This is a genomic window from Stenotrophomonas koreensis, assembly GCF_001431525.1.
GTDB classification, from domain to species: domain Bacteria; phylum Pseudomonadota; class Gammaproteobacteria; order Xanthomonadales; family Xanthomonadaceae; genus Stenotrophomonas; species Stenotrophomonas koreensis.
Genome location: NZ_LDJH01000017.1, coordinates 1 through 111983, shown reverse-complemented (window position 1 = coordinate 111983; position 111983 = coordinate 1). Strand labels below are relative to the sequence as shown.

Below are 111983 nucleotides of genomic sequence, written 5' to 3'. Positions count from 1 at the left end.
GGCCAGGCGCACCAGCTCGTCCATTTCCTGCTGGCTGCGCCGGCGCATTACCCAGGCCACGCCATCGCGATGGCTGGTCAGTGCCCGGGCGATGAACTCCAGCTGCGGATGCCAGGGCTGGCCGGTATAGGCCAGGTAGCCGCCCACCGGCACCGCCGCGGCAATGCCCTGCAGCGAGCGCAGCACCGCATCGTTGTCGCTGAACAGCTCGTACAGGCCGGACACCACCGCCAGCGTCGGTGGCGGCTCGACCGCCGCCAGCTGTGCCGGGTCGAAGGCATCGCCCTGTTCGAAACGGGCAATGTCGCCGGCACCCAGCTGCTCGATCAGCGCCTGGCCGTGGGTCACGTTCAGGTCGCTGAAATCACGCAGCAAAATCGCATCGGCGCGCTGTCCGCCCTGGCCCAGCGCCTGGAGCACGTAACGGCCATGGCCGGCGGCCACGTCCAGCACGCGCACCGGCAGGCCCTGCCCGCGCAGGCGCGTGGCGGCCTCCACCAGCAGCTGCTGCAGGTGCTGGCCACGGATGCGGATACCGCGCCAGCCGATCGCCTCCAGGTAGATGCGGTCCACCAGCCGCCCCAGCGGGCCCCAGCCCTGGGCCTGGTTGCGGTAGATGTAATCCAGCGAGCTGCCCGAATCAAAGCCGGTGGCCAGGCCCAGCGCGATGCCCTCCGACAGCCGCCCGCCCAGGCGCAGCCCGGCACGCACCGCACGCCAGCGCAGGTCGGCCAGGCTGTTGCGCTGCGGCGGCCACGCCAGGATCTCGGCCTCGTCGAAGCTCGGCCCATGGCGGTGGGCATCACGCCGCGACAGCGTGCGCAGCGGCTCGGCAAAGCGCGCCTGGATGAAGCTGCGGATCGCCGCCAATGCCGGCGCCCGATCGCGCTCGCCCAAGGTGTCGTGGAAGAAACCGGGCAGGTAGACGCGCTGCTTGACCGGGCTGGACAGGCGCTCGTAGAAGCGGTCCTGCGGGCCACGGTGCACGACGAAATCGGCACCGGACACCAGCAGCTGCAGCGGCACGCTGATGGCCTGCGCATCGGCCACCACGCGGTCGGCGGTCGCGTACAGGCCCAACAGCACCCGCACCGAAATCGGCCGGGTGATCAGCGGGTCATTGCGGTAGCTGTCCACCCGCGCCGGGTCATGGGTCAGCCATTGCGGCTTGACGTAGCTGTTGACGAAGAAGTTGCCACGCAGCTTCTGCATCAGTGCCAGCCCCGGGCGTGCGAACGGCACATACAGTTTGACCTTGAACGCCGGCGAGGCCAGCACCAGCGCACGCAGCCGCGGGGCGTAATCGTGCACCCAGGTCGCCGCAACGACCGCGCCCACACTCTGTGCGATCACCACGATGTCCTCCACCGCGATGCCATGTTCGCTGCCGATATGGGCGATGAAACTGTCCAGGTCACGCACCAGGGCGTCAAACCCGGGGGCATCACCGCGTTGCCCCGGGGAACGGCCGTTGCCGCGCGCATCCCAGGCAAAGAAGGCGGTGTCGGGCAGGTCGAGCTCGTCAACCAGATGCGCCACCCGGCCCGAATGCTCATGCCCGCGATGCAGCAGCACGATCGCCCTGGCCGGCGCGCCTGGCTGGATGGCCGGCCAATGCCGGTAAAACAGTGCGGCCTGGTCAAAGCTGTGGAACTCCCTCTCCTGCGCCTTACGCATGCAATCTCCTGGTGATGTGCCGCTGCGGCACCCACAGCGGCGCCAGTCAATTCAATTCAATCCATTTACTGCAATGGCGTCGCCGCCGCTTGTTTCAGCCCCTGGCGCACCCGGCGGACCAGGGTCAGCGCGCACAGCAGCGACAGCCCCCAGGCCACCGCGCTCACGGTGGCGCCGCCGACCCAGGCAAAGGCCAGCAGCAGCCCGAGCACGCCGATGACGAAGGCACGGTCGCTCTTGCCCATCGGCCCGTCGTAGCGGCGGCCGGCACCGACCATCGGTCCGAGTACGCCAGCGTATTCGCTCAGCGCCGCACTCCAGGCCAGCAGCCACAGCGCCTCGGCGTGTACGCCCGGCACGCTGAGCAGGCTCAGGTACAGCGCCGCATCGGCGATCACATCGCACAGCTCGTTCAGATAGGCGCCCAGCCGCGACTGCTGGCCGAACTCGCGCGCCAGCATGCCGTCCACCGCATTGAGCGCCATGCGCAACAGCATCCACAACGGCAGGGCCAGGTACAGCAGTGGCTGCGCCGGCGCCCGGTACCAGATGCCGGCGGCCACCAGCAGCGAGCCCAGCGCGGCGGCCACGGTCACCGTGTTGGCGGTGACCCCCAGCCGGTACAGAGCACCGACGGCCGGCCGCAGCAGGTCCTGGAAACGTCCTTTCAGTGCATAGATCGACACGACCCGAACCCGCTCATCCTTGTCAAGGCCGGCACAGCCTAACCCATCGCCGGCCGGGTCCGGCAAGCGCCCACGTCCGGCGCAGGTCTTCCGGCACCCCCAGCCCTGATGACACGGCGGCTACAATAGGGCCCCCACTCCCACCGCTGTGATCCGCCCCATGGCCTGTGATCTGCTGCCCGTCCGCCGGGCCCTGCTCTCCGTTTCCGACAAGACCGGCCTGATCGAGCTGGCCTCCGCCCTGGCCGCACGCGGCGTCGAGCTGCTCTCCACCGGCGGCACCGCCAAGGCGATCCGCGAGGCCGGCCTGCCGGTCAAGGATGTGGCCGAGGTCACCGGTTTCCCGGAAATGATGGACGGCCGGGTCAAGACCCTGCACCCGATGGTCCACGGCGGCCTGCTCGGCCGCGCCGGCACCGATGATGCGGTGATGGCCGAGCACGGCATCGCCCCGATCGACCTGCTGGTACTCAACCTCTACCCGTTCGAGGCGGTCACCGCCAAGGCCGGCTGCACCCTGGCCGATGCGGTGGAGAACATCGACATCGGCGGCCCGGCGATGCTGCGCAGCGCGGCCAAGAATTTCGTCCGCGTCGCCGTGGCCACCAGCCCGGACCAGTACCCCGGCCTGATCGCCGAGCTGGAAGCCAACAACGGCCAGCTCTCCAGCGCCCAGCGCTTTGCGCTGTCGGTGGCCGCGTTCAACCGCGTGGCCCAGTACGACGCGGCCATCAGCAACTACCTCTCGGCGGTGACCGAAACTTCCGAAGTTCCGGTCCGTTCCGAATACCCGGCCCAGCTCAACCAGTCCTTCGTCAAGGTGATGGACCTGCGCTACGGCGAGAACCCGCACCAGACCGGCGCCTTCTTCCGTGACCTGAACCCGGTGCCGGGCACCCTGGCCACGTTTGAGCAGCTGCAGGGCAAGGAGCTGAGCTACAACAACCTGGCCGACGCCGATGCCGCGCTGGAATGCGTGCGCCAGTTCGATGTCCCGGCCTGCGTCATCGTCAAGCACGCCAACCCCTGCGGTGTGGCCGTGGCCGCGACCATCGCCGATGCGTATGAAAAGGCCTACGACACCGACCCGACCAGCGCGTTCGGCGGCATCATCGCCTTCAACCAGCCGGTGGACGCGGCGCTGATGGCCTCCATCCTGGACCGCCAGTTCGTCGAGGTGCTGATCGCCCCGGACTACAGCATTGAGGCCCTGGCCTACGCCACCAAGAAGGCCAACGTGCGCGTGCTGCGCATTCCGCAAGGCGAGGGCCGCAACGGCTATGACCTCAAGCGCATCGGCTCCGGCCTGCTGGTGCAGTCGGCCGACAACCGCGGCATGAGCCTGGGCGAACTGACCACCGTCACCGACCGCGCCCCGACCGAAGCCGAGCTGCGCGACCTGCTGTTTGCCTGGCGCGTGGCCAAGTACGTCAAGTCCAACGCGATTGTGTATGCCAAGGACGAGCGCACCATCGGCGTCGGCGCCGGCCAGATGAGCCGCGTCTACTCCGCGCGCATCGCCGGCATCAAGGCCAATGACGCCGGCCTGGTCGTACCGGGTTCGGTGATGGCCTCCGACGCCTTCTTCCCGTTCCGTGACGGCCTGGACGCCGCGGCCGAAGCCGGCATCACTGCCGTCATCCAGCCGGGCGGTTCGATGCGCGATGCCGAAGTGATTGCCGCCGCCAACGAGCACGGCATCGCGATGGTGTTCACCGGCGTGCGTCACTTCCGCCACTGAGGGAAACGGCCGATGCGCACACGTCACCTGACTTCCAGCGCGTGTGCGCTGCTGCTCGCTGCCGGCCTGGCCGGTTGCGGCCTGTTCGATGCCACCCCGGCAGCCGACAGCGCCAGCGAGCAGCCACCGCCGCCCAGCGCCCCGGCGCAACTGAGCGCCAGCGAACGCGCCAGCCGCCTGGCCAGCTGGCGGCGGGCCACCTACGGCGAGCAGGCCAGCGCCGACCAGGCCTGGCGCGACCGCGACGGCAACCGTCCGCTGCACCGCTACCAGTGCCTGGACGAGGCGGTGGAGATCGCCGGCATCCAGCACAGCCTGGTGGCCATCTGCGCCAACCGCGACGATGCCGCCGCCGATGAGCCCGGCCTGCTCGACCTCTGGCTGCTGCGCGCCGATGCCAACGGCGGCCTGGAAACGGTCGACGGCCGGCGTGGCATCACCCTGGGCAGCGGCGGCGTGGTCGGCAGCCTGTCGCTGGTCGCGCTCGGCCCGGACATTCCCGGCGTGGCCATCGAGGCCGGCGTGGGCGATGCCAACCAGGCCATGCAGAACGAAACCGTGCTGATGGCGGTGGATCAGCAGCAGCTGCGCCAGGTGGCGCGCTTTTTGAGCCGCTACGACAACCATGCCCAGCTGCAGTGCACCAGCGCCGGCAGCAGTGATGATGACGCGCTGGCCCCCAACAGCGATGCCGCCGCGGCCGCCGCCCTGCCCAGCCCCGACTGCGAGGCCGGCCTGCGCCAGCTGCGCAGCCAGTGGCAGGCCGACAGCAGCCGCACCGACAGCGGTTTCTGGCCGCTGGAACTGCGCTTCAGCGGCGTGGCCTGCGGCAACGCGGTGATCCAGAACCTGCGCCTGGAATACGACCCGGCCCAGCGCCACTACCCTTCCCCCGAACTGGACAGCCATTGCCGATGAGCCCTCGCCTGTTGCCACTGCTTGCCTTGCTGCCCCTGCTCGCCGCCTGCCAGGGCAACGGCCTGGGCCAGGCGCGCGAGGCGGCCATTGCCGCCAGCAATGCCGCCCTGCCGGCGCCCTATCGCGATGGCCTGGTCACCGAGCGGGCATTTGCCGGCGGCGCCGACTTGGTGCTGGAAATCCGCTTTGCCGAGGCCCGCGTCGCCCAGCTCGATGCCAAACCGCACCTGCGCGATGCGCTGGAAGCCGACGAAACCGAAGCGATGACCGAGCTGTGCGACAGCCCGGCGCTGAAGCCCTACCTGGATGCCGGCGGCAGCGTGCGCCGGCGCTTCGTCGATGCCGATGGCGCCCTGTTCTTCGAAGCCAGGCTGCCGGCTGACACCTGCCCCACTTCCTGACCTGTTACGGACACATCCCCCATGAAGATCCTTGTCATCGGTTCCGGCGGCCGCGAGCACGCCCTGGCCTGGAAGCTGGCCCAGTCCGCCCGCGTCAGCGAGGTGCTGGTCGCCCCCGGCAACGCCGGCACCGCGTTGGAGCCCAGGTGCCGCAACGTCGCGGTCAAGGTCAGCGACATCGACGGCCTGCTCAAGCTGGCCATCGATGAAGGCGTCGGCCTGACCGTGGTCGGCCCGGAAGTGCCGCTGGTGCTGGGCGTGGTCGATGCCTTCCGTGCCGCCGGCTTGCGTATCTTCGGGCCGACCGCCGCCGCCGCCCAGCTGGAAGGCAGCAAGGCGTTCGCCAAGGATTTCCTCGCCCGCCACGGCATCCCGACCGCGTTCTACGCCGTGCACACGGATGTGGACGCCGCGCTGGCCTACGTGCGTGAGAAGGGCGCCCCGATCGTGATCAAGGCCGACGGCCTGGCCGCCGGCAAGGGCGTGATCGTGGCGATGACCCTGGCCGAGGCCGAGGACGCCGTGCGCGACATGCTCAGCGGCAATGCCTTCGGCGATGCCGGCGCCCGCGTGGTCATCGAGGAATTCCTCGAGGGCGAAGAAGCCAGCTTCATCTCCATGGTCGATGGCACCACCGCCCTGCCGATGGCCACCAGCCAGGACCACAAGCGCGTGGGCGATGGCGACACCGGCCCCAACACCGGCGGCATGGGCGCCTACTCCCCGGCCCCGGTCGTCACCCCGGAAGTGCATGCGCGCGTGATGCGCGAGGTGGTCAACCCGACCGTGCAGGGCATGATCAAGGACGGCGTACCGTTCACCGGCTTCCTGTATGCCGGGCTGATGATTGATGCGGCCGGCGCGCCCAAGGTCATCGAATTCAACGTCCGCTTCGGCGACCCGGAAACCCAGCCGGTGATGCTGCGCCTGACCTCCGACCTGGTCGACCTCATCGAAGCCGCGATCGACGGCAAGCTCGCCACCACCACCGCCCAGTGGGATGAACGCCCCAGCCTGGGCGTGGTCATGGCCGCCAAACCGTACCCGGAAAGCCCGATCACCGGCGATGTCATCACCGGCCTGGACAGCGACCTGGGCGATATCCAGCACGGCGGCGCCAAGGTCTTCCACGCCGGCACCGCACAGGATGCCGATGGCAACATCATCAGTGCCGGCGGCCGCGTGCTCTGCGTTGCTGCCCTTGGCTCCTCGGTGGCCGACGCCCAGGCCAATGCCTATGCCGGTGTGGCCAAGGTCAACTGGGCCAACGAGTTTCACCGCTTGGATATCGGCTGGCGCGCGATTGCGCGCGAGCAGCAGGCGTAACAGCGGGAGCGCGGGACATTGCTGGAAGACAAGACGGGGCGCCCATTGGGCGCCCCGTTTTTATGGCAGTAACTTCAACCTGACCCCGTTGATCCGAGAGTGGAGCAAGCTTGAAAGCATGTTGCCTCCTGGAGAGTGGCCGCCCTATCGAGGGTTTGTTTCCAGGGGTTCACCCCCGTTTTCACGGACACTTACAAGAAGGCCGATCGAGGCCATGAGGAGTGTTCATGTCAAAGCGTCGCAAGTTCAGTGCCGAGTTCAAGCGTGGCGCGGTGGAGCAAGCCAGTCGGCCCGGTGTCAGCTGCGCCCAGGTGGCCCGTGAGCTGGGCATCCGCGACAGTCTGCTGACCCGCTGGAAGCGGGAGGCGGAGACGGTGGGGAAAGCCGCCTTTGCGGGTACCGGGAGCCCGCGTGACGAGGAGGTTGCCCGGCTCAAGCGCGAGTTGGCCAGGATCACCAAGGAGCGGGATTTTTTGCGAGAAGCGGCGACGTTCTTTGCCAAGGCATCATCCTGAGGTATCAGGTGATCGAACGTTGCCGCGATGAGTTTCCGATTCGCCTGATGTGCCGCTGCCTGCGGGTATCGACCAGTGGCTACTACGACTGGAGCAAGCGACTGCCCAGTGCCCGCCAGCGCGACAACGAGCGCTTGCTGAGCCGTATCCATGCGCTGCATCAGGACAGCCGGGGCACGCTGGGGGCCGGCCGCATGCAGGAAGCTCTGGTCGAGGAAGGGCTGACGGCCAGTCGAAATCGGGTTGCCCGATTGATGGCGGCAGCGGGCCTGCAGGGCTGGCCACGCCCGAAACGGCGTGGCCAGCGCGCTCAACCGACACTGACGCCGCCGGGCGTGCGCAACCTGCTGGAGCGTGATTTCAGCGCCCTGGAGCCGGAAACCAAGTGGGTGACCGACATCACCGAGATCAAGACCCAGCAGGCCAAGCTGTATCTGTGCGTCGTGCTGGACCTGTTTGACCAGCGCATTGTGGGTTGGTCCATGCACCACCGCCAGGACCGGCAGATGGTGATCAGGGCCGTGCAGATGGCGGTTTGGCAGCGTCAGGAGCAGCATCCGCTGATCCTGCATTCCGATCGAGGCAGCCAATTTCGTAGCGGTGATTACCAGGACTACCTGGCCGCCAACGGCCTGCTCTGCTCGATGAGTGCGGTGGGGCATTGTGGCGACAATGCAGCCTGCGAGGGCTTTTTCGGATTGCTCAAGCGCGAGCGGATCTATCGCACAACGTATCCCACACTCGATGCCGCCCGGTCCGATGTGTTCGAATACATCGAGCGCCGCCACAACCCCAGGATGCGACGGCGACGGGTCAAACAGGATCAGAAGTTTTCAGCCCTTTCCAAACAGTCCGTGATTTCGGGGTAGAACCCATCCGCGCACACGCCTCTGTTAGCTTCTCCCCATCCCACCCGGAGAGCTCCCCATGCCCCGACTGACCGCCAAGGATTTCGCGCCTGAGTTGCTGGAGCTGTATGACGGTTACGTCCACGGCAAGCTGAGCCGCCGGGATTTCCTTGAGCGCGCGGCCACCTATGCGGTGGGCAGCCTGACCGCGGTGGGCATTCTGGCGGCACTGAGCCCGGATTACGCGCTGGCCGCGCAGGTGAGCTTCACCGACCCGGACATCGTCGCCGAGTACATCACCTACCCCTCGCCCAATGGCCACGGCCAGGTGCGCGCCTACCAGGTGCGCCCGGCAAAGGCCGATGGCCCGCTGCCCGGCGTGGTGGTGGTGCACGAGAACCGCGGCCTGAACCCCTACATCGAGGATGTGGCGCGGCGTGTGGCCAAGGCCGGTTACCTCGCACTGGCGCCGGACGGGCTGAGCTCGGTGGGCGGTTATCCGGGCAATGACGACCGTGGCCGCGAGCTGCAGGCGCAGGTCGATCCGGCCAGGCTGATGAACGACTTCTTCGCCGCCATCGACTACCTGCTGGCCGAGGGCCGCACCACCGGCAAGGTCGGCATCACCGGCTTCTGCTATGGCGGTGGTGTGTGCAATGCCGCGGCCGTGGCCTACCCCGAGCTGGCCGCCGCGGTGCCGTTCTATGGCCGCCAGGCCGACCCGGCCGATGTGCCGAAGATCCAGGCGCCGCTGCTGCTGCACTTTGCGCAAACCGATGAGCGCGTCAACGCCACCTGGCCGGCGTACGAGGCCGCGCTGAAAGCCAACGGCAAGGTGTACGAGGCGCACATCTACCCGGGCACGAACCACGGCTTCCACAACGATTCCACCCCGCGCTATGACGAGGCGGCGGCGAAGCTGGCCTGGGAGCGCACGCTGGCCTGGTTTGCGCGCTACCTGCGCTGAGCCGGTACTTGCAAACAAGGTGCAGGCCAACCGCCGCACGGCGTGCCATACCGCACGCCGCGCAACGGTACTGATGCCCGCCAGGGCCATGCAGGTATCACCGACGCCGGCCAGGTTTTGTCACCAATCAATGCAGCGCGCGGCCGGATCGGCCACCATGTGGCAACCGCCAGCATTGGCAGGATTGCATGGAGAAAGAGATGCCCGAATATGCGTGGGTACTGGTAGCGGTACTGCTGTTGATTCCATCCCTGGTCATCGGTTGGCTGCGCTTTGTACTGAAGAAGGAACGCAGCGCGATCAGTGGTTTTGGCGGGATGATCTTTGCCTTCAGCACCCTGGGCGTGGCGCTGTGGGTGATCTTCGACAAGCTGGCCTGAGTGCCGGCCCGGCCACCGGCTGAGCCGCCAGCGGCCGGCAGCCAGCCGCGCGCACTGCAACCTGCGCGCCACCGGCGGCGCGGATAATGACCCCACCTTCGAGCATTGCTGCCATGCCCGGCCAACTCTCCCGCCTGGGGCGCCTGTGGGCGCATGAAAAATCCAGCTACGGCCTGCGCGTGAGCACGGCGCTGGCCGCGGCCATTGCCTATGGCTGGTACGGCGGGCAGATCGGCGCGATTCCCGGCCTGTTCCTGGGCATCATCGCCAGCGCGATTGCCGAAACCGATGACAACTGGTGGGGGCGCAGCAAGGCGGTGGCGCTGTCGCTGGCCTGCTTCGCGCTGGCCGGCGCGGCGGTGGTGGCGCTGTTCCCGTACCCGCTGCTGCTGATCACCGGGCTGGCGCTGGCGGCCTTCGCGCTGACCCTGCTCGGCGCGCTGGGCGAGCGTTACGGCTCGATCGGCCAGGCCACGGTGACCCTGGCACTGTACGCGATGATCGCGCTGGACCAGCTGCCCGCCAATACGGCGCCCGCGCCGGCCTGGCACGAGGTCGGCCACCTGCTCGCAGGGGCAGCCGGCTACGGGTTGCTGTCGATCGTGTGGACGGCGCTGTTTGCCAACCGCCCGGTGCGCGAGGCACTGGCCCGGCTGTATGGCGAGCTGGGCCATTACCTGCGCCTGAAAGCGGCGATGTTCGAGCCGGTGCACGATGCCGACCATGCCGCGATGCAGCTGGCGCTGGCCGAGCAGAACGGGCGCGTGGTCGCGGCACTGAACACCGCCAAGAACGCCATCCTCGCCCGTTTCGGCCGCTCCGGCCGGCCGGGGGTGCGCTCGGGCCTGTATCTGCGGCTGTACTACATGGCGCAGGATTTCCACGAGCGCGCCAGCTCCTCGCACTACCCGTATGCCGACCTGAGCGCGGCCTTCTTCCATTCCGATGTGCTGTACCGCGCCAACCGCGTGCTGGTACTGGAGGGCAAGGCCTGCCAGGCACTGGGCGAGGCGGTGCGGCTGCGCCAGGCCTACACCCATGCACCGCGCCTGGCCGCGGCGCTGGACGACCTGGACGGTGCGCTGGACTGGCTGCACACCCGCAACAACCCGCAGTGGACCCCGCTGCTGGGCGCGCTGCGCCTGCTGCGGCGCAACCTCGGTGCGATCGAGCGCCAGCTGGCCGCCGCCAACCTCAATGACAGCACCCTGGACGGGATGGATACCCGGCTGCGCGATTCCAACCCGCGCACCCTGCTGGAGATGGGCCGGCGCCTGCGCCAGCAGCTGACCCCGACCTCGGTGCTGTTCCGGCATGGCGTGCGCATCGCACTGGCACTGGTGGCCGGCTATGCGCTGATGCACCTGCTCAACGCCGCCAATGGCTACTGGATCCTGCTGACCACGGTGTTCGTGTGCCGGCCGCACTTTGGCGCCACCCGCCTGCGCCTGGTCCAGCGCATCGTCGGCACGGTGGCCGGCCTGCTCGCCACCTGGGCGCTGCTGCAGCTGTTCCCGGCCATGCCCGGCCAGCTGCTGATCGCCTTTGCCGGCGCGCTGCTGTTCTTCATCTGCCGCAATGACCGCTACATCGCCGCCACCGCCGGCATCACCCTGATGGCGCTGACCTGCTTCAACCTGCTTGGCGATGGCTTCGTGCTGATCGGCGCGCGCCTGCTCGATACCGTCATCGGCTGCGTGATTGCCGCCGCCGCCTCGCTGTGGATCCTGCCGGACTGGCAGGGCCGGCGCCTGCATGCGGTGATGGGCAATGTCGCCGCCACCGCCTCGCGCTACCTGGAACAGGTGCTGCTGCAATACCGCGACGGCAAGCGCGACGACCTGCCCTGGCGGATCGCCCGGCGCGACATGCACAACGCCGATGCCGCGCTGTCGGTAGCACTGGGCAACATGCTGCGCGAACCGCCGCGGGTACGCCCCAACCTGGATGCCGGCTTCCGCTTCCTGGCCCTGTCCAACACCCTGCTCGGCCACCTCTCGGCGCTGGGCGCACACCGCGAGCAGCTGCCGGCCCTGGCGCAGGACCAGGCGGCACTGGCGGCCGGACAGTACATCCACCAGGCACTGGCCGGCATTGCCCAGGCACTGGCCAGCCGGCAGGCCCTGCCGGCCGCACAGGGCGACGAACGGGCGATGGCGCAGGCACTGGAGGAGGACAGCAGCGCGCTGGACGAACGCCTGGGGCTGATCCACACCCAGCTGGCGTTGGTGCTGCGCCTGCTGCCGCGCCTGCGCCAGGCCGCCGGTGCCGCCGCAGGCCTGTCCACCCTGCTGCCACCGCCAGCGCCGCAACCCGTTGTTGCCAGCCAGTAAAAACCGCAGGCGCTCTGCTAGGCTCACAGCGCTATTGAAGGAGCCATGGATGTCCGCCCCCAACCAGTTTGCCCTGCTGCGCCAGCGCCGCTTTGCACCGTATTTCCTCGTCCAGGCCCTGGGGGCCTTCAACGACAACGTCTACCGCCAGGCCATCATCGGCCTGCTGTTCTGGCTGGGCCTGGATGCGGACCAGCGCGGGCTGTATGCCACCTTGGCCCCGGCCATCTTCATTGCCCCGTATTTCCTGTTCTCGGCCATTGCCGGGCAGGTGGCCGACAAGCTGGAAAAACAACGGCTGATCGTGATCACCACCGCGATGGAGATCGCCATCATGTCGCTGGCGGCGGTGGGCTTTGTCAGCCAGAACCTGCCGCTGCTGCTGGTGGCACTGTTTGCCACCGGGGTGCAGTCCACCCTGTTCGGCCCGGTGAAATACTCGGTGTTGCCGGCGATCCTCAAGCCGGAGGAACTGACCGGCGGCAACGGTCTGGTCGAGATGGGCACCTCGATCTCGATCCTGTGCGGGATGATCACCGGCGGGCTGATCTTCTACCTGGCCGGCGAACAGGGCCCGGTGGTGGCAGCCACGGCCATCGTGCTGCTGGCGGTGGCCGGCAACCTGGTGGCGCGGCTGATCCCGCGCCTGCCGGCCGGCGAGCCGGGGCTGCGCATCGGCTGGAACCCGCTGCCCGAATCGCTGCGCGCCCTGCGCCTGGCCAAGCAGCAGCTGGCGGTGCGCAACGCCATCCTCGGCGTGTCCTGGTTCTGGTTCTTCGGCACCATCATCACCTCGCTGCTGCCGGTCTGGGCCGAGCGCAACCTCGGCGGCGTGGCCGATTCCAGCCTGCTCTACATCGCCGCGCTGGCGCTGTTTTCGATCGGCACCGGGGCCGGCTCGCTGTTGTGCGAAAAGCTGTCCGGGCGCACGGTGGAAATCGGCCTGGTGCCGCTGGGCGCGTTCGGCATGAGCGCCTTCCTGCTGGACCTGTACTTCGCCCGCCCGGGCGCGGCACCGGTAGGCGGCCTGCAGCTGGCCGACTTCCTGGCCCAGCCCGGCAGCACCCGGATCATCATCGACCTGCTCGGCATCGGCTTTTCCACCGGCCTGTTCGTGGTGCCGCTTTTTGCGCTGATCCAGAGCCGTACCCCCAACCACCAGATGGCGCGCGTGTTTGCCGCGCTGAACATCCAGAACTCCGGCTTCATCGTCGCCGCCGCCGGCGTGGGCCTGCTGACCCAGCAGCTGCTGGGCTGGAGCGCGCCGCAGCTGCTGCTGGCGCTGGCCATCGCCAATGCACTGGTGGCAGTCTGGATCTTCTCGATCGTGCCCGAATTTGCGATGCGCTTTGCCAGCTGGCTGATGGTGCGCACGCTGTACCGCCTGCGCGTGGCCGGGGTCGAGGAGCATGTGCCCGACGAAGGCGCCGCGGTGCTGGTGTGCAACCACGTCAGCTACATGGATGCGCTGATCCTGGCGGCGGTGATTCCGCGCCCGGTGCGCTTTGTCATGTACTACCGGATCTTCAACATCCCGTTCATGCGCTGGATCTTCCGCACCGCCAAGGCCATCCCGATTGCCAGCCCGAAGGAAGACGCCGCGCTGATGCAGCGCGCCTTTGACAGCATCGACCAGGCACTTGCCAACGGCGAGCTGGTGCTGATCTTCCCGGAAGGCAAGCTCACCGCCGATGGCAACATCAACCCGTTCAAGAGTGGCGTGGAAAAGATCCTGCAACGGCGCCCGGTACCGGTGGTGCCGATGGCACTGCGCGGCATGTGGGCTAGTATGTGGAGCCGCCGCGATAGCCGCCTGGGGCGGATGCGGGTGCCGCGGCGTCTACGTGCACGTATCCAGGTCATTGCCCAGGCAGCGTTGCCGGCCAGCAGCACCGCTGCCGAGCTGGAAGCCTGCGTGCGCGGCCTGCGCGGCGAGCATGCCTGACCTCAACTCCGTGTCGGCGGCCCGGGCCAACCGTCCGTGTCGCCGCCACCCGCCAAGGATTGCCGATGAATTCGTCATTGCCACCCCCTGCCCCCGTACAACCAGCGCAGGTGGTGCACCACCATTACCACCCGCAGAAATCGCCGGGCGTGGCCGCCCTGCTGGAAGTGCTGCCGGCATTTTTCCAGATCTTCGGCCTGGGCCACATCTACGCCGGCAACGTAGTCACCGGGCTGCTGCTGATGTTTGGCTGGTGGCTGGTGTGCGCGGTCAACTTCGTGCTGCTGTTCGTGCTGGTCGGCTACATCACCTGGCCGCTGTGCTGGATCGCGGCGGTGATCGTCTCCTCGCTGTGGGCGGCAAGCTCGGCGCGCTCGGCCAAGTGATGCCCATTGGCCATTGGTCGGCTGCAGTTTTTGTGCGCTACACCGATAATGAATGGGCATTTCCTTCCAGTTTCATCCGCGCTGTTTCCCCAGTTCTTCCACCCATAGGTCTTTCATCATGAACAACGCTTCCACCCAGGTTCCCAACCACCTGGTCTGGGCCATCCTGGCCACCCTGTTCTGCTGCCTGCCGACCGGCATCGTCTCGATCATCCAGGCCGCCAAGGTCAATGGCCTGGTCGCCGCCGGCGATATCGCCGGTGCCCAGGCCGCCTCGGCCAGTGCCAAGAAGTGGGCGATCATCTCCGCCGGCGTCGCCATCGGCCTGACCGTGCTGTACATCCTGTTCTTCGTGGTCGTGGGCGGCATGGGCGCGATGTCCGGCAGCTACTGAGCCTTGCCTGGACTTGCAGGCCGGCACAGCACTGTGCCGGCCTGCCGGTGATTGCTCATGCGCAAGCGACTTGCCCGATTGGCCAACCATCGTCTTGCCACCGCCGCACTGGTCAGTGGCGGTGGTGCCGGCGCGTTGCTGCTGCTGCGCCTGGTTGACCCCAACCAGCCGGGCAGCCTGCTGCCGGCCTGTCCCTTCTTCAGCATCACCGGGCTGTTCTGCCCGGGCTGTGGCGCCACCCGCTGCCTGCACGCGCTGGCCCATTTCGATCTTTCCGCCGCGCTGGCAATGAATCCGCTGCTGGTGGTGAGCCTGCCGGCACTGGCCATTCTTACCGCCCACGGCGCCGGCCTGCTGCCGGCTGCGTTGTTGCCGCTGGCGCGCCAGCTGTGCCGTCCGGTTGCCTGGGGCGTGCTGCTGGCCAGCTATGGCATTGCGCGCAATCTGCCGTGGCAGCCCTTCAGCTGGCTGGCCCCGGGCTGAGCCAAGGCACCGGCCGGGGCGGATCAGCCCAGCCAGGCAGCCAGCTGCCAGAACAGCATCAACGCGCACCACAGGCCCATACAGCGCCAGCTCAGGCGCATGGCCCGGCGCAGCGTCGGCAGACGCTGCCAGAAGGAAGACACGCCAGCATCGTTGTCGTCCTCTTCCTCCGGCAGGGCAGCGGCCATCGTTGCCCCCAGCAGTGCTTCCAGCGACGGCGCCTGCCATCGCCCCTGCTGCTGCCAGGCGCCAATCACCGGACTGCAGTTCCCCATCAGCGCAAAGGACAACACCGCCAGCTGCGCCACCGGCCATTCCAGCAGGGCCAATACGCCGCGCAGGCGCTCATGCGCGGCCAGGCTCAGCGGGCCGGCCTGCGTGGACTGGCTGGCCAGCAGGCGGTAGCCCAGCGCGCCCACCGGGCCCAGCAGCAGGAACCAGAACACCACGCCCAGTGCCCGCCGCAACAACGCCACCGCCACCGCACGGGTCAGCGGCGCCGTCTCGCGGTCGGGCTCATTCATGTCGGCATACAGCGCTGCACGCGCCGCTTCCTGCGCTGGCGCATCCTCGGCCTCGATCAGCGCCTCGACATCGCGCTCCAGATCCCCAGGCCCCCAGCTCAACACCAGCACCAGCACGCTCAGCACGACGTAGACCGTTCCAAACAACCAGTCGCGCGCGAGCCACTGCAGCAAGGCCAGCGCCAGCAGCGGCAGCAGCCAGCTGACCAGCCAGCCCCACGGTGATGTGCCGGCACTCAGCGCCAGCCAGCGCGGCCACCACGCCAATGCCCGCTGCCGCCAATCCACCAGCGCCGGAACCACCTGGGAAAGCAGAATGGCCAACAGGGTGGCCACCAATGCAACCAACATGTTCTCTCCTGGTGCCGAGCCGGCGTTACTGCCCGCCGCGATCGTACCAGTGCGCGATCAAACTGCGCGCGATGGACAGCGCCGGCGGCAGGTGGATCGTGGGATGGGCCTCGGCCAGCGCCAGGCCGATGTCCTGGTGGCTGAACCAGGCCGCGTGCTCGAGCTCGCCATCGACCTGCGGCTGCCCGCCGACGGCGGTGGCAGCAAAACCGAGCATCAACGCGCCGGGGAAGGGCCAAGGTTGCGCGCCCTGGTAGCGGCAGCTGCTGGGCTCGACATGGATGCGGGTTTCTTCGTGCACCTCGCGGATCACCGCCTGCTCCAGGGTCTCGCCCGGTTCGACGAAGCCGGCAATCAGCGAGTGGCGGCCTGCCGGCCAGCTGGCCTGGCGGCCCAGCAGCAGCTGGCCCTCATGCTCGACCGCGACGATCACCGCCGGGTCCACCCGCGGGTAATGCTCGCTGCCACAGCCCTGGCAGCGGGCGACAAACCCGGCGCGCTCGTACGCCAGCGCCTGGCCACAACCGGCACAGAAACGGGTGCGCTGCTGCCAGTGCAGCATGCCGCGGGCATAGGCAAAACGCGCAGCCATCGTTGCCGGCCACTGGCTGGCGGCCTGGCGCAGTTCAACCACCGGCTCATCGGCGGCGACCGGCTCGATGCGGGCAAACCAGGGCAGTTGATCGTCGCGATCAATGCCCAGGAACAGGGCATCGGCCGGCAGCGTATCCAGTGACGCCGCCGGCCGCCGGGGCTGGCACTGGCCATCGGCATCAACTACCGCACGCAGTTCCGGGTCCAGCCGCAGCACGCGTGCACACGGCCACAACGCCGCCAGCGCAGCGCTGTCATGACGCAGGGGGTCGGCACGGTCAAGCCGCGCCTCGGTATAGGCGTGGGCGGCAAAGGCTGCAAAAGTCGGGTTCATGGCCGCCAGCCTGCCCGCTTGCCGGCGTGCCGGCAAGCCTGTTCAGACGCTGAAGCTCGAACCGCAGCCGCAGGTGGTCCTGGCATTCGGGTTGCGGATCACGAACTGGGCACCGGTCAGGCTTTCGCTGTAATCCACTTCGGCGCCCATCAGGTACTGCAGGCTGAGCGGATCCACCAGCAGGGTCACCCCTTCGGTGACGATGGCCAGGTCATCCTCGGCACGGTTTTCATCGAACTCGAAACCGTACTGGAAGCCGGAGCAGCCACCGCCCTGGATGTACACGCGCAGGGCCAGGTCGGCATTGCCTTCCTCGGCAATCAGCTCACGCACCTTGGCCGCAGCAGCGGCGGTGAACTGCATCGGGCGGTCAAGGGATTGGTAGTCAGGCGCCGGGGCAGCAGCCCCGGGCAGGGAAATCAGCGTGCTCATGCTGCTCAGGATGGGGGCAAGCCCCCATCGTTTCAAGCGTTGGAGGCCGCCAGCTTGAGGCTGACCGGGGCCGATTCAGCCTCATTGGCCGAACTGTGGATCAGACGCCCGGTGAGCTGGGCACCGGCAGCCATTTCCACCACCTGGTAATGGATGTTGCCATTGACCCGCGCGGTGGCGGTCAGCTCGACCCGCTCACTGGCGTGCACGTCGCCGTCCATGCGCCCGCTGATGACCACGGTGGAGGCCACGACCTGGCCCTCGACCACACCGTTTTCGGCAATCGTCAGCATCGCCTTGGCGCCTTCGCTGGCGACCAGCTTGCCGACCACCTTGCCCTCGACATACAGGCCACCGGCAAATTCCAGATCGCCACGAATGACCACCTGCGGGCCGATCAATGCGTCCACGACCATCTGGCTGTCACGCCCGCTTTTCTTTCCCAACACGTCTGTCATCCCCCTCTGGCGCCTGAAGCCAGTTTCCAATCAAAGGTCTGCACGGTGTTGCCGCCGGAACCGGACAGGCTTACCCGTACACGCTGCGGTGTGAAATCTGCCGGCAACATCACGCTGCCGTCCAGCTGCTGGAAATAACGGAACGAATAGGCCTGTCCCGCTACCCCCTGGCGTTGATGCAGTTCATCCCAGCTCACCGTGGTCAGCTTGCCATCCTTGACGCCCTCCACGGAGAAGCGCATCTGTCCCTGGCTGATTGCGCCACGGTTGAGGTTCTGGGTAAGCACGACAGTGTAGTGCCAACTGCCTGCCGCTTCCTGGCTGAATTCCACAGAATGGGCATTGAGCCCTTTGCGCTGGCTGGTGGATCCGACCAGACGCTCGTAGAAGGCGACATCCGCGCGCAGGCCGGCGATTTCTTCCTCACGTTCGGCCAATGAGGCCTGCACATCGGTCAGGGCGGCCCGGCTGATCCGGTCGGAGGCCTGGGCGGTGGCCTGCTGGCGGCTGAGCTGCTCGATCTGCTGCTGCGCCTTGGCCAGGGCCTGCCGGTCCTGAAGCGTGCCGGCGCTGCCCCCGCTGGTGCTGTGGGCCAGCCAGGCCACCAGCAGCAGCGACAACAACCACAACGGCAGCAGCCACCAGTACCGGCGCAACGGTGCCTCGGCCTGACCGTCAGCGACGATCTTGAAGCGTTTGGGACGGGGGGGCGTCATGACGTTCTCCTTGCGGCGGCCGCCTGACCGGCGACCATCGCTGGAGTTTAGCCAGCAAGCGATGAGCAAGGGAAAACTGGCATTGTCCGCCGCCATCGCAGATAGTTGCGGTCTTCTCTCCCTGGTGTGGGTGGTTTGCCATGTCCGAAGCACACATCTTCACCGCTGGCATCCTGCTGGCCTGGCTGGCGGGCATCCGTGTTTACCTGACCGTTTTCGGGGTCGGCATTGCCGGTCTGTTTGGCTGGGTGGAGCTGCCGCCAGCGCTGCAGGCCACCACCTCCTGGTGGGTGCTGGGCACCTCCGGGGCGCTGGCAGCGGTGGAGTTTTTCGCCGACAAACTGCCCGGTGTGGATTCGGTCTGGGACCTGCTGCAGACCCTGACCCGGGTACCGGCCGGTGCCTTCCTGGCCGCTGCGGCACTGTCGCCGGACGGCGAACTGAGCAACGGCGTGCTGGCCGCCGGCGCTGGTGTGGCCTTGACCAGCCATGGCATCAAAAGCGGCACCCGGATGCTGCTCAATACCTCGCCCGAACCTGCCAGCAACTGGCTGGCTTCGTTGTGGGAAGATGGCGTGGCGTTGTTTTCATTGCTGCTGGCAGTGGTTTCCCCGGTGCTGGCCCTGGTGTTCCTGATCGGTGCCAGTGCGCTGATCGCCACCTTGATGTGGCTGACGTGGTCGCTGCTGCGCCGGGGTATCCGGCGTTTTCTGGCGCGCCCGCAGCAGGATGTTTCCGTCTCACCTGACGCTTCACCCCGGTAACCGGGTTGGCGGCCTGTAAAGGAGTTTCAATGGCCAAGCATGACACCCCCACGCGCATCATCCGCGCCGAAACCCCGCCGGCAGACTACCCCCGGCGCTGGGCCGACCAGGCGCCGCCGGCGCAGGCAGCGACCGCCAGCACCGAAAGCGCCACCTCAATGCCTGTTGCACCGCCTGTTGCAGCGACAATCTCCGCGGCCAGCCCGGCACCTGCACCTGCACCTGCACCTGCACCTGCACCTGCAACGGCACCCACGGCAGCGGCAGCACTGCCGACGGTAAGCGACACCCCGTTCCGGGTGCTGATTGTCGAGGATGACCGTTCCCAGGCGTTGTTCGCGCAGAGCGTGCTGCATGGCGCCGGGATCGAGGCCATCGTCGAGAGTGATCCATTTGCCGTGCTGGCCACGCTGCCGCAGGTCAAACCGGATCTGATCCTGATGGACCTGCACCTGCGCGAGCTCGATGGCATTGCCCTGACCACCCAGATCCGCCAGCAGCCCCACCTGCAGTTGTTGCCGATCGTGTTCCTGTCCGGCGACCCCGATCCGGAGCGCCAGTACGAAGTGCTGGCCATTGGCGCCGATGATTTCCTGAGCAAGCCGATCCGCCCGCGTCACCTGATCGCGGCCGTTTCCAACCGGATCCAGCGTGCACGCCAGCAGGCCAAGGCGCTGGGCCTGCCGCATCCCCCGATTGCCGACGCCGTCGCCGGCAACGCCGCGGCCGAGCGCCCGAACACCAACCCGGAAACCGGCCTGCCCACCCGCCAGTTCCTGCTCGGCAAACTCGATGCCCTGCTTGGCGAAAAACGCAGCGGTGGCCTGTTCTTCATCGAGGTCGCCGGCGCGATCGGCCTGCGTGAGCGCTATGGCTATGCCGACTTTGAGCGCCTGATGATCAAGGCCGGCCACCTGCTGCTGGCCGCAGCCCGCCCGCACACCCTGGCCCGGCTCAATGACAACAGCTTTCTGGCGCTTGCCGTGGACGTGGAGCCGGCCCAGTTGGCCGACCTGGCGCAGGGCCTGCGCGATGGCCTGGCCGCAGAGGCGGTGCAAGTCGGCAGCCATGACCATGTGCATCTGCGCGCCAGCATTGGCTATGCGCCGCTGGATGCCGGCTTCGGCGACAGCAGCCTGGCCATCGATGCGGTCGAGCGCACCATGCTGGATGCACGCCTGTTGCCCGGCGCCATCGCACAATGGCAACCGCAGCCCGATCCGGGCACACAGGAGCGCCTGAAGCTGCTGGAAGGGCAGCTGGAACCGGCCTATCAACCGATCATCGCCGTGGCCGGTGGCAACCACGCCCAGTTCCAGGTGCTGTTGCGCCTGCGCCAGGCCGACGGCACCCTGCTGCCCGCCGCCCAGGTCATCCCGGCCGCCGAGGCGGCTGGCCGGATCACCGACCTGGACCACCAGGTCATCGAACATGCACTGGGCCTGCTGGACCGCTACCGCCATGCCACCTTGCCGATGCGCCTGTTCGTGACCCAGTCGGCACGCACCCTGATGGCCGATGGCTATGCCGACTGGCTGGAGCAGGCGCTGCGCAGCCGCAACCTCGATGGCGCCAGCCTGGTCATTGACATCCGCATGCCCGATGCCCTGGTGCATGGGTTCGTGCTGGCGCAGTTGTCCGACCGCCTGGGCCAGTTCGGCGTACGCCTGTGCCTGAGCCAGTTCGAGGCCAGCAATGATGCCAACGCACTGCTGACCATGCTGCCCGTGGCTTATGTGCGGCTGTCCGCACGCTTTGCCAGCGAACATGCATCACCGCAGGTACGCCAGCTGCTGGCACAGACCCTGGAGCTGGCACGCAGTGTCAATGCGCAGTTGATCGCCCAGCAGATCGAGGATGCACAGTCGGCCGCAGCGATGTGGATCAGTGGTATCGATTACATCCAGGGCAACATGGTGCAGTCGGTCGGCAACGACCTGGACTTCGACTTCGACAACACGTCAATGTGAACCCATGAGCCGTCCTGCCCTGCGCCCTGAATGGATTGCCCCCGGGCTGGCCGCCGTGACGGTCATCCTGTCATTGCTGGCCGCTGCCGGCCTGGTACCGCAGCTGCTGGCGCTGCTGGCCGCACTACCGGCTGGCTGGGCCGGCTGGTCGGCCTGGCATGCCCACCTGCGCGCGGTGGCCCACAGTGCCAGCCAGGATGACGCGGTCACCCGCGCCCAGAGCACCCAGCGCCGCCTGCAGGCAGAAAACGAGCGCTTGAGCCGTGAGCTGCGCCGGCATGACCAACTCAAGGCCGAACTGGTGCAGGCCAAGCAGGCCGCCGAAGCGGCGGTACTGGCCAAGGGCGAGTTCCTGGCCACGATGAGCCATGAAATCCGCACCCCGCTCAACGGCATCATCCCGATGCTGGACCTGCTTGCGCGTGGGCCGCTGGACCGGGCCCAACAGCAGATGCTGCAGACCGCCACCCTCAGCTCGCAGCAGCTGCTGAGCATCGTCGATGACATCCTGGATTACTCCAAGCTGGAAGCAAACAAGCTGGAGCTGGAAAACACCGCACTGAACCTGCGTGCGGTGACCAACGAAGTGATGGCCCTGCTGCAGGGCTCGGCCGAACAGAAAGGCCTGCAGATGCAGGTCGAAATCGACCCTGCCGTACGCCTGTCGGTGCGCGGCGACCCGGTGCGCCTGCGCCAGGTACTTGGCAACCTGGTGGTCAATGCAATCAAGTTCACCGAAAAAGGCCAGGTCGGCATCAAGCTGCGCCGCCTCGGCGAAACCCCGACCCAGCACCTGCTGCGCTTTGAGGTCATCGACACCGGCATCGGCATCGAGCCGGAACAACTGAGCCGGCTGTTCTCCTCCTTCGCCCAGGCCGACGCCTCCACCACCCGCCTGTATGGCGGCACCGGCCTGGGGCTGGCGATCTGCAAGCGCATCATCGACCTGATGGGCGGGCGGATCGGCGTGCATTCGCAGCCCGGCCAGGGCTCGACCTTCTGGTTTGAGGTGCCGCTGGCCAAGGTGGTTGGCGACCTGCAGCTGGAAGGCGAACAGGCGCGTGCGCTGCAGATCCTGCTGGTCAGCAATGAGCCACGGCTGCGCCAGCGCATGGAACGGCTGGCGCCGGTGTGGGCTGCCAGCCTGAGCTGCGTGGATACCGCCCATGAGGCGCTGGAGCATCTGCGCCTGGCCGGCCAGGGCCAACTGCATCGCCCGGACGTGGTGGTCGCCGATTGCGACGCCCTGCGCCAGACCGTGCATGCCCTGCACCGGGCGGTCACCCGCGGTGACAGCCAACGGCCATTGCGCCTGGTCTGGCTGCTCGGCCAGACCCCCCTGCCGGCTGAATTGCACGAGGACAGCGTGCGGTTGAGCCGCAACGTCGGCGACGGGGAACTGCGTCATACCATCGCGCCGATGCTGGTCGAGGAGATGCCGGCCACCGTGCCCGCACCCGCCCCGGCCAGCCTGCTGCAGGCTGCGCCCGAGCCGGTTGCCGAAGCGGCCGCCGAGCACGACCACCCGATGCCCGTGCTGACCGGCATGCGCGTACTGCTGGTCGAGGACAACCCGGTCAACCGGCTGGTTGCCCAGCGCGTGCTGGACACCTTCGGCATCGAGGTGCTGAGCGCGGACAACGGCCAGCAGGCGCTGGAGCTGCTCGGCCACGAACTGTTCGATGCGGTGCTGATGGACTGCCAGATGCCGGTGCTCGATGGCTATGCCGCAACCCGGCAATGGCGCGACCGCGAGCTGCTCAGCGGCCAGCAGCGGCTGCCGATCATTGCCATGACCGCCAATGCCATGGCCGGTGACCGCCAGCGCTGCCTGGAGGCCGGCATGGATGATTACCTGTCCAAACCGGTGGATCCGGTCGGGCTGGCCAAATGCCTGGGCCGCTGGTGGCAGGCCGACCGGCCGGTCGCCGCAGCGCGCAGCACGCTGGCACAGGCCACCCAGACCCACGCCAACAGCGCGCTGGAGGCCCTGTCCTCGGCACCGGCCTCGCAAAGCGCATTGCCTGCACTGGACAGCACCGTGCTGGATGAACTGGCGCAGGTGATCGGTACACAGACCGCCAGCGTGATCAAACTGTTCCTGGACGATGCCCCGGTCCTGGTCGACCGCATGCAGCTGGCCAGCCAGGATCAGGACCTTGAAGCACTGCGCGAAGCCGCCCACAGCCTCAAATCGGCCAGCGCCAATGTCGGTGCGCTGGGCCTGGCCGATGCCGCCCGGCGGATCGAGCTGGGCGCGCGCAGCAATGCGCTGGACAACCCCAGTGTCGCCGTTGCCCTGCTGATTGCCGAGTTCGCCCGCGCCCGGATGGCGCTGCGCGGCTGGCTGGCACGCAACCGGCCCGGCTGAACACGCCAGCCGGCCAGCAACAAAAAAGACGGGCCGTGGCCCGTCTTTTTCATTCACACAGGACGGCAACGCCCCGCGTTCAGTCTTCCAGCTTGGTCAACAGGTAGTTGGCCTCGCCGATCCGCTCGATCAGCTCCAGCTGGGTCGACAGCCAGTCGATATGCTCTTCCTCGCTGTCCAGGATGCGCGCGAACAGATCGCGGCTGACATAGTCACTGACGCTTTCGGCATGGGCCACCGCCTCGCGCAGCACGACCACCGCCTCCTCTTCCAAGGCCAGGTCACAACGCAGGATTTCGGTAGGATTCTCGCCAATGCGCAGCTTGCCCAGCGCCTGGAAGTTGGGCAGACCTTCCAGGAACAGGATGCGGTCAGACAAGGCATCGGCGTGCTTCATCTCATCGATGGATTCCTTGTATTCGTGCTTGGCCAGCGCCCCGATGCCCCAGTTCTTGAACATCTTGGCGTGCAGGAAATACTGGTTGATCGCAGTGAGCTCGTTGTACAGCACCTTGTTGAGGTACTGGATGACCTTGGCATCGCCCTTCATGGCCACTTCCTCTGTAAATCGTGGGAACCGCCGCACTTTACCCAAAGCCCCCGCGCAATGAAGGAACGCGAATCGTGCGCAACTGCAGCATGGGGGCAGCTTCACCCCCCAGGAGGTTGCGTGAAGAACTGCCAGAGGGCTGTCACCGTGCAGCCGGTACAACGCATACCCTTGCCCCGGCGATGGCATGCGCACAGCAATGAACGCGCCGTGGTGCGCGCGGCCAGCCTGCAGTTGAGAGGCGTAATGAGCGGATCCCGCAACGCGGCAAGGCCAGCAGCCAGGCACATGGGGCGAGGCGCCTTGCGGCACCCAAGATTCAGACCAGGCCGAGTACCGGCAGCCCCAACGGTGAGGTGTTACGCGCTTTTTCCAGCAGATCCGAAGCCATCTCCAGGCAGGAGCCGCAGGTGGCGCCGCAACCGGTACGCATCGTCAGCTCGGCCACGTTGGCAACGCCCTGCTCGGCGGCCTGACGGATCTGGTGGTCGGTGACTCCATTGCAGATGCAGACGTACACGCGCGTAACCCATTGTGCAGACCGGATGGCCTGCCGGGCATTTCAATGCAAATGAGAACGCTTGTCAATTGTAGGCATGAACCACTCTCAACTGCCTGCAGCCAGCGGCTATCCCGGGCCGACTTCGGTCTTGACCTTCTTCGGCCAGTAACCCCGCTTGCGCGAGCGTTTGCGCGGCCGCTCATCGCCACCCGAACTGCCTGGCAGCCATGCCTGGGCGGCGGCGGCGGGCATCGCCCCGATATCGGCCGAAGCCACATGGCCGGCAATCGGGGCGAGGTGGCGCAGCGCACGCGCATAGACGCCGCGCTTGAACATCACCACATGCTCCACCGGGTACCAGAAGTCCACCCAGCGCCAGTTGTCAAACTCGGGCGTCTCATTCTGGTCCAGCCTGACGTTTGACTCATCACCGGTCAGGCGGAGCAGGAACCAGACCTGCTTCTGACCGATACAGACCTGCCGCTCGTTGCGTCGGATGGCGCGAGGCGGCAATCGGTAGCGCAGCCAGCCCGGCGTGCAGCCGAGCACCTCGACGTGCTCGGGGAGCAAGCCGGTCTCTTCCTGCAATTCGCGGTACATGGCCTCAACCGGGGTCTCGTCACTGTTCATTCCGCCCTGTGGGAACTGCCACCCATCACGACGCACACGCCGCGCCCAGAACACCTGGCCATCAGCGCGCATCAGAACAATGCCGACATTGGGTCGGTAGCCGTCCGGATCGATCACGATGCGGACTCCTGAAATAAATCTACTGGGAGCGACAATGCCATGGGCTGCCGCCGGCCACAAGTTTGAAAAAAACTGTTGACATGGCATCGGCTGGACAGAATAATAGCGACCTCCCGAGGCTATGTAGCTCAGCCGGTTAGAGCACAGCACTCATAATGCTGGGGTCGGTGGTTCGAGTCCACCCATAGCCACCAAGGGAAATGCAGGGTATAATTCCCGCACACTTAGCCCCGTCGCCAAGCGGTAAGGCACCTGACTCTGACTCAGGCATTCGGAGGTTCGAATCCTTCCGGGGCTGCCAAATCCAAAAGACCAGATCATTGATCTGGTCTTTTTTTGTCTGCACAACCCAGGCCAACGCCACGCCGCAGCAATACCGCCGGGCGGCAAGTGCAGCCAGCAGTTTCCCGCACCGGGCCCAGCCAGGCCTTCGCCACCCCGCCACGGCATCGCCGCGCGAACAGGCAGGCCTGCGCCACCATCAACCCCGATCCCTGCCAGCCGCCACTGCCGCAAGGGCGACCACTGGCGTAGAAAAGCAAAAGCCCGGCTTGCGCCGGGCTTTTGCGTATCGCAATCCAGGCCGCCGAAGCAGCCTGGACAGCCTCCAGCAATCAACGCTTGGAGAACTGGGTGGCGCGACGTGCCTTGTGCAGACCGACCTTCTTGCGCTCGACTTCACGGGCGTCACGGGTCATGAAGCCAGCCTTGCGCAGCTCGGACTTCAGGGTCTCGTCGTACTCCACCAGAGCGCGCGCGATGCCCAGGCGGATCGCACCGGCCTGGCCGGTGGTGCCGCCGCCAGCAGCGGTAGCCAGGATGTCGAACGATTCAGTGTTGTTGGTCAGTTCCAGCGGCTGACGCACGATCATACGCGCGGTCTCACGGCCAAAGAACTCGTCCAGCGGACGGCCATTGACGGTGATCTTGCCGGTGCCCTTGCGCAGGAACACGCGGGCAGTGGAGGACTTGCGGCGGCCAGTGCCGTAGTTTTGAGTGATAGCCATGATTAGATATCCAGAACCTGCGGCTGCTGTGCGGCGTGCGGATGCTCAGTGCCAGCATAGACCTTGAGCTTGCGGTACATGGCGCGACCCAGCGGGCCCTTCGGCAGCATGCCCTTGACGGCGGTTTCGATCACGCGCTCCGGATGACGCTGCAGCGCCTGCTCCAGGGTTTCGGTCTTCAGGTTGCCGATATAACCGGTGAAGCGGTGATACTTCTTGTCCTTCAGCTTGTTGCCGGTGACATGAATTTTGTCGGCATTGATGACGACCAGGTAATCACCGGTGTCAACGTGCGGGGTGTAGACCGGCTTGTGCTTGCCGCGCAGACGGCGAGCCAGCTCGGTGGACAGACGACCCAGGGTCTTGCCCGAGGCGTCCACGAGATACCAGTCGCGCTGGACGGTCTCGTTCTTTGCAGTGAAAGTGCTCATAAAGAACTCAGGTTAGGTCGGGCGGATTGCGGCGGATTGCCCACCGGAACTTTGCCACGCGTTGTAAAGGGTGAAGCTCAAGAGGCCGGATTGTACCGGCAAGGCAGCACCAGTGCAAGTTACCCACAACCCTGCTTGGCAGTGCAGGCCACCGCAGCGACAATTCCCTTCCCATTTCTGGAGGCCAACCGCATGCCGGCCGTGCGCACCCCCACCGCGATCGACCACCTGTTCACCGAGGCCCAGCGCGCGCTGGACACCGTGTTCGGCAACCCACCGGCCCAGCGCCCCTATCCCGGGCAGCAGGCCGCCGATGTCGTCATGCAGGCACCGGCGCGCAACCATGCGGCCGGGCTGATGCGCATCAACCATGTCGGCGAGGTCTGTGCGCAGGGCCTGTATTTTGGCCAGGCGGCGGTGGCCCGCGACCCGGCCACCCGCCAGCACCTGCTGGAGGCCGCGCAGGAGGAAACCGACCACCTGGCCTGGTGCGCGCAGCGCCTGCGCGAGCTGGACAGCCGCCCGAGCCTGTTCAACCCGCTGTGGTATGCCGGCAGCTACAGCATCGGGCTGCTCGCCGGCCTGCGCGGCGACGGCTGGAACCTGGGCTTTGTGGTGGAGACCGAACGCCAGGTCGAGGCCCACCTGGACGAGCACCTGGTGGAGCTGCCGGCCGAGGACCTGCGCAGCCGGGCGATCCTGGCAGTGATGAAGGAAGACGAGGCCCGGCATGCCGACCACGCCGAACAAGCCGGTGCACGCACCCTGCCCTTTCCGATCCCGTCGGTGATGGCGCTGGCATCGAAAGTGATGAAGGGCGTTGCCTACCGGCTCTGATCCGCACGCTGCGCGCCAGAAACGACAAGGCCCGGGCTTGCGCACCGGGCCTTGTCATTTGCGCCTGTCCTGACGATTACTCGTCCAGGTTGCGGCCGTGGAACAGCTCTTCGATCTCGCGCTTGAGCAGCGCTTCGATCTTCATGCGTTCCTTGAACGAGATGTTCTTGGCCTTTTCCTCGAACAGGTACTGGTCCAGGTCGAAGTCCTTCAGGTGCATCTTGGTGTGGAAGATGTTTTCCTGATAGACGTTGACGTCGAACATCTCGTAACGCGACTTGATGTTCTTGGCCAGGAAGTTCTGGATCGAGTTGATCTTGTGGTCGATGAAGTGCTTCTTGCCCTTCACATCGCGGGTGAAGCCGCGCACGCGGTAGTCCATCACTACGATGTCCGAGTCAAAGCTCTCGATCAGGTAGTTCAGCGCCTTCAGCGGCGAGATCACGCCACAGGTGGCCACGTCGATGTCGGCACGGAAGGTGGCGATGCCTTCCTGCGGGTGCGTTTCCGGATAGGTATGCACGGTGATGTGCGACTTGTCCATGTGCGCAACCACAGCGTCGGAGATCAGCTCCTTGCCGGCGGCCTTCTTGTCGATCACCGGTTCCTCGGAGATGAGGATGGTGACCGAAGCACCCTGCGGATCGTAGTCCTGGCGGGCGATGTTCAGGATGTTGGCTCCGATGATCTCGGCCACATCGGTGAGGATCTGCGTGAGACGATCGGCGTTGTATTCCTCGTCGATGTACTCGATGTAACGCTGACGCTCTTCTTCCGTTCGCGCGTAGCAGACGTCATAGATGTTGAAGCTCAGCGCCTTGGTGAGGTTGTTGAAACCCTGCAGCCTCAGGCGAGGCAACGGCTTGACCACGGGCGTGGTTCCTGTAGTTGGTAAAAGGGGGGGCATTATGCGGCAAACACGCTGGCAGCGGAACGTGTTATCGCGCACGAGTCAGCCCACGCCGTGGAATGTGAGCCTGGCCGGGCTGTCAATTGTCGAACCGTGCGTGACCGCACGGTTTGCTGCTGTCACTATCGCCGATTAAGCTGCAGAATCCTTGTCGTGAAGCCACTATGAATATAGGGAATGTCCAGACCGTGCCTGCCGTGCGTATAACGACCAGTCCGCTGATGCTCGACAGCACCACCGTCGAGCGGTTTCTGGCCTACAGCCATCGCCGCCGCTACCCGACACGTACCGACGTTTTCCGCCCGGGCGACCCGGCCGGCACGTTGTACTACGTGATCAGCGGCTCGGTCAGCATCATCGCTGAAGAGGAGGATGATCGTGAACTGGTCCTGGGCTACTTCGGCCCCGGCGAATTCGTCGGTGAAATGGGCCTGTTCATCGAATCGGATGCGCGCGAGGTGATCCTGCGTACGCGCAGCACCTGTGAGCTGGCTGAAATCAGCTACGAGCGCCTGCACCAGCTGTTCCAGGGCCCGCTGGCCCCGGATGCCGCCCGCATCCTGTACGCCATCGGCTCGCAGATTTCCAAGCGTCTGCTGCACACCAGCCGCAAGGCCAGCCGGCTGGCCTTCCTGGACGTTTCCGACCGCATCGTACGCACCCTGCATGATCTGGCCGAAGAGCCGGAATCGATGAGCCACCCGCAGGGCACCCAGCTGCGCGTTTCACGCCAGGAGCTGGCGCGGCTGGTCGGTTGCTCGCGTGAAATGGCCGGGCGCGTATTGAAGAAGCTGCAGGTTGACGGCGTGCTGCATGCACGCGGCAAGACGGTGGTGCTGTACGGTACGCGTTGAGAACACCGGCGTGTTGCCGGCATGGGGGCAACGGCAACACGTATGCAACTGTCTGGCGAGCTGTTCTATTGGTTCATCCTGGTCGGTCTGGGCGCGCAACTGGTCGATGGCGCGCTGGGCATGGCCTTCGGCCTGGTGTCTTCGGCCGTTTTACTCAGCCTGGGGATTCCGCCTGCTGCGGTAAGCGCCGCGGTGCATAGTGCGGAAGTCTTTACCACCGGCGCTTCCGGGCTCTCGCACCTGGTTGCCGGCAATGTCGACAAACCACTTTTTCTGCGTCTGGCTGGTTTTGGTGCGCTCGGTGGCATCACCGGTGCCTGGCTGCTGACCCGGCTGCCTGCCGACCTGATCCGGCCGCTGATCTACCTGTACCTGTTCGCGCTGGCGCTGCTGATCCTGCTGCGTGCGGCCGGCAAGCTGATGCCCAAGGGCCAGGTCCGGCGGGTCGGACTGCTCGGCTTTGCCGCCGGCCTGCTCGATGCCAGCGGCGGCGGCGGCTGGGGGCCGATTGCCACCTCCACCCTGCTCGCCCGTGGCGCCACCGCGCGCACCACGATCGGCACGGTCAATGCGGCCGAATTCGTGGTCACCCTGGCCGTCTCGCTGACGTTCCTGATCACCATGGGCATCGCCCACCTGGAAGTGGTCGCCGGGCTGTTGATCGGCGGCATGCTGGCCGCCCCGCTGGCGGCCATCCTGGTCAAGCGCATCCGTGAGCAGTGGGTGCTGGTCACGGTGGGGGTGCTGGTGCTGGCGATCAGCAGTTACAACATCATCGTTGCGGTGCTGGAGCGCTGGGCCGGTTAGGCCCTGGGCGCGGCGACCACGCCGGCCTCAGCCTGGCTTGTCGCCACCACGCTCGACACAGCCCCAGTTGAGGATCGGCGTGCCGGCCGGCAGCACCCGGCGGAAGAAATCCACCTTGCCCGGCTTGGGGTTGACCACCACCGGTGACCTGGCCGCCAGCAGCAGCGGCAGGTCCGCACTGGAGTCGGTGTAGGAAATATCGATGTCGCCGTAGCCACGCTCGCGCAACATGCGCATCTTTTCCTCGTTGTGGCAGTGGCGGGTGGCAATCATCGCCCCGGCCCGCGGGCCCACCAGGCTGCCGATCACCGGCACTTCGTGCTGGGCGACAAAGCGCAGGATCTCGCGCGCCAGTTCCGGCGGCGCGCCGGTAGCCACCACCACCCGATCGCCGGCATCGCGGTGGGCCTTGAACACCGCCAGCGCCTGCGGCAACAGCCGCGAGCGGATGTCCGCCTCGTGCCGGTGCACGTACTGGTCAATGATGCGGTTGAACTGGCGCGCGCCGCGCAGGCCGAAGGTCGCAATCCAGACATAGCCGGAAATGCCGCGCCGCCGGGTCGGCAGCATCGCCACCAGCGGCCCCAGCAGCGGCGTGGCCAATACCGCGGCAGCCAGCCGCAGTGGATTGCGCTTGATCAGCCAGGCAAACAGGTGGCTGCCCGAATCCCCGTCGTACAGGGTGTGGTCGAAATCGAAGACGACTAACCGGGCATCAGCCCGAGGCGGCGGGTATGCATCACTCATGGGGTGAAGAATAGCTCACGCAGGCCAACGCCGGGCTCGTCAAAACGCATGAACGCCTCACCCACCAGGAACGCATTGACTCCGGCAGAACGCATGCGGGCAACGTCCTGCGGGCCGGTGATGCCGCTTTCGGTGACCAGCAGGCGGTCGGCCGGCACCATGTCCTTCATCGCCAGGGTGGTATCCAGCGAGACCTCGAAGGTGCGCAGGTTGCGGTTGTTGATGCCGATCAGCGGCACCGGCACCTGCAGCGCACGCTCCAGTTCATCGACATCGTGCACTTCCACCAGCACATCCAGGCCCAGCTCCAGCGCAGTGTTGGACAGATCGGCCAGCTGGTGGTCATCCAGCGCCGAGACGATCAGCAGCACGCAGTCCGCACCCAGCACCCGTGCCTCGACGATCTGGTAGGGGTCGATGACGAAATCCTTGCGCAGCACCGGCAGGCTGCAGGCATTGCGGGCGTGCTGCAGATAGGCATCACTGCCTTGGAAGAAATCCACATCGGTCAGCACCGACAGGCAGCTGGCACCACCCATCTCGTAGCTCATCGCGATTTCGGCCGGGCGGAAATCCGGGCGGATCACGCCCTTGGACGGGCTGGCCTTCTTGACCTCGGCGATCACCGCCGGGTCACCGTCGGCAATGCTCTGGTGCAGGGCGCGGGCAAACCCGCGCAGCGGCGGCGCCTCGGCCAGGCGGGCCTGCAGCGCAGCCAGCGGCACTTGGGCACGGCGTGCGGCCACTTCGTCGGCCTTGCGCGCCAGGATGGTGTTGAGGATGTCGCTCATGTCAGGGTTCCCAGGTCGGCGGCGCAGCGGCGCCAGTCAAAGCAGGCCAGCCAGCTGGCGTGAGGTGGCAACGAACTGCTGCAGGCGCTCGCGCGCCCGGCCATCGGCAATCACCGCCCGCGCCCGGGCCAGGCCATCGGCGATCGAATCGGCCACCCCGCTGACATACAGCGCGGCGCCGGCATTGAGCGCGACGATGTCCGCGGCCGGGCCGGGTACGCCATCGAGTACCGCGCGCAGGATCGCGATCGACTGCTCCGGCCCGTCCACGGCCAGGTTGCGGCTGGCCGACATCGCAATGCCGAAGTCCTCCGGATGCAGGTCGTATTCGCGCACCTTGCCATCCCGCAGCTCGCCGACATAAGTGGCCGCGCCCAGCGAGATCTCGTCCATGCCATCGCGGCCCCAGACCACCAACGCACGCTGCGCACCCAGCTGCTGCAGCACGCGGGCCTGGATGCCGACCAGGTCGGGATGGAACACCCCCATCAGGATGTTCGGCGCGCCGGCCGGGTTGGTCAGCGGCCCGAGGATGTTGAAGAGGCTGCGCACCCCCATCTCGCGGCGCACCGGCGCCACCACCTTCATCGCCGGGTGGAAGATCGGCGCGTACATGAAACCGATGCCGGTACGCTGGATCGACTCGACCACCTGTTCCGGCGCCAGCTCGATCGCCGCCCCCAGGCCCTCGAAGGCATCGGCGCTGCCACTCATCGAAGACACGCTGCGCCCGCCATGCTTGGCCACCTGGCCGCCGGCAGCGGCAATGACAAAGGTGCTGGCAGTGGAGATGTTGAAGGTATTGGCGCCATCGCCGCCGGTACCGACGATATCGACCAGATGGGCCGGATCGGGCACCTGGACCTTGCGCGAGAACTCGCGCATCACCTGGGCGGCACCGGCAATCTCGCCGACGGTTTCCTTCTTGACCCGCAAACCGGTGAGGATCGCCGCGGTCATCAGTGGCGAGACTTCGCCACCCATGATCTGGCGCATCAGCTCGACCATCTCGTCGTGGAAGATCTCGCGGTGCTCGATCGTGCGTTGCAGGGCCTGCTGTGGGGTGATGGCCATGGTCGGTTGCCGTCCTTCAGTTCAAAACAATGTAGTCACAGTGCACTGGCTGCGCCGCGTAATCGCCACGTTCCAGGTGCACATGCAGCCTGCCGATCACGCCGATATGCAGGCAGCCGTCGACCTCGACCAGGGCATCGCGGTGCGGCTTGTCCCAGACGGCTGCACGGATGCGGGCCAGCGCGGCCGCCTTGGCTGCTGCAGCATCGGCGGCCACCACCAGCTCGTAACCGTGCTCCTCGCCGAAACGACCGGCGATGTAGCCACCGAGGTTGACGAAGAACAGCTTCGGCGCGGCCGGATCCGGGATGGCCTCGTCCAGCCGCACACGCCAGCCATCCACGCCGGCGATCACCTGCCAGGCATCGATATGCAGGCCGGCCGGCTGGCCGAACCAGGCTTCACGCAGCTGCCCGTACAGGCTCTTCAGATCCGTACCGACCGCAAAAACCACGTCATGCAGCTCGACGGTGGCGCCCGGCGCACGTCCGCCGAGCATCACCCGGTACAGCTGCAGGGGCTGGTCACTCATCGCACGCCGTCCAGGAAGTTCTTCAGCAGCGCATGGCCGTGGTCGGTGAGGATCGATTCGGGGTGGAACTGCACGCCCTCGATCGGCAGCGTGCGGTGACGCAGGCCCATCACCTCCTCCATCGAGCCATCGGCGTTCTCGGTCCAGGCGGTGATTTCCAGGCAATCCGGCAGGCGGTCCTTGTCCACCACCAGCGAGTGGTAACGGGTGGCGGTGTAGCCATCAGGCAGGCCGGAGAACACGCCGCGGCCGTGGTGGCGGATCGGCGAGACCTTGCCGTGCATGATCTTCCCGGCACGGATGACATGGCCGCCGAACACCTGGCCGATGGCCTGGTGGCCCAGGCACACGCCCAGCAACGGAATCTGCGGGCCGAGCTGCTCGATCACCGCCAGCGACACCCCCGCCTGGTCCGGATTGCCGGGCCCCGGCGAGATCACGATGTGGTCCGGCTTGAGCGCGGCGATCTGCGCCACACTCAGCGCGTCATTGCGCACCACGCGTACGTCGGCACCCAGCTGCTGGAAGTACTGCACGAGGTTGAAGGTGAAGCTGTCGTAGTTGTCGATCATCAAGAGCATGGCGCTTCCTCACAGGCCCTTGGCGGCCTGGGCCACGGCGCGGAACAGTGCGCGGCCCTTGTTCATGGTCTCCTCCCACTCCTTCTGCGGGTCGGAGTCGTGGACGATGCCGGCGCCGGCCTGCACGTGCAGGCGGCCGTCCTTGATCACCGCCGTGCGGATCGCGATCGCCGTATCGGCATCACCGTGCCAGCCGATGTAGCCGATCGAGCCGGCATATACGTTGCGCTTGACCGGCTCCAGCGCGCGGATGATCTCCAGCGCGCGCACCTTGGGCGAGCCGGACACGGTGCCAGCCGGGAAGGCGGCGCGCAGCACGTCGGTGTAGTTCAGCCCGTCGATCAGCTCACCAGTGACCTCGCTGACGATGTGCATGACATGGCTGTAGCGCTCGATCACGAACTGCTCGCCCACCTGCACCGTGCCGGCCTTGGAGATACGTCCGGCATCGTTGCGGCCCAGGTCGATCAGCATCACGTGCTCGGCGCGCTCCTTCGGGTCGGCCAGCAGCTCGGCTTCCAGCGCGCGGTCTTCTTCCGGGGTCGCGCCACGCGGGCGTGTACCGGCGATCGGGCGCACGGTGACCTTGCCGTCCTGAAGTCGCACCAGGATTTCCGGCGAGGAACCCACCACCTGCAGGTCGCCAACATCCAGAAAATACATGTAGGGCGAGGGATTCAGGCCGCGCAGGGCGCGGTAGACATCCACCGGGCGCGCGGTGAAGGGCACGCTCAGGCGCTGGCTCAGCACCACCTGGAAGATGTCGCCAGCCAGGATGTGCTCCTTGCAGGTGCGCACCGCATCCAGAAACCCCTGATGGGTGAAGCCGGAGACAAAGTCGCTCTCATCCATCACCGCCGAGGTGATCGGCACCGGATAGGTCGTGGCCTGCTGCCGCAGGCGCGCGGTCAACGCATCCAGCCGAACCTGCGCTGCTTCATAAGCATCACCCTGAGTGGGATCAGCATGGGTGATCAGGTACAAACGGCCCTTGAGGTTGTCAAACACCGCCAGCTCTTCGGAGAGCATCAGCAGGATGTCCGGCGTGCCCAGCTCGTCACGCCCAGCCGGGCTGGCCAGGCGCGGCTCGATGAAACCGATGCACTCAAAGCCGAACCAGCCGACCAGGCCGCCGGTGAAGCCCGGCAGCTCGGGCAGGCGCGGCACGCTGTGCGCGCTGCGCAGGGCCTCGACCTCGGCCAGTGGGTCGACCACCTCGCGGTTTTCCACCACCCGCCCGTCCTGCACCACCTCCAGCCGGTGGCCGAAGAAGCGGTACACCCGGCGCGCGGGCAGGCCGATGATCGAGTAGCGGCCGAAACGCTCGCCGCCCTGGACCGATTCAAACAGATAGGTATTGGGGCCGTCAGCCAGCTTCAGATAGACCGAGAGCGGCGTGTCCAGGTCGGACAGCACTTCACGGACAAGCGGGATGCGGGTGTGGCCTTCAGCGGCCTGCTGCAGGAACTGCGAGAGCGTGGACAAGGGGGTTTTCCTTCCGGGCAACGACAGTGGAACGACGGACGACGGCTACGGGCCACCATCGCCAACCACGGCGAGCGGAAGAAAAAATACGCAATGTCGTCAGAATGAGCACCGTGGCACTGTAGCGCATGCCCCGTGCCGGGGGAACCCACAAGCAAAGTGGCAGCATCCCTGCTGGCATGGATGGCCCCGCCAGGCAAGCAGGTCGTGTTACCCCCTTCATGCCAGTTAACCCATCCGACGCGCGTTTTGCTGCTCCTGTTCATGCTGCGTGTCCAACCCAGCCGGCGGCTGCGGTACGCCGCTGTGTGCCTGTTGGCGATTGACCTCGGCCACCTGTTCCGTGCTGACGCTGAGCGGTTGTTGGCGAGCCAGGGACACATCCACATAAGCCAACTGGCGATTGATGGCCGTCGGATCCTGCGTGTCGCTTGCAAAGCAGCGCGTGCCGTCGTTGCTCAATACCACACTCTGAATGGAGTGCAAGCCATCCTGCTTGGCCTTGGCGGCCAATGCGCCGGCCAGCTGCTCACTGCATAGGTCAGATGGGTGGTTGAACTGCGCGTCGATGGCGTACACACCGGCCTGCGCCCCTTTGAAGAAGGGCCTGTAATCCTGGTGAGCCGGGTCATTGATGCCAACCAACGAACGGATGGTTCCTACCCCGTCAAGGCTGGCACGAGTGGGCACTTCTGGTGCGATGCGCTGCCCCTGCTCGATCAGCTTCCTTGCCTGCGCCTCCTGCGCAGCCAGGTTGGCATCCAGGCTGGGAATCACAGTTTCGACCATGCCGTGGCGTGCCGTTGCCTCGGTGAATGCTGGCCCCACCTGCATTGCAAGGGTTCCGGTCTGTGCCAGGTTGTAGCCCGCCATCGGCTGTTTGCCCGAGGGCATGTGGGTTCTGCCTGCCCCATCGACGGCCGCCACAATTCCCCCCCCGACTGCCAACACCACCGGAGCCTTCTCGGTGATGACCGTCACCTGCTGCCCGGCAAGGTCATACCCACGGTTCACGTGGGCACCGGCGGTGGCATAGCCATCGCGCAACTTGCCAGACACCCACTGCCCGCTGTGATCAATGGCACCAGCCTGCTGCAGACCCCAGGCACGGGTACTCTGCGCACTTTGCTGAGCCTGCTCGGTCGCCTCGGCGGCTTTATGCTGGTAACTGGTGCGGGCGGACTCGGCCTTGCCTTGCAACTCCTTGGCCAGTTCATCCTGACCAAACAGGCTGGCACCACGCGCCAGCAGCGACAATCCATCACTGGCAAGCCTGCCATCCACACGGTGTTTGGCACTTTCGATCTGGCCGAGCAGCTCCTGCCCTTGTGCAACGATGGTAGTGCCCGCCTTTACGCTCACGCTCATCGTGGTGGAACCCATCTCCACGACCTGCCCGATTGCCATGCCCTGCGTGCGCAGAACAGCTTCGGCGCCGTCGCCGGCCTTGTCCAGCACATGGCTCACGCCTGTACCAACACGCTCGACCTGTTCGCCGACCACCCGCCCGACACGCATACCCTGACCTGCGGCATGCAGCACGCTGGACAGCGGCCCGGCCAGTTCGGCCACCTGGCTGGGAGTGGGTGTGAGCGGCCGGTCCATCAGCCGGCCACCGGCATCGCGCATCTTTGGGTCCAGAAAATGCACCTGGCCAACAGCCACAGGCACATTGCGCAGAGCCTCCTGGCCACTGGTAGTGGCCAGTTGTTCAATGAACTGCGCGGCGGCAGTCTGTGCACCCGGCGGCAGCATCTGGCCCAATTTGTCGCCGACCAATTTCTGCATCATGGGCTCGCGCAACAGCAGGCCGGCTTCATTCGCCAGCAGACCATAGCCTTGGCGCTGTTGCTCAGTGAGCCGTTGCAAGCCGTTCTGCACGTCGTTGAGCACCTCATCACTGGTCTGGTAAGTGCGCACCACCTGCTGTGGGTTGAACGTGGGCAGGCCGTTTTCCCTGGCAAACCGCGCCGGTGTTTCAGGATGCAGGCCGGAAGCATTGAAGGTGGTGGCGCGCGCGCCTGTCACCGCAGCAGCGGCTGAGGCCATGCCTCCGCCAAGCGAATGGCCGGCGATTTCGAAACCGCCACTGGCTTCTTCTTTCAGACGAACAGCAAGCTTCATCGCGCGATCGTAATAATCGCTGCGCATGCCGATACCCTGCTGGCCGTTGTTGAGGAAATCCTCACCGCCAGACTCCCGCCGCCCGCCCGGTGCAGATGGGTCAATGATCTCGCCTGTTGATCCTTTGTAGACAACCACTGGTTTGGCGTGCTCACCCAATACGCTTTTGTCGGGGAGATAAATTTCGGCTCGGAACCCAGAGTCAGCTGGCTGGAGCAAGCCCTTCAGCTCTTCATCGGACAAGTTGATACCGGCAGCACGCAACGCTGCAGGGTCACTACTCGCCCGCGTCCAGCCCGCAGGAGGCTCGCCCTCACCCTTGGCCGACAGATAGACGTCGGCTGCCAGGCCGGACATCTCGCGTGCGTGATAGGCGGCCTGCAGCTGATCCGCCTCCCGGCCATTGCCACTGTCACGCAACTGCTGGACAAGATGGTTCTGCTCCTGAATCGCGTGCGCACGCACCTCGTTGTGCTGATTGCTCATTGCAAGCTCCATTGCTCCACGAAATCTTGTGGTCGTCCTCTCCGCAGGACTTATGATTCAGCATGCCTTCCTGAATATTTCAGCATATCGATGCTCAACCCAAGGATGATCATGCGCACAAATCTCCGTCACTTGATGATAAAGACCCTAATAACTACGGCATGGCTCACACTTTTCCTCACCACCAGCTGCTCGGCCACCTCGGCCCATGGCGCGCATAATTATTTCGAGGGCAAGGCGCTGCAGCTGGCCATTGCCACTGAGCGTGGTGATGCGCAAACCATCGGGCGGCTGATCCAGCAGGACGGCGTGAACCCGGACACCACATTCTCCCGAGAGGGCGGTATTCCGTTGCTCGCCTGGCCGCTGCGCGCCAGAAACCTGGACGGTTTGCGCGCCCTGCTGGACAACGGTGCCGATCCCAATGCGCGCCTTGCCAGGCACATGAACGGCCAGCTGATCAACTTCAACAACGCCATGGTCTACGCCGCGAAGATGGACGACCCACGCTATCTGGAATTGCTGCTCGATCATGGCGGTGATCCAAACACCCGCAGCTCAAACAAGGAGACGCTGATGCATGTGGCGTTCTTGAGCGGCAACAAGTGGAAGAACGTGCAATTACTTGCCAACAACGGTGCAAATCTCAATGAGCCAAATCTGGGATCGGCTGATACCATCCTCAGCCTGTACACCGGCCGTGGAGCCTTCGACGCCGCGTACTGGTTGCTGCAGCAAGGTGCCGACCCCACGATCAGGACAGCCATATTGACCGACTCAGGTGAAACGCCACCGATGCGCATGGTGGATGCCATCTATTGGGAAATCACCACACCCGACCTGCTGCCCTGGCAGAAGCAATGCCAACAATGGCTGATCGAACGCAACATCTCACGTCCACCCATGCCCCAGCACATCCGCCGCAAGCGCGAGGCCTTTGGCTACCCCACCGATGAGGCGGATATCCCGCTGCTCTAACATGCCTCACCTGGGCTGCGCATTCCGTTCTGCAGGCCAGGAATGGCCGTCATGCAGGCCCGATTGCAATGCAAGTGCCCCGACCTGCTCGACAGCGAGATGATGATCATGCGCAAGAATCGACGTGACTTGATGGCAAGCACCCTCATTGCCGCGGCATGGCTCACACTTTTCCTCGCCACCAGCTGCTCGGTCACCTCGGCCCATGGCGCGCATAATTATTTCGAGGGCAAGGCGCTGCAGCTGGCCATTGCCACTGAGCGTGGTGATGCGCAAACCATCGGGCGGCTGATCCAGCAGGACGGCGTGAACCCGGACACCACATTCTCCCGAGAGGGCGGTATTCCGTTGCTCGCCTGGCCGCTGCGCGCCAGAAGCCTGGACGGATTGCGCGCCCTGCTGGACAACGGTGCCGATCCCAATGCACGCATCGCCAAGCACATGAACGGCCAGCTGATCAACTTCAACAACGCCATGGTCTACGCCGCGAAGATGGACGACCCCCGCTATCTGGAATTGCTGCTCGATCATGGCGGTGATCCAAACACCCGCAATTCGAACCGTGAAAGCTTGCTGCTGCAGGCTTTTCTCAGTGGCAACCAGTGGCAAAACATCCAGCTGCTGGTCAAACGGGGGGCCGCAATCAACGAAAGCCAGCTCAGCAGCGGGGCCGATACCGTACTGAGCTGGTACACCGGCCGCGGCGGCTTCAACCAGGCCTGGTGGCTGATCCAGCAGGGCGCCGACCCACCCTGACCATGGCCGCCAATGAATTCACCGGTGCACCGGAGCGAATGACGATGGCCGAGGAAATATTCTGGGAAATCACCACACCGGAGCATGCCGAGGCCCAGCGCAACTGCCAGCAATGGCTGCTCGCCCGTGGCATCGAACGCATGCCCATGCCCGAACACCTGCGTAGCAAGCGCGAAGCCTTTGGCTACCCCACCGATGAGGCGGATATCCCGCTGCTCTAGAACATCCCATGCACGCCAGTCACGCCCTGCACCGTTATCGCACTGCAGCCAGCCTCCTGGCGCTGCTGCTGTTGGCCAGTGTACTGGGCGCTTGCGATGCGATCAGCACCGCGCGCTCGCATCATTTTGCCCATCGCTATTACCAAGGCCCGGCGCTGCAGCTGGCCATTGCCGCCGAGCATGGCGATGTGCGACGGGTGCAACGGCTGATGAAAGACAAAGGCGTCAACCCGGACACCGTGTTCGGCGGCAGCGACCGCTACCCGCTGGTGGCCTGGCCCTTGATGTCACGCAACCTGGAGGGCCTGCGTGCCCTACTGGAAAACGGCGCCGACCCCAATGCGCGCTACCCAGAGCCGAAATCTTATGGGAAGGAGCGCGTTTATTACTACAACAACGCCATGGTTTATGCCGCAAAAATCGAAGACCCGCGCTTCCTTGAGCTATTGCTTGAATATGGCGGAAACCCCGACACACGCAACTCCAACAATGAAACCCTGCTGTTTACAGCATTCATCAGCGGCAACCTGTGGAAAAACGTTCAAACCCTGGTCGAGCACGGTGCCGACATCAATGCAGAAAACATCGGACGCGCTGACATCATTCTGCGTAATTACACCTCGCGCGGTGGCTTCAACCAGGCCTGGTGGCTGATCCAGCATGGCGCCGACCCCACCCTGACCATTGCCGCCAACAAGGTCGCCGGCGCGCCGGAACGCATGCTGATGGCCGAATCCATCTTCTGGGAAATCACCACGCCCGACCATGCCGAGGCCCAGCGCAAGTGCCAGCAATGACTGCTGGCCCGTGGCATCGAACGCATGCCGATGCCGGATTACCTGCGCCGCAAGCGCGAGGCCTTCGGCTACCCCACCGATGAAGCCGACATTCCGCTGCTTTAGGTTCTGCCGCGCAACAGGGCCGTATCGCCTGGCAGGTGCATACGTACACGCCCGGGCACGCAATCGATACGAAAATGCCGCGCCTGCATCGGCTCGCCATCCAGGTTCAGGGTCAACGGGCTGTCACTGTGGATTTCCACCCAGGGCAGCGAGGCCTGACGGGCAACCTCGGCCAGAAAACCGGCCTTGCCTGCACTGAGCAAGGTGCCCAGTGAGGCGATGGCTTCGCTGCCCAGTGGCGGCACGATGGTCAGTGCCAGCTGGCCGTCATCCAGCAGGGCGTGCGGACACAGCTGTTGCCCACCGCCGGCCTGGCGGCCGTTGCCCAGCCCGAGGGCAATGAAGTCACCCTGCCAGTCCAGCCCCGGCCCGGTGAAATGGGCGGTCTGCGGCTCGATGGTAGCCAGCTTGGTGACGCCGGTGATCAGGTAAGCCAGGCCGCCCAGCAGCTTTTTCATGCCTTCCGGCGTTTCCACCGTGACCTCGGTACCGAAGCCGCCGCTGGCCAGGTTGACGCACCAGTGCTCGGCCCCGTCGCCACGCAGGCGCAGCAGGTCGATCGGTTGCGGGGTGGATGCCGCAATCAGGCGCAACGCCGCTTCCGGCTCGATGGCAATGCCGGTGGCAGCGGCAAAGTCATTGGCGGTACCCAGCGGCAACAGCGCCAGCGCGGGCAAGGCATCGGCATCCTGGCCGCTCATCGCCATCGCTGCGGCGACCTCGCTCAGGGTGCCATCGCCGCCACCGGCAATGATCACCGCCACCCTGTCGGCAATGGCCTCGTGCACCAGGCGTTCCGCATCCCCGGCCTCCCAGGTGACCCGCACCTGCAGGGCCTGGCCCTGCTCGCGCATGGCCATCACCGCCTCGCGCACCGCTTCGTCACCACTGGTTTTGCCATTCAGGATCAAGCGCCACACCGCCTGGGTCATTACCGGGCTCCCGTTGCTGAGGGGCGCATCAAGCCAGAGCCGGGCTTCAGTGGCAGTGAAAACGGCCCATGCCGCTGCAACACCGCTGTCATCAACCACGCGGAGAATTGAAGGTCATAGCAGGGACGACGGACGGAAGCAGGATCAGCTTCCACTATTCGATGACGGCCTGCCGCGGCACTCTCCCCGCGGCAGGTCGTCGGTCAGCGGCCAGCGGCGAAGGTGCTCAATGCATCGCCGGTCAGGCGAAACACGGTCCACTCGCTCTGTGGACGCGCGCCCACCGATTCATAGAAGGCAATGGCCGGGGCATTCCAGTCCAGCACCGACCATTCCATCCGGCCACAACCCTGCGCGACCGCCAGCGCGGCCAGCTGGCGCAGGATCGCCTTGCCCACACCGCGCCCGCGCATCTCCGGGGTGACATACAGGTCTTCCAGGTACAGGCCGTTGCGGCCCAGCCAGGTGGAATAGCTGGCAAACCAGACCGCATAACCGACCGGCTCAGCGTCCAGCTCGGCGATCAGTGCCCTGGCGGTTGCGCCCTGGCCAAACAGGCTGGCAGCAATGCCATCCTGATCGGTGACCACGGCGTCCGGCTCCTTCTCGTAGACCGCCAGTTCGATGATGAAGCGCAGGATCAGGCCGGCATCGGCCGCAGTGGCCGGGCGCAGCACCAGCCCGGGCACGGCATCAACCGCGGTGGCACGCAACTCAGCCACGGGCAGCGGCCACATTGGCGCGCATCGCCTCGATCACCGCGCGGTAGTCGGGGGCATTGAAGATCGCCGAGCCGGCAACGAAGGCATCGGCACCGGCGGCGGCAATCGCCCCGATGTTGTCGGCCTTGACCCCGCCATCGACCTCCAGCCGGATGCTGCGGCCGGACGCATCGATCTTCCGGCGCACGGCCTTGAGTTTGTCCAGCGTGGACGGAATGAACGACTGGCCGCCGAAACCGGGGTTGACCGACATCAGCAGCACCAGGTCCAGCTCGTCGAGCACCCAGTCCAGTACATCGACCGGGGTGGCCGGGTTGAGCACCAGGCCGGCCTGGCAGCCGTGCGACTTGATCAGCTGGATCGTGCGGTGTACATGCCGGCTGGCCTCGGGGTGGAAGCTGATGATGCTGGCCCCGGCCTTGGCGAAATCAGGAATGATCCGGTCCACCGGCTCGACCATCAGGTGCACGTCGATCGGCGCGGTAACGCCGTGCTTGCGCAGCGCCTCGCAGACCATCGGGCCGATGGTCAGGTTGGGCACGTAATGGTTGTCCATCACGTCAAAGTGGACCCAGTCGGCACCGGCGGCCAGGACGTTGTCCACCTCCTCGCCGAGCTTGGCAAAGTTGGCCGACAGGATGGACGGGGCGATGATGCAGTGGGACATGGCGGGGCCCTTCAGCGCTGGCTGCGCAGTTGTTTGATGCGGTCATAGGCGGTGTTGATCTCACGCGCCTTCTTCTCTGCGGCCTGGCGCAGCTCCGGCGCGGCACCGGCGACTTTGTCCGGATGGTACTGGGAGATCAGCCGGCGGTAGGCGGTTTCCACTTCCGGATCGCTGGCCGCCGGGTCGACCCCGAGCACCCGGTAGGGGGCATTGCGGCCGACCCCGAACCAGTTGGCGTCGAAGGCATGGCCGATCAACAGGCCCAGCAATCCGCCAAACAGCGGATTGGGGCGGAACAGCAGCGCTCCGGCCACCGCTCCCAGCAACTTCCCGTACCAGCGCATCGCCCGCCCACCGTGTGCGTAAACAAGATCGACATTTTATCGCACAGCGACCCGTTCCCGCCGTACACTAGGCCGCCCGCCTCGCCGCGGGCCCCGATGGCCCCGGATGCAGGCATCACATTGCCATAAGCTCCAGGAGTGCCCGTGCCGACCACGTTGCTGCAATCCGATCTCCCCGGCCTGCCCTTGCGCCATCGCGGCAAGGTGCGTGATGTGTTTGATATCCCGCGCGAGCGTCTGCCGGCCGGCACCCCGCCGGGCGACTATCTGCTGATCGTGGCCACCGACCGCCTGTCGGCGTTCGACGTGGTGCTGCCGGACCCGATCCCGGGCAAGGGCGAGATGCTGTGCCAGGTGTCCAACTTCTGGTTTGAAAAGACCGCCCACCTGATGCCCAACCACCTGACCGGCATCCCGGTGGCCGCCGTGCTGCCCGAGGGCGTGGACGCGGCGCTGTACGAAAAGCGCGCCATCGTCACCAAGAAGCTCAAGCCGGTTCCGGTGGAGGCCATTGCCCGCGGTTACGTGATCGGCAGCGGCTGGAAGGACTACCAGCGCACCGGCAAGATCAGCGGCATCACCCTGCCCGATGGCCTGCAGCAGGCGCAGAAGCTGCCCGAGCCGATCTTCACCCCGTCGACCAAGGCCGCGGTAGGCGACCATGACGAGAACATCGACTTCGATGCGATGGTCAAGGCCGTCGGTGCCGACCTGGCCGAGAAGGTGCGCGACGCCACCCTGCGCATCTATGCCTTCGCCGCCGACTACGCCGCCCAGCGCGGCATCCTGCTGGCCGACACCAAGTTCGAGTTCGGCACCGATGCCGATGGCCGGCTGTACATCATGGACGAGATGCTGACCCCGGATTCCTCGCGCTACTGGCCGGCCGAGGAATACGCCGTGGGCATCAGCCCGCCCAGCTATGACAAGCAGTTCGTGCGCGATTACCTGGAAACCCTGGACTGGGACAAGACCGCACCGGGTCCGGCACTGCCGGCCGAGGTGATCGAACGCACCCGCGCCAAGTACGCCGAGGCGCTGGAAAAGCTGGCAGGCATCGTCATCGACTGACCCGATGCACCGCCGGTAGACACCCACAACGCCACGCATGACCTGCGTGGCGTTGTTGTATGCGGATCGCATGCAAAAAGTGCTGCCGCGCACACTTCCGGCCTCCTGCGGCAAAGACTCACAAAACTTGAAGGTCTTTTTGGTGGAATGACTGCCTGCCCCCAAGGAAGGCTCCATGTCCCCGTTCCGCTTGTCCTGCTGTCTGGCCCCCCTGACCCTGGCCCTGGCTGCCTGCCAACCCTCGCCGGCCCCGGTGGCGGACACCACGCCCACGGCCAGCGAACTGACAGCCGCCAGTTCCACCACAGGCCAGACCGATCTGAACGGGCTGATCGCACGTGCCGGCATCCGCTGCGACAGCAGCCCGGCCAGCGTCAACAGCGCCGACTGCCATGCCGGCAACGGCTATGCCATCGACCTGCACCCTGACTGCGCCGACGACGGTTTCTTTGCCGCCAGCCTGGGCCCGCAAGCCGTGCCGCTGGCCGCCCAGCCCGGGGCCGAGGCCAGTGGCCAGCTGCCCGGCAACCAGTTCGTGTGCATCCAGGCCACCGCGCGGCGTGCGCAGGCGCCGGATTACTACTACGTCCAGGCCATGGATCCGGCCCAAGTACCGGCCTGTGCGGGCGATGCCACCTGCCAGGCCTACCGGCCGGCCGCGGGCGCACGCTGCTCGCTCAGCCAGCCGCAGGGCTGCGTCAGCGGCTGGGTACCGGCCGATACGCTGGAGGTGTTCAGCAATGGCATCGGCGCCGCCCTGCCCGACGACAGCCCGCTGCAGGCAGCCGATTCCGCTTGGCAGGTACGGGATACCGTGCGCAGTGGCGATGGCCGCTTCCAGCTGCAGATACTGGCCCGGCCGGATGACCCACAGGCACCGCGCAGCGTGCGCCTGCAGACCGTGCAGGACGATGGCAGGGTGCATGAGCTGGCCCGCAACGACCGCCTGGTGCCGTGCGAACGTTGCGGTGGCTTGGCCGGCGATCCGTATGCCTACAGCCGCTTCGACGATGACGGGCTGGAGATCGTCATCGGCGGCGGCTCGCGCCAACGCTGGAGCAGCCACACCCGCTGGCGCCGCCCCACGCACGGACAGCAATGGATGCTGGAATGGGTGCAGCGCGAGGTGGTGGATACCCAGACCGGGCAACAGCGCAGCCAGAAACTGGCGGCCTTCGCGCTGGGCAGCCCTCACCTGGCAGATTTCGACCCCTCCACACTGCCACCGGCACCGCTACTGCCCTGAGCCACCGCCCCGCTGTGATGGCCATCACGGGCAGGCCGTGACCCCTCTCAAGACTGACACTTTGTGTCACTTTTGTACCTGACCGGCTGCGTTACAGTGCGCGGCCTCCACCCGTCATCCGTTGCGAGAACCGTTTGATGATCCGCACCCTTGCCCCATGGCCGGCCCTGGTTGCCCTGCTGCTGGCCGCCTGCTCGGCCGATGCGCCGCCAGCCCGGACCACCGCCCCGACCGCAGCCAGTCCAAGCGCAGCCGTCGCGGCCGTGCAATGCCCGGACAGCAGCTTCGAGCAGTTCCTGGAGCGTTTTTCCAGCCAGATCAGCGTGCAGGAAACGGCCACCGCCGACCCGCTGCTGACCAGCCAGGTCAATCCCGATGCCCAGCCCGAACCGGTGGTGGAAACCCGCTCGGTCCCGCTGGCCGAGGTGACCTGGCCGGTCATGCCGGACCTGCGCCAGGCCCGCCGTGCCGGGCGTGAGGTGCAGATCCACGGGGAAGAAGACACCCGCGTGGTCACCGTGCGTACCCCCGACACCAGCGACCAGCAGCGCTACCACTTCCAGCGCCAGCCCTGCTGGACCCTGGTCAAGCGGGAAGACCAGTCCATCTGACCCCGGAGCGGGAGCCTGAATGAAACACCGGATGATCCACCTCGCCCGCATCGCCACCCTCGGCGCGGCAGTGAGCCTGTCTGCCTGTGGCAGCACCGAACCCCCGGCGACACCGTCGCCATCCACCACCACCGGCGGCAACGCCCCTGCTGTTGACCACACCCAGATGACTGTTGAACCAGACACCGCCAGTGCCTTGAGCCTGCGCTGCGGCAACGCCGTGGCCGACCTGCACAGCACCGGCCCGACCAGTACCCAGGCCTCCTTCACCCTGCCGGGCGAACCGACGCGTGCGCTGGCCATCCCCGAGGCGCTGGCCGGGTACAGCGCGCTGGGCCTGGGCTGCACCACCGCCGCCGACGGCACGTCCTTCCTGGTGGTGCAGTACGGCGAGCTGCCCTACGGCTGCCAGTTCTGCGAGTGGTACGCGCTGTATGACAGCCAGGGCCAGCTGCTGACCCAGAACACCCCGGCCCTGCTGGGTGAAGGCGAGGACCGCCAGCCCAACAACCAGCAATACGAAACGCTGCTGGCCCGCCACGGGCTGCAGCACCCGGCAATGGAATTTGCCGGCCAATGAACTACCGGCCAGCGGCCGGACGCAGTACATGGAGCAGTACCCAGCAAGGAAGACCCTGTCTCATAGAATGGAGAGCACCCGATGAGTGGTCCGATTTACCAGGAAATGATCCAGCCCAAGGGGGCTGGCTACAGAAGTGACAGCATCAAACCCTACAGCCATTACCGCGAACCGGTGGAAGACGCCCCGGGCCGGCTGGCCGGCAACTCGCGGATCTGGGGCGATGCCTCGGCGCAGGTCCAGTCCCGTGTGGTCGACATCCTGATCGAAGCGGCGCGCGACAAGGGCCTGAACACCCGTGAGACCGCGCATGTGCTGGCCATCGCACGGGTCGAATCAGGCTTCAATCCCGATGCCGCCGCCGGCACGACCTCGGCGGCCGGGCTGGGCCAGTTCATCGATGGCACCGGCCGTCATTACGGCCTGGGCAGCAACCGCTTTGATGCCCAAGCCGGGGCCCGCGCCCTGGTCGAGCATTTCATCGACAACCGTGACCTGGCACGCGCACGCGGCCAGGGCGAGGCCTACATCTACAAGTACCACCACGATGGCCCGAGCCGGGACTACGGCGGCCTGGGCCTGGCCACCAGCAAGGTGCTGCCGTTCGTGGACAAGTACGAGCAGCTGTTGCTGCAGCAGAAGATCGGCGCCCCGGACCGTGCCGGCCAGGACATCGGCGTCGGTGTTCCGACTCCGACCCCCTCGCAGCCGCGCACGGCGGGTTTCCAGGCCGCCATGCAGCAGATGATGCCGCCGCAGGCCGGGGTCAAACCGCACATCACCGGCCAGTACGGCGAGGATCGCGGCAGCAAGAACCACGGCGGGGTGGATTTCAACTACGTCGGTGGCCAGAGCGGGCGCAACCTGCAGCATCCGGTAGTCAATTCACCGGTCGATGGACGTATCGCCTTCTCCGGTGGCGCCTATGGCACGGTGAAGATCATCGATGCCCAGGGCAACTCGCATGAACTGCTGCACCTGCACAGCCGCAGCGTCAAGGAAGGCGACAGCGTGCGTGCCGGCCAGCCGATCGGCACCATGGGTGGGCGTGGCCCGGAAGGCCCCAACCAGTACGCCCAGCATGTGCATTACCAGCTGCGCAACCCGGCCGGCACCATCATCGACCCGGTGTCGTTCTGGAACGGCCGCCAGGTCAGCGTCGGCGGCGATGCCATGCCCTCCCTGGATACCCGTGGCATGCAGGAAAAGCTTGCCGCTCTGGGCTACACCGGCCTGCAGGGCAGACCGTTGCAGGTCGACGGCATCGCCGGCGCCAACACCACCCATGCCGTGCGTGCCTTCCAGAAGGACCACGGGCTGGAGATTGACGGGATTGCCGGCCCGGCCACGCTGGGCGCACTGGCCAGCCAGAAGGCCTTGCCACAGCAGGGCAGTATCGGCCCGGCCGTGCAGACCCTGCAGGCCCAGCTCAACCAGCTCGGGGTGACCGATGCCCGCGGCCGCCCGTTGTCGGTGGACGGCAGCTTCGGCAACAGCACCGGGCAGGCGGTGGAGGCGTTCCAGAAGGCCAACAACCTCACGCCCGATGGCGTGGTCGGGCCACAGACCCGCCAGGCGCTGGACGCGGCCCTCGGCCGCGAGCTGAAGCCGGCCCAGGCCCAGCCGGCGGCGGCTGCACCGTCGGTGCAGGAGATGCCGCTGTTCCAGAAGCTCAAGGGCTGCCTGCCTGACGGGCTGTCGGCGGAAAAGATCGCCCAGGCGGCGACCTGCGCCTGGAAGGCCGGCATCGATGCACCGGACAAGGTGCAGCAGGTCCATGTCAACGGCTCCACCGCGCATGTGATCGGCACCACACCCGGTTTCCGCGCCAGTGTCGACCTGGCCGGCAATGCACCGTCGCTGCAGGACAGCAGCCAGCAACTGCAGGTGCTGACGCAGCAGCAGGAGCAGCAGCACAGCCGGCAGGCGTCTGCGGCCATGAGCGTCTAAAGGCAGGCGCTGACCACGCTGCCATGCAGCGTGGTCAGCAGCTGTGGTTGCCATTACCCTGATACCCCTGTCCGGGAGGCACCCATGTTCCAACCCCTGTCCGCGCGTCTGGCCCAGCTGTTTGCCCGCTACAGCGACGATCATCGCCACCGCACCAACCAGGCCATCCACGTGGTGGCGGTTCCGGCCATTGCCTGGTCGGTGATTGCCCTGCTCTGGTGCCTGCCGCCGTTGATCACCTGGTTCAAACCGGGGGTGTGGTCGGCGCTGGCGATGTTTGCCGCCTGGTGCTGGTACAACCGGCAATCGCGCGCACTGGGCTACGGCATGCTGGCCGCATTCTTCCTGGCGGCGATGCTGTGCCGGCTGGTCGAACAGCATTACGGCCTGCGCGTGCTTGGCCAGGCTGCGGTCGCGGTCTTCGTGCTGGGCTGGGCCGCCCAGTTCATCGGCCACCGGCTGGAAGGCCGCCGCCCGAGTTTTCTCACCGACCTGGTCTATCTGCTGGTGGGCCCTGCCTGGGTGATGGCCAAGGCCTACCGCCAGATGGGCTGGCGTTACTGAGTCAACCCCAACTCGGCAGGCGTGGGTGAAAAACCACGCGGTGCGTAGCCGAAATCGCGCCGTGCCGGCTCGATATCGAACACCAGGTCCTGCGCCATCCGCGCCTGCACGGCCGACCCGAACCCGTGTAGAAGACCGCTGCGCCGGGCCAGCACCACCAGTGCACGGAACAGCCAGTCCGGCACCGGCAACAGGCGTGGCCGGCGTGGCAAGGCCAGCAGGACCCGCTGCACCATTTGCCAGTAGCTCAGCACCTGACCGCCCGCCAGCGCATAGTTCTGGCCATGGGCGGCGCGGCAGTCCAGCACCGCCAGCGCGGCAGCGGCCAGGTCATCCACGTGCACTGGCTGACGGGCGCCCTGGGCGCTGCGCGGCAATACGAACCACCCCCAGTGCCGGGCCAGGGCGGCGATCCGGCTCAGGCTGCGGTCCATGCCCGCACCCCAGACCAGTGTTGGCCGCAGGATCGTGGCATCTGCCTGCTGGTCACGGGCATGGGCGAACACGGCGTGCTCGGCGCTGGCCAGGCGAACGGCCAGGTCACGCTCGGCCGGATCAGGCGAAGTGTGCTTGACCAGCACGCTGGTCGAGCTGAATGCAATCACCCGGACACCCACCAGGGCATGGCGCTGATACCAGCGCGCGAAGGCATCCAGCGGGCCGCAACTGAACACCACGTCGGGCCTGGCCGGCAATGGCGGCGGATTGTCCAGATCACCCTGCAGCCACTGCAACGCGGCCGTGTCTTGACGCGCCTGGCGCGAAACCGCATGCACCTGCCAGCCCGCGGCGAGCAGGCGCTGCAGCAGGGCCGCGCCGATCTGCCCGCTGGCACCGAAGACCACGGCCGAGCGTGCAGGGGAGTTGGTGGAGATGTGCATGCAATCAGCATAGCCTGCGCGCGCTGGCTAGACTGATGCGGTTACTCAAGCCTGCAGGAAGCGACATGACCGCCCTTTCCCCCCTGCCGCCACGTGCGGTATTGCTCGCCACCGACCTGAGCTCGCGCTGTGACCGTGCCCTGGACCGGGCCATCGGCCTGGCACGGCAGTGGCAGGCACGCCTGGTCGTGGTCAGCGTGTTGCCGCCGCTGGAACAGCACGAGCTCAGCGAAGAACTGTTTGGCCAGGCCGACTGGGGACCATCGCTGTCGCCGCAGGCGTATGCGCAGCGCCGCCTGCAGCGTGACCTGGACGGGCGCGCTGACGGTATCGAGGTGGCGCTGCGGCTGCAACAGGGTCCGGTCGGGCCGGGCATCATCCAGGTGGCGGCCGAAGAGGACTGTGGCCTGATCCTGACCGGGCTGGCGCGGGATGCGATTTTCGAGCAGCCGCGACTGGGTTCCACCGTGCTCTGGCTGGCACGCCACAGCCCGGTGCCGGTGCTGCTGGTACGCAACCGCCAGCACAACGATTACCGCACGATGGTCCTGGCCAACGACCACTCCGCCCACAGCCAACGCGCCCTGGAAACCGCCCTGGGCTTGTTTGGCGAGCCGTTGCAGCTGAGTCTGGTGCATGCCCTGGAACTGCCGCGCGCGGGGCTGCTCACCACACCGCGTGACCGCCTGGAAGAACAGGCGCGGCGCAGCGCCAATGCCCTGGGCCGGGAGTTCCTGGCCGCCTGCCAGCTCAGCGACGACCTGCGCCAGCGCATTCAGTTGATCAGCGATGACGGTGAACCCGCGCGCGTGGTCAGCCGCTATGTGCGCGACCACGACAGCGACCTGATGGTGGTCGGCGCACATGGACGCAGTGCACTGTCCACGCTGCTGCTGGGCAGCAATGCACAACGCCTGCTGGGAGCAGCGCAAACCGATACCTTGCTGGTGCGAGGGGATCCGCTGCGTGGCAATAAAGATGAATAAATCATTAAAAAAAGGCTGTCGTCGAGTAAAAACAGACTGTTAGACTGATCGGCCTGCCAGCGGATCGACGTACTCCCTGCATGCCGTCCTTGTTATTGCTGCTGTTGCTGCTGCCCTTTCTCGCCGCCACCGGCCTGGCCGCGTGGCCACGGATCTCGCGTCATCACGCCGGTTGGCTGGCGTTGTCGGCCCCGCTTGCCGGCCTGCTGGTGCTGGCGCTGCTGACCCCGGCGGTGTTTGCCGGCCAGGTGCACCGGATCAGCTACCCCTGGGTGGAATCCCTCGGCCTGGCCGTGACCCTGCGCATGGACGGACTGGCCTGGCTGTTCGCCGCGCTGGTGCTGGGCATCGGCGCGCTGGTGGTGCAGTACGCCCGCCATTACCTGTCCGCGCAGGACAACGCGCAGCGCTTTTTCTGCTACCTGATGCTGTTCATGGGCGCCATGCTGGGCATGGTGATCTCCGGCAACCTGCTGCTGCTGATGGTGCTGTGGGAACTGACCTCGATCAGCTCGTTCCTGCTGATCGGCTTCTGGTCGCACCGCAAGGACGCGCGTGAAGGCGCGCGGATGGCATTGATCATCACCGGCGGTGGTGGCCTGGCCCTGCTGGCCGGGGTGCTGCTGATCGGCCGCATCGTCGGCAGCTTTGATCTGGATGCGGTGCTGGCCGCGGGCGATACGATCCGCGCCAGTGCGCTGTACCCGTATGCACTGGTGCTGGTGCTGCTGGGCATCTTCACCAAGAGCGCGCAGTTCCCGTTCCACTTCTGGCTGCCGCATGCAATGGCCGCGCCGACCCCGGTCTCGGCCTACCTGCACTCGGCCACGATGGTGAAGGCCGGCGTGTTCCTGCTGGCCCGGCTGCACCCGGCCCTGGCCGGCAGCGAGCTGTTCACCTGGGTGGTGTGCTCGGTCGGCGCCACCACCCTGCTGATCGGCGCGGTCAATGCGCTGCTGCAGCATGACCTCAAGGGCGTACTGGCCTATTCGACCATCTCCCACCTCGGCCTGATCACCCTGCTGTTCGGGCTGTCGGCACCGATGGCGGTGGTGGCCGGGGTGTTCCACATCCTCAACCACGCCACCTTCAAGGCCTCGCTGTTCATGGCCGCCGGCATTGTCGACCACGAAACCCACACCCGCGACCTGCGCCGCCTCGGCGGGCTCAAGGCGCTGATGCCGGTGACCGCGCTGCTGACCGTGGTCGGCTCGCTGGCGATGGCCGGTTTCCCGCTGCTCAACGGCTTTTTGTCCAAGGAAATGCTGCTGGCCGAGGTGCTGCTCGCGCCCGGCCCGGCCGGGTTCCGCAGCGCGCTGATCGTAGCCGCCGGCCTGGCCGGACTGCTCGGTGCGGCCTACAGCCTGCGCCTGGTCTACGAGACCTTCTTCGGCACCGGCCCGCGCCAGGTCGACGCTCATCCGCACGACCCGCCGGCGGGGATGTGGGCCCCGGTGGCGCTGCTGGTCGCGCTGTGCCTGGCGGTGGGCATCGCCCCGGCGCTGGTCGCCGGCCCGACCCTGCACACCGCCGCCGGCGCCATCCTCGGCACGGCCCAGCCGGACTACCAGCTGGCGTTGTGGCACGGCATCAATACCCCGCTGCTGATCAGCCTGGGCGGCATCGCCGGTGGCATCGCGCTGTATGCCGGCCTGCGCCGCTGGGCAGGCATCCATCGCCATGACCCGCGCTCGCAGGGCAAGGCCCTGTTCGATCGCCTGCTGCTGGCCCTGTTCACCCTGACCCACCGCAGCACCCAGTGGCTGGCCAACGGCAGCCTGCAGCGCATGCTCGCCGCCCTGTTCGTGGTCGCCATCGCCGCCGCTGCCGCGCCGTGGCTGGGCGCCGACGTCGTCCGCCCGCACTGGCCGGCACCGCAGCCGTTGCCGTTGCTGGGCTGGGCGTTGTGGCTGGTGATGATCGCCTGCGCGCTGGCCGGGCTGTTCCTGTACCGCCAGCGCCTGCTGGCGGTGCTGGTGATCGGTGGCAGCGGGCTGATGGTGAGCATGGTGTTCGTGTTCCTGTCCGCCCCGGACCTGGCCCTGACCCAGCTGATGGTGGAAATGGTCACCCTGGTGCTGATGCTGCTGGCGCTGAACTACCTGCCGGCTACCTCGCCGGGCGAGCGTTCGCGCTGGAAAGTCCGCCGCGATGCGGTCATTGCCATTGCCGGTGGTGCCGGCATGGCGGCGCTGGCCTACACCGCAATGACCCTGCCGCCGAACACCATCTCCGGTGAGATGCTTGCCCGCTCGTTGCCCGAGGCCTATGGCAGCAACGTGGTCAACGTGATCCTGGTGGACTTCCGCGGTTTTGATACCTTCGGCGAGATCGCCGTGTTCGGTATCGCCGCACTGGTGGTGCATGCGCTGCTGCGGCGCACCCGGATGGCACCGGAGCAGATCATGCCCGGCCCGCCGCTGCAGCTGCCGGTACCGGCCGACCTGGCCCAGATCATGTTCCCGCTGACCCTGACCGTGTCGATCTTCCTGTTCATGCGCGGCCACAACGCGCCGGGCGGCGGCTTCATCGCCGGCCTGGTGCTGGCGGTACCGCTGCTGATCCAGTACGTGATCCAGGGCACCGCCTCGGTGGAATCGCGCTTTGGCTTTGACTACGTGCGCTGCATCGGCGTGGGCCTGTTGATTGCCATCCTCTCCGGCATGGCGTCGATGCTGTTCGGGGTGCCGTTCCTGACCTCCGGGCATGCCGACCTGGAGCTGCCGCTGATCGGCCATGTCCCGCTGGCCAGCGCGATGGGCTTTGATACCGGCGTCTACCTGGTGGTGTTCGGCGGGGTGATGCTGATCCTGTCGATGATGGGCACGATCAAGCCCTCGCGTACCCATATCGCCCGCCACGGGCAGATCGATCCCACCCGCCGTTCGGCCCGTACCGGGGAGATGCACTGATGGAACTGGCCCTGGCAAGCGCGATCGGCGTACTGGCTGCGATCGGCATCTACCTGTGCCTGCGCGCGCGCAGCTTTGACGTCATCCTCGGCATGACCTTCCTGTCCTATGCCACCAACCTGCTGATCTTCGCCGGTGGCCGCCTGGTCTCTGGCAAGGCCCCGGTGCTGCGTGAGGGCGTTGAAACCAGCGCCGCGAACTACACCGACCCGTTGCCGCAGGCACTGGTGCTGACCGCGATCGTGATTGCCTTTGCGATGACCGCCGTGTCCATCGTGCTGGCGATGCGCAGCCGCGCCGACAACCATTCCGACCATGTCGATGCGCATGAGCCGGACGTGCCCAGCCCGCGCAACCAGGCGGTCAGCGATGCGGAGGAGCAGGCATGAACCACCTGCCGATCCTGCCGATCCTGATCCCGCTGATCGGTGGTGCGCTGTCGCTGTTTGTCGAACACCGCCGGCACGGCCCGGTGGTCCAGCGCAGCGTTGCCTGGGCCGCGATGGCGGCACTGGCCATTGCCGTGGGCCTGCTGGCGGTGCGGACCGCCGATGGCAGCATCAGTGCCTACCTGCTCGGTGACTGGCCGGCCCGCCTCGGCATCGTGCTGGTGGCCGATGCGCTGGCCAGCTGGATGCTGGTCACCACCCTGCTGCTGGCCGCAGGCTGCCTGCTACATGCCTGCGCTGGCTGGGACCGGCGCGCGCCGCATTTCCATGCCCTGTTCCAGTTCCAGCTGGCCGGCATCAACGGCGCCTTCCTGACCGGCGACATCTTCAACCTGTTCGTGTTCTTCGAGGTGATGCTGATCGCCTCCTACGGCCTGCTGCTCTCCGGCGGACGTGGCCTGCGCATGCGCATCGGCCTGCACTACGTGGTGTTCAATGTCAGTGCCTCGACCGTGTTCCTGATCGCGCTGGGCCTGCTCTACGCGGTGGCCGGCTCGCTCAACATGGCCGAGCTGGGGCCGCGCCTGGCCGCCTTGCCGCCCGACCACCAGGCCCTGGCCGGCAGCGCGCTGGCGCTGCTGCTGCTGGTGTTCTGCGCCAAGGCCGCGCTCGGCCCGCTGTACCTGTGGCTGCCGGAGGCCTATACCCGGGCCCCGGCGGCGGTGGCAGCACTGTTTGCGATCATGACCAAGATCGGCCTGTATGCGGTGCTGCGCATTTCCAGCCTGTGGTTCGGTGCGCAGGCCGGCGTGTTTGCCGGCTTTGCCCAGGACGTGCTGCTGTGGGCCGGCATCGCCACGGTGGTGCTTGCCGCCTTCGGCGTGCTCGGCTCCACCCGGCTGCGGATGATGATTTCCTACCTGGTGATCCTGTCGGCGGCGACGCTGTTCATCGCCTTTGCACTGGGCCAGCCAGGCACCCTGGCGGCCGGGCTGTATTACCTGGCGCATTCGAGCTTTGTCGCTGCCGCGCTGTTCCTGGTCGCCGACCTGATCCGGCGCCGGCGTGGCCGCGCCAGCGACCACAAGGACGTGATCGCGCCGCTGCCGGGCAAATCGGTACCCGGGCTGCTGTTCCTGGTTGCCGCCGTCTCCATTGCCGGGCTGCCGCCGCTGTCCGGCTTCCTGGCCAAGGCCGCGCTGCTGGCCGCGGTGCCACCGGCGTGGACCGCCTGGGTCTGGGCCACGATCCTGGGCAGCAGCCTGCTGGTGATCATCGGCCTGACCCGCGCCGGCATCCGCCTGTTCTGGCGCGTGCCCGGTGACGAGGACCACGTGCCGCACCCCAACCCGAGCGCGGCCCCGGCCCGTCCGACCGAGACCGTGGCCACCGTGCTGCTGCTGGCGCTGGGCGTGGGCATGAGCGTGTTTGCCGGCCCGCTGATGCGCCATACCGAGGCCATTGCCACGCAACTGCTCGACCCGGCGCAGTATGTCGAGCAGGTCCGTACCACCCCGACCCAGCTGCGTGCCCCATGAACCGACCGCCCCGCCTGCTGCACCGCATGTTCCCGTCCTGGACGCTGACACTGACCGTGCTGGCCTTCTGGCTGATGCTGGCCGACAGCTTCACTGTCGGGCAGTTCCTGTTCGGCGCCCTGCTGGGCGTGATCATCCCGTTGTTTGCCGCACGCATCGACCGCGAATTTGCCCGTATCGGCAAGCTGCGGGTGATTCCGGGGCTGTTGCTCACCGTGCTCTGGGACATCCTGCTGTGCAACCTGCGCGTGGCCGGCCAGGTGCTGGGCAAGGAAGAGAAGCTGCACTCCGGTTTCATCTGGATGCCGCTGGAGATCAACAACATCCACGGCATTGCCGCGCTGACCAGCATGATCACCCTGACCCCCGGCACGGTGTCGGTGGCGCTGTCCGATGACCGCCGCCACCTGCTGATCCACGTGCTGCACATCGAGGACGAGGCGCAGCTGGTGGCCGATATCAAATCCCGCTACGAAAAGCGTTTGATGGAGCTGTTCCCATGAATGCCGCCCTGATCATCGAAACCACCATCGTGGTCTGCATGCACGCCGTCGGCGTGGCCATGCTGCTGGCGCTGTGGCGCCTGCTGCGCGGCCCCAGCGTTCCCGACCGCATCCTGGCGCTGGATACGCTGTCGGTGACCGCCATTGCACTGCTGATGCTGTTCGGCATGCACCTGGATTCGCCGATCTACTTCGAGGCCGCACTGGTGCTGGCAATGCTCGGCTTCTGCTCCACCGTCGTACTGTCCAAGTACGTGCTGCGCCGGGACATCGTCGAATGAGCAGCCAGGACCTGTTCAAGCTGCTGCTCTCGGGCCTGCTGCTGTTCGGCACCTTCTTCATCGTCATCGGCGCCTTCGGCCTGGTGAAGCTGGATGACTTCTTCCGCCGCCTGCATGCCCCGACCAAGGCCTCGACCCTGGGCGTGGGCTGCATCCTGGCCGTGTCGGTGAGCTATCACCTGGTGCTGGGCGAGGACCCGCAGCCACGCGAGCTGCTGATCACGGTGTTCCTGTTCATCACCGCACCGGTGAGTGCGCACCTGATGGCCAAGGCCGCGCTGTCGCTGATGCTGGACAAGCGGCCACTGCCGCCGGCTACGGATCCCAACCAGGAACAGTGCACGCTGCCGCCGCCTGCGTCGCACGCGGAGAAGAAGGACCGCTGCTGAGCGGCCGGCTCAGTCCCACTGCAGCTGGCTGGCACGCTCCACCCGCACCTGGGTCTGGTAGTAGTAACTGCCGCTGGGCTGGCCGTCACGGTGGGTGAAGTCAATCCGCACCAGCCGGGCCTGGCCCTGGACCCGGATCAGCCGGCCATGCAACGAGCGTAGCGGCTGCTGGCCCAGACGCTCGGCCAGCTCCTGCTGGGCTTGCGGGGTCAGCGCAATGCTCAGGTTGCGCGGGTTGCGGTAATCGCGTTCGGAGTTCAGGTACAGCTGGCCGCGATCACTGCCACTGGCACGCACGGTCAGCGCGAATACCCCGTCTACACCACGGCCCGGGCCGGCAGCGGCGGCCAGCATCACCGCCATCGACGGATCCAGCCAGCGCTCCGGCGTGGCAGGACGCGAAGGCACCATGCAACCGGCCAGCACCAGCAGCGAGCCCAGCAGCAACCCGCGCGGCAGGTAGGTTCCCTGTGTCATCACCATCACTCCATTGAGAAACCGCACATTGCAGCCGATCCCGCCGCGGACGGTCAAGCCGGCCGTGGCGGCGTACAGCGGCCCTGCCCGCACAGGCAGGGCTGGTAGTGCCCCGGGGTTCTTGCTCAGTCCGGCTGGAATGCCGCCTGCAGGCCCTGCCAGCAGGCCTGGTAACCGCGCTGGCGGTGCGGCGCGGCCAGCGCCTGGGCGCTGGGCCGGATCACGGCGCGGCTTTCGAACATGAAGGCCATGGTGTCGGTGATCACATCCGGCCGCGAGAGGTCGGCATGGCTGGCCTTGTCGAAGGTCGCCGCATCCGGGCCGTGGCCGCTCATGCAGTTGTGCAGCGAGCTGCCGCCGGGCACGAAGCCCTCGGCCTTGGCGTCGTAGGCACCGTGGATCAGGCCCATGAACTCGCTGGCGATGTTGCGGTGGAACCACGGCGGCCGGAAGGTGTCCTGGGCCACCAGCCAGCGCGGCGGGAAGATCGCAAAATCGATGTTGCTGGTGCCGGGGGTATCACTGGGCGAATGCAGCACCAGGAAGATCGACGGATCCGGATGGTCGAAGCTGATCGAGCCGATCGTGTTGAAGCGGCGCAGGTCATAGCGGTACGGGGCATAGTTGCCATGCCAGCCGACCACGTCCAGCGGGCTGTGGCCGATGTCGGCGCGCCACAGCGCACCGTCGAACTTGGCCACCAGCTCGAAATCGCCCTCGCGCTGTTCGAAGGCGGCCTGCGGGGTTTCGAAGTCACGCGGGTTGGCCAGGCCGTTGGCGCCGATCGGGCCCAGGTCGGGCAGCTTGAACAGCGCGCCGAAGTTCTCGCAGACATAACCGCGTACCGGGCCATCGGGCAGGGTCACGGCAAAGCGCACCCCGCGCGGGATCACCGCAATCTGCTGCGGCTCGACCTCCAGCACACCCAGCTCGGTGGCCAGCACCAGCCGGCCGGCCTGCGGCACGATCAGCATCTCGGCATCGGCGTTGTAGAAGTAACGGCCGGCCATGTCGGCACTGGCCGCATACAGGTGGATACCCAGCCCGGTGCTGGCCTGGGGCCCGCCATTGCCGCCCATGGTGTACAGGCCATCGATGAAATCCACCCCGGGCGCAGCTTCCGGCAGCGGGTCCCAGCGCAGCTGGTCCGGTGGTGCCGGGCTGGCAAAGTCGTTGTGGAAACGCGGCTGCGCCAGCGGGCTGAAGGCGCCGTGCAGCACCGCCGGGCGGATGCGGTACAGCCAGCTGCGGCGGTTGGCGCCGCGCGGGGCGGTGAACGCACTGCCGGTCAGCTGCTCGGCATACAGGCCATGGGCCACCTTCTGCGGTGAGTTGCGCCCGACCGGCAAGGTGCCGGCCACGGCCTCGGTGGCGAATTCGTTGCCAAATCCGGTCATGTAGCCGGTGTGCGGGTGTGCCATGGCGAAACTCACTGAAGAAGGGCCCGAGGGCGTGGATCAGCCGGCCGTGTTGGCCGGCTCCACCTGCAGCCCCAGCTGGCCGGCCAGGGACAGGATGCGCGGCGTGTCGGCGCGACGGACGATGAAGGTGTAGAGGTTGTCGTCGAAGAAATTGCCCCACTCCAGCAGCTGGTACGGCGTGGGACGCGCGGCCAGCTCGGCATCCAGCCACTGGAAGTACGCCCCCAGCGACATGTCCGCCTGCGGCAACGGCGCCAGCGGCGCAGCGAACTGCTCGCTGATTTCCTCGTGCAGCTGTTCCGGCTGCTGGCCCATGGCGAAGTAATCGCCCAGCTCGGCCAGCACGGCGAACTGCATGTACTCGGCCTGGCTGTCGCCCTCGATCCAGTCCAGCTCCGGGTCCATCGGCGCGGCGGTGATGCGCGACACACAGTCGGCCAGTGCCTCACCCTGCAGGTCATCGCAGGTCAGCAGGGTGATCAGTTCGCTCAGCATGGCGGGGTACTCGGTCAGCAGGTGGGAATACCCACGTTACAGCACGCCGCGGCGCATCTGGTCGCGTTCGATCGATTCGAACAGGGCCTGGAAGTTGCCTTCGCCGAACCCTTCATTGCCCTTGCGCTGGATGATCTCGAAGAAGATCGGCCCGAACGCGTTCTGGGTGAAGATCTGCAGCAGCTTGCGCTGCTTGGTCTCCGGGTCGGCATCGATCAGGATCGCATTGCGGCGCAGCCGCGCCACGTCCTCGCCATGGCCGGGCACGCGCACGTCGATCACGTCGAAATAGGTCTCCGGGGTATCCAGGAAGGCCACCCCGGCTGCGCGCATCGCCTCGACGCTGGCATAGATGTCGTTGGTGAACAGGGCGATGTGCTGGATGCCCTCGCCGTTGTAGGCGCGCAGGTATTCGTTGATCTGGCTCTTCTCGTCGGAGGACTCGTTGAGCGGGATGCGCACGATGCCGTCCGGCGCGGTCATCGCCTTGGACAGCAGGCCGGTCTTGGCACCCTTGATGTCGAAATAGCGGATCTCGCGGAAGTTGAACAGCTTCTCGTAGTAGTCCGACCACTTGGCCATGTTGCCCAGGAACAGGTTGTGGGTCAGGTGGTCGATGAAGGTCAGGCCGAAACCGACCGGGTGCTGGTCCACGCCCGGCAGCGGCTCGTAGTCGGCGTAGACGTTGTCGCAGCCGTCATCGACCAGGTACAGCATGCAGTCGCCGATGCCCTTGATCACCGGGAAGTCCACCGCGCGGCTGGCCGCTGCCGCACCCAGTTCCTCGCCACCGTTGGCCAGCGCATGCGCCAGCACCTGCGCCGGGGCGGTGGCAAAGCGGATCGCAAACCCGCAGGCCGAAGGGCCATGGGCGGCGGCGAAATCAGCGGCAAAGCCACTGGTTTCCTCGTTGAGCAGGAAGTTGATCGTGCCCTGCCGGAACAGCGTGATCGGCCGCTGGCGGTGGCGGGCAATGGCGGTGAAACCGAGGCTGCGCAGGTACTGCGCCATGGCCTGGGCATGCCCGGCCGGGGCAGCGAATTCGACGAATTCAAAGCCATTGATGCCCATCGGGTTGTCAAAGGTAGTGACAACCATCCCCGGATCGGGCGAGGTGTGGGAAAGTACGTTGTGCATGGATTGCCTCCGCTGTGCCACCCCGTCACCGTGACGGCAACCGGGGGCAATGACATGGATCCCCGTAGGGTTGACGAGGTTATAGTTACACATGAAACCACCAGCAAGGTGCACTGCAGCATGAGCAACCACGAATCCAGCGCCCCGTCCCGCGTGTTGTTGGACCTGGAGCAGTTTTTGCCCTTCCGCCTGAGCGTGCTGTCCAACCGGATCAGTGCCAACATCGCGCGCCTGTATGGCGAGCGCTACGGCCTGGCGATTCCCGAATGGCGCGTGATCACCATCCTGGCGCTGTACCCGGGCTCATCGGCCAGCGAGGTCTCCGATCACTCGGCGATGGACAAGGTGGCCGTCTCGCGCGCGGTGGCGCGCCTGCTGGAGCGGGGCTTCATCAAACGCGAGACCCACGGCGATGACCGCCGCCGCTCGGTGCTGGCGTTGTCGGCGGCCGGCTACGAGGTGTACGAGACCATCGCGCCGATGGTGCTGGAGATGGAACGCCGGCTGATGAGCGTGCTCAGCGAGGAAGAGGAAGCGCTGCTGGAGACCCTGGTGCTGCGCCTGGGCGAACACGGCGTGCCGCGGATGCCGCCGCAGGAATGAGTAGAGCCGGCCCTGATGGCCGGCTCAGTTCACATCCCGCTGGCGGGCGACCACCCAGGGCACCGCCAGCGCGGCCACCGCGCCACCGGCAAAGCCGAGGATCGCCGCCACCGCCGCCGCCTCGATCGCGCGTGGCAGGGCCAGCATCGCCACCACCAGCAGCAACAGCGGCAGGCCGATGAAGCTGGACAGGAAAAACCGCCAGCGCGGCAACCAGTTGCGCATCTGCAGCAGGTTGGTGCTGACCCAGCGCATGCCCTGCGCCTGGCGCGTGAGCCGGTGCGACAGGCCGAGCAGATCCACTTCCGGCACGCCCTTGCCGCGGCATTCGGCCAGCGCCTGGGCCACCGCTTCCACCGGGGGCCAGTTCTCCGGCCAGGGCTTCGGCTCGGGCACGCCGTAGCCATTGAGCAGCGGCACGCTGAGCCAGTGCGCCTCGAGCCGGCGCAGCTGGCGCTGGCCCAGCACACACCAGACCTGCGCCTGGCCACCGGGGGCGACCGCATACAGGCCGAGCTGGCTCGGCGAGGGATAGGCCAGCGCCGTCACCCGCGCGGCCATGCTGGCTGCCCCCATCTGGCGCAGGAAGCCGACCCGCGACTTGCCCTGGGTCGGCACGCACAGGCCCAGCGGCGAGATCAGGCTGACCTCGGCCTGGTCGGGCTGGCCGGCCAGCGCGCGTTCGTCCGCGCCCAGGCGCGCGGCCAGCGCGCGCGGTCGGGCCACCTGCCGGCGGTCCCAGCGGCTGTCATCGCCCAGGGTGAATTTCAGGTTGACCCGGCCGGCGGCGGTCGGACTCTGGCCCTGGCCGGTCTCCGGAATGAACGGCAGCACCGAATGCACGAACGCGGTCAGGTCGATGCTGCGCCCGTCCAGGCCCAGCCATGAGGCCGGCCACAGGCCATCGAGCTGGCCTTCGCGGACAATCGCATCGATGCGCTGCTTCTGCACCACCAGCCGGGCCACGGCCGTCTGCAGGCGCAGGTTGTCCGGCACGGTCACCGCCGGCAGGCGCCAGGGCCCCCATTGCGGCTCGCCACCGGCTTCTTCCAGCTCCGGCTCGCCGAGCGCCGCATCCTCGGCAGCCGCCGCTGCCGCCGTGCTGCCCACGCTCACCGCATCCGGCGGGGTGTGGTCATCAAGCAGGCTGGCCACTGGCGGCAACGACACGGTCGTCGCTTCGGCGGTCGTCTGGTTGGCAGGTCGGGAATCAGGCATGGGAATTGGTGGCAGCGACGAAGTCGGCCGCTACAACGGCCCTGACAGGAATAGCGGCCGCTGCCGGCCATTCTGAAACGCAGACGGCGCCCCGCAGGACGCCGTCTGCACCACCAGTGATGCGCGCTTACTTCACGCCGTGCATCAGCTTGTTGATCAGCGGTGCGGCCAGGAAGAACAGCACCGCAATCACGATGCCCAGCCAGAACAACTGGTTGAAGGTGGCCGCGTACTGCACCAGCGACGAGCCGGCCTCGCCTTCGCTGCCGCCAGAAGCAATGGCGGCGATGCGCCCGGCCACGAAGTTGGCCATCGCAATGGACAGGAACCAGCCGCCCATGGCCAGGCCGGTTTCACTCGGCTTGGCCAGCTTGGTGACCATGGCCAGGCCGATCGGCGACAGGCACAGCTCACCCATGGTGTGGATCAGGTAGGTCAGGGTCAGCCAGATCCAGGAGATCTTGCCGTCGGCCCCGGCGGTGTGGTTCAGCGCGAACACCAGCACGTAGAAACCCAGCGCCGCACCGACCAGGCCGTAGGAGAACTTGCGCGGGATCGACGGGTTCCAGTCGGCCTTGTCCAGCTTCACCCACAGGGTGGCGAAAATCGGCGCCAGCAGGATGATGAACACCGGGTTGACCGACTGGAACACCTCGAAGGTCGGGGTCCAGCCGAAGATCGACACGTCCGGCATGCGCACGAAATCCTGGGCCAGGAAGTTCAGCGACGAACCGGCCTGCTCGAACAGCGACCAGAACAGGATGTTGGCCACGAACAGGATCAGCATCGCGATGTAGCGGTGCAGCTGCGCCTTGGAGCCGCTGGTGACGCCGCTGTAGATGAAATAGGCCACCAGCGCCAGCATCATCGCGATCAGCAGGCCACCGAGCACGTCGGACTTGCTGAGCAGGAAGAACACCGGCACCACCAGCAGCGCGCTGCCGATCAGCACCTGGAGGATCGGGGCAAAGCCCTTCTTGCCTTCCGGGGCGGTGCCGACATGGCCGAGCCAGCCCTTGACCACCTGGAACACCGCCAGGCCGACGATCATGCCCATCGCCGCGGCAAAGAAGCCCCAGCGGTAGCCGAACTTGCTGCCGATCAGCGAGGCGCAGATCACCGGGGCGATCAGCGCACCGGCATTGATGCCCATGTAGAAGATGGTGAAGCCCGAATCACGGCGGGCATCGCCCGGCGCATACAGCTTGCCGACCATGGTGGAGATGTTCGGCTTGAACAGGCCATTGCCGACCACGATCACCGCCAGGCCAACCATGAAGGTGGTCAGGTCCGGCGCCATCAGCATGAAGCTGCCGGCCGCCATCATTGCGCCACCGAGCATGATCGAACGCTGGTAGCCGAGGATGCGGTCGGCGACGAAGCCGCCGGCGATGCCGGTCATGTAGACCAGCGAGGTGAAGCCGCCGTAGGTCAGCGATGCCTGCTCGCGTGCGGCGGCACCGGACAGGTGGGCAAAGAACGCCGAGGCCACGTGCACCGCCAGCATGGCGCGCATGCCGTAGTACATGAAGCGTTCCCAGAACTCGGTGCCGAACAGGTTCCACAGCGCGCGCGGGTGGCCGAGGAATTCGCCGGGCGGCGGTGGCAGGAAGGTCGGATCGGCAGCGGTGTTGGCCGCGGCCTTGTTCGAAGGCGAACTCATTGGGATGGGGCTCCAGGTGAATGGGAGGCCCGGACTGAAGGTCCGGGCCTGGAAAACGTCAGACGGTTTAACGCTGCAACCCGGTCGGCGTCAAACCGCACGTCGGCCGGCCCCGGGTCAGCCGGCCGGGTAGGCGTAGCTGGCGCCGATGCCCAGCGGGATGCCCAGCCCCCAGAACGCCAGCAGCAGCAAGGTCCACAACAGGCTCAGGGCAATCGAGTACGGCACCATGATCGAGACCAGGGTGCCGATCCCGGCGCCGGTGACATAGCGCTGGCAGAACACCACGATCAGCGGGAAATACGGCATCAGCGGGGTCAGGATGGTGGTCATCGAATCCCCCACGCGGTAGGCGGCTTGGGTCAGGTCCGGCGAGACCCCCAGCTGCATCATCAGCGGCACCATGATCGGCGCCAGCAGCGCCCACTTGGCCGAGGCCGAGCCGATGAACAGGTTGACGATGGCGGTCATCGCGATCAGGCCGATGATGGTCAGCCACATCGGCAGGCCCAGGCCCTTGAGGAAATCCGCGCCTTCCACCGCCATCAGGGTGCCCAGGCCCGAACCGTTGAAGCCGGCCAGGAACTGGGCGATGAAGAAGGCGATGACGATGTAGTAACCCATCCCGGCCATCGACTTGCTCATCGCCGCGATCACGTCGCGGTGGCTCTTGAAGCTGCCGGCGACATAGCCGTAGACCACGCCCGGCAACAGGAAGAACACGAAGATCAGCGCCACGATGGACTGCATCACCGGGGCGGCGGCCACCAGCAGCGGATGGCTGCCTTCCGGCACGGCCTCGGCGGCGGCGCGCCACGGGCTGGCTTCCGGCACCAGGCTGGCGGCAAACAGCAGCGCGGCCACCACCATCGCCCCCAGCGCCCAGCGCAGGCCGCGGGCTTCGCTGGGGTTGAGCGGCTCCATCTTCGGCAGGTCGTCGGTATTGCCATCCACGACCATGGCCTGCAGCCGCGGCTCGACGATGCGGTCGGTGACAAACCAGCCGATGGCCACGATCAGGAAGGTCGAGGCCGTGGTGAAGATCCAGTTGTTGAGCGGGTTGACCACCACCGCCGGGTCCAGGATGTGGGCCGCACTCTGGGTGAAGCCGGCCAGCATCGGGTCCAGCGAGGACGGAATGAACAAGGTGGCCGAAAAACCGCCGGAGACGCCGCAGAACGCGGCGGCGATGCCGGCCAGCGGGTGGCGCCCGGCGGCATAGAAGATGACACCGCCCAGCGGGATCACCAGCACATAGCCGGCGTCCACCGCCACATGCGAAAGCACCGCCACCGCGACCAGGGCCGGGGTCAACAGCGCCTTCGGGGTGACGCCCAGCGCGCGGCGCAGGCCGGCGTTGATGAAGCCGGAGTGCTCGGCCACGCCGAGGCCGAGCATGGCCACCAGCACCACGCCCAGTGGGGCGAAACCGAGGAAGACCTTGACCATGTTGGCCATGAACGCGGTCAGTGAGTCGCCCGAGAGCAGGTTGAGTACCCGGATCGGCTCGCCGCTGCGCGGGTCGATCGCCTCGAAGCTGATGCCCGACAGCACCCAGGACAGGCCCCAGACGGCCAGCATCAGCAGCGCAAACAGGGCCGCCGGGTCCGGCAGACGGTTGCCGGCCTTCTCGATCACGTCGAGAAAACGGGCCATCAGCCCGCGCGGGGCGGGGATCGGAACAGTCATCCGGTCTATTTCCCTTGTAAATCAAAGCAGTGAAAGTGCCATTCATCTGCCAGCAGGGCAAGTGCCAATGTGCGGGCGGTCACTGGTTGGCTTTCCTGCGGCCGCGCTTGCTGTCATATTCATGAATTGTTTATGCGTCAACATTTTGACGATGCCGCCCTTCGGCTCCCGCTCGTTCTTGCCTACCCACTCCAATGACTCAGGGGAAATACTGCATGCGCGTCTCACCGCTCACCGCCGCTGTTGCCGGCATCCTTCTGGCCAGCCAGGCCCACGCCGACGTGGTCATCAGCCAGGTCTATGGCGGTGGCGGCAATACCGGGGCGACGCTGAGGAGTGACTTCATCGAGCTGCACAACAACGGCACCGCCGCGGTCGACCTGAGCGGCTGGACGGTGCAGTACGCCTCGGCCACCGGCACCGGCAGCTGGGCAACCACCGCGCTGGGCGGCAGCATCGCCGCCGGCGGCTACTACCTGATCAAGCAGGCCGACGGCAGCGGCGGCAGCCTGGCCCTGCCCACGCCCGATGCCAGCGGCACCATCGCCATGGCCAGCGCCAATGCCAAGGTTGCCCTGGTCAGCAGCACGGCGGCACTGAGTGGCGCCTGCCCGACTGGCGTAATCGACCTGGTCGGCATCGGCACCGCCAACTGCTTCGAAGGCGGCGCGGCGGCAACGGCGATGAGCAACACGCTGGCGGTGCTGCGTGCCGACAACGGCTGCACCGACAGCAACAACAACGCCAGCGACTTTGCCGCCGGCGCGCCAGCACCGCGCAACAGCGCCAGCCCGGCCGTGGTCTGCGGCGCCGATGGCCAGGTGATCATCGGCGCGGCCAACCTCAGCCAGGCCGAGGGCGACAGCGGCAGCCGCGCCTTCACCTTCACCGTGAACCTGTCCGCACCGGCCCCGGCCGGCGGGGTGAGCTTCGACTATGCCACCCGCGACGGCAGCGCCAGTGCCGGCAGCGACTATGTGGCCAGCAGCGGCAGCGTGACCGTGGCCGAGGGTGAGCGCAGCGCCAGCATCACCGTGCAGGTGATCGGCGATACCGACAGCGAGGCCGATGAAACCTTCTACCTGGACATCAGCAACGTCCAGGGCGCCTTCCCCGGCGCGCTGACCGTCACCGGCACCATTGCCAATGACGACTTCGTGTTCCTGCCGATCAGCGCGATCCAGGGCAGTGGCGAACGCTCGCCGCTGGAAGGCCAGGTGGTGGTCACCCGCGGCGTGGTCACCGGCGTGCGCACGGCCGGCTTCTTCATGCAGACCCCGGACAGCGAGGGCCCGCACCCGGCCGATGCCTCGCGCGGCATCTATGTCTACACCGGTGGCGCCCCGGCCAGCACGATCGTCCCCGGCACCCTGGTCGCGGTGCAGGCCACGGTGATCGAGTACGTGCCAGGCGCCGACCCGCAGCAGCCGCCGCTGACCGAGCTGACCAACCCGACGGTGACCGTGCTGGCCAGCGGCCAGCCGCTGCCGACGCCGGTGGTGCTGACCACCGAGCTGCCCAGCGCGACCGGACCGCTCGACCAGCTGGAGCGTTACGAAGGCATGCGCGTGACCGCACCCAGCCTGACCGTCAACGCCCCCAGCGCCGGTTCGGTCAACGAATCGCAGGCCACCGGCAGCAACAACGGCGTGTTCCATGCCGTGGTCACCGGGGTGCCGCGCTCGTACCGCGAGCCGGGCATCCAGCTGCCGGACAACCTGCCGGCCAGCGCCCCGGCCAATGTGCCGCGCTGGGATACCAACCCCGAACTGCTGGCCGTCAGCAGTGGCGCAATCGGCGCGACCCGGCTGGAGGTGGCCTCCAACTGCCACGTGCTGGAAGTGACCGGCCCGCTGGACTACACCTTCCGCCGCTACACCCTGTACCCGGAAGTGACCCCGCAGGTGCAGTGCGACGGCCATGACCAGCCGCGCGCGGCCGCGCTGCCGCAGGCTGACGAGATCAATGTCGCCACCTACAACCTGCAGCGCTTCTTCGACGATGTGAACGACCCGGCGGTCGGTGAGCCAGTGCTGACCAGCGCCGCCTACGACAAGCGCCTGAACAAGGCCTCGCTGGGCATCCGCAACTACCTGCACTTCCCTGACATCCTCGGTGCGGTCGAAGTGGAGAGCCTGAGCGTGCTGACCACCCTGGCCAACCGCATCAATGCCGATGCGGTGGCCAACGGCCAGCCCGACCCGCAGTACGTGGCCTACCTGATGGAAGGCAACGACGTCGGCGGCATCGATGTCGGCTTCCTGGTCAAGACCGCCGAAGTCGCCGCCGGGGTGCCGCGGGTGCAGGTCGGCCTGGTCGAGCAGCACGGCAAGAACACCCAGTGGACCCAGCCGGACGGTACCAGCAGCCTGCTCAACGACCGTCCGCCGCTGTCGCTGGAGGCGGTGGTGAACTTTGCCGATGGCCGCCAGTTCCCACTCACCGCGATCGTGGTCCACCAGCGCTCGCTCAATGGCAATGAAACCGACGATGCCGCCGGTGCCCGCGTCCGTGCCAAGCGCCAGGCCCAGGCGGTGTTCCTGGCCGAGCTGCTGCAGGCCCGGCAGAGCGCCGACCCGGCCGAGCGCGTGCTGGTGATGGGCGACTTCAACGCCTTCGAGTTCAACGATGGCTATGTCGATGCGCTGGGCACGATCACCGGCCAGCCCGCCGCCGATGATGAAACCATCGTCACTGGCGATGGCATCGACCTGGTCAACCCTGACTACCAGACCCTGACCTGGCTGCTGCCGCCGGAATCGAGCTACAGCTACACCTTTGACGGGGTGGTGCAGTCGCTGGACCACGTGGTGGCCAGCAGCTCGCTGCTCACTGCCAGCGATGTCGGCAACCTGCGCGTCAGCCATGCACGGATCAATGCCGACTTCCCGGAAACCGCCCGCAACAGCGGCGACACCCCGACCCGCCTGGCCGACCATGACCCGACCCTGGTGCTGATCCAGCTGCAGATGCAGCAGTTCGCCGACCTCGGCGTGGCCGCCAATGCCGACCAGTACCGCGTGGAAGCCGGGCAGACGCTGCGCTACACCAGCACGGTAAGCAACAACGGCCCGGCCGCGGCGTCCCAGCCGGCCGTGGCACTGGTGTTCGATGCGGTGGTCTCGCCGCTGATGTCCGGCGTGCCGGCGGGCTGGAACTGCGGCGCCCCGGTGGTGACCACCACCACCACGGTGACCTGCAGCATCGACACCCTGGCCGCCAGCGCCAGTGCCACCTTCACCACCGAGGTGGTCACCGACGCCAGCCTGGTCGGTGCGCCGCTGAAGCTGGCGGTGGCTGCACAGTCGCAGACCAGCGACCCGCAGCCGGGCAACAACAGCACCGAGGTCGAGGTGGAAGTCACCCCGGCGGTGGTGCCGGCCGCTGATCTGGCGGTCAGCTTCAACGGCCCGGCCAGCGTTCCGGCCACCGGCCTGACCACCCAGGTCGCGGCCAGCGTCAGCAACCTCGGCCAGCTGGCGGCCGTCAACCCGGTGCTGCTGGTCACCGGCAACACCCTGACCGCCACCTCCTCGGTGGCGGCACCGGCCGGCTGGTCGTGCAGCAAGACCACCAATGGCAACCGCCAGGCCAGCTTCCGCTGCACCACGGCCAGCCTGGCGGCCGGTGCCACGGCCGGCTTCACGGTCAAGGCCAACACCCGCCCGGTACCGGCCAGTGGCCAGCTGCAGCTGCAGGGCGTGGTCTCCAGCGCCAGCGCCGATGCCGATCCGGACAACAACACCGGCAGCTACAGTGCCGGCTACTGATTCCCTGTTTTCCCTGTAAAAACAACGGGCGCGGCCAGCTGGTCGCGCCCGTTTGCGTCCGTACGGTGTCCAATTGCTGCAGCGCAAGCGGGCTTTTGGATGCAATTTGCCTAGGATGTCATTTCAATTGAAACCATCTGTAGGGATGTCGCAGCAATGACGGTTTCCGCCGAATATCAGATCCACCACCTGCAATACCTGGACAACGACGGTCAGTTGCTGCGCAACGACCTGCCCGAGAACCTGCGCGACCCGGCGGCCCTGGTGCCGTACTTCAAGCAGATGCTGATGACCCGGCTGTTCGATGCCAAGGCCGTGGCCCTGCAGCGCACCGGCAAGCTGGGCACCTACGCCTCCTGCCTGGGCCATGAAGCCGCCCACGTCGGCATCGGCGCGGTGATGCGCCGCGGCGATGTGTTTGCGCCGAGCTACCGCGAATACGGCGCGATGCTGGTGCGCGGGGTGCGCATCCGCGACGTGCTGCTGTACTGGGGCGGCGACGAGCGCGGCAGCGACTATGACCGCAACAGCGATGCGGCCAGGGATTTCCCGATCTGCGTACCGATCTCCACCCAGTGCCTGCATGCGGCCGGTTCGGCGCTGGCGTTCAAGCTGCGCAAGCAGCAACAGATCGCGGTGGCAGTGTGCGGTGACGGCGGCAGCTCCAAGACCGACTTCTACGCCGCAGTGAACTCGGCCGGCGCCTACAAGCTGCCGCTGATCCTGTGCGTGGTCAACAACGGCTGGGCGATCAGCGTGCCGCGCAGTGCCCAGACCGGCGCACAGACCTTGGCCCAGAAGGGCCTGGCCGGCGGCCTGCACTGCCTGCAGGTGGACGGCAACGACCTGCTGGCGGTGATGGTGGCCATGCAGCAGGCGCGCGAGCGCGCCCTGGCCGGCGACGGCGGCACCGTGCTGGAACTGCTGACCTACCGCCTGTCCGACCACACCACCGCCGATGACGCGCGCCGCTACCGCGACAGCGCCGAAGTCACCGATGCCTGGACGCGCGAGCCGATGCTGCGCCTGCGCGCCTACCTGACCCGCGCCGGGGTCTGGAACGAGCAGCTGGAAAACGAGTGGAACGCCGAGTGCGCCAAGCGCGTGGACGAAGAGGTCAACGCCTACCTGGCCACCCCGGTGCCGCCGGTGGAAGCGATGTTTGATTACCTCTACGCCGATCCGCCGCCGGAACTGCTGGCCCAGCGTGCGGCCGCCATCGCGCTGGAGAACCGCCATGGATGATCTGCGCCAGGTCTGCACCCCGAGCCCCTCAGCCAGTACCGACACTTCCAGCACCAGCCAGCAGCACGAGGCCGCGATGACCGCCCAGCCCATCACCCTGATTGAAGCGATCACCCAGGCCCTGGCCTGGGAAATGGCCCATGACCCCAGCGTGCTGGTGCTCGGCGAGGACGTCGGCGTCAACGGCGGTGTGTTCCGCGCCACCGCCGGCCTGCAGCAGCGCTTCGGTGCCGAGCGCGTGCTCGATACCCCGCTGGATGAAACCACCATCGCCGGCCTGACCGTCGGCCTGGCCGTGCAGGGCATGAAGCCGGTGGCCGAAGCCCAGTTCGACGGCTTCGTCTACCCGATGCTGGACCACCTGATCTGCCATGCGGCGCGCTTCCGCAACCGTACCCGTGGCCGCCTGACCTGTCCGATGGTGCTGCGCGTGCCGTGGGGCGGTGGCATCCGCGCCCCGGAACACCACAGCGAGGCCAACGAGGCGATGTTCACCAACGTGCCCGGCCTGCGCGTGGTGATGCCGTCCAGCCCGCAGCGCGCCTACGGCATGCTGCTGGCCGCCATCCGCGAGCCGGACCCGGTGATCTATTTCGAACCCAAGCGCATCTACCGCCAGTACAAGGAACTGGTGGTCGATGACGGCGAAGCGCTGCCGCTGGATGTGTGCTTCGTGCTGCGCGAGGGTACCGACGTGACCCTGGTGGCCTGGGGTGCCCAGGTCAAGGAAGCGCTGGAAGCAGCCGACGCGCTGGCCGGCGAAGGCATCAGCGCCGAGGTCATCGACGTGGCCACGCTGCGTCCGCTGGACTTTGACACCATCGCCGAGTCGGTCGCCCGTACCGGCCGCTGCGTGGTCATCCAGGAAGCGCCGCGTACCGCCGGCTTCGGTGCCGAAATCGCCGCCCGCCTGGCCGAAAGCTCGCTGTACGACCTGCTCTCGCCGGTCGAGCGCGTCACCGGCTATGACACCCATATCCCGCTGTTCCGCCTGGAAATGAAGTACCTGCCCAGCGTCGAGCGCATCGTCGCTGCGGCCAAGCGCACCCTGGCCAACGGCTGATCCAACACCCGGCCGGCGGCGTGCCTGCGCCGCCGGCCTCTGCCTTTAGAGAAACCTGCATGAGCGCAACAAAGAGCTTCCACCTGCCCGACCTGGGCGAAGGCCTGCCCGATGCCACCATCGTGGAGTGGTTCGTCAAAGTCGGTGATGTGATCAAGCTGGACGAACCGCTGGTGTCGATGGAAACCGCCAAGGCGGTGGTCGAGGTGCCGTCCCCGGTCTCGGGCAAGGTGCTGCGCCTGGCCGGCGCGGCCGGCGACATCGTGATCACCGGCCACGAGCTGGCCGCCTTTGAAATCGACCCGTCGCTGCCGCAGCGCGCCGAGGGCCAGGATACCGGCCACCACCACGGCCATGCGCCGGCGCCCGCTCCGGCTCCCGCCACCCCGCCGCCGGTCCCGGCGGCTGCCAGCAGCGAGCGTGCCGATGAAGGCACCGTGGTCGGGGCGATGGTCTCCTCCAATGCCGTGCACACCGAGGCGGCCATTGCCGTCGGTGGGGTCAAGGCGGTGCCGGCGGTGCGTGCGATGGCACGCAAGCTCGGTGTCGACCTGGCCCGGGTACGCGCCAGCGGCGCCGATGGCGCGGTGACCATGAACGATGTCAAGCAGGCCGCTGCCGATGGCAGCGCGCGTGCCGGCGCTGCCGCTCCGGTGGCACGCGCCGCCGCCCAGCCGGTGGCTGCCGTGGCCGCCGCAGCGGTCAGCAGCGGCGATCGCACCACGCTGTCGGCGGCCGGCAAGCCGATGCGCACCACCCCGCCAGGCAGTGGCAGCTTCGGCCAGCCCGAGCCGCTGAAGGGCGTGCGCCGCAACATGGCCCGGGTGATGGCCGATGCCCATGCCCAGGTGGTGCCGACCACGCTCAATGACGATGCCGACATCCATGCCTGGCTGCCGGGCAACGATGTCACCGCCCGCCTGGTGCGCGCGATCGTCGCCGGCTGCCAGGCGGTGCCGGCAATGAATGCCTGGTTCGATGGCGCCAACCTGACCCGCACCCTGCACCGCCAGGTCGATATCGGCATCGCGGTTGATACCGAGGACGGCCTGTTCGTGCCGGCCCTGCGCAATGCCGACATGCTCGATGCCCGCGGCGTGCGTGAGGCCATCAAGCGCCTGCGCCAGCAGGTGGAAGAGCGCACCATCGCCGCCAGCGAGCTGAGCGGGCACACCATCTCGCTGTCCAACTTCGGCATGTTCGCCGGCCGCTATGCCACCCCGGTGGTGGTGCCGCCGAGCGTGGCCATCGTCGGCGCCGGCCGTGCCCGCTTCCAGGTGGTGCCGGTGATGGGCGGGATCGAGACCCACAAGGTGATCCCGCTGTCGGTGACCTTCGACCACCGCGCCTGCACCGGTGGCGAGGCGGCGCGCTTCCTGCGCGTGCTGCTCGACGACCTGGCCCTGGCCCAGTAATGGCCACGCTGGCCGGCAGTCCCTTGCCGGCCAGCTTTTTCCTGGCGTGCCGCGGCCAGGCGCGGTCGATCCGCACAGCCGGCACCGCCTGTACGACAATCACCGCTCCTGTTGCCACGAGCCGTGACCGATGTCCGACCTGCCGCCCCTGCCCGCACTGCCGCCGGGCCGCTACCGCCACTACAAGGGCCAGCCCTACCAGGTCATCGACCTGTGCCGGCACAGCGAGACCCAGGAAGTGCTGGTGCTGTACCGCCAGCTCTACGGCGATGGCGCGCTGTGGGTGCGCCCGTATGCGATGTTCGTGCAGAACGTGCTGGTCGACGGCCAGCAACGGCCACGCTTTGCACCGGAACCTGCCGACACCTGATACTGGCCTGCATCACCTGTGTGCAGGGACGGCATGATGCGCAGCACCCGTTTGTGGATTGCCCTGACCGCAGCCAGCTGGCTGTTCACCGTGTTCCTGCTGCCGGGCTGGCTCCGTCCTGATTACCACCCGCTGTCACAGTACATCAGCGAACTCGGTGCCACCGGCGCGCCGCATGCCGGCTGGGTCAACTGGGCCGGCTACCTGCCCTCGGGTCTGTTCTTTGCCATCGCCCTGGCCAGCTTCTGGCGCCACTGGCGCCCACGCGGGGTGCAGGCCGCCGGTCTGGCCCTGCTGTTCTGCGAACCGCTGGCGTGGATCGGCTCGGCCATCTTCCCGTGCGACCTGGGCTGCCCGGCCCAAGGCAGCCTGGCCCAGAACCTGCACAACGTGCTGGCGCTGTTCACCTACACCGGCACCGCGCTGGGGGTGGCCCTGCTGGCCTGCGCACCGGGCCTGCGCCTGTGGCAACGCGCCGGCTGGCTGCTGCTGGTGGTGCTGTGGCTGGGCCTGTTCGTGGCGATGCTGGCACCGGAGCTGGCCAGCCTGCGCGGCCTGATGCAGCGCCTGGGCGAAGCGCTGATGTACGGGACGCAGGCGGTGGTGGGCTGGGTACTGGTCGCCCGCCGGCCTCCGGCCCTGCCCCCAGCGCACTGACAGACGGCGATAATCGAGCGTCCTTCCTGCTGCGAGTCCTGCGATGAACCCGTCTTCCCTGATTGGCCAGCGTGCACTGGTGGCTGGCGGCAGCCGTGGCATTGGCTTCGGGATTGCCCTTGGCCTGGCGCGTGCCGGCGCGCAGGTGGCGGTCTGCGCCCGTGGCCAGCAGGGTCTGGACCAGGCCGCCGCGCAGTGTGCCGACGAAGGGCTGGCGCTGCACACCAGCCGCTGTGACCTGGCCGATGCAGCGCAGCTGGCTGCTTGGGTCGAACAGGCGGCGCAGGCGCTGGGCGGGATCGATATCCTGGTCAACAACGCTTCCGGCTTTGGTGGCGGCGACAGCGAGGCCGGCTGGGAGGCCAGCCTGCAGGTGGACCTGATGGCCGCGGTACGCGCCAGCCGCGCCGCCCTGCCCTGGCTGCGCCGCAGCCCGGCCGGCTGCATCCTCAATGTCAGCTCGATCAATGGCCTGGTGCCGACCCCGCGCACACTGGCCTATTCCACCGCCAAGGCCGCGGTGAACTACTACACCGGCGCGCTGGCCACCGAGCTGGCGCCGGAGCGGATCCGGGTCAACGCACTGGCGCCGGGCTCGATCGAGTTCCCGGGCGGGCGCTGGGCCGAACGCCGCGAACAGGACCCGGCGCTGTACCAGCGCATCCGCGCCAGCATTCCGTTCGGTGATTTCGGCCAGGTCGATGCGGTGGCCGAGGCCGCGCTGTTCCTGTGCAGCCCGGCGGCGCGCTGGATCACCGGCCAGGTGCTGGCGGTGGACGGCGGGCAGTCGCTGCCGGGCTGAGCCGCTCGCCCGCTGCCGGGCTCAGGCCAGTGCGGCCGCGCCGATCACGCTCTCGCCCGCTGGCGCGGCCAGCGCCGCCGCGACCATTGCCGCGGCGATGTTGCCGGCCGGGTTGATCCGCCACGCCCGCGGCAGCAGCGGCCCGAGCGCACGCAGCAGCACGCCAGCGGCATGTTCGGCCGGGCGCCGCTGCGCGCGCTGCCCGCCAATCAGGCCCGGGCGGACCAGCACCAGCGACGGCCAGCCCTGGGCGCGCAGCCCGGCTTCGGCCTGGCCCTTGGTGCGGTTGTAGGCCAACGGCGAGCGCGCATCGGCCCCGGTGGCCGAGTTGAACACACAGCAAGCGGTACCGGCCGCGCGCGCCAGCGCGGCGGCGGCGAGCACGTAATCACGGTCCACCTGCACGAAAGCCTCCAGCGATCCGGCCTGCTTGCGGGTGGTCCCCAGGCAGCAGATCAGCGCATCGGCCTGCCACCACGGCGCGGCGGCCGGCAGCGCGGCGTAGTCGATGCGCGGGTTGTGCAGGCGCGGATCGGCCACGCCCAGCGGGCGTCGGGTCGGTGCGTTGACCCGGGCCACCCGCGGGTCGGCCAGCAGCCGGGACAGCACCTGCGCCCCGACCAGGCCGGTGGCACCGAGCAGCAGCACCTGGCGGCCGGCAGGCTCAGTCATCCAGGCCGTCAAAATCGGTTTCGGTACCGAAACCATCGGCCTCGGTATCACCGGCCACACGCGCCGGACGGACACCGGGCTTGCGCTCGATCTGGACGAAGAACTGGTTGCCGCCCTCCGCCACCAGCGCATCCACGCGGCGGATCAGCTCGGCCGGGAAAATCACCTCGGCGCTGGCCTCGTCCGTGCCGAAGCGGGTATCGAAATCCCAGAAATCCGCACCCTTGGGCAGTTCCTTGCGGCGCTCGCGGCGGATGTACTTGCGGATGTCGTGCTTGCTGGCCTCGACCAGACGGTCACGGTTCTTGCCCTCGATATCGAGGCGGTAGGTACGGCGCATGGGGTGTCTCGCTACAGTTGTGGCGTGCATTGTGACCGTTCCCGCCGCTACGTGCTGGGCCAGGCTGTGCTCAAGCTGGCCGGCACGCAGCCGCTAATCCGGTAGACCCCCTTTCAGTCCCCGTTGCCAGACCGGCTCGCATGCCCGAACAGCGCTCCCCATCGCCCAACCGCTGGAATGGCATCCCTGGCCTGTTCCGCAGCCGGACCAACAGCGCCCCGGCAGCTCCGGTGCCGGTGAAGGTACCAGTGGCGGACGCAGCGCCGGCCGCCAGCCGGGAGATGCTCGAGCGCCGGTTTGCCGGGCTCAACCAGCCCGACGACCTGCTGGCGGCATTTGCCGATGGCCTGGCCGGGCTCGGCGGCGAACTGGCCGACATGGGCCTGCGGCTGCAGGCGGCCTGCGCCGAAACCGACTGGAGCCGTGCCGCCCGGCTGCTGCGCCAGCTGCTGGACAAGTACATCCGCACCATCGAACACAGCAGCGGCATTGGCGATATCCGCAGCAGCAGCGAACGCCTGCGCGACCTCAGCGTCAGCCTGCTGGACAACATGGCGCTGAGCCTGCAGCCGGCCAGCCTGGCCGAACAGGCCGAGCTGCTGGCCGATGGCCTGCGCCAATGGCAGCCGGGGCTGGCACTGGAACCGCTGGAGCAGGAACTGCGCCTGCTCGACCAGCAGCTGCAATACAGCGGGCACGCGGCACAGGAGCAACGCACCCTGCTGCTGTCGCTGTTTGCGCTGCTTCTGGACAACATCAGCCAGCTGCTCAGCCCGGAGAGCTGGCTGTATGCCGAGCTGCAGCAGGTGATGCCGCTGCTGGACTGCCCCAATGACGCCGCCGGCCTGCAGCAGGTACTGCAGTCGCTGCGCCAGGCCAGCTACCGCCAGAGCCTGTTGCAGCAGGGGCTGGAGCAGACCGCCAGCGGCCTGGAACACTTCACCCCACGCCTGGCCGGCTGCTGGACGGAATTTGCCACCAGCGCGGCCGGCAGCCAGTACCTGGACCGGGTGCGCGCCTTGCCGCTGGCACTGAGCCAGGCACGCAACGGCCATGAGCTGGTGAACCTGCTCAATACCCTGGTCGCCGACACCGTGCAGCTGCAGCAGCAGTTCACCGCCCTGCGGGCCCAGCAGGCACAGACCCAGCACGCGCTGGAGCAGGCCCAGGCACGCCTGCGCCAGCTGCAGGCCGACCGGCAACAGCCAGCCGCCAGCCGTGATCCACTGACCGGGCTGGCAGCGGCCAGCTGCCTGGAGGCGCTGATTGCCGACTGCCTGGCCAGGCTGCCCACCCTCAACCTCGGGCTGCTGGCGATCACCGACTTTTCCAGCCTACGGCGGCAACACGGGCGCCAGGCCAGTGGCGAGCAGCAGAAGCAGCTGGTGCAGGCCCTGTCGCCGTTGCTGCATGGCGATGAGCCCTTGCTGCGCCTGCCTGAAGGGCTGTTTGTGGTGTTGCTGCCCGGTGCCTCGCTGCTGGCCGCCCATGACCGCCTGGCCAGCCTGCTGCGCGGACTTGCCGCACAGCCGCTGCTGCCCGCGCTGCGCACCAGTGTGATGGCCTGGGATCCCACGCTGTCGCTGGACCAGCACCTGGACCGGCTGGAAGCCGCCCTGCCGGCCGATGACCACGGCGCACGGGTCGGGGTGGTCTAGCCCGGGCCGCGATCAGTCTGCTGCCGGCGCACCGCGCAGACGCTTGAAGCCATTGACCACGCCCAGCACCAGCGCCCCGACCAGCACCCCGACCACCAGGCTGGCCAGCGCATTGCCGGCACTGGCCGCCAGCCCCTGGCTGGGCAGCACGTCCGCCACGGCGTGATGTACCGCCGGCACGTTGTGCACGACGATGCCGCCGCCGACCAGGAACATCGCCAGCGTGCCCACCACCGACAGGGTCTTCATCAGCCACGGGGCCAGCGCGATCAGGCCACGGCCCAGTGGCGCGGCCAGCCCGCCCTTGCCGTTGAGCCACAGCCCGAGGTCATCGATCTTGACGATGCCGCCGACCAGGCCGTAGACAAACACGGTCATCCCCACCGCGATCGTCGCCAGCGCCAGCACCTGCTGGCCAAAGCTGACCGCCGCAACCACGCCCAGGGTCAGCACGATCACCTCGGCCGACAGGATGAAGTCGGTGCGGATCGCGCCCTTGACCTTCTCCTTCTCCAGCGCCATCACGTCGATCTCGCTGTTGCGCATCGCCTCCAGCCGCAGCTGGCGCTGCATCTGCTCGTCCTCGTCCTGGGCGTGGAAGAAGTGGTGGACCAGCTTTTCCACGCCTTCAAAACACAGGAAGCTGCCGCCGATCAGCATCAGCGTGACGATGATCGGCACCGCCACGCCGCGGCTGCGCAGCCACACTTCCAGCGCACTGATGGCCAGTGCCGCCGGCACCAGGATCGCCTTGTTGACCAGCGAGCCCTTGGCCACCGCCCAGATCACCGGCAGCTCGCGCGCGGCGCTGACCCCGGTGACCTGCTGCGCATTCAAGGCCAGGTCATCGCCCAGCACCCCGGCGGTCTTCTTGGCCGCCAGCTTGGTCAATGCCGCCACGTCGTCAAGCAGGGTCGCAATATCATCAATCAGCACAAACAGGCTGGCACCGGCCATACGGGTTCACATCGCTGGGTAGGAAGCAGCCATTGTGCCGATTGATTCATGTTTTGACATGCACATTCACCCGACGCCGACCGGCCGCTGGCAACACTGCGCGCCACCCCCGTCCTCCGGAGCATGGCCTTGCCCTTGCCGACCGCCGCCCCACCCGCCCCCATCGACGGCATGCTGCGCCGTCGGCAGATCCTGCAGCTGCTGCTGCGTTACCGCCATTGCGGTGTGTTTTCCGGTTTCCAGCACGATCCCGGCCTGGTGGTGCCGCCGGCCAGTACCGAGGCCGACAGCCCGGCCCGGTTCGTCAGCGATCTGGAAGCGCTGGGGGTGACGTTTGTCAAACTCGGGCAACTGCTTTCCACCCGCCCTGACATGATCCGGCCGGACTACCTGGCGGCACTGGAACGGATGCAGGAAAAAGTCGCGCCGGTACCGGTGCAAGACATCCAGCAGGTGATCGAGGCCGAACTGGGCGCGCCGATCGGCAAGCTGTTTTCCAGCTTTGATCCGCAGCCGCTGGGCTGTGCCTCCATTGCCCAGGTCCACCGTGCGGTGCTGCGTGACGGCCGCGAAGTGGCGGTGAAAGTCCAAAAGCCCGAGGTCGCTGCCCAGCTGCATTCGGACCTGCGCGTGCTGCGCAGTTTTGCCGCCGCGGCCGACCGCTTCACCCGGGTCGGCCGCCGCGTGCGCCTGAGTGACTGGCTGGCCGAATTCGCACGCACCCTGCAGATGGAACTGGATTACGAGACCGAAGCCGGCAACCTGCAGCGCTTTGGCAACCATCTGGCACCGTACCCGGCGCTGTGGGTGCCGCAGCCGCTGCTGGACCTGAGCAGCAAGCGGGTGCTGACCCTGGAGCTGGTGCAGGGCGTGCGGGTGGATGCCATCCCGGAGGTGCGCCGCACCGAACAGAGCATGGATCCGCTGGCCGCGGCGCTGGTACGTGGCTACCTGGACCAGATTTTCGTCCATGGCGAGATCCATGCCGACCCGCATCCGGGCAACCTGCGCGTGACCAGCGACAACCGGCTGGCCATTTTCGACCTCGGCATGGTCGCGCATGTGCCGCCGCGCCTGCGCGAGCGCCTGCTCAAGCTACTGCTGGCTGCTGTCGATGGCCGCGGCGAGGAAGTGGCCGATGACATCATCGCCATCTCCACCCGGCTGGAGGACTACCAGGAGGAGCGCTACCTGCGCGAAACCGGGCAGATGATTGCCCGCTATGCCGCCTCGCGCAGCATCAGCGAAGGCCAGGTGGTGCTGGAAATCGTACGCATTGCCACCGATTGTGGCCTGCGCACGCCACCGGAACTGAGCGTGCTCGGCAAGGCCCTGCTGAACCTGGAAAACGTCTGCCACAGCCTGGCCCCGGCCCTGGACGTGCGCGCCATCGTCGAGCGCCAGCTGCAGTCGGTACTGCGCGCACGGCTGAAAAAAACCTTCTCCCGTGCCAACGTCGCCAGCGAGATGATGGAGCTGCAGCAGCTGGCGCGGCTGGGGCCACGCCGGATCAGCGAGATCCTCGGCCTGCTGGCCGAAAACCGCCTGCAGATGAAGGTCACCGGGCTGGAGGAATCGCGGCTGATGGAAAACATCCAGAAGGTCGCCAACCGCGTGGCCGCCGGCCTGATCAGCTCGGCCCTGCTGTTGTCGGCAGCGATGCTGATGCGGATTGAAAGTGGCTGGACCCTGTTCGGTTACCCGGTGGTGGCGCTGGTGCTGCTGCTGATTGCGGTGATCATCGCGCTGGGGCTGATCCTCAGCTCGCTGCTGTTTGACCACCGCACCCAGGCCGCCGAACGCGAAGAACGCGGCCTGCGCTGAGCCGCCGCGCAACCATGCAACCACACCGGTGGCGCTGCGGGCCGCGACGCAGGCCTGCAGCGGCAGTCAGCGGCTGTCGCTGACCAGATGCACGTCGGCCGGTGTCGCCAGCGCGATGCCGGCGGCCTGCAGCGCCACCAGCAGCTCAAACAGCAGCTCTGAACGCACCGCATAGACATTGCGCGGGCTGCCGACGTGGCCATGGCTGTTGATGGTGATCATCCCGCCCTCGATGCCGTCGATATAGAACGCCGGTGGCGGTGACTCCTGCACCCCCGGGTGGGCGGCATACAGGTCCAGCAGCACCTGGCGCAACCGCGCCACATCGGTGGACAACGGCACCTGGAACTTGATCTGCACCCGCCCCTGCGGGTTGGCCAGGGTCATGTTGCGGATCGTCTTGGTGATCAGCTCGGAGTTGGGCACGATCAGGGTCGATTTGTCGCCGGACTCGATCTCGGTGGAGCGCACGCTGATCCGCCGCACATCGCCTTCCTGGTCGCCGATGCGTACCCAGTCGCCAATCTTCACCGGCCGTTCGGCCAGCAGGATCAGACCGGAGACAAAGTTCTGGGTGATGGCCTGCAGACCAAAACCAATGCCCACCGACAGCGCACTGACCACCAGTGCCAGCCGTTCAAAACCCAACCCGAGCGCGGCCAGGGTCCACAGCGCGACGATCGCCAGGCCCAGGTAACGGGCCACCGTGCTGACCGAATTGCGGCCGCCGGCATCCATCGCCGTCTTCGGCAGGTAGGTCTCCACCAGCCAGCGCTGCAGCAGCTGGATGATCCCCAGCCCGACCACCAGCACCAGCAGCGCGCGCACCAGGGCCCACGGCCGCAGCACGGTTTCACCGATGGTGATGCCATTGCGCAGGGTATCCAGCCAGCCCCACATCACCGCGCTGTTGCCCTGGGGCAGGGCGATGGCCCCCACCGCCAGCAGTACCAGGCACAGCCGTACCAGCGCCGAGGCCAGCACCCCGCCCTGTTCGAGCTTGGCGCTGCCCAGACCGGTCGCCAGCATGATCGCCTGGCCGCTGCGGCTGTCGGTGGCAAACACGCGCAGGCACAGGTCATCGGCAAATTTCAGCAACAGCAGCAGGGCCATGCCGATGACCCCGAGCCAGATCATCTGCTGGGCGGCGAACATCGCCAGGTTGATCCAGCCCAGCAGCGTGGCCAGCAACGCCGCCATCACGGTCAGATGGCCAAACACCCGCACCAGCACGGCCCAGCCGCCACGGCGGCGGGCCGCTGCGCTGTCAGCAGCGGCCTGGGCATCGTCAAGCTGCTGGCGCCGGTACAGGCGGGTCAGTGACAGCAGCATGGCCATGATCAGGGCGATGTAGCACAGCGCCAGCAGCCCATCCAGGGCGACGCCGGTGATTTCACTGGTGCGCGCGGCACGGTTCAGGGTCTGCCCGACCAGGGTCACCCACATCAGCCCGGCGGCCATCCAGGCGTACTTGCGCATCCGGCTGGCGGCCAGGTCATCCAGCGCCAGCAGCCGCCAGGACGGCCGCTTGGGCACCAGCAGGCAGGCACTGAGCGCGGCAATGAAGGCGGCAAAGAAGGTGGCCTGCACCATCGCATCGGCCACCTGGACCAGGCGCGGCGCGATCGCATCGATGGCCTTCAGGCCATTGACCAGCACCAGCACCGCCACCCCCGGCAGCAGCGTGCCCACCAGCAACAGCCACACCGCCAGGCCGGTGCGCCGCAGGCGGCCGGCGGGCGCACGCCCGGAGGCGGCAAAACGACGCCCCCAGCGGCGCAGCCACAGCCGCAACGGGAAAAACAGCAGCAGCGCCACGCCCAGGGCCAGCAGCGGTGGCCACCCGCCATGCCGGGCGAGCGCGGTCTGCAGCGCCGCGTGCTGCTGGCGCAGCAGCACGCCGAAGTGCCGCCAGTCACCGGGGACCTGGTGGATCACCTCGCGCCACAGGGTGGGCGACAACGGCGAGGCTACACGACGCGACAGCTGCCGCCCCAGGCGTTGCACCCGCTCCTTCTCGATCGCGTCGGCCAGCTGCCGGGCCTCCACCGACAACAGGTTGCCCTGCTTGATCAGGTCATCCAGCAACAGCTGCTGGGCACCGAGGGCCTTGCGCTGGCTGGCCACCGCATTGCCCTCGCGGTCGCCATCGGCCAGTTCGCCGAGCTGGGCAATGCGCGCCTCCAGGCTTTCGCGCTCGGGGCCGAGCATGCGCACGGCCAGGTCGGCCTGGCGTTGAGCCTGCAGGGCCCGTTCGCTCAGGGCCCCCAGGGTTTCGCGCGATTCGATGTCGCCCACCGAGCGGCGGATCTGCTGCAGCTGCTGGCTGACCTGCTGCAGCTGGCCACGCGCATCGGCGGCCACCGCCTGGGGCGAGCCGGCGGTGGCGAAGGCGGGGGCGGCAGCCAGGCCGCTCAGCGCAAGACACAACAGGAAAATGCGTAGCAGGTGGGTAACGGGCATACGGAATCGGGATCGGCCAGCGCCAGCAGCGCACACGGCCACCACTATAAGTCAGCCGCTGCGGGTAGCCGCCGGGGGACGCGCTGCGGGCGCCGGCAGGCTGTGCCAGACACGCTGCAGTGCCGGTGCAATGAACGCCGGCAGGCCCGCGGGCAGGTGTTGCCCGGTGGGATGTTCCAGCCCGGCCTGGAGCTGCCGCAACGCGGCCTGGACCCGGGTCACGCCACGGTTGCCATACAGGGTGCCGGCCATCGCCCGCGCCGCATCCGGGGCCTGCTGTTCCAGCACCCAGCCCATGGCCAGCATGCGATAGGTCAGCTCCTGCACCGCGGCGACCGTGGCCCAGCGCAGGTCGGCGTGCGCACGTGCCGCGGCATCGCCGGCCTGCGCCTGTTCCCAGGCCTGGGCCAGCGCAAACCGGCGATGACTGACCTGCGCGCGCAGCTGGCGGGCACGGGTACTGGTCAACTCCGCCCAGGCCAGGTGGCTGTTCAAACCGATCAGGGCCTGCAGCATCTGCGCCAGTTCATGGTCGATCTGCCTGGCCGCCTGGCGCGCAGGCATCAGCCTGAAGACCACCAGCGCCACGACACAGCCGAGCAGGGTGTCCACCCCGCGCGCCAACAGGTATCCGGCCGGGTCGGCCGGCACATGGCCACCGGCCGCCAGCAGCATGCCGGTGGCGGTAATCAACAATGCCGCCAGCAGGTAGTTGCGCAACACCAGCATTTCCACGCTGAACTGCAGCACGAAGATCACCGCCGCCAGCCACAGCCCCTGGGGCTGCCACCACAGCAGCACACCGGTCAGCAGCAGACCGCCCCAGGTACCGAGCAGCCGCTCGACACTGCGCTGCACGGTGCGGGCCCAGTCCATGCCGGTATGCAGCATCAGCACCGCCGCGGCGACAGCCCAGTAGGCGCGTTCCAGTCCAAAGAACGCGGCAATCGCGCCTGCCAGCACCGCAGCCACGCCGACCCGCGCGATGACCAGGCGCGACTGTGATCCCGGACGCAGGGCTTCGACCAGGGTGGCCAGGGTGCCTGGTCTTCCCAGCGGCAGGCTCTCGGCCGGCCACGCAGGCACCAGCGGCTCGGGGGCCACCAGGTTGGCCTGCAGGTGCTGCGCCTGCTGCCTGGCCTGGGCAACCTCCAGGCGCCCGGCCAGCACATCGGCAAACAACTGGTGCCATTGCCGGTTGAGCCCGCGCAGCTGTGCCAGTGGGCCACCGGGCGAGGTCCGCCGTGGCTGGAAATTGACCAGTGCCTGCCAGGCTTCATGCAGGGCCAACGCGGCACGTTGCCGGGCAGCGTGGCCGGCGGCGGTATCGTGCTGCTCCAGCCACGCCTGCACCGCGGCACCGGCCGCCTGCACCGCTGCCCGCTCCGGGCCACGGAAGGCCCACAGCGCGCCGAGCATGTGCGCCAGCCAGGCCAGGGCACCGCCGCCGGTCACCAGCAGCCCCACCTGCAACGGCGAAAAATCCGCCACCGGCATCGCACTGCCGGCGGCACAGGCCAGCATGAACAGATAAGCGCCCGGTGGACCGACGCGCAGCGCATTGCACAGCCAGGTCGCCAGCATCGCAATCACCGCCACCACCGGCACCACGGCCAGTGGCCAGGCCTGTCCGACCCAGTCGCCCAGCGCCACCGCCAAGCCGAATGCCAGCGCCACCAGCGCCAGCTCCAGCGCGCGGCTGGCGTACGGACGGCCACTGCCATACAGCCCGGTGAGCCCGCCGATGGCGGCCATCATCCCGGCATGCAGGTCGCCGGCGGCAAGGCCGACCACCACCGGCGCGGCCACACAGAAACCGGCGCGCAGCGAGAACAGCCAGCGCCCGGGCGGCAACGGTCCCAGCCGCAACAGGTTGTGTCCGAACTGGCGCCAGGCCGCTGGCGTGGCGCTGCTGGCCGGGTCGGGGAAGGAAGAGGAAGGCATGCCGCGTTCTCGTTGACAGACACACGCCAGGGCCGGGGTTGTCGCACCTACCACCTTGCCCTGAGCGTTGTTGCAGTCTACTCAGGCCAGCTGCATGGTCTGAAAACACATCGTCGCCACCGCTGATTAACACCGCGCTGTCTATACCTTTGCGTCCCGCCGAAAAAGGAAGATCCAATGACCGAGCGTGTCGACCCGATCACCATCAGCCACCTGGACCTGACGCGGTATCTGGGCCGCTGGTTTGAAATCGCGCGCCTGCCGATGCGCCATGAACCGGCCAACGCCACTGACATCACCGCGACCTACTCGCTGGATGAGCAGGGCGCCATCCGGGTGCAGAACCACATGCGGCTGGACGGCGAGGTGGAAGAGTCGATCGGCCAGGCCAGGCCGGTGGATGAGAGCAACAGCAAGCTGGAAGTGACCTTCCTGCCGGCCGGCCTGCGCTGGATTCCCTTCACCAAGGGCGACTACTGGGTGCTGAAGCTGGACGATGCCTACAGCGTCAGCCTGGTCGGCAGCCCGGACCGCAAGTACCTGTGGCTGCTGGCCCGCCATCCGCACCTGGACGAGGCCACGCGCAACCACTATCTGGCCTGCGCACAGGCACAGGGCTACGACCTTGCCGGGTTGATCCATACCCCGCACACCGGCCGCGCCACGGCCTGAGGGATCACTCCCGCTCCGGCACCGTACGCACTGCCCGCTGCCGCGCCGGAATCTTCCGGCGCGGCGCCTGCGCCTGACGCTCGGCCATGGCCTGCACCCGGCTGCCGGCCGTGCGTACCAGCTCCGGCAGCAGGTGCCAGTACTTCTGCGGCATTTCCTGGCGCATCATCCGGGTGTTCAGACGTGCCGGGTTGAAGGTGTTGGCGTAATAGGCCTGCCAGAGTTTTTCCCCGGCATCCTCTTCCGGCACCGCCTCACGGTCACCGCCATCGCCCCACCACAGTGCCTGGCCATCCCAGACCACGCTGCGGTAAGGGGTATGGATCGACCAGCGCATGCCGGCAAAACGGCGCAGGAAAAACGGCGCCACCCGGTCGACGATGAAGTGCTCCGGCTCGAACCAGGCGGCATAGGTGTTGTCCTGGCCAGGCACCGGGCGGAAACGCACGAAGGCCTTCATCTTGTGCAGGTCTCGGCCGACCGATTTCTCCAGCCCGCGCAGCCGGTGCACATCGGCATCCAGTGCCCGCTGCAGCAGGCCACGCTCCCCCTGGCCGATCCGCCAGAGCAGCCGGTACAGCAGGGCATGCCGGCCCGGATCGCGGTGGCAGAGCCCCCGCCCGGCCAGGTCCATGAACGTGGCCGGCACGCTCAAGCCGCTGCGCAGCGGCGTGGCCTGGCTGACCGCGGTGGCCGGCAGCAGGCTGCCCTGCTGCGGCTGTTCCCAGTTCACCTGTTCCGGGGCCAGTTGTGCCTCCCAGGCCTGGCGGGCCAACGCACGCCAGCTCTCCAGGCTCCAGCTCGGGTCGACCTGCGCCTGCCAGCTCATCCGAACAGGTCCCCCTGGCGCGGGGCCGGGGCCAGCTCCGCACGCAGCCGCGCCGGGTCATCCAGGCGCTGGCGCGGGTGGTGGTCAACCACGCTGATGAAGGGCAGCATCTTGGCCAACGGCGCGCGCAGGCGGCTGAGCTCATCCAGGCGCATGCGGCCATGCCGGCGTGCGGCAATGATCTTCTCCACATTGCGCACACCCAGCCCCGGCACCCGCAGCAGCATCGTGCGCTCAGCAGTGTTCAGGTCCACCGGGAAATACGCCGGGTTGCGCAGCGCCCAGGCCAGCTTGGGGTCGATGTCCAGCTCGAGCATGCCGTTGCCATCGCTGGTGGCAACGATTTCCTCGACATCGAATTCGTAGAAGCGCAGCAGCCAGTCGGCCTGGTAGAGCCGGTTCTCGCGCTGCAGCGGTGGCGAGCGTGCCGGCAGCCGGGCCGAGGCATCGGGAATGGGGGAAAACGCCGAGTAGTACACCCGGCGCATCTGGTAACTGCCATACAACGCGCTGGAGGTGCGCAGGATGGCGCCATCGTTGGCACTGTCGGCGCCGACAATCATCTGCGTGCTCTGCCCGGCCGGGGCAAAACGCGGCGGCCGGGCCCGGCGCAACGGCTGGCCGGCCTGCTCACGGCGCTCGGCACGGTTGCGGACGATCCCGGCATGCACGGTATCCATCGCGCCGCGGATGTCAGCCACCTGCTTGTCCGGCGCCAGTGCCTTGAGCCCTTCCTCGGTCGGCAGCTCGACATTGATGCTCAGGCGGTCGGCATAGCGGCCGGCCTTCTCGATCAGCTCCGGGCTGGCCTCGGGGATGGTCTTGAGGTGGATGTAACCGGCGAAGTGGTGGTCCTCGCGCAAGGACCGCGCCACCTCCACCAGCTGCTCCATCGTGTAGTCGCCATTGCGGATGATGCCGCTGGACAGGAACAGGCCCTCGATGTAATTGCGCTTGTAGAAATCCAGGGTCAGCTGCACCACTTCGGCGGTGCTGAAACGGGCCCGGCGCACATTGGAGCTGACCCGGTTGACGCAGTAGGCGCAGTCGAACACGCAGAAGTTGGTCAGCAGGATCTTCAGCAGCGAGATGCAGCGGCCATCGGGCGTGTAGGAATGGCAGATGCCCATGCCCTCGGTGCTGCCCACGCCCTTGCCGGCACGCGAATCACGCCGGGCACCGCCACTGGAGGAACACGAGGCATCGTATTTGGCCGCATCGGCCAGCACGGCCAGTTTCTGCATCAATTCCATAGCCCTGCACCGTGGCACCGACCTGTCTCATACGTTGAGAACGCTCGGCTGGATGCAGCCTGGGCCGGGGCGGTATGCCCGCGCCGGTGCCGGTGCCGACGGCGATGACAACGGCAACACAGCCAGCCACGCACACTGCCAGCCCGCTCAACAACCTGCCCTGCCCATGGACCTGAAAAGTGGCTATCCGTTCTGGGCCATAAAGAATGGCCTGATCCAGGCGTTTCCCCAACTGCAGCAGGACCTGCGTTGCGAGGTGCTGGTCATCGGTGGCGGCATTACCGGGGCGCTGATTGCCGACGAGCTGGCCCGCAATGGCGGCCATGAGGTGGTGGTTATCGAGCAGCGCGATATCGGCTGGGGCTCCACGGCGGCCAGCACCGCGATGCTGCAGTTCGAGATCGATACCCCGATGGTCGAGCTGGCCAGGCAGTACGGCCAGGACAATGCGGCCGCCGCCTACCTGGCCTGTGCCCGGGCCATCGACCAGATCAACGTGCTGTGCCAACCACTGGGCGAGGTCGATTTCCAGCCCCTGGCCAGCCTGTACTACGCCAGCAGCCGGCGCGACGGCCGCCACTTGCGCGAGGAATATGCGCTGCGCCAGCGCTACCGGATCCAGCAGCAATGGCTGGAGCCCGACGAGATCCTGCAGCGCTACGGGTTTGCAGCGCCGGGGGCGATCCTCAGCGCCAAGGCCGCGCGCGTGGACCCCTACCGGCTGACCTACCGGCTGTTTTCGCGCCTGGCCAGCGCCGGCGTCGGCATTTATGACCGCACCTGCGCCAGCCAGTTGCGCCCGCATGGGCAGGGGATGGAGGTGACCACCAGCAACGGCGCACGCATCACCTGCAACCAGGTGGTGCTGGCCACCGGCTACCAGGCACAGCAGTGGCTGCAGCAGCCGGTCGCCAGGAACCGCAGCAGCTACGCGATGGTCACCGACCCGATTGACCCCGATCAGCTCGGTTTCCTGCGCCACACCATGCTCTGGGAGACCGCACGCCCGTACCTGTACATGCGCAGCACCGGCGACAACCGGCTGCTGATTGGCGGGGAGGATGATGCGCTGGACATCCCGGCCCGGCGCGATGCGCGGGTGCAGCGCAAGGCGCAAAAGCTGCTGAAGAAAGTGCAGCGGCTGTTGCCGTCACTGCCGATGCAGACCACATTCAGCTGGGCCGGCACCTTTGCCGAAACCGCCGATGGCCTGCCGTTCTTTGGTGCCCACCGGCAATGGGGGCCGCGGGTGCTGTTCGCGATGGCCTATGGCGGCAACGGCATCACCTATTCGATGACCGGCGCCGAGTTGCTGCGCGCAGCCATCGAAGGCCGCAGCCACCGCCTGAGCGAACTCTATGGCTTTGCCCGGCTGGACTGAGCGCTCAGCGCATCAGCACGCAGTCCAGGCCATCAAGCAGCACATGCAGCACCAGGCCGAAGCCGAACCAGCGCGTGCGCGGCCAGGCGGCCAGCCCGGCATAGGCCAGCATCGCCGGCGCGGTATGCAGCGGGTGGAAACCGATCGAACAGCGGTCCGGGGCATAGATCGGGTCGGCCAGCAGGTGGTCCAGGTCGATCACGAAGGCCGCCATCATCCACATCCACGCCCGCACGGCCTGCGGCCGCCAGAACAGCAGTGCCAGCAACGCCGGAATGGCGGCATGCAGCAGAAGGTGCAGGGTAGCGCGCAAACTCATCGGTAATCCTCGCCCAAGACCCGCGCGCCGGCGCTGAAACCACGCCAACTGCGGCCGCGCATTCTACCCGGCCCGGCAACCGCGACGCGTACAATGCCCGGCGATTGCCCCACGGCAGAAGGACCCAGCAATGATCAACAACGACGTACTGCGCAGCCTCCGTTACATGTTCGACCTGTCCAACGGCAAGGTGGTCGAGATCATCCAGGCGGTGGATCCGGCCTTTGCCGTGGACGAGGCCATCGTCAATGACTGGCTGCGCGAGGAAGAACACCCGCTGTTCGTGGCCTGCCCGGATGCGGCGCTGGTGCGTTTCCTGGACGGCCTGATCCTGCTGCGGCGCGGCCCCAGCCCGGATGGCAGCCGCCGTCCGTTCGAGAAGCAGTCCTCCAACAACCTGGTGCTGAAAAAGCTGCGGGTGGCCTTCAACCTGAAGGACGATGACATGCATGCCATTTTTGAAGATGCCGGCCTGCCGCTGTCCAAGCCCGAACTGTCGGCGCTGTTCCGTGACCCCGGGCACAAGAACTACCGCGAGGCCGGCGACCAGGCGCTGCGCAACTTCCTCAAGGGCCTGACCGCGCGCCTGCGCGACTGATCCGGCGCGTTCAAGCCGCCAGGCCCGGTCCGCTGCCGGGCCAGGGTCAGCGGGCGCGCGCTATCATCCAGCCTGACTACCGCATTACGGCTTTTTTGCATGGATACCATCCTTACCCCGGTTTCGATTGGCGAACTCATCGACAAGATCACCATCCTGGAGATCAAGGCCGAGCGCATCGACGATGCCGGCAAGCTGGCCAATGTGCGTACCGAGCTGGAAGGCCTGCAACCGCTGCTGGCCTCCCAGGTACAGCGGGCACCGCAACTGCATGAGCTCAAGCAGCAGCTCAAGGCGATCAACCTGCGGATGTGGGAAATCCAGGATGCCCTGCGCGAGTGCGAGGCCGCGCAGACCTTCGACGATGCCTTCATCCAGCTGGCGCGTGGCGTCTACCAGACCAATGGCCAGCGGGTGACGGTGAAAAACCACATCAACCAGCTGGCCGGCTCGACGCTGGTGGAAGAAAAACAATACCAGGGCGAATAATCCCGCCAGCCGTCCGGATAAACAAAGGCCAGGCAATGCCTGGCCTTCTTTTCATCGTGCTCCAGCCTCAGGCTGTGGCATGGGTGCTGCTGTCGGCTTGCTCCACAGGAACCGTCTTCATCGACAGGCATTCCGGACAAACACGTTCCAGGACTTTGATCACCGGTTCGTAGACAGTCTGGCACTTGGTGCACTGGACCTTTCCAGTGGTTTTGGCTTCCATAAGCCCCTCTCGCTGTTTTTTTCCGATCCACAGACTACCAGCAAGTGGCCGGAAAATATCAGGTAAATGTGTGATCGCCGGCGTCAATACTGACTGTATTCACCCGGCTGTCCACACAGCGGCCAACCGTGCCGGCGGCTGAGCGGGCAGTGCTGATCAACCGCGGTTGCCCCGGTCTGGCCGGCTTATGCACGCTGATCGGCGCTGGCCAACAAGCCCGCCAGGTCCTGCGGCTGCTGCAGCAACGGCCAGTCACTGAGCGGCTGCAGCACCTGGGCATGCGCCAGCCCCCAGGCCACACCGACAAAGTCGATCCCGCAGGCATGGCTGGCGTCGGCATCGCGGCCTTCATCGCCAATCGACAACACCCGCCCCTGGGCCACACCCGCCTGGCGCACCACCCGTTTGAATATCGCGCGTTTTCCCAGGAACGGCGCGCGGCAATGCACCGCAGCGAACAACCCCAGCGCCGGGCCAAGGACTTTTTCCACCGTGGATGGGCTGTTGGAGCTGACCACGACCATCTGCACCCCTTGCGCATGCAGCTGCTCAAGCACCGCCGACCAGCCCGGATACAGCTGCACCCGGTGCAGGTGTTGGGCCATCGCCAGCCGCATCTGCCGGGTCACCGAGGGAATCTGCCACCAGCGGATTTTCAGTGCCCGCAACATCGCCCGGCTGTCCATCGCGCGCAACGCGTGCCAGCCCTGCGCGGGCTGTGGCACGCCACGCTGCTGCGCCAGTGCCGGCAGCAACAGATCAAACAGCACAGCCGAATCGGCCAGGGTGCCATCAAAATCAAACAGCAGCAGGTCATAGCGACGCGTCGGCATGGTCATCGATTATCGTCCGTCCCGTGTCCAGGCCAGGCAGCACCCGCGCAAACGGCCGGGACAGCGCGCGATGGCGGCCAACATTGCAGCGGCAACCCACCCTGCAACAGCTGCCAATACCGTCCGCTCAGCGCGCCGCCAGTGCCTGCTGGCATTTGTTGCGGTTGTACAGCGTGGCCTGCGCCACCGGCAGATAGGCCTGGTGTTCCAGCCGCGACAACTGCAGCCGGCTGCGCAGTTGCTCCAACTGCTCCAACGATGAGAATCCCGCCACCCGGGTCTTGCCCAGGGTGCGCAGGCACTGCGCCGGTTGGCCGAGACGGAACTGGGTAATCGCACGGTCATTGGCAATGGCATCGGCCTCCAGCCAATCGATAAACCCGCCGCATTCGGCCTCCAGCCCATCCAGTATCTGCAATGCCTGCTCGTAGTTGCGCCGCTCATAATGCTGGCGGAAGCGCGCGCGGGTCTGTTCACGCATGTTCCAGCGGCAGGCGTCGGGCAGTGGCAGGAACAGCGCGGCGATCTCGCTGTGCATCCCGCAATGCTGGCGGCACGCTGCCACATCCAGTACCTGGGTACGCCAGCCATCGCCCTCCGGGCGCAGCTGCAGCTGGCAGACCGGGGCATCGGGTTGCACGGTACGCGCAATGACCCGGCCGGCACCGAGCTGGATCACGCCGGAAAGCGAGCAGCTGCTGCCATTGCGCGAACTGCCATCCAACGCAAAACGGCGCTGCGCGCCATCAAAACTGATCACCAGTTCGGCCGATCCCGGCTGGGTCGCATAGTGTCCGTTGGCCGGTGCAACCACCGCACCGGCCAGCGCCAGCGGCGCAGTCCCTGCACTGACCAGCAGCGCCATCATCCATTGCCTGAACATCCACGACTCCCGGGAGCTCCCTGCTCGAGGCTGTGATCATGCCAGCCTGCGGCAACGCTGTCGTCAAGGCCGGGGCACGCCGGCAAATGCCGGTTTTGTATCATGGCCCAACGTACTTTGCCGTATGCCGTGAACGCAAGCGGCCCGACCACCCGCGGGCACGCCGGACCACGGCTCCCAACAAGGTTTCCCATGCTGCATTTTTTGCCCCCCGTTGTCCGCGGAATCCTCGCCAGCGCGCTGCTGGGCATCAACATCGCCTGCTGGGCGCTGCTGCTGTTTCCACTGACCCTGGTCAAACTGCTGCTGCCTTCGGCGCGGCTGCGACAGGCACCGGGGCGGGCATTGGTGTGGGTGGCCGAAGGCTGGATCAGCTGCAACAAGTTCTGGATGGACCTGGTCCAGCGCACGCGTTGGCATGTCAGCGGTGGCGAGCGCCTGCGCAGGGATGCCTCCTACCTGATCACCTCCAACCACCAGAGCTGGGTCGATATCTTCGTGCTGCAGTACCAGCTCAACCGGCGCATTCCGCTGATGCGCTTTTTCCTGAAGAAGGAGCTGATCTTCGTGCCGGTGATGGGCCTGGCCTGGTGGGCGCTGGATTTCCCGTTCATGAAACGCTATTCGAAGGCCTACCTGGCCCGGCACCCGGAAAAGCGCGGCAAGGACCTGGAAACCACCCGCCGCGCCTGCGCCCGGTTCAGCGCGATCCCGGTGGCGATCACCAACTTTGTGGAAGGCACCCGTTTTACCGCCGCCGGCCACGCCGCCCAGCAGTCACCGTACCGGCACCTGCTCAAGCCGCGTGCCGGTGGCATCGCTTTCGTGATCGACGCGATGGGCGAACAGCTCAAGACCCTGGTCAACGTCACCATCCACTATCCCGATGGCCGGCCCAGCTTCTGGGACCTGCTGTGCGGGCGCATGCAGCAGGTGGTGGTGCGGCTGGAGGAAATCCAGATCCCACGCCAGTTCCTTGGCCGCAATTACGAACAGGACGCCCAGTACCGGGCCGAGTTCCAGCACTGGGTCAACCAGCTGTGGGAGCACAAGGATGCCCTGCTGGAGCAGCTGCAGCGGCAGTTCCCGGCCGGTCGCCGGGCCTGAGCCTTCAGCGCAGAAGCAGCCAGAGCAGGCCGAGCACGGCCAGGACCGCCAGCACTGCGCCGAGGATCTTCCAGACGCTGTACGGACGCTCGCCGGCCACCACCCCGGTATAACCGTTCACCGCCACCTGGTAGCTCTTGCGTCCATAGCGGTAGGTGACCAGCCACACCGGCACCAGCACATGCTTGAAGGTGCGCCCGCTGTAGCGCGCCTGCACCTGCAGGTTGCGGTAGGTATCGCCCGGCACCTGGCCGGCGCACAGCTCACGGGTGCGCTGGTCCATCTGCATGGCAGCGGCCTGCGCTGCGCGCGGCAGGTCCACCTGGTAGCGCTCCACTGTCCAGCCACGCACGTATTCCGGTGAATAGGCCCGCAGTTCCTTGACCGGGAACGGCCCGATCTGGCGCAGCAGGGGCGCATGCACTCCGGTCGAGCCGGGCTGGAGCAGGTCATCGAAGAAGTGCTGCAGCTCGCCGCTGGCCGGCACCCAGCGCACCCGCCGCTCCATCCGTGTGCGGGTGGTCCCACTGGCGTCGCGGTAGCTCACCGGCACGTAGTAGTAGTGCCCGGCATCGGCGCGCCAGCGGGCATCGACATGGGCATCAAAGGTCCAGTACGGCAGGTAGATGCCATGCAGGGTGTCGGTCAGCGCCGCCCGCTTGAGTGCGCTGGGTGCATAGCGACGGCTGCCATACCAGCGCCGCAGCAGGTCACGTACCTGACCCTCGGCATGCTGGAACGGCAGCAGGCTGCCCGGGGTGATGGCCTCCTCGCTGGCCTGGTGGTCGATGATCGATGGCGAGCCGCAGAACTCGCAGCGCTGCGCCACGCGGTCGGCCTGGAACACCGACACCGCCTGGCAACTCTGGCAGCGCACCTCGCGGCTGGCCTCGCCCCAGCCCCGGTGCTGGCCGGCAGAGGCCAGGGCCGCTTCCAGGTCCAGCTCGGCAATGCCTTCCTGGCCCGGCAACGGCGGGGCAGCCGGGCTCCAGGCGGCCTGGGTGCCACAGAACGGACAGCGCAGCATCTGCCGCGCCGCATCCCACAGCATGTCGCCGCCGCAGGCCTGACAGGCATGCTTGCCGACCGTGATGTCCTCACGGCCGGGCAGCGGCGGCGGTTGCGGGGCCTCACTCACCGCGCAGGAACGCGTCCAGGGCCGAACGCGCAATGCGGGTGGCATTGCCGATGCGGCGTGCCTTCAGCTCACCGGCCTCGATGGCCGCCAGCACGTCCTCCACCGATACGCTGAGGATCTGCGCAGCCTGCTCCGGGTTGAGCACTTCCAGCCCGTTGTCCGCCGCGGCGCCGGCACTCACTGCGCCGGGCAACGGTGGCGGCGCGGCCTGCGCACCGGGCTGCATCGACTTCATCATTTCCTGGGCCATGCCAAAGCCCATCGCCATCTGCGCCGGCACCGCGGCTGCGGCAGCACCCTCGCCGCCCTCGCCCATGCCCTTGCCCATCTGGTATTTGACGAAATCGTTGAGGTTGCCGACCGCGCCCATGCTCGAACGCTTGTCGATGGCCTGCTCCACTTCTGCCGGCACCGAAACGTTCTCGACCACGAAGGCGGTGATTTCGATGCCGTACTTGTCAGTCATCACCGGGTTGATGATCGGCAGCAGGGCGTCACCGAGCTCGGAATAACGCGCGGCCACCTCCAGTGCCGGCACCCCGGCCCGCGCCAGTGCCTCGGAAAACACACTGACGATGCGCGAACGCATGGTTTCGGCAAACTCGTCCAGACGGAAATTGTGGTCGGTGCCGGCCACTTCCTTGAGGAACTTCGGCGCATCGACGATGCGGAAATCGTAGGTACCGAACGCGCGCAGGCGGACCATGCCGAAGTCGGCATCGCGCAGCATCACCGGGTTGGCGGTGCCCCACTTGTTGCCGGTGAACAGCCGGGTGTTGAGGAAGTAGACATCGCACTTGAACGGCGACTCAAAGCCGTACTTCCAGCCCAGGATGGTCGACAGCACCGGAATGTTCTCGGTGCTCAGGGTGTGCTTGCCCGGCGCGAACAGGTCGGCGTACTGGCCGGCAGCCACAAACTGCACCACCTGCGATTCGCGCACGATCAGCTGCGCACCGTTCTTGATCTGGCGATCCTCATCCGGCCAGCGGTAGGCCAGGGTGTCACGCGAATCATCGGTCCATTCGATGATCTCGATCAGTTCCTTGCGGATGAAGTTCAAGATGCTCATATCGCCTCCAGGCTGCAGATGGACCCATTCTAGGGCCAGCCGAATACCGGCGACGGGGTCGCGGAACGGAACGGCGCCAGCATCCCGCTTGCTGCTGCCGGCGCGGCCCGGGCGAGGACCACGCTGCCGGTGTTGTGCCGCGGCCGGCAGCGGGGGATGCACAGTGGCAATCAGCGCTGGGGCACAGCACCCGGGCAAGGCAACAACCGCCTCAACCGCGGGCAGCTGATTCAGGCATACAGCCGCCGGCCGCGCAGTTTTCCGAACACCCGGTGGCAGGTCTGCGGGTCAGCCTGCAGGGCTTGCCACAGCTGCTGTTGATCCAGCGCCTGCAACTGCCAGCACAGCTGCCATCCACGCCATGTCCAGCGCCATTGCGCATCGGCCCGGTACCAGCACGGTCCCGGCCCCTGGCAGTACCACGCGGCCGGCAGCTGTCCGGCCGTCACCCCGGTCAGCACCCGCACTGGCGTGCCCTGCAGCTGCAGCCGCTGCAGGCTGGCCGCCAGCACCGATGCCTGGCTGGCCTGTGCGGCCTCGTTCGCCGCGCCCCGCCACCTGGCCAACAAACCCAGCCTCACGCCGGTCATCGCCTTCACCTCATCCCTGTATGTCGGTGCGCTGCCGGTCTCCAGGCAGCGGCGTGATCTTCACATTGTCGGCAAGACGACGCCAGCACGGCGGCGCGAACTGTCAGCAGGCGTGCAAAGAAAAAGCCGCGCCGGTCACCCGGCGCGGCTGGCAATACAGCTCTGCCGGCTGTCGCCACACTCCCAATGCTACCCAATCAGCAACGATCAACTGCCCCACGTCACAACTGCAGACCACGCTCACCCACTTCACCAAACGCCAGCCACAGCGCCTCGTCGTCCCCATCCAGGGCCTGGCGCATGTGTTGCTCATCCAACGGCCGTACCACCCAGCGCACCTGCCAGCGCAACCACTGCCGCTCACACAGTGCCACCGCCATGTAACAGGTCCGTCGTGGACCGACGCAGTACCACCAGGAGGCCTGTGCGGCCGCCTGCGCGGCCGGCAGCACCGGTGCCGGCGGCGGGCACTGATCGCGCCGGATCACCGTCACTTCCGCCCCGGTCAGGCGCTGGCCATAGGTCGGAAAACGCAACTGCGAAAAGCTCTGCTCCTGTGCCAGCTGCAACTGCCTGTCGCGCTGACGCCGGTCATGCAGCCAGACCCCGGCGGCAACAATCAATCCCACTAGCAGCGCGACAAGCATGGTGACCACTCCCTGAGTCGATTACCCAACGGGGCAGATACTGACGCACAGCGTCACTACTTGCCACTCTTCATGAGCAGAATCTGGCGGGAATGTGCAAAACCCTGACCGCGGGCACAGTTCAGCAAGCAAAACCCCATGCCCGGCATGGGCATGGGCATGGACCACAGCCTCCCGCAGCCAGCAGGGCCTGCGCGCTGGCTGCGGGCAGTCAGCAGCAATCCCCTGCGGCGGGGTGGTTCACAGCGGCGCGCGGTCAATCAACGACAGCGGCCGGTTGACCTGGAACAGCTTGGCATTGACCTGCGGCACCCCAAAGCCGGCCAGGCGCGCACGGTGCATGTCCAGGTAGGCCTGGGCACTGGCCTGGTCCTGGAACAGGTAGATGCCACCGGCCTGGTTGCTGTCGGGCTGTTCGGTCCAGATCTTCCAGATCAGCCCGGGCTCGCCGGCAATGGACACGGCCAGATCGGCCATCTGTGCATGCATTGCCTCGCCCCACGGGCCGGCATACGGAAAATCCACCTGCAGCACTACCGCCATGACACTCTCCTGCAAACCAGAAAGCCACAGCCTAGCGCGTGGTGATCCTGTCCAGCAGCACGGATTCAGGCCGCTGGCAGACAAACGGCTGGCCGGACCAGGGCCAGCGGCAAACGGCAAACGGCAAACGGCAAACGGCAAGCACAGCGCAGGCGATGGCCATGGTCACAGGCGGTTGACGCGCGCCCGGCACCATGACGGACCTTGTCCTGAGTGGAGCCTGCCCCGTGTCCAGCGCCATCGAGCGGTTTTTCTCGCTGTCCATGCCCTGGTGGGAATTCATTGCCCGTGCCGTGGTGGTGTACCTGGCAGTACTGCTGCTGATCCGCCTCACCTCCAAACGCACGCTCGGCCAGGCCACCTCGTTTGACCTGCTGCTGATCGTGCTGCTGGGCAACTCGGTGCAGAACGCCCTGCTCGGCGATGACATTTCCCTCGGTGGCGGCTTGATCCTGGCCGCCACCCTGTTGCTGCTCAATGCCCTCACCGGTCGGCTGTCCAGCTACTCGCCCAGGCTGGACAAGCTGCTGGAGGGCGAGCCGGTGATCCTGGCCAGCAACGGCGTACTGTTCGGGCAACGGCTCAAGGCCGCGGCCATCAGCGAGAACGAGTTCCACAGCGCCCGCCGCGAAGCCGACATTGCAACCCTGGCCCAGGTACGCCTGGCCGTGCTGGAAACCTCCGGACACATCACCTTTCTGGACGCCCGGCAGTAACGCCACAGCACGCCGGCGTGTCCCGTGTAGCGCGCTGCCTTTGCAGGCACCCGCTTGCGCCCGGCCAGGCAGGCGGATGCCTGATCCGGCGCAGGCCCGGCCCCACCGCCCAAGGGGCGCCACAGGGCACAGGCACGTTGCTCAAGGTGAATGCAGGCGCAACCTCAAAACGCTGCGCAGGTCACAAAAACCCGCATGATCGGCGCCAGTTTCCCTGGTCAGAAAACTGAACCCGGCCGACGTTCCGACCCTGTCACACGCTCTTTGCCAACGCTGGGAAAAGCTGCCGGCTCACTGTCGGAGGAACCAAGATGGCCAGCAAGACCAACAACACACAGCTCACCGAATTACTGCTCCAGGCACTGGAAACCGAACGTGGCGGCATCCAGATCTACACCGCCGCCATCGAGGCCGCACAGAACGAGGACCTGCGCAATGAATGGCAGGAATACCTGGACCAGACCATGACCCATGAGGAAGTGTTGACCCAGGTATTCCACACGCTGGGGCTGGATACCGAAGCTGACAGCCCGGGCCGGCAGATCGTCGCCCATCACGGGCAATCACTGGTCAAGGCGATCCAGATGGCGATCAAGGCCGGCGATCCGGCCGCGGCAGAACTGGTCGCGGCCGAATGCGTGGTCCTGGCCGAGACCAAGGACCACCAGAACTGGGAACTGATCGGCCGCGTCGCCGAACAGGGCGGCCAGCATGCCAGGGTGCTCAGGCAGGCCTACCAGGCCGTGGAAGAACAGGAAGACCACCACCTGTACCACACCGCTGGCTGGGCCCGCGAGCTGTGGCTGCAGGCACTGGGCATGCCGGCGGTGCTGCCGCCACCGGAAGAACGCAAGAACGTGGAAACCGCCATTGGCGCCGCACGCGCCGAAAATGCACGCGGCGACTATCTGTAACCAGCGCTGTCATCACCGCGCCGGGCAGGTGCTGGCAGCCCTGTCCGCCGGTCGTCGCCGGCAGCGCCCCTCGCCTGCACGGCCAGGGGCCGCTCCCGACCAGCCGCACTACGGCAGGCACAACGACTCAACGCAGGTCGACACTGGCATGCTCATCGGCATGCAGACGGTCCGGATCGATCTTGCCCAGCAGGGTCTTGATGCCGTCCAGCAGGGTATTGCCGCCCTGCCAGATTTCCGCATGGGTGGCATCAAAGCGCAGCAGCACCAGGCGCGGGTCATCCTTGCCTTCGAACCAGCTGGCAAAGCTGGGCCGCCACAGCCGCTCGACCACCGAGGGGCCATCGTGCACATGCAAGGTGCCGGACAGGCAGGCAAACAGGTCATGCCCCTTGTCCACGAACGATGCCACCGCCGTGCGCTGGCCATCGGCCATGTCGATCAGTGCGTTCGGTCGCCGGGCAAAAAACCACAGCGGGCTGTGGCGACCATCCAGCAACGCGGTCATCGGCCGCAGATGGCCGTATTCGGCCTCGGGAACACCCAGCATCAGGGTGTGATCGCTTTCCAGCGCCTTCCAGAGCTTGTCCTGCAGTTCATCGGGGGTGGACATGGGGAAAATCCTCCGCAACCAGTGGGGGATCAACCCTGACAGCTGCGGCATGTGGCGGTGGTGAAGCCGGCATCAAGTGTCTGTGCAGCCCTTCCTCCCCCCTTCCGAGCAGCCGGAGGCGTCAGCCGCTGCGCCGCAACCCCTGTCCCCGGCCCGCGGGCGGTCTGATCAAGTACTGCCGGCGACGGCAGGGCCTGAGCACCCGCGACTGCGCCCCGCCAGCGGCGGTGAAGCAGGCGCCACCGCCACAGCAAAGCGGCGTGCCTGCACCGTCACTCAATCAACAGCGCGATGGCCGCACTGCCGCCACCACCCCGGCACCGCAAGCAACAACGCGGCACCCTGCCGGCCAGTCTGCGCCTGCTGCCCAAGGCCTTGCCGGGTGCCCGGCCAGCGGCGCGAGCGTGCCCGGGCTCAATCCCACCAGTACTCGCGCTGGGTATGCAGCACCCGGCCATCGAACCCGCTCAGGCGGACCTCGACGGCATGGTTGCGGGCATCGCGCGCCTCTAGCTTCCAGGTGGCGCCGTCGCGCTCGAGCTTGCGGACGTCCTTCAGTCCATGGGCAGCGGCACGTTGCAGGATAGCCGCCGAATCCAGCAACGGCCGGCCATCATGGGCATCGAAGATCTCGCCGTTGGCCGGGTCGATATAGATCTCGGCAAACACGCCGTCGGCACGGCTGACATCGGCCTCCCACAGGCCATCGTCGCGCTCAAGGTCATGGATCTGGGTGTAACCGGCGGCGCGCAGCGCCTGCTCGACTGCGGCGGCGTTGGGCAGCGGCGCGGCCAGCGCGGGCTGGCTGGCCAGCAACAAGCCGCCAACCAGCAGGGAACGGATGGTCACCATGGCAATCTCCAGCAGAAGCGAGCGGGCCGCCACTATAGCTGCCCGTGCGTTGGCAGGGAGGTGACGGACCCCGGGTGGGTGGCCATTACAGACCGCACGGCCTCACAGCCGCACTGCTGCCGTGTTGGCGGCACACTGCACGGGCACAGGCGTGGGCAGCACTCTCCGCACCGGGCCGTACGGCCTGGTCGCGGCCGGCTGCGCATAATGGCCAGCTGAATTGGCCCACGTCTGTCTGCTTGCGCATGTCCTATCCGTCTTGCCGCTTCATCGTTGTTCCGCTGTGCCTGGCCATCGGCCTGGCCCTGTCCCCGGCCACCCTGGCCGCCACGCAGGCCAACACAGCCACCACCCTGGATGCGATCCAGGTCACCGCGGCCGATGCCAGCGCCCAGGCCCGCGAACGGCTACGCCGCCTGCCCGGGGCCAGCAACGTGATCGACGTGGCCAGCACGCCGCGCCGGCTGGCCAGCAGCGCCGACGTACTGGCCTACCAGCCTGGCATCAGCGCCGCTTCCCCGGGCAATGAAGGCACCAAGGTCTCGATCCGTGGCTCAGGCATCAACCGCGGCCCCGGCGCACATGGCTCGGGCATCGCGGTGTCGATCGACGGCCTGCCGCTGACCGGGGCCGGCGGCACCCCGTACGAGCTGCTCGAACCGCTGTGGCTGTCGCGGGTGGAGGTGCTGCGCGGCGCCAACGGCATGACCCGTGGCGCCCTGGCGCTGGGCGGGGCGATTGACTACATCAGCCGCAGCGGCCGCGATTCACCCGGCCTGCAGCTGCACTACGAGGCCGGCAGCCGCGGCTACCAGCGGCGCGGCCTGGGCTGGGGCGGGGTCGATGGCGAACACGATTACTACCTGGCCTATGCCGATACCGAATTTGACGGCTACCAGCGCCATGCCGCCGGCGACGGCCAGGGCGCGATGGCCAACCTCGGCTGGCAGCTCCGCCCGGACCTGCACACCCGGCTGTTCGTACGCTACCGCCAGACCGCGCACCAGACGCCCGGGCGCCTGACCCGCGCCCAGATCCGCAACGACCCGCGTGCGGCCAACCCGGCCAACCTGGCCATCGATGCCCAGCGGCCACAGCCGGGCAGCAGCTGGATCGGCAATGTGACCACGCTGCAGCTGGATGCCGACAGCACGCTGCAGGCCGGGCTGGTGTATCACCGCTACCCGATGGATTTGAACGAGAGCCTGTACCGCCAGCAGCTGGACTATGCCGGCCTCAACGCCACCCTGGACTACCAGCGCCGGCACCCGCTGTTTGGCCGCGACAGCGAAACCACGCTGGGCCTGCGCCTGGCCCACGACCTGGACGCCGATGTGCGTGAATCGCTGCGCCGACCTGCCAACGGCTACCCGGCCGGCACCCGTACCCGCGATTTCAGCCACCACGGCAGCGACAGCACCCTGCACTTGGGCAACCGGCTGGCGCTGGCCGAGCGCCTGGAGCTGCAGACCGGGCTGGCCCTGGTCCACACCCGCCGCGATGTGCAGGTGCGCTGGCCGCAAACCGGTGGCCGCCTGCGTGAACAGGACTGGGATTACGCCCCGCGCCTGGGCCTGAGCTGGCAGCACAGCACGCATACGCAGTGGTTCGGCAACCTCAGCCGCTCGCTGGAAGCGCCGCACCCGTGGTCGATGATCTGGGGCTCCAACCAGTATTTCGCCGCCGGCAATGGCCCGTCCAGCGGCCGCCAGAGCGCGCCGGTGCCGATGCGCAGCCAGACCGCCACCACGCTGGAGCTGGGCGCACGCGGCCAGGCTGCCCTGGGCCAATGGGAGCTGACCGGCTACCACGCCCACCTCAGGCACGAGCTGCTCAGTGTCGAGCTGCAGCCGGCACCGAACCTGTTCATTGCCGAGAACAACGCCAGCCCGACCCTGCACCGCGGCGTGGAGGCCGGGCTGGACAGCACCCTGTGGCAGGCCGCACCCGGCCGGCTGTCGCTGCGCCAGGCCTACACCTTCAGCGATTTCCGCTACCGCGGCGATGCCCGCTTCGGCCGCAACCGCCTGCCCGGGCTGCCACGCCATGCCTACCAGGCCGAACTGCGCTTTGACCACGGCTCCGGCCTGCATGCGGCGCTGAGTACCGATTACGCCTCGCGCATGGCCGTGGACTACGCCAACAGCTACTGGGCCGACAGCCGCATCGTGTTCGGTAGCCGCATCGGCTACGACGCCCCGGACGGGCGCTGGCAGGCCTGGGCGGAAGTGCGCAACCTCGGTGACCGGCGCTATGCCGCCACCGTGACCCCGGGCTACGACGACGCGGGCCGCGACCTGGCCCGCTCCACGCCGGGCGAAGGCCGCAGCGTGTATGCCGGGGTGCGCTGGCGCCTGGACTGAGCCGGCAGGCCGGCAACGGTGCGGCAGGGCAGATGCCCGCCGCGCCGTAGTGCCGCCAGCACGACACGCCAGGTTGCACCCGCGTCGCCCCAGGCACCGCAGCCGGGGCGATCCCGGCACTGCCCGGTACCCGGGGCTCAGGCCCCGAGCAGCTCGACCTCGAACAGCAAGGTGGCATTGGGCGGGATGTCGCGCCCGGCACCACGCTTGCCGTACGCCAGGCCCGGCGGAATGATCAGGCTGCGCTTGCCGCCGACCTTCATCCCGGCCACGCCCTCGTCCCAGCCCTGGATCACCGCGCCGGCACCGAGCGGGAAGATGAAAGGCTCACCAAAATCCTTGCTGGAATCGAACTTCCTGCCCTGCACGCCATCGTTGTAGAGCCAGCCGGTGTAGTGCACCACCACCGTGCGCCCACGCTTTGCCTCGGCACCGACACCGATCACGCTGTCCTCGTACTGCAGGCCGGAAGCCGTTGTCACAAACGCCATGTCATTTCCTCTGCGGCCGGGTCCAGCACCCGGTGGCCCACAGTCTACCTGCGCCCCCTGCGTGCCCTGGCGCCAACCGCGTCGGCCTTGCCGCCTGCCAGTGCCGCCAGCCTGCTCCCGCTGAGCAGGCTGCAGGCGCGCCTCCGCCAGGATGACGCGGCAGGCAAACGCTGTCGGGGCAAGGCCAGGCCGGTGCACACCACTGAGGGTCACAGCCGCCGGCGTTGCCGTCATACAGGCGCCAGCGAGCAACTGTCTGAGCAAAAGTCAGGCAGGCCGTTGCCCCTGCACCGGATGCCGCCCCTGTTCGCCACCAACGGGCAGACAAGGCCGCATCAACCTGACCCACACGCCTGGCCAGTCATGGCGCTGACTGAAAGCGCATCGGCTCCTGTCCGGAAACAGTCTCTCCACATCCGGGCAACACCTGCACGCCGATGCTGGGTTTCCCGACACCTCCGCCCCCGGTTGTCGCACACGGCCCTGACCAAGCGAGGCACTGCCCATGTCCTACATCGATGGTTTTCTTGCCGCCGTGCCGGTGGCCAACAAGTCCGCCTATCTGGCCCATGCGCAGTACATGGCCACCGTGTTCATGGAATACGGGGCACTGCAGGTGGTGGAGAACTGGGCCGATGATGTGCCACACGGCAAGCTCACTGATTTCCACCGCGCGGTGCAGGCCGGCGACGGCGAGGCCGTGGTGTTTTCCTGGGTGCGGTGGCCGGACAAGGCCACCCGCGATGCCGGCTGGAAGGCGATGGAGAACGACCCACGGATGCAGGCCGACAGCCTGCCGATGCCCTTCGACGGCAAGCGCATGGTGTATGGCGGCTTCATCAACCTGCTCGGCCTTCCCGGTGCAGCAGCAACGCCGTGATGATCGCGCGCAATACCGTTTGCCTGTGGTTCGACCATGACGCACTGGAAGCGGCCACCTTCTACGCGGCCACCTTCCCGGACAGCCATGTCGATGGCATTTTCCGCGCCCCGGCCGACTACCCGGCCGGCAAGCACGGCGATGTGCTCAACGTGAGCTTCACCGTCGAATGAAACCTGCACGCAGCGCAGGCACAGGATCAGATGTCCCTGATCGCATAAAAACGTGGGGAAACCCAAGAACCTGCCCCCATTGTTGTTCAGCCCAGGCCATGAAACCTTGGGACTGGGGCCTCAGCGCCCCCCGTAGCCCACAGATGGCTCCTGTCGCCCCTGCTCGTAGGCATGCAGGGCATTGTGCTGGTCGGCCTGGTACACGCTTTGTTGCATGTCTGGTGCGGCCGTCTGTGCCTCCACCACCGCCCGGATCCCGGGAGTAACACCACTGACCACAATGCGCTCGCCCAACAGCAGGGCGCGATCAAGCTGCTCGCGGCTCTCAATACCAGCCTGCTTGCCTGCCACAAGCACTTCAGCCACCTTGGTGTCACTGAGCGTGGACGGCAGTTGTTGGCGCAATGCATCGAAATACATGCGGTCAGGATGGTCGTCAGGGAAGCGCTGCCCCGCCTGCCGCTGCAGGCGAACGATATCCGCGTTCATCCGATCGACATCACGCGCATCGACCAATTCGCGTTCGGGATGCCCTACCGGCAAGGCCAGCCGCTGGTCATAAAGATAGACACTGCGCAAACGTGCATCTTCAATGCTGGTTACCAGTTGGCCCTGTTCCATGGCCTGGAGCACCCCGCGTGCCAGCTCATCCTTGCCCGATGCCTCGTCTCCCAAGCGGCGCCCTATCTCGTTGTTCCATAGATCCATGCGGTGTTCGTAGGGATCGTTAGGGTGGGCCGGGCCGATCTCGGCATCGTCACCAAAACGGCGGGCTACCCACTGTTGGCCCATGGCCAGCTGGGTGACCCGGCCACTGGTATAGGCATGGCGGAAAGCATCCAGCTCATCGTTGTGCCCCTGCGAACGGAAACTTCCATCTGCCCGACGGGCCAACGTTATGCCGCTGAACTGCTCGTAGTAACGATAAGCATCCTGCTCGATGGCTTTCTTGATATCCCGGGTGATTTCCATCGGTCAATCCTCGTTGCCCGCCGGCACCGACTGGAACTCCACCGGCCCGGCGTATCCGGGGTACTTGCGCCGAACCACAATCAAATCCGATGGTGTGACGCAGGCATCTTCCAGCGAATTGGCAACGTGCCCCTCATCGACGAAGAACGCCTCATACGGAAGTGGCACACGATGGAAGGTGCCGTCGATCTGGAACTCCAAGCTCAAAACATCATCGCGGCGGAAGCACAGCTTCTGCCAGGAGAAATCGGTCAACCGACCCGCCTGTACGGTGACGGAATCCTGCTCGCTGAGCAGGTCATTGATCCGCTGGGAAAGTGATTCCTCGGTCAGTAATGGTGTTTTCATGCTGCACCCTGTCGTCAAGATGGAAATGCACAGTGCCAGCAAAAAAAAGGGCACAGATGCGTTGCGCAACCTCATGGCATACCTCGCATCAACCTGCACGGCCTGCCCAGCTTAGCCCCGTGCGCTGACCAAAACAGCACATGCAGGGTGACATCGCGCACACTCTCTGCACACCAGAAGCACAAGAGCGACGATGCGACTGAAAGCTGCCGCAACACAGGCCAGGCAAGAAATTCACGCGCACCATCGCTGCCCGCCCTACCAGCCGACTGCTCCTTTAGTCGCTGCGCTCCTTCGATGACCCTTGGGGCGCCATTGACTCCATAACAGACATACGCCTGGTTCACGTCACCTGCATGTGTAGCGGACGAAAGCCCTTACCTGCTTTCAGCATCAGTACGTTTCAAACAAGCAAGCCAAACTGGCGCGTCAGCCTGGTTGGCCTTACGGCCCGGTCGATGGCCCCTCGACCACGAAATTCTGCCCGTCCCAGCGCAACCAGCCTCCCAGCACGGCACCGTCATACGGCTGCCCGTAGCCCGGCGTGTCGGCGGGCAGGTCCCGCTCCGGGTCCTGTTCCAACAGGACCGCGCTGGCATTGCTGCTTGCCCAGCCTCCGGCATCCAGGAACGGCTCACCTGCGCCCTGCGCCCGCAGGCGCTGCCACTGCGCCGCATCCAGCGCAGGGAACAAGCGCCCGCCCACCCGGGTCTGCGGTGTCATCCGGCCATTGCCATCGATGCGGTACAACCTGGCCCCGGTATCCAGCACCCCGGCCGGCTGCTGGCTCAACCAGGTACAGCCGGCCGCCGCCGCGGTCGAGGCCTCCAGCCGGCGCTGGCGGATGGCCAGGTTGCGCAGCCCGCTGCAGTCCACACGGGCATACAGGGCCACGTCATCAGCCGCCCCGCCCTGGGCCACGGAAGTGACGCACCCACAGCGCCGGCGATTCGTGGCGGGCATGGAAAGGCTGCCCGGCAGCCGTGGCCACTGGTGCCGATGCCACCAGCTGTGCCACCGCGCGCGGCATCCCATGCCCGGCCTGCAGGCCGTCCACCAGCCAGGCCTGGGCCGTTGCCGGCAAAGGGCCCCAACCGGTGTGCTCGGCCAGGCTGACCGGCAAGGATGGCAGCCGCAGCGCATCCACCCCACCGGGGGCCTGCGCGTTGGCCGCAGGTGGGGTGTGGGCACAGCCCATCAACAACACCCCCACTGCCAACAGACATCCCACTGCCGCTGCTCGCAAACATCCGCCTTGTGTGTTCATCGTCCCCCCGGGGTCATTGATTCCTGCACTGCTGTCTGCACCTGGGCAGGCGCCGCCGTGGTGCTGGCCAGCCGCTGCAACAGGCTGTCGGAATCGGCACGCGAGGCGTCGGTGGCAAGGACGCCGATGCGGTTGTCGGCCGGCACCCCCATCCGCGCGGCTGACGATCAGGCGTCGACGACCCTTACCCACGCCACGCCAGGCATGCGCTTGCTGCACAAGCTGCGCCGCTCACTCCCAGCCCCACGGTGCGGGCGGTGCGTCGACGGGTTGGGTGAGGTCAAAGTCCATCTGGAAGCCGCGCGGGGTGCCGACACGGTTGCCGGCGTAGATCAGGCGCTGGCCGGGTTCAAGCGTGATTTGCCAGACACTGCTGATGCCACTACCGGGGATCACCTCGGCAGTGAGCTGGTCACCAGGGAATACCTGCACCTGGGCACTGCCACGGTTGACCGTGGTGCCGCCGTACTGGGTGATGGTGTCCGGCCTGCCATCGGCATGGCGATGGTCATGGCGCAGGGTGATACCGGCCTCGGTGCGGGTGAACACCCAGGTACGCGAGCGGTCATCGCCCACCACCAGCGGCACCCGGATGCGCTCGGGCGTGCACTCGCGCACGTGGATGCGGATGTCCTGCGCGGCAAAGGCCGAACCCGGCGCGCCCCACACCTCCTTGCCCGCAAATGCCTTGCCACACAGCGCCTGCAACTGCGTCCACCACACCTCCTGCGGCGATGCCGCCGGTGCATTGCCAACCACCAGCAACCCCAGAACCGCTCCCAACATCAGTCGCTTCATTACCCCTCCCCGGGATCGTTTCGCTGCAGATTGTCTGTTTGCCGGCAAACAATGCAAGGTGATGCGGCAAGGGAAAAGGCCAGACCAGCAAGCGGACCATGCAAGTGCGCGCACTCCTGCTGCCGTTGCCGTTGCCGTTGCCGTTGCCGTTGCCGTTGCCGTTGCCGTGAGCTTCTGCTCTACCTGCCCGAGCCGTAGAGCGTGCCGAGCATCGCAGCGGGCCGGGGATGAAGGCGCGGGGTGTTTGAGCGCAGCGAGTTCCCGCGCCGCCCCGGAACGCGAGAAGCGCAGGGCACCGCTGTGGCCGCAGGCCGCAGCGGCACGCGACCCGGCGAGAAGCCGTATTGGTGACTTTTGCGGCTTCAAAAGTCACCCGCACGCGCAGCGGGCGGAAGCCTCTACCTGCTCATAAAGAAAACGGGCCAGGTGCATGAAAGTGCACTCTGACCCCTGTTTTTCGGTCTACGTCATCGGCGTATCCGCCGACGCCCCTGTCACCGCGCCGAGTGCGTGCGCAGGAACGTATCCAGCCCCACCGGATCGTTGGTGAAGATGGCGTCGTAGCCCAACTGCAGTGCCTGCGCCCAATCGTCTTGATGATCCACAACGCCGGAAAACACCAGCACGCCGGCCGACTGCAGCTCACGCACCTGCTGCGCGGTGGTTTCTGCGGCCGACAGAACGATGCAGGTCGCTCCCAGCCGCTCCAGGGTGCCCAGGTAGTCACTGCTGTGCCGTGGCACGGCCAGCGGACAGGTGCGGACAGCCGGGTTCAGCAGGCGCATCGCCTCGAGGGTGCGCCAGTCGAAGGACTGCAGGATGACGCGGTCCTCCAGGCCGTGCTTGCGGATGAGCTGGTCCAGCTTGGCCGCGTACAGGGTGGTATCGATCGGCGCCCCCGGTGCACCGGGCTTGGGCATCTTGGTCTCGATGAAGAAACGCCTCTGCCGGTCACCGGCAAAGGCTTCCAACACCGAGGCCAGCGACGGCATCCGGATGTCGTCCCGCTTTTCGGCATCGGGATAGATCGATCGTGACGCCCGGCCACAGTCGAACTGCTGGCTGCGCGCCAGGGTCAGGGCACGCACCGGCTTGGGCACCAGGCCAACACCCGGCGCCGGCGTGCAGAACTGGGGATTGATATCGGCATCGTGGGTGACCAGCAGCTCGTTGTCTTCGGTCAGCTGCAGATCCATCTCCAGGTAGTCCACGCCCATCTGCTGCGCCTGCTTGAACGCGTACAGGCTGTTTTCCGGCCACAGCAGTGCACCGCCACGGTGGGCAATGATGTCCGGGTCGGCGGCCGCTGCCGTGCCGCCCACCATCACCAGACCGGCCAGCAGGGCCTTCCCCAGGCAAGAAATTGTCATTTTTCTGCCTCCATGCCGCGGAAGAACGCCGCCATGTCGGCCGGCTTGTCGGTGATGAAATACGTGGCGCCCAGCTCGCGCAGCTGGCGGTAGCGCTGGTGACGCTGCGGCGTGGGCAGGTTGTCGACCTCCCACAGCGTCTCGGTCATCAAGCGTGCACCGGAGGCCTTGGGCGTGGCGTGGAACTGCCGGAATTCCTCGTCGGTGGTCAGGTACCACAGGAAGTAGCCCGGCGGGTTGTAGGCCGCGAAGCCCGGCATGGTGTCCAGCGGGGCCGACTTGCAGCCCGGCCCGCGCGAGGCCGGGCACTCCTGGATGCGCGGTACCACGCCCAGCACCCCGGCCAGTGCCGGATCCGGGTGGGCAGGGTCACCGGGCCTGCCGGTCACCCACACCGTGGTCTGCCCCCGCATGCCCAGTGCGTCCACCAGTGCGGCCACGTCCGCATAGCCGGCCTGCTTGATGTCCAGGTGAACAATGAACCCGTGCTGGCGTGCGGCCAGCAGCATGTCGCGCAGCGTCGGCAGCGGCTCGTCGGTGACCACCACTGATGGACCGCCGTTGGCACGGCGCAGCCGCAGCTGCTGCAGCTGTGCCAGCGTCATCTCCGCCACCTTGCCCTTGCCATCGGTGGTGCGGTCCACCGTGGCATCGTGGATGGCCACCAGATGGCCATCCCGGGTGGTGCGCACATCCATTTCCACCGCGTTGATGCCCTTGCCGGCGCAGGCGTGGATGGAGGCGACGGACACCTCCGGCGCCTCCCCCACGCAGCCGCGGTGGGCCACCACGATCACCTCGTCGGGATGGCGCAGCCGCTCGGCCACCGCATCGTGCGCCAGCGCACTGCCGGCGCTGGCCAGGGCCGCACCGGCCACCAGCCAGTGCAGCGGTTTGATCATCGACGCCTGCATCAGAAGTCGGCCTTCAGGGTCAGGTACAGGTAGCGACCGACGCCGTCCATGTAGGCCGCACCGTTGTTGCTGTTGACCGAGTCGGCGGTCAGGTGCGGGGTGGTGGCAAAGGCGCTGAGCACCGGATGCTTGACCTTGCTGTCGGTGACGTTCTTCACGCCCAGCGAGACCGAGTACGTGCTGGTCGGGGCCCAGCCGATGTTGAGGTCATGCTGCCAGTAGGCCGGCACGTACGGCATTTCGCGGGTTTCCAGCGACTGGTCGTTGACCGCGTACAGGCTCTTGCTGATGAAGCGGGTGTTCACGCCGAAGCTGAAATCACCGATGTCATAGCGGTTGAGCAGGGTGGCCTTGAAATCCGGGTACTGGAACTGGCCCACGTTGTCGGTGCCTGCGCTGCCGCGCTGGGCAATGACACGGCGCTCCAGGTTGCGGGTGCCGTTGAGGCCGATGCGGTAGCTACCCGGGCCCAGGTTGAAGCGGTAGTTCACGCCGAAGTCGATGCCGCGGGTCTTGCGGCCGGCCAGGTTGGCGTACTGCGCCTGGATGTAATCCACTTCACCGGCCAGGTGGCCCGGGCCATCGCTCTGGTGGCGGTGCACGAACTGGCAATAGCCCATGTCCGGCGCACCGGTGGCATTGACGCAGTTGTTCATGATGGTGCCGTAGGCGATCGAGGTGATGACGTTGTCGATCTCGATCTCCCAGTAGTCGGCGGTGACATCCAGGCCGTCAACGAACCCCGGCTGCCACACCAGGCCGTAGGAGAAGGAATCGGAGGTTTCCGGATCCAGGTCCGCATTGCCGCCGGTGAACACGCGCGGGGCGTTCTGGTTCGGGGTCGGCAACGGGCCGGTCCAGCCCGGTACGGTCGCCGCACAGTTGGCCGGACGGTCCTTGTCCTGGCTGACACGGCCTTCCTGGCAGGGGTCGGCAATATGGCCCAGGGTGACCATGCTCACCGGCGAATACAGCTCGCCGAAGTTCGGCACGCGGGTGCTGAAGCCCTTGACCGCACGCAGGCTCAGGTCCTCGAACGGCGACCAGATCATGCCCAGCTTCCACGTGTTGGTGGACGGGTTGTCGCTGTAGTGCGAGTAACGGTAGGCGGCTTCGACGTCCAGGCGGCGGGCGCCCGGCAGATCGGCCAGCACCGGGAACACCACTTCGCCGTAGACCTCGGCCACGCGGCGGCTGGCGCTCATGTCCGGGTGCAGGCCATGGTCATTGCCCGGCGACCAGACGATGTTGTGCAGCTTGGCGGTGTCGGCATCGTCGCGGGTGTCCAGGGTCTCGCGGCGCCATTCGGTGCCGGCGGCGAAACGGACGCTGCCGGCGGGCAGGTCGAACAGTGCGCCGTTCATGCCCAGGCCCACGTTTAGCAGGCTGTTGCGGGTGCGCTCGTCGCGCTGGTACGGCATGACGTAGTCCAGCCAGGCCTGGCTGG

At 67.0% G+C, this 111983-nt stretch carries 111 protein-coding genes, 2 tRNA genes and 2 pseudogenes (1 of these 115 running past the window's edge); 57 read left to right on the top strand and 58 right to left on the bottom strand.

Annotated features, from left to right (window positions below; translation table 11 throughout):
• Both ABB25_RS10635 and ABB25_RS10630 read right to left on the bottom strand, forming a co-directional pair.
• On the bottom strand, positions 1 to 1677 hold the 5' portion of the coding sequence (locus tag ABB25_RS10635) for a bifunctional alpha/beta hydrolase/class I SAM-dependent methyltransferase (protein WP_057666609.1). 75 nt of this gene lie to the left of the window's left edge; 1677 of the gene's 1752 nt are visible here — the first part of the coding sequence; its start codon is at positions 1675 to 1677; its stop codon lies off the left edge, out of view.
• A 65-nt stretch (positions 1678 to 1742) separates the two neighbouring features.
• On the bottom strand, positions 1743 to 2363 hold the full coding sequence (locus ABB25_RS10630; protein ID WP_057666608.1) for a CDP-alcohol phosphatidyltransferase family protein: 621 nt from the start codon (positions 2361 to 2363) through the stop codon (positions 1743 to 1745).
• A 160-nt stretch (positions 2364 to 2523) separates the two neighbouring features.
• Between ABB25_RS10630 and purH the strand changes: the two genes are divergently transcribed.
• The 12 genes from purH (at position 2524) to ABB25_RS10565 (ending at position 15000) form a co-directional block, all read left to right on the top strand.
• Entirely contained in the window at positions 2524 to 4104 is a 1581-nt protein-coding gene (purH, locus tag ABB25_RS10625) for a bifunctional phosphoribosylaminoimidazolecarboxamide formyltransferase/IMP cyclohydrolase (protein WP_057666606.1), read from the top strand.
• Positions 4105 to 4116: 12 nt separating this feature from the next.
• Positions 4117 to 5022, top strand: a complete 906-nt coding sequence (locus tag ABB25_RS10620) for a hypothetical protein (RefSeq protein ID WP_057666604.1) — start codon at positions 4117 to 4119, stop codon at positions 5020 to 5022.
• Positions 5019 to 5423 (top strand): hypothetical protein, encoded by a 405-nt coding sequence (locus ABB25_RS10615; RefSeq protein WP_057666603.1) that lies wholly within the window; start codon positions 5019 to 5021, stop codon positions 5421 to 5423. Before ABB25_RS10620 ends, ABB25_RS10615 begins: the two co-directional genes overlap by 4 nt.
• A 21-nt stretch (positions 5424 to 5444) precedes the next feature.
• Positions 5445 to 6749: a phosphoribosylamine--glycine ligase gene (gene purD / locus ABB25_RS10610; protein ID WP_057666600.1), complete on the top strand. Its 1305-nt coding sequence runs from the start codon at positions 5445 to 5447 to the stop codon at positions 6747 to 6749.
• A 227-nt stretch (positions 6750 to 6976) separates the two neighbouring features.
• Positions 6977 to 8133, top strand: a protein-coding gene (locus ABB25_RS10600) for an IS3 family transposase (protein ID WP_152981183.1) whose coding sequence is annotated in 2 segments (ribosomal slippage) — positions 6977 to 7217 and positions 7217 to 8133 — 1158 coding nt in all. Because the reading frame shifts where the segments join, the coding sequence is not laid out codon by codon here.
• A 58-nt stretch (positions 8134 to 8191) separates the two neighbouring features.
• Positions 8192 to 9079, top strand: coding sequence for a YghX family hydrolase (gene yghX / locus ABB25_RS10595; RefSeq protein WP_057666597.1), 888 nt, complete (start codon positions 8192 to 8194; stop codon positions 9077 to 9079).
• A gap of 200 nt (positions 9080 to 9279) precedes the next feature.
• Positions 9280 to 9459, top strand: a complete 180-nt coding sequence (locus ABB25_RS10590) for a hypothetical protein (RefSeq protein ID WP_152981182.1) — start codon at positions 9280 to 9282, stop codon at positions 9457 to 9459.
• A gap of 113 nt (positions 9460 to 9572) precedes the next feature.
• On the top strand, positions 9573 to 11792 hold the full coding sequence (yccS, locus tag ABB25_RS10585) for a YccS family putative transporter (RefSeq protein ID WP_057666593.1): 2220 nt from the start codon (positions 9573 to 9575) through the stop codon (positions 11790 to 11792).
• Between the two features lie 49 nt (positions 11793 to 11841).
• Complete coding sequence (locus tag ABB25_RS10580) at positions 11842 to 13737, top strand: MFS transporter (protein WP_057666591.1); 1896 nt, start codon at positions 11842 to 11844, stop codon at positions 13735 to 13737.
• 65 nt (positions 13738 to 13802) lie between these two features.
• Positions 13803 to 14123 (top strand): hypothetical protein, encoded by a 321-nt coding sequence (locus tag ABB25_RS10575; protein ID WP_211259312.1) that lies wholly within the window; start codon positions 13803 to 13805, stop codon positions 14121 to 14123.
• Between the two features lie 118 nt (positions 14124 to 14241).
• Positions 14242 to 14517 carry a CD225/dispanin family protein gene (locus ABB25_RS10570; protein ID WP_057666587.1) on the top strand — a complete coding sequence of 92 codons (276 nt, stop codon included), beginning with the start codon at positions 14242 to 14244 and terminating at the stop codon, positions 14515 to 14517.
• 57 nt (positions 14518 to 14574) lie between these two features.
• Positions 14575 to 15000 (top strand): DUF2752 domain-containing protein, encoded by a 426-nt coding sequence (locus tag ABB25_RS10565; RefSeq protein ID WP_057666585.1) that lies wholly within the window; start codon positions 14575 to 14577, stop codon positions 14998 to 15000.
• A 23-nt stretch (positions 15001 to 15023) separates the two neighbouring features.
• On the opposite strand, the gene ampE is transcribed toward ABB25_RS10565, so the two are convergent.
• Genes ampE through ABB25_RS10540 form a run of 5 tightly spaced genes read right to left on the bottom strand, consistent with a single transcriptional unit; the run spans position 15024 to position 18409 of the window.
• Positions 15024 to 15875, bottom strand: coding sequence for a regulatory signaling modulator protein AmpE (gene ampE, locus ABB25_RS10560; RefSeq protein ID WP_152981181.1), 852 nt, complete (start codon positions 15873 to 15875; stop codon positions 15024 to 15026).
• A gap of 25 nt (positions 15876 to 15900) precedes the next feature.
• The gene (gene nudC, locus ABB25_RS10555) at positions 15901 to 16803 is read right to left on the bottom strand and encodes an NAD(+) diphosphatase (protein WP_057666580.1); all 903 of its coding nucleotides are present in this window, start codon (positions 16801 to 16803) and stop codon (positions 15901 to 15903) included.
• Between the two features lie 42 nt (positions 16804 to 16845).
• Positions 16846 to 17235: an iron-sulfur cluster insertion protein ErpA gene (gene erpA, locus ABB25_RS10550; protein ID WP_057666578.1), complete on the bottom strand. Its 390-nt coding sequence runs from the start codon at positions 17233 to 17235 to the stop codon at positions 16846 to 16848.
• A gap of 32 nt (positions 17236 to 17267) precedes the next feature.
• Positions 17268 to 17684, bottom strand: a complete 417-nt coding sequence (locus tag ABB25_RS10545; protein ID WP_057666676.1) for a bactofilin family protein — start codon at positions 17682 to 17684, stop codon at positions 17268 to 17270.
• Between the two features lie 5 nt (positions 17685 to 17689).
• Entirely contained in the window at positions 17690 to 18409 is a 720-nt protein-coding gene (locus ABB25_RS10540) for a DUF6776 family protein (RefSeq protein ID WP_057666577.1), read from the bottom strand.
• A 140-nt stretch (positions 18410 to 18549) separates the two neighbouring features.
• Between ABB25_RS10540 and ABB25_RS10535 the strand changes: the two genes are divergently transcribed.
• Genes ABB25_RS10535 through ABB25_RS10525 form a run of 3 tightly spaced genes read left to right on the top strand, consistent with a single transcriptional unit; the run spans position 18550 to position 23514 of the window.
• Positions 18550 to 19173 carry a DUF4126 domain-containing protein gene (locus ABB25_RS10535; protein WP_057666575.1) on the top strand — a complete coding sequence of 208 codons (624 nt, stop codon included), beginning with the start codon at positions 18550 to 18552 and terminating at the stop codon, positions 19171 to 19173.
• A gap of 29 nt (positions 19174 to 19202) precedes the next feature.
• On the top strand, positions 19203 to 21143 hold the full coding sequence (locus tag ABB25_RS10530) for an EAL domain-containing protein (RefSeq protein ID WP_057666573.1): 1941 nt from the start codon (positions 19203 to 19205) through the stop codon (positions 21141 to 21143).
• Between the two features lie 4 nt (positions 21144 to 21147).
• The gene (locus ABB25_RS10525; RefSeq protein WP_057666571.1) at positions 21148 to 23514 is read left to right on the top strand and encodes an ATP-binding protein; all 2367 of its coding nucleotides are present in this window, start codon (positions 21148 to 21150) and stop codon (positions 23512 to 23514) included.
• A gap of 79 nt (positions 23515 to 23593) precedes the next feature.
• Here ABB25_RS10525 and bfr read toward each other — a convergent pair whose 3' ends face one another.
• The 3 genes from bfr to ABB25_RS10510 all read right to left on the bottom strand — a co-directional run bounded on the left by bfr (position 23594) and on the right by ABB25_RS10510 (position 25313).
• The gene (gene bfr, locus ABB25_RS10520; RefSeq protein ID WP_057666568.1) at positions 23594 to 24064 is read right to left on the bottom strand and encodes a bacterioferritin; all 471 of its coding nucleotides are present in this window, start codon (positions 24062 to 24064) and stop codon (positions 23594 to 23596) included.
• A gap of 319 nt (positions 24065 to 24383) precedes the next feature.
• On the bottom strand, positions 24384 to 24584 hold the full coding sequence (locus ABB25_RS10515) for a (2Fe-2S)-binding protein (RefSeq protein WP_057666566.1): 201 nt from the start codon (positions 24582 to 24584) through the stop codon (positions 24384 to 24386).
• A gap of 108 nt (positions 24585 to 24692) precedes the next feature.
• Entirely contained in the window at positions 24693 to 25313 is a 621-nt protein-coding gene (locus ABB25_RS10510; protein ID WP_057666564.1) for an RNA pyrophosphohydrolase, read from the bottom strand.
• Positions 25314 to 25433: 120 nt separating this feature from the next.
• Between ABB25_RS10510 and ABB25_RS10505 the strand changes: the two genes are divergently transcribed.
• Positions 25434 to 25510, top strand: a tRNA-Met gene (locus ABB25_RS10505).
• Between the two features lie 32 nt (positions 25511 to 25542).
• A tRNA-Gln gene (locus ABB25_RS10500) sits at positions 25543 to 25617 on the top strand.
• Positions 25618 to 25930: 313 nt separating this feature from the next.
• Here the strand turns inward: ABB25_RS10500 and rpsI are convergent.
• Together rpsI and rplM are read right to left on the bottom strand one after the other, a co-directional pair.
• Positions 25931 to 26323, bottom strand: coding sequence for a 30S ribosomal protein S9 (rpsI, locus tag ABB25_RS10495; RefSeq protein WP_057666562.1), 393 nt, complete (start codon positions 26321 to 26323; stop codon positions 25931 to 25933).
• 2 nt (positions 26324 to 26325) lie between these two features.
• Entirely contained in the window at positions 26326 to 26754 is a 429-nt protein-coding gene (gene rplM / locus ABB25_RS10490) for a 50S ribosomal protein L13 (RefSeq protein WP_057666560.1), read from the bottom strand.
• 192 nt (positions 26755 to 26946) lie between these two features.
• Here rplM and coq7 point away from each other — a divergent pair, with 192 nt between their 5' ends.
• Entirely contained in the window at positions 26947 to 27591 is a 645-nt protein-coding gene (coq7, locus tag ABB25_RS10485; RefSeq protein WP_057666558.1) for a 2-polyprenyl-3-methyl-6-methoxy-1,4-benzoquinone monooxygenase, read from the top strand.
• A gap of 76 nt (positions 27592 to 27667) precedes the next feature.
• Here coq7 and speD read toward each other — a convergent pair whose 3' ends face one another.
• Positions 27668 to 28462, bottom strand: a complete 795-nt coding sequence (speD, locus tag ABB25_RS10480; RefSeq protein ID WP_057666557.1) for an adenosylmethionine decarboxylase — start codon at positions 28460 to 28462, stop codon at positions 27668 to 27670.
• Between the two features lie 203 nt (positions 28463 to 28665).
• Between speD and crp the strand changes: the two genes are divergently transcribed.
• Positions 28666 to 29355 carry a cAMP-activated global transcriptional regulator CRP gene (crp, locus tag ABB25_RS10475; RefSeq protein WP_057666555.1) on the top strand — a complete coding sequence of 230 codons (690 nt, stop codon included), beginning with the start codon at positions 28666 to 28668 and terminating at the stop codon, positions 29353 to 29355.
• 42 nt (positions 29356 to 29397) lie between these two features.
• Complete coding sequence (locus ABB25_RS10470) at positions 29398 to 30162, top strand: sulfite exporter TauE/SafE family protein (protein WP_057666553.1); 765 nt, start codon at positions 29398 to 29400, stop codon at positions 30160 to 30162.
• 27 nt (positions 30163 to 30189) lie between these two features.
• Here ABB25_RS10470 and ABB25_RS10465 read toward each other — a convergent pair whose 3' ends face one another.
• The 7 genes from ABB25_RS10465 to ABB25_RS10435 all read right to left on the bottom strand — a co-directional run bounded on the left by ABB25_RS10465 (position 30190) and on the right by ABB25_RS10435 (position 37982).
• Positions 30190 to 30909 (bottom strand): haloacid dehalogenase-like hydrolase, encoded by a 720-nt coding sequence (locus tag ABB25_RS10465; protein ID WP_057666551.1) that lies wholly within the window; start codon positions 30907 to 30909, stop codon positions 30190 to 30192.
• Complete coding sequence (trpC, locus tag ABB25_RS10460) at positions 30906 to 31700, bottom strand: indole-3-glycerol phosphate synthase TrpC (RefSeq protein WP_057666549.1); 795 nt, start codon at positions 31698 to 31700, stop codon at positions 30906 to 30908. Before trpC ends, ABB25_RS10465 begins: the two co-directional genes overlap by 4 nt.
• Positions 31701 to 31736: 36 nt before the next feature.
• Positions 31737 to 32774 (bottom strand): anthranilate phosphoribosyltransferase, encoded by a 1038-nt coding sequence (gene trpD / locus ABB25_RS10455; RefSeq protein ID WP_057666547.1) that lies wholly within the window; start codon positions 32772 to 32774, stop codon positions 31737 to 31739.
• 16 nt (positions 32775 to 32790) lie between these two features.
• On the bottom strand, positions 32791 to 33306 hold the full coding sequence (locus ABB25_RS10450; protein WP_057666545.1) for a DUF1543 domain-containing protein: 516 nt from the start codon (positions 33304 to 33306) through the stop codon (positions 32791 to 32793).
• Positions 33303 to 33887: an anthranilate synthase component II gene (locus tag ABB25_RS10445; RefSeq protein ID WP_057666543.1), complete on the bottom strand. Its 585-nt coding sequence runs from the start codon at positions 33885 to 33887 to the stop codon at positions 33303 to 33305. Before ABB25_RS10445 ends, ABB25_RS10450 begins: the two co-directional genes overlap by 4 nt.
• A gap of 9 nt (positions 33888 to 33896) precedes the next feature.
• A complete protein-coding gene (gene trpE, locus ABB25_RS10440) occupies positions 33897 to 35372 on the bottom strand; it encodes an anthranilate synthase component I (RefSeq protein WP_057666541.1) in 1476 nt (491 codons plus the stop codon).
• A 228-nt stretch (positions 35373 to 35600) separates the two neighbouring features.
• Positions 35601 to 37982: a Tle-like phospholipase domain-containing protein gene (locus ABB25_RS10435; protein ID WP_244477807.1), complete on the bottom strand. Its 2382-nt coding sequence runs from the start codon at positions 37980 to 37982 to the stop codon at positions 35601 to 35603.
• A gap of 111 nt (positions 37983 to 38093) precedes the next feature.
• Here ABB25_RS10435 and ABB25_RS10430 point away from each other — a divergent pair, with 111 nt between their 5' ends.
• From ABB25_RS10430 to ABB25_RS10420, 4 genes are all read left to right on the top strand, one after another.
• Positions 38094 to 38960: an ankyrin repeat domain-containing protein gene (locus tag ABB25_RS10430; protein WP_244477806.1), complete on the top strand. Its 867-nt coding sequence runs from the start codon at positions 38094 to 38096 to the stop codon at positions 38958 to 38960.
• Positions 38961 to 39011: 51 nt separating this feature from the next.
• Positions 39012 to 39716, top strand: a complete 705-nt coding sequence (locus ABB25_RS10425; RefSeq protein WP_244477805.1) for an ankyrin repeat domain-containing protein — start codon at positions 39012 to 39014, stop codon at positions 39714 to 39716.
• Positions 39717 to 39760: 44 nt separating this feature from the next.
• A complete protein-coding gene (locus ABB25_RS14925; RefSeq protein ID WP_244477804.1) occupies positions 39761 to 39937 on the top strand; it encodes a hypothetical protein in 177 nt (58 codons plus the stop codon).
• Between the two features lie 209 nt (positions 39938 to 40146).
• On the top strand, positions 40147 to 40734 hold the full coding sequence (locus ABB25_RS10420) for an ankyrin repeat domain-containing protein (protein WP_244477803.1): 588 nt from the start codon (positions 40147 to 40149) through the stop codon (positions 40732 to 40734).
• A gap of 101 nt (positions 40735 to 40835) precedes the next feature.
• Here the strand turns inward: ABB25_RS10420 and yegS are convergent, their stop codons facing one another.
• The 4 genes from yegS to ABB25_RS10400 all read right to left on the bottom strand — a co-directional run bounded on the left by yegS (position 40836) and on the right by ABB25_RS10400 (position 43504).
• Positions 40836 to 41771 carry a lipid kinase YegS gene (gene yegS / locus ABB25_RS10415; protein WP_057666535.1) on the bottom strand — a complete coding sequence of 312 codons (936 nt, stop codon included), beginning with the start codon at positions 41769 to 41771 and terminating at the stop codon, positions 40836 to 40838.
• 203 nt (positions 41772 to 41974) lie between these two features.
• On the bottom strand, positions 41975 to 42493 hold the full coding sequence (locus ABB25_RS10410; protein WP_425477328.1) for a GNAT family N-acetyltransferase: 519 nt from the start codon (positions 42491 to 42493) through the stop codon (positions 41975 to 41977).
• Entirely contained in the window at positions 42486 to 43160 is a 675-nt protein-coding gene (gene rpe, locus ABB25_RS10405) for a ribulose-phosphate 3-epimerase (protein WP_057666532.1), read from the bottom strand. Before rpe ends, ABB25_RS10410 begins: the two co-directional genes overlap by 8 nt.
• An 11-nt stretch (positions 43161 to 43171) precedes the next feature.
• On the bottom strand, positions 43172 to 43504 hold the full coding sequence (locus ABB25_RS10400; RefSeq protein ID WP_057666530.1) for a J domain-containing protein: 333 nt from the start codon (positions 43502 to 43504) through the stop codon (positions 43172 to 43174).
• A 144-nt stretch (positions 43505 to 43648) separates the two neighbouring features.
• Between ABB25_RS10400 and ABB25_RS10395 the strand changes: the two genes are divergently transcribed.
• From ABB25_RS10395 to ABB25_RS10370, 6 genes are all read left to right on the top strand, one after another.
• Positions 43649 to 44575 carry a phosphoribosylaminoimidazolesuccinocarboxamide synthase gene (locus ABB25_RS10395; RefSeq protein ID WP_057666528.1) on the top strand — a complete coding sequence of 309 codons (927 nt, stop codon included), beginning with the start codon at positions 43649 to 43651 and terminating at the stop codon, positions 44573 to 44575.
• A 175-nt stretch (positions 44576 to 44750) separates the two neighbouring features.
• Positions 44751 to 45821, top strand: coding sequence for a hypothetical protein (locus ABB25_RS10390; protein ID WP_057666526.1), 1071 nt, complete (start codon positions 44751 to 44753; stop codon positions 45819 to 45821).
• 137 nt (positions 45822 to 45958) lie between these two features.
• Entirely contained in the window at positions 45959 to 46432 is a 474-nt protein-coding gene (locus ABB25_RS10385; RefSeq protein ID WP_057666523.1) for a hypothetical protein, read from the top strand.
• 19 nt (positions 46433 to 46451) lie between these two features.
• On the top strand, positions 46452 to 47012 hold the full coding sequence (locus tag ABB25_RS10380) for a hypothetical protein (protein ID WP_152981179.1): 561 nt from the start codon (positions 46452 to 46454) through the stop codon (positions 47010 to 47012).
• A gap of 81 nt (positions 47013 to 47093) precedes the next feature.
• On the top strand, positions 47094 to 48962 hold the full coding sequence (locus tag ABB25_RS10375) for a peptidoglycan-binding protein (RefSeq protein ID WP_057666519.1): 1869 nt from the start codon (positions 47094 to 47096) through the stop codon (positions 48960 to 48962).
• Between the two features lie 84 nt (positions 48963 to 49046).
• Positions 49047 to 49526 (top strand): Mpo1 family 2-hydroxy fatty acid dioxygenase, encoded by a 480-nt coding sequence (locus tag ABB25_RS10370; RefSeq protein WP_057666518.1) that lies wholly within the window; start codon positions 49047 to 49049, stop codon positions 49524 to 49526.
• On the opposite strand, the gene ABB25_RS10365 is transcribed toward ABB25_RS10370, so the two are convergent.
• Entirely contained in the window at positions 49520 to 50407 is an 888-nt protein-coding gene (locus tag ABB25_RS10365) for an NAD-dependent epimerase/dehydratase family protein (RefSeq protein WP_057666516.1), read from the bottom strand. The two genes, ABB25_RS10370 and ABB25_RS10365, sit on opposite strands and share 7 nt — an antisense overlap.
• Positions 50408 to 50472: 65 nt before the next feature.
• Between ABB25_RS10365 and ABB25_RS10360 the strand changes: the two genes are divergently transcribed.
• The 7 genes from ABB25_RS10360 to ABB25_RS10330 all read left to right on the top strand — a co-directional run bounded on the left by ABB25_RS10360 (position 50473) and on the right by ABB25_RS10330 (position 57405).
• The gene (locus tag ABB25_RS10360) at positions 50473 to 51393 is read left to right on the top strand and encodes a universal stress protein (RefSeq protein ID WP_160319432.1); all 921 of its coding nucleotides are present in this window, start codon (positions 50473 to 50475) and stop codon (positions 51391 to 51393) included.
• 80 nt (positions 51394 to 51473) lie between these two features.
• On the top strand, positions 51474 to 54305 hold the full coding sequence (locus tag ABB25_RS10355) for a monovalent cation/H+ antiporter subunit A (protein ID WP_057666512.1): 2832 nt from the start codon (positions 51474 to 51476) through the stop codon (positions 54303 to 54305).
• Positions 54305 to 54694: a Na+/H+ antiporter subunit C gene (locus tag ABB25_RS10350; RefSeq protein ID WP_057666510.1), complete on the top strand. Its 390-nt coding sequence runs from the start codon at positions 54305 to 54307 to the stop codon at positions 54692 to 54694. The genes ABB25_RS10355 and ABB25_RS10350 overlap by 1 nt, the downstream gene beginning before the upstream one ends.
• Positions 54691 to 56232 carry a monovalent cation/H+ antiporter subunit D gene (locus tag ABB25_RS10345; RefSeq protein ID WP_057666508.1) on the top strand — a complete coding sequence of 514 codons (1542 nt, stop codon included), beginning with the start codon at positions 54691 to 54693 and terminating at the stop codon, positions 56230 to 56232. The genes ABB25_RS10350 and ABB25_RS10345 overlap by 4 nt, the downstream gene beginning before the upstream one ends.
• A complete protein-coding gene (locus ABB25_RS10340; protein WP_057666506.1) occupies positions 56229 to 56735 on the top strand; it encodes a Na+/H+ antiporter subunit E in 507 nt (168 codons plus the stop codon). The genes ABB25_RS10345 and ABB25_RS10340 overlap by 4 nt, the downstream gene beginning before the upstream one ends.
• Positions 56732 to 57016 (top strand): K+/H+ antiporter subunit F, encoded by a 285-nt coding sequence (locus tag ABB25_RS10335; RefSeq protein WP_057666505.1) that lies wholly within the window; start codon positions 56732 to 56734, stop codon positions 57014 to 57016. Before ABB25_RS10340 ends, ABB25_RS10335 begins: the two co-directional genes overlap by 4 nt.
• A complete protein-coding gene (locus ABB25_RS10330; protein WP_057666503.1) occupies positions 57013 to 57405 on the top strand; it encodes a Na+/H+ antiporter subunit G in 393 nt (130 codons plus the stop codon). Before ABB25_RS10335 ends, ABB25_RS10330 begins: the two co-directional genes overlap by 4 nt.
• A gap of 9 nt (positions 57406 to 57414) precedes the next feature.
• Here ABB25_RS10330 and ABB25_RS10325 read toward each other — a convergent pair whose 3' ends face one another.
• The 4 genes from ABB25_RS10325 to hppD form a co-directional block, all read right to left on the bottom strand.
• On the bottom strand, positions 57415 to 57882 hold the full coding sequence (locus tag ABB25_RS10325) for a hypothetical protein (protein WP_152981178.1): 468 nt from the start codon (positions 57880 to 57882) through the stop codon (positions 57415 to 57417).
• Positions 57883 to 58007: 125 nt separating this feature from the next.
• Positions 58008 to 59303 (bottom strand): homogentisate 1,2-dioxygenase, encoded by a 1296-nt coding sequence (hmgA, locus tag ABB25_RS10320; RefSeq protein WP_057666499.1) that lies wholly within the window; start codon positions 59301 to 59303, stop codon positions 58008 to 58010.
• A gap of 36 nt (positions 59304 to 59339) precedes the next feature.
• Positions 59340 to 59798, bottom strand: coding sequence for a hypothetical protein (locus tag ABB25_RS10315; protein WP_057666497.1), 459 nt, complete (start codon positions 59796 to 59798; stop codon positions 59340 to 59342).
• Between the two features lie 36 nt (positions 59799 to 59834).
• Positions 59835 to 60935 carry a 4-hydroxyphenylpyruvate dioxygenase gene (gene hppD / locus ABB25_RS10310; protein WP_338062036.1) on the bottom strand — a complete coding sequence of 367 codons (1101 nt, stop codon included), beginning with the start codon at positions 60933 to 60935 and terminating at the stop codon, positions 59835 to 59837.
• Positions 60936 to 61055: 120 nt separating this feature from the next.
• Between hppD and ABB25_RS10305 the strand changes: the two genes are divergently transcribed.
• Positions 61056 to 61538, top strand: a complete 483-nt coding sequence (locus ABB25_RS10305; RefSeq protein WP_057666493.1) for a MarR family winged helix-turn-helix transcriptional regulator — start codon at positions 61056 to 61058, stop codon at positions 61536 to 61538.
• 24 nt (positions 61539 to 61562) lie between these two features.
• Here ABB25_RS10305 and ABB25_RS10300 read toward each other — a convergent pair whose 3' ends face one another.
• The 3 genes from ABB25_RS10300 to ABB25_RS10290 form a co-directional block, all read right to left on the bottom strand.
• Positions 61563 to 62756, bottom strand: a complete 1194-nt coding sequence (locus ABB25_RS10300) for a hypothetical protein (protein WP_083488252.1) — start codon at positions 62754 to 62756, stop codon at positions 61563 to 61565.
• Between the two features lie 127 nt (positions 62757 to 62883).
• Positions 62884 to 64419 (bottom strand): peptide MFS transporter, encoded by a 1536-nt coding sequence (locus ABB25_RS10295; protein WP_057666489.1) that lies wholly within the window; start codon positions 64417 to 64419, stop codon positions 62884 to 62886.
• 117 nt (positions 64420 to 64536) lie between these two features.
• Complete coding sequence (locus ABB25_RS10290) at positions 64537 to 66108, bottom strand: AbgT family transporter (RefSeq protein ID WP_057666488.1); 1572 nt, start codon at positions 66106 to 66108, stop codon at positions 64537 to 64539.
• A gap of 215 nt (positions 66109 to 66323) precedes the next feature.
• On the opposite strand from ABB25_RS10290, the gene ABB25_RS10285 reads away from it, so the two are divergent.
• From ABB25_RS10285 to ABB25_RS10255, 7 genes are all read left to right on the top strand, one after another.
• Positions 66324 to 69878, top strand: a complete 3555-nt coding sequence (locus tag ABB25_RS10285; RefSeq protein WP_057666486.1) for a lamin tail domain-containing protein — start codon at positions 66324 to 66326, stop codon at positions 69876 to 69878.
• Between the two features lie 156 nt (positions 69879 to 70034).
• The gene (gene pdhA, locus ABB25_RS10280) at positions 70035 to 71123 is read left to right on the top strand and encodes a pyruvate dehydrogenase (acetyl-transferring) E1 component subunit alpha (protein WP_057666484.1); all 1089 of its coding nucleotides are present in this window, start codon (positions 70035 to 70037) and stop codon (positions 71121 to 71123) included.
• 76 nt (positions 71124 to 71199) lie between these two features.
• On the top strand, positions 71200 to 72186 hold the full coding sequence (locus ABB25_RS10275) for an alpha-ketoacid dehydrogenase subunit beta (protein ID WP_425477330.1): 987 nt from the start codon (positions 71200 to 71202) through the stop codon (positions 72184 to 72186).
• Between the two features lie 59 nt (positions 72187 to 72245).
• Positions 72246 to 73601: a dihydrolipoamide acetyltransferase family protein gene (locus ABB25_RS10270; protein ID WP_057666481.1), complete on the top strand. Its 1356-nt coding sequence runs from the start codon at positions 72246 to 72248 to the stop codon at positions 73599 to 73601.
• A 130-nt stretch (positions 73602 to 73731) separates the two neighbouring features.
• The gene (locus ABB25_RS10265) at positions 73732 to 73971 is read left to right on the top strand and encodes a DUF1653 domain-containing protein (RefSeq protein WP_057666479.1); all 240 of its coding nucleotides are present in this window, start codon (positions 73732 to 73734) and stop codon (positions 73969 to 73971) included.
• A gap of 36 nt (positions 73972 to 74007) precedes the next feature.
• Positions 74008 to 74628: a DUF998 domain-containing protein gene (locus ABB25_RS10260; RefSeq protein ID WP_160319431.1), complete on the top strand. Its 621-nt coding sequence runs from the start codon at positions 74008 to 74010 to the stop codon at positions 74626 to 74628.
• A gap of 43 nt (positions 74629 to 74671) precedes the next feature.
• Positions 74672 to 75430 (top strand): SDR family NAD(P)-dependent oxidoreductase, encoded by a 759-nt coding sequence (locus ABB25_RS10255; protein ID WP_057666476.1) that lies wholly within the window; start codon positions 74672 to 74674, stop codon positions 75428 to 75430.
• A 21-nt stretch (positions 75431 to 75451) separates the two neighbouring features.
• On the opposite strand, the gene ABB25_RS10250 is transcribed toward ABB25_RS10255, so the two are convergent.
• Positions 75452 to 76102: a Rossmann-fold NAD(P)-binding domain-containing protein gene (locus ABB25_RS10250; RefSeq protein WP_057666474.1), complete on the bottom strand. Its 651-nt coding sequence runs from the start codon at positions 76100 to 76102 to the stop codon at positions 75452 to 75454.
• A complete protein-coding gene (locus ABB25_RS10245) occupies positions 76095 to 76442 on the bottom strand; it encodes a DUF6172 family protein (RefSeq protein WP_057666473.1) in 348 nt (115 codons plus the stop codon). The genes ABB25_RS10250 and ABB25_RS10245 overlap by 8 nt, the downstream gene beginning before the upstream one ends.
• A gap of 140 nt (positions 76443 to 76582) precedes the next feature.
• On the opposite strand from ABB25_RS10245, the gene ABB25_RS10240 reads away from it, so the two are divergent.
• Entirely contained in the window at positions 76583 to 78100 is a 1518-nt protein-coding gene (locus ABB25_RS10240) for a GGDEF domain-containing protein (RefSeq protein WP_057666471.1), read from the top strand.
• 12 nt (positions 78101 to 78112) lie between these two features.
• On the opposite strand, the gene ABB25_RS10235 is transcribed toward ABB25_RS10240, so the two are convergent.
• Positions 78113 to 79057 (bottom strand): DUF808 domain-containing protein, encoded by a 945-nt coding sequence (locus tag ABB25_RS10235; protein ID WP_057666469.1) that lies wholly within the window; start codon positions 79055 to 79057, stop codon positions 78113 to 78115.
• A 123-nt stretch (positions 79058 to 79180) separates the two neighbouring features.
• On the opposite strand from ABB25_RS10235, the gene ABB25_RS10230 reads away from it, so the two are divergent.
• Positions 79181 to 80881, top strand: a complete 1701-nt coding sequence (locus ABB25_RS10230) for an ABC1 kinase family protein (RefSeq protein ID WP_057666467.1) — start codon at positions 79181 to 79183, stop codon at positions 80879 to 80881.
• Positions 80882 to 80947: 66 nt separating this feature from the next.
• Here ABB25_RS10230 and ABB25_RS10225 read toward each other — a convergent pair whose 3' ends face one another.
• Positions 80948 to 83344: a DUF3772 domain-containing protein gene (locus ABB25_RS10225; protein ID WP_057666465.1), complete on the bottom strand. Its 2397-nt coding sequence runs from the start codon at positions 83342 to 83344 to the stop codon at positions 80948 to 80950.
• 51 nt (positions 83345 to 83395) lie between these two features.
• Positions 83396 to 85288 carry an FUSC family protein gene (locus ABB25_RS10220; RefSeq protein WP_057666463.1) on the bottom strand — a complete coding sequence of 631 codons (1893 nt, stop codon included), beginning with the start codon at positions 85286 to 85288 and terminating at the stop codon, positions 83396 to 83398.
• Positions 85289 to 85465: 177 nt separating this feature from the next.
• Here ABB25_RS10220 and ABB25_RS10215 point away from each other — a divergent pair, with 177 nt between their 5' ends.
• A complete protein-coding gene (locus ABB25_RS10215) occupies positions 85466 to 85960 on the top strand; it encodes a lipocalin family protein (protein WP_057666461.1) in 495 nt (164 codons plus the stop codon).
• Between the two features lie 13 nt (positions 85961 to 85973).
• Here the strand turns inward: ABB25_RS10215 and ABB25_RS10210 are convergent.
• Both ABB25_RS10210 and ABB25_RS10205 read right to left on the bottom strand, forming a co-directional pair.
• Positions 85974 to 86789, bottom strand: a pseudogene (locus ABB25_RS10210) (TIGR03915 family putative DNA repair protein); the annotation flags it as partial.
• Complete coding sequence (locus ABB25_RS10205) at positions 86786 to 88042, bottom strand: putative DNA modification/repair radical SAM protein (RefSeq protein WP_057666456.1); 1257 nt, start codon at positions 88040 to 88042, stop codon at positions 86786 to 86788. The pseudogene ABB25_RS10210 and the gene ABB25_RS10205, both read right to left, overlap by 4 nt.
• A gap of 166 nt (positions 88043 to 88208) precedes the next feature.
• Between ABB25_RS10205 and ABB25_RS10200 the strand changes: the two genes are divergently transcribed.
• On the top strand, positions 88209 to 89423 hold the full coding sequence (locus ABB25_RS10200; protein WP_057666454.1) for an NAD(P)/FAD-dependent oxidoreductase: 1215 nt from the start codon (positions 88209 to 88211) through the stop codon (positions 89421 to 89423).
• A gap of 4 nt (positions 89424 to 89427) precedes the next feature.
• Here the strand turns inward: ABB25_RS10200 and ABB25_RS10195 are convergent, their stop codons facing one another.
• Complete coding sequence (locus ABB25_RS10195) at positions 89428 to 89742, bottom strand: DUF6122 family protein (RefSeq protein ID WP_057666452.1); 315 nt, start codon at positions 89740 to 89742, stop codon at positions 89428 to 89430.
• Positions 89743 to 89872: 130 nt separating this feature from the next.
• Between ABB25_RS10195 and ABB25_RS10190 the strand changes: the two genes are divergently transcribed.
• Both ABB25_RS10190 and ABB25_RS10185 read left to right on the top strand, forming a co-directional pair.
• On the top strand, positions 89873 to 90340 hold the full coding sequence (locus ABB25_RS10190; protein WP_057666449.1) for a YehS family protein: 468 nt from the start codon (positions 89873 to 89875) through the stop codon (positions 90338 to 90340).
• Between the two features lie 99 nt (positions 90341 to 90439).
• Entirely contained in the window at positions 90440 to 90829 is a 390-nt protein-coding gene (locus ABB25_RS10185; RefSeq protein ID WP_057666447.1) for a DUF6165 family protein, read from the top strand.
• Positions 90830 to 91237: 408 nt separating this feature from the next.
• On the opposite strand, the gene ABB25_RS10180 is transcribed toward ABB25_RS10185, so the two are convergent.
• Together ABB25_RS10180 and ABB25_RS10175 are read right to left on the bottom strand one after the other, a co-directional pair.
• Complete coding sequence (locus tag ABB25_RS10180; RefSeq protein ID WP_083488250.1) at positions 91238 to 91891, bottom strand: HAD hydrolase-like protein; 654 nt, start codon at positions 91889 to 91891, stop codon at positions 91238 to 91240.
• Positions 91892 to 92012: 121 nt separating this feature from the next.
• A complete protein-coding gene (locus ABB25_RS10175; protein WP_152981177.1) occupies positions 92013 to 92768 on the bottom strand; it encodes a hypothetical protein in 756 nt (251 codons plus the stop codon).
• A 192-nt stretch (positions 92769 to 92960) separates the two neighbouring features.
• Here ABB25_RS10175 and ABB25_RS10170 point away from each other — a divergent pair, with 192 nt between their 5' ends.
• The gene (locus tag ABB25_RS10170) at positions 92961 to 93875 is read left to right on the top strand and encodes an acyltransferase (protein WP_057666443.1); all 915 of its coding nucleotides are present in this window, start codon (positions 92961 to 92963) and stop codon (positions 93873 to 93875) included.
• A gap of 4 nt (positions 93876 to 93879) precedes the next feature.
• Here the strand turns inward: ABB25_RS10170 and ABB25_RS10165 are convergent, their stop codons facing one another.
• The 5 genes from ABB25_RS10165 to ABB25_RS10145 all read right to left on the bottom strand — a co-directional run bounded on the left by ABB25_RS10165 (position 93880) and on the right by ABB25_RS10145 (position 97865).
• The gene (locus ABB25_RS10165; RefSeq protein ID WP_211259311.1) at positions 93880 to 95013 is read right to left on the bottom strand and encodes a TFIIB-type zinc ribbon-containing protein; all 1134 of its coding nucleotides are present in this window, start codon (positions 95011 to 95013) and stop codon (positions 93880 to 93882) included.
• Positions 95006 to 96085, bottom strand: coding sequence for an SPFH and helix-turn-helix domain-containing protein (locus tag ABB25_RS10160; RefSeq protein ID WP_057666441.1), 1080 nt, complete (start codon positions 96083 to 96085; stop codon positions 95006 to 95008). Before ABB25_RS10160 ends, ABB25_RS10165 begins: the two co-directional genes overlap by 8 nt.
• A gap of 230 nt (positions 96086 to 96315) precedes the next feature.
• Positions 96316 to 96675 carry a hypothetical protein gene (locus ABB25_RS10155; protein WP_152981176.1) on the bottom strand — a complete coding sequence of 120 codons (360 nt, stop codon included), beginning with the start codon at positions 96673 to 96675 and terminating at the stop codon, positions 96316 to 96318.
• A gap of 221 nt (positions 96676 to 96896) precedes the next feature.
• Positions 96897 to 97322: a hypothetical protein gene (locus tag ABB25_RS10150; protein ID WP_152981175.1), complete on the bottom strand. Its 426-nt coding sequence runs from the start codon at positions 97320 to 97322 to the stop codon at positions 96897 to 96899.
• A gap of 240 nt (positions 97323 to 97562) precedes the next feature.
• Positions 97563 to 97865, bottom strand: coding sequence for a monooxygenase (locus tag ABB25_RS10145; protein WP_057666435.1), 303 nt, complete (start codon positions 97863 to 97865; stop codon positions 97563 to 97565).
• Positions 97866 to 98104: 239 nt separating this feature from the next.
• Here ABB25_RS10145 and ABB25_RS10140 point away from each other — a divergent pair, with 239 nt between their 5' ends.
• Together ABB25_RS10140 and ABB25_RS10135 are read left to right on the top strand one after the other, a co-directional pair.
• Entirely contained in the window at positions 98105 to 98581 is a 477-nt protein-coding gene (locus tag ABB25_RS10140) for a DUF421 domain-containing protein (protein ID WP_152981185.1), read from the top strand.
• A gap of 311 nt (positions 98582 to 98892) precedes the next feature.
• Positions 98893 to 99495 (top strand): ferritin family protein, encoded by a 603-nt coding sequence (locus ABB25_RS10135; RefSeq protein ID WP_057666431.1) that lies wholly within the window; start codon positions 98893 to 98895, stop codon positions 99493 to 99495.
• Between the two features lie 127 nt (positions 99496 to 99622).
• Here the strand turns inward: ABB25_RS10135 and ABB25_RS10130 are convergent, their stop codons facing one another.
• Together ABB25_RS10130 and ABB25_RS10125 are read right to left on the bottom strand one after the other, a co-directional pair.
• A complete protein-coding gene (locus tag ABB25_RS10130; RefSeq protein WP_057666429.1) occupies positions 99623 to 100108 on the bottom strand; it encodes a pyridoxamine 5'-phosphate oxidase family protein in 486 nt (161 codons plus the stop codon).
• Positions 100109 to 100522: 414 nt separating this feature from the next.
• Positions 100523 to 100957, bottom strand: a complete 435-nt coding sequence (locus ABB25_RS10125; protein ID WP_244477802.1) for a PepSY domain-containing protein — start codon at positions 100955 to 100957, stop codon at positions 100523 to 100525.
• A gap of 248 nt (positions 100958 to 101205) precedes the next feature.
• Here ABB25_RS10125 and ABB25_RS10120 point away from each other — a divergent pair, with 248 nt between their 5' ends.
• Positions 101206 to 103323 (top strand): TonB-dependent receptor family protein, encoded by a 2118-nt coding sequence (locus ABB25_RS10120; RefSeq protein WP_057666428.1) that lies wholly within the window; start codon positions 101206 to 101208, stop codon positions 103321 to 103323.
• Positions 103324 to 103460: 137 nt separating this feature from the next.
• On the opposite strand, the gene ABB25_RS10115 is transcribed toward ABB25_RS10120, so the two are convergent.
• Complete coding sequence (locus ABB25_RS10115) at positions 103461 to 103814, bottom strand: FKBP-type peptidyl-prolyl cis-trans isomerase (protein WP_057666426.1); 354 nt, start codon at positions 103812 to 103814, stop codon at positions 103461 to 103463.
• Between the two features lie 505 nt (positions 103815 to 104319).
• Here ABB25_RS10115 and ABB25_RS10110 point away from each other — a divergent pair.
• Together ABB25_RS10110 and ABB25_RS10105 are read left to right on the top strand one after the other, a co-directional pair.
• On the top strand, positions 104320 to 104694 hold the full coding sequence (locus tag ABB25_RS10110; protein ID WP_057666425.1) for a DUF1428 domain-containing protein: 375 nt from the start codon (positions 104320 to 104322) through the stop codon (positions 104692 to 104694).
• Positions 104694 to 104861: pseudogene (locus ABB25_RS10105) on the top strand (VOC family protein); the annotation flags it as partial. The gene ABB25_RS10110 and the pseudogene ABB25_RS10105, both read left to right, overlap by 1 nt.
• A gap of 126 nt (positions 104862 to 104987) precedes the next feature.
• Here the strand turns inward: ABB25_RS10105 and ABB25_RS10100 are convergent.
• The 8 genes from ABB25_RS10100 to ABB25_RS10065 form a co-directional block, all read right to left on the bottom strand.
• Complete coding sequence (locus tag ABB25_RS10100; protein WP_057666423.1) at positions 104988 to 105839, bottom strand: DUF6973 domain-containing protein; 852 nt, start codon at positions 105837 to 105839, stop codon at positions 104988 to 104990.
• A gap of 3 nt (positions 105840 to 105842) precedes the next feature.
• Positions 105843 to 106187 carry a hypothetical protein gene (locus tag ABB25_RS14580; protein ID WP_057666668.1) on the bottom strand — a complete coding sequence of 115 codons (345 nt, stop codon included), beginning with the start codon at positions 106185 to 106187 and terminating at the stop codon, positions 105843 to 105845.
• 444 nt (positions 106188 to 106631) lie between these two features.
• Positions 106632 to 107081 carry a hypothetical protein gene (locus ABB25_RS10090; protein WP_152981174.1) on the bottom strand — a complete coding sequence of 150 codons (450 nt, stop codon included), beginning with the start codon at positions 107079 to 107081 and terminating at the stop codon, positions 106632 to 106634.
• Positions 107082 to 107085: 4 nt separating this feature from the next.
• Positions 107086 to 107418 (bottom strand): hypothetical protein, encoded by a 333-nt coding sequence (locus tag ABB25_RS10085; protein ID WP_152981173.1) that lies wholly within the window; start codon positions 107416 to 107418, stop codon positions 107086 to 107088.
• A gap of 267 nt (positions 107419 to 107685) precedes the next feature.
• Positions 107686 to 108252 (bottom strand): hypothetical protein, encoded by a 567-nt coding sequence (locus ABB25_RS10080; protein WP_152981172.1) that lies wholly within the window; start codon positions 108250 to 108252, stop codon positions 107686 to 107688.
• A 494-nt stretch (positions 108253 to 108746) separates the two neighbouring features.
• The gene (locus ABB25_RS10075) at positions 108747 to 109622 is read right to left on the bottom strand and encodes a glycerophosphodiester phosphodiesterase family protein (RefSeq protein ID WP_057666415.1); all 876 of its coding nucleotides are present in this window, start codon (positions 109620 to 109622) and stop codon (positions 108747 to 108749) included.
• The gene (locus ABB25_RS10070; RefSeq protein ID WP_160319430.1) at positions 109619 to 110524 is read right to left on the bottom strand and encodes a glycerophosphodiester phosphodiesterase family protein; all 906 of its coding nucleotides are present in this window, start codon (positions 110522 to 110524) and stop codon (positions 109619 to 109621) included. The genes ABB25_RS10075 and ABB25_RS10070 overlap by 4 nt, the downstream gene beginning before the upstream one ends.
• 11 nt (positions 110525 to 110535) lie before the next feature.
• Positions 110536 to 111983, bottom strand: a 1448-nt coding sequence (locus ABB25_RS10065; protein WP_152981171.1) for a TonB-dependent receptor domain-containing protein, incomplete at its 5' end; no start/stop codon positions are given.

Bases quoted from the DNA above. Each gene is read 5' to 3' on its own strand.
- ABB25_RS10145 (WP_057666435.1), bottom strand. From the start codon at position 97,865: ATGGCGGTAGTGCTGCAGGTGGATTTTCCGTATGCCGGCCCGTGGGGC.
- ABB25_RS10290 (WP_057666488.1), bottom strand. From the start codon at position 66,108: ATGACTGTTCCGATCCCCGCCCCGCGCGGGCTGATGGCCCGTTTTCTC.
- ABB25_RS10250 (WP_057666474.1), bottom strand. From the start codon at position 76,102: ATGACTGAGCCTGCCGGCCGCCAGGTGCTGCTGCTCGGTGCCACCGGC.
- ABB25_RS10265 (WP_057666479.1), top strand. From the start codon at position 73,732: ATGTCCGACCTGCCGCCCCTGCCCGCACTGCCGCCGGGCCGCTACCGC.
- ABB25_RS10155 (WP_152981176.1), bottom strand. From the start codon at position 96,675: ATGACCGGCGTGAGGCTGGGTTTGTTGGCCAGGTGGCGGGGCGCGGCG.
- yccS (WP_057666593.1), top strand. From the start codon at position 9,573: ATGCCCGGCCAACTCTCCCGCCTGGGGCGCCTGTGGGCGCATGAAAAA.
- ABB25_RS10135 (WP_057666431.1), top strand. From the start codon at position 98,893: ATGGCCAGCAAGACCAACAACACACAGCTCACCGAATTACTGCTCCAG.
- ampE (WP_152981181.1), bottom strand. From the start codon at position 15,875: ATGTTGGTTGCATTGGTGGCCACCCTGTTGGCCATTCTGCTTTCCCAG.
- crp (WP_057666555.1), top strand. From the start codon at position 28,666: ATGAATATAGGGAATGTCCAGACCGTGCCTGCCGTGCGTATAACGACC.
- ABB25_RS10230 (WP_057666467.1), top strand. From the start codon at position 79,181: ATGGCCTTGCCCTTGCCGACCGCCGCCCCACCCGCCCCCATCGACGGC.
- ABB25_RS10120 (WP_057666428.1), top strand. From the start codon at position 101,206: ATGTCCTATCCGTCTTGCCGCTTCATCGTTGTTCCGCTGTGCCTGGCC.
- ABB25_RS14925 (WP_244477804.1), top strand. From the start codon at position 39,761: ATGGCCGAGGAAATATTCTGGGAAATCACCACACCGGAGCATGCCGAG.
- ABB25_RS10525 (WP_057666571.1), top strand. From the start codon at position 21,148: ATGAGCCGTCCTGCCCTGCGCCCTGAATGGATTGCCCCCGGGCTGGCC.
- ABB25_RS10530 (WP_057666573.1), top strand. From the start codon at position 19,203: ATGGCCAAGCATGACACCCCCACGCGCATCATCCGCGCCGAAACCCCG.
- ABB25_RS10330 (WP_057666503.1), top strand. From the start codon at position 57,013: ATGAGCAGCCAGGACCTGTTCAAGCTGCTGCTCTCGGGCCTGCTGCTG.
- ABB25_RS10100 (WP_057666423.1), bottom strand. From the start codon at position 105,839: ATGGAAATCACCCGGGATATCAAGAAAGCCATCGAGCAGGATGCTTAT.
- ABB25_RS10380 (WP_152981179.1), top strand. From the start codon at position 46,452: ATGAAACACCGGATGATCCACCTCGCCCGCATCGCCACCCTCGGCGCG.
- rplM (WP_057666560.1), bottom strand. From the start codon at position 26,754: ATGAGCACTTTCACTGCAAAGAACGAGACCGTCCAGCGCGACTGGTAT.
- ABB25_RS10345 (WP_057666508.1), top strand. From the start codon at position 54,691: ATGAACCACCTGCCGATCCTGCCGATCCTGATCCCGCTGATCGGTGGT.
- ABB25_RS10445 (WP_057666543.1), bottom strand. From the start codon at position 33,887: ATGCTCTTGATGATCGACAACTACGACAGCTTCACCTTCAACCTCGTG.
- ABB25_RS10195 (WP_057666452.1), bottom strand. From the start codon at position 89,742: ATGAGTTTGCGCGCTACCCTGCACCTTCTGCTGCATGCCGCCATTCCG.
- ABB25_RS10435 (WP_244477807.1), bottom strand. From the start codon at position 37,982: ATGAGCAATCAGCACAACGAGGTGCGTGCGCACGCGATTCAGGAGCAG.
- ABB25_RS10375 (WP_057666519.1), top strand. From the start codon at position 47,094: ATGAGTGGTCCGATTTACCAGGAAATGATCCAGCCCAAGGGGGCTGGC.
- yghX (WP_057666597.1), top strand. From the start codon at position 8,192: ATGCCCCGACTGACCGCCAAGGATTTCGCGCCTGAGTTGCTGGAGCTG.
- ABB25_RS10270 (WP_057666481.1), top strand. From the start codon at position 72,246: ATGAGCGCAACAAAGAGCTTCCACCTGCCCGACCTGGGCGAAGGCCTG.
- ABB25_RS10355 (WP_057666512.1), top strand. From the start codon at position 51,474: ATGCCGTCCTTGTTATTGCTGCTGTTGCTGCTGCCCTTTCTCGCCGCC.
- ABB25_RS10570 (WP_057666587.1), top strand. From the start codon at position 14,242: ATGAACAACGCTTCCACCCAGGTTCCCAACCACCTGGTCTGGGCCATC.
- ABB25_RS10305 (WP_057666493.1), top strand. From the start codon at position 61,056: ATGAGCAACCACGAATCCAGCGCCCCGTCCCGCGTGTTGTTGGACCTG.
- hmgA (WP_057666499.1), bottom strand. From the start codon at position 59,303: ATGGCACACCCGCACACCGGCTACATGACCGGATTTGGCAACGAATTC.
- ABB25_RS10285 (WP_057666486.1), top strand. From the start codon at position 66,324: ATGCGCGTCTCACCGCTCACCGCCGCTGTTGCCGGCATCCTTCTGGCC.
- ABB25_RS10425 (WP_244477805.1), top strand. From the start codon at position 39,012: ATGCAGGCCCGATTGCAATGCAAGTGCCCCGACCTGCTCGACAGCGAG.
- ABB25_RS10300 (WP_083488252.1), bottom strand. From the start codon at position 62,756: ATGCCTGATTCCCGACCTGCCAACCAGACGACCGCCGAAGCGACGACC.
- ABB25_RS10620 (WP_057666604.1), top strand. From the start codon at position 4,117: ATGCGCACACGTCACCTGACTTCCAGCGCGTGTGCGCTGCTGCTCGCT.
- ABB25_RS10200 (WP_057666454.1), top strand. From the start codon at position 88,209: ATGGACCTGAAAAGTGGCTATCCGTTCTGGGCCATAAAGAATGGCCTG.
- ABB25_RS10540 (WP_057666577.1), bottom strand. From the start codon at position 18,409: ATGACGCCCCCCCGTCCCAAACGCTTCAAGATCGTCGCTGACGGTCAG.
- ABB25_RS10360 (WP_160319432.1), top strand. From the start codon at position 50,473: ATGACCGCCCTTTCCCCCCTGCCGCCACGTGCGGTATTGCTCGCCACC.
- ABB25_RS10370 (WP_057666518.1), top strand. From the start codon at position 49,047: ATGTTCCAACCCCTGTCCGCGCGTCTGGCCCAGCTGTTTGCCCGCTAC.
- ABB25_RS10400 (WP_057666530.1), bottom strand. From the start codon at position 43,504: ATGCGCTGGTACGGGAAGTTGCTGGGAGCGGTGGCCGGAGCGCTGCTG.
- ABB25_RS10220 (WP_057666463.1), bottom strand. From the start codon at position 85,288: ATGCCTTCCTCTTCCTTCCCCGACCCGGCCAGCAGCGCCACGCCAGCG.
- purH (WP_057666606.1), top strand. From the start codon at position 2,524: ATGGCCTGTGATCTGCTGCCCGTCCGCCGGGCCCTGCTCTCCGTTTCC.
- trpD (WP_057666547.1), bottom strand. From the start codon at position 32,774: ATGGCCATCACCCCACAGCAGGCCCTGCAACGCACGATCGAGCACCGC.
- ABB25_RS10295 (WP_057666489.1), bottom strand. From the start codon at position 64,419: ATGAGTTCGCCTTCGAACAAGGCCGCGGCCAACACCGCTGCCGATCCG.
- ABB25_RS10080 (WP_152981172.1), bottom strand. From the start codon at position 108,252: ATGAAGCGACTGATGTTGGGAGCGGTTCTGGGGTTGCTGGTGGTTGGC.
- ABB25_RS10170 (WP_057666443.1), top strand. From the start codon at position 92,961: ATGCTGCATTTTTTGCCCCCCGTTGTCCGCGGAATCCTCGCCAGCGCG.
- ABB25_RS10450 (WP_057666545.1), bottom strand. From the start codon at position 33,306: ATGAGTGACCAGCCCCTGCAGCTGTACCGGGTGATGCTCGGCGGACGT.
- ABB25_RS10160 (WP_057666441.1), bottom strand. From the start codon at position 96,085: ATGAGCATCTTGAACTTCATCCGCAAGGAACTGATCGAGATCATCGAA.
- ABB25_RS10215 (WP_057666461.1), top strand. From the start codon at position 85,466: ATGACCGAGCGTGTCGACCCGATCACCATCAGCCACCTGGACCTGACG.
- ABB25_RS10350 (WP_057666510.1), top strand. From the start codon at position 54,305: ATGGAACTGGCCCTGGCAAGCGCGATCGGCGTACTGGCTGCGATCGGC.
- ABB25_RS10535 (WP_057666575.1), top strand. From the start codon at position 18,550: ATGTCCGAAGCACACATCTTCACCGCTGGCATCCTGCTGGCCTGGCTG.
- nudC (WP_057666580.1), bottom strand. From the start codon at position 16,803: ATGAACCCGACTTTTGCAGCCTTTGCCGCCCACGCCTATACCGAGGCG.
- ABB25_RS10115 (WP_057666426.1), bottom strand. From the start codon at position 103,814: ATGGCGTTTGTGACAACGGCTTCCGGCCTGCAGTACGAGGACAGCGTG.
- ABB25_RS10070 (WP_160319430.1), bottom strand. From the start codon at position 110,524: ATGATCAAACCGCTGCACTGGCTGGTGGCCGGTGCGGCCCTGGCCAGC.
- ABB25_RS10390 (WP_057666526.1), top strand. From the start codon at position 44,751: ATGTCCCCGTTCCGCTTGTCCTGCTGTCTGGCCCCCCTGACCCTGGCC.
- ABB25_RS10260 (WP_160319431.1), top strand. From the start codon at position 74,008: ATGCGCAGCACCCGTTTGTGGATTGCCCTGACCGCAGCCAGCTGGCTG.
- pdhA (WP_057666484.1), top strand. From the start codon at position 70,035: ATGACGGTTTCCGCCGAATATCAGATCCACCACCTGCAATACCTGGAC.
- ABB25_RS10315 (WP_057666497.1), bottom strand. From the start codon at position 59,798: ATGCTGAGCGAACTGATCACCCTGCTGACCTGCGATGACCTGCAGGGT.
- ABB25_RS10225 (WP_057666465.1), bottom strand. From the start codon at position 83,344: ATGCCCGTTACCCACCTGCTACGCATTTTCCTGTTGTGTCTTGCGCTG.
- yegS (WP_057666535.1), bottom strand. From the start codon at position 41,771: ATGACCCAGGCGGTGTGGCGCTTGATCCTGAATGGCAAAACCAGTGGT.
- purD (WP_057666600.1), top strand. From the start codon at position 5,445: ATGAAGATCCTTGTCATCGGTTCCGGCGGCCGCGAGCACGCCCTGGCC.
- ABB25_RS10335 (WP_057666505.1), top strand. From the start codon at position 56,732: ATGAATGCCGCCCTGATCATCGAAACCACCATCGTGGTCTGCATGCAC.
- ABB25_RS10615 (WP_057666603.1), top strand. From the start codon at position 5,019: ATGAGCCCTCGCCTGTTGCCACTGCTTGCCTTGCTGCCCCTGCTCGCC.
- coq7 (WP_057666558.1), top strand. From the start codon at position 26,947: ATGCCGGCCGTGCGCACCCCCACCGCGATCGACCACCTGTTCACCGAG.
- ABB25_RS10340 (WP_057666506.1), top strand. From the start codon at position 56,229: ATGAACCGACCGCCCCGCCTGCTGCACCGCATGTTCCCGTCCTGGACG.
- rpe (WP_057666532.1), bottom strand. From the start codon at position 43,160: ATGTCCCACTGCATCATCGCCCCGTCCATCCTGTCGGCCAACTTTGCC.
- ABB25_RS10580 (WP_057666591.1), top strand. From the start codon at position 11,842: ATGTCCGCCCCCAACCAGTTTGCCCTGCTGCGCCAGCGCCGCTTTGCA.
- ABB25_RS10240 (WP_057666471.1), top strand. From the start codon at position 76,583: ATGCCCGAACAGCGCTCCCCATCGCCCAACCGCTGGAATGGCATCCCT.
- ABB25_RS10185 (WP_057666447.1), top strand. From the start codon at position 90,440: ATGGATACCATCCTTACCCCGGTTTCGATTGGCGAACTCATCGACAAG.
- ABB25_RS10150 (WP_152981175.1), bottom strand. From the start codon at position 97,322: ATGCTTGTCGCGCTGCTAGTGGGATTGATTGTTGCCGCCGGGGTCTGG.
- ABB25_RS10470 (WP_057666553.1), top strand. From the start codon at position 29,398: ATGCAACTGTCTGGCGAGCTGTTCTATTGGTTCATCCTGGTCGGTCTG.
- ABB25_RS10255 (WP_057666476.1), top strand. From the start codon at position 74,672: ATGAACCCGTCTTCCCTGATTGGCCAGCGTGCACTGGTGGCTGGCGGC.
- ABB25_RS10110 (WP_057666425.1), top strand. From the start codon at position 104,320: ATGTCCTACATCGATGGTTTTCTTGCCGCCGTGCCGGTGGCCAACAAG.
- ABB25_RS10365 (WP_057666516.1), bottom strand. From the start codon at position 50,407: ATGCACATCTCCACCAACTCCCCTGCACGCTCGGCCGTGGTCTTCGGT.
- ABB25_RS10205 (WP_057666456.1), bottom strand. From the start codon at position 88,042: ATGGAATTGATGCAGAAACTGGCCGTGCTGGCCGATGCGGCCAAATAC.
- ABB25_RS10075 (WP_057666415.1), bottom strand. From the start codon at position 109,622: ATGACAATTTCTTGCCTGGGGAAGGCCCTGCTGGCCGGTCTGGTGATG.
- ABB25_RS10175 (WP_152981177.1), bottom strand. From the start codon at position 92,768: ATGTTCAGGCAATGGATGATGGCGCTGCTGGTCAGTGCAGGGACTGCG.
- bfr (WP_057666568.1), bottom strand. From the start codon at position 24,064: ATGAAGGGCGATGCCAAGGTCATCCAGTACCTCAACAAGGTGCTGTAC.
- erpA (WP_057666578.1), bottom strand. From the start codon at position 17,235: ATGAGCACGCTGATTTCCCTGCCCGGGGCTGCTGCCCCGGCGCCTGAC.
- ABB25_RS14580 (WP_057666668.1), bottom strand. From the start codon at position 106,187: ATGAAAACACCATTACTGACCGAGGAATCACTTTCCCAGCGGATCAAT.
- hppD (WP_338062036.1), bottom strand. From the start codon at position 60,935: ATGCACAACGTACTTTCCCACACCTCGCCCGATCCGGGGATGGTTGTC.
- ABB25_RS10565 (WP_057666585.1), top strand. From the start codon at position 14,575: ATGCGCAAGCGACTTGCCCGATTGGCCAACCATCGTCTTGCCACCGCC.
- ABB25_RS10575 (WP_211259312.1), top strand. From the start codon at position 13,803: ATGAATTCGTCATTGCCACCCCCTGCCCCCGTACAACCAGCGCAGGTG.
- ABB25_RS10190 (WP_057666449.1), top strand. From the start codon at position 89,873: ATGATCAACAACGACGTACTGCGCAGCCTCCGTTACATGTTCGACCTG.
- ABB25_RS10465 (WP_057666551.1), bottom strand. From the start codon at position 30,909: ATGAGTGATGCATACCCGCCGCCTCGGGCTGATGCCCGGTTAGTCGTC.
- ABB25_RS10235 (WP_057666469.1), bottom strand. From the start codon at position 79,057: ATGGCCGGTGCCAGCCTGTTTGTGCTGATTGATGATATTGCGACCCTG.
- ABB25_RS10130 (WP_057666429.1), bottom strand. From the start codon at position 100,108: ATGTCCACCCCCGATGAACTGCAGGACAAGCTCTGGAAGGCGCTGGAA.
- ABB25_RS10325 (WP_152981178.1), bottom strand. From the start codon at position 57,882: ATGACACAGGGAACCTACCTGCCGCGCGGGTTGCTGCTGGGCTCGCTG.
- ABB25_RS10180 (WP_083488250.1), bottom strand. From the start codon at position 91,891: ATGACCATGCCGACGCGTCGCTATGACCTGCTGCTGTTTGATTTTGAT.
- ABB25_RS10590 (WP_152981182.1), top strand. From the start codon at position 9,280: ATGCCCGAATATGCGTGGGTACTGGTAGCGGTACTGCTGTTGATTCCA.
- ABB25_RS10385 (WP_057666523.1), top strand. From the start codon at position 45,959: ATGATCCGCACCCTTGCCCCATGGCCGGCCCTGGTTGCCCTGCTGCTG.
- ABB25_RS10275 (WP_425477330.1), top strand. From the start codon at position 71,200: ATGACCGCCCAGCCCATCACCCTGATTGAAGCGATCACCCAGGCCCTG.
- trpC (WP_057666549.1), bottom strand. From the start codon at position 31,700: ATGAGCGACATCCTCAACACCATCCTGGCGCGCAAGGCCGACGAAGTG.
- rpsI (WP_057666562.1), bottom strand. From the start codon at position 26,323: ATGGCTATCACTCAAAACTACGGCACTGGCCGCCGCAAGTCCTCCACT.
- ABB25_RS10420 (WP_244477803.1), top strand. From the start codon at position 40,147: ATGAAAGACAAAGGCGTCAACCCGGACACCGTGTTCGGCGGCAGCGAC.
- ABB25_RS10245 (WP_057666473.1), bottom strand. From the start codon at position 76,442: ATGCGCCGTACCTACCGCCTCGATATCGAGGGCAAGAACCGTGACCGT.
- ABB25_RS10430 (WP_244477806.1), top strand. From the start codon at position 38,094: ATGCGCACAAATCTCCGTCACTTGATGATAAAGACCCTAATAACTACG.